Source organism: Mesorhizobium sp. M3A.F.Ca.ET.080.04.2.1 (assembly GCF_003952525.1).
In the GTDB taxonomy this organism is placed as follows: Bacteria; Pseudomonadota; Alphaproteobacteria; order Rhizobiales; family Rhizobiaceae; genus Mesorhizobium.
The window spans coordinates 1-115,343 of record NZ_CP034451.1 but is presented as its reverse complement, the minus strand read 5'-3'; the positions used below and the strand labels follow the sequence as shown (position 1 = coordinate 115,343).

Annotated in this window: 97 protein-coding genes and 5 pseudogenes (1 of these 102 running past the window's edge); 76 read left to right on the top strand and 26 right to left on the bottom strand. The window is 61.1% G+C overall.

Going from position 1 to position 115,343, the window contains the following annotated elements:
• Both repC and EJ074_RS00515 read left to right on the top strand, forming a co-directional pair.
• Window positions 1–784: the 3' portion of a plasmid replication protein RepC gene (gene repC / locus EJ074_RS00520; RefSeq protein ID WP_129552543.1), read on the top strand. The gene continues 545 nt to the left of window position 1, outside the view; 784 of the gene's 1,329 nt are visible here — the last part of the coding sequence; its start codon lies off the left edge, out of view; it ends in the stop codon at window positions 782–784.
• Between the two features lie 214 nt (window positions 785–998).
• Entirely contained in the window at window positions 999–1,334 is a 336-nt protein-coding gene (locus EJ074_RS00515) for a helix-turn-helix domain-containing protein (protein ID WP_245454770.1), read from the top strand.
• Window positions 1,335–1,351: 17 nt separating this feature from the next.
• Here EJ074_RS00515 and EJ074_RS00510 read toward each other — a convergent pair whose 3' ends face one another.
• Complete coding sequence (locus EJ074_RS00510; RefSeq protein ID WP_245454769.1) at window positions 1,352–2,467, bottom strand: site-specific integrase; 1,116 nt, start codon at window positions 2,465–2,467, stop codon at window positions 1,352–1,354.
• 98 nt (window positions 2,468–2,565) lie between these two features.
• On the opposite strand from EJ074_RS00510, the gene EJ074_RS00505 reads away from it, so the two are divergent.
• The 12 genes from EJ074_RS00505 (at window position 2,566) to EJ074_RS00450 (ending at window position 10,549) form a co-directional block, all read left to right on the top strand.
• Entirely contained in the window at window positions 2,566–2,844 is a 279-nt protein-coding gene (locus tag EJ074_RS00505; protein WP_129552540.1) for a DUF1778 domain-containing protein, read from the top strand.
• On the top strand, window positions 2,841–3,368 hold the full coding sequence (locus EJ074_RS00500; RefSeq protein WP_127228077.1) for a GNAT family N-acetyltransferase: 528 nt from the start codon (window positions 2,841–2,843) through the stop codon (window positions 3,366–3,368). Before EJ074_RS00505 ends, EJ074_RS00500 begins: the two co-directional genes overlap by 4 nt.
• Before the next feature lie 10 nt (window positions 3,369–3,378).
• On the top strand, window positions 3,379–3,576 hold the full coding sequence (locus tag EJ074_RS00495; RefSeq protein WP_129552539.1) for a hypothetical protein: 198 nt from the start codon (window positions 3,379–3,381) through the stop codon (window positions 3,574–3,576).
• A gap of 37 nt (window positions 3,577–3,613) precedes the next feature.
• Window positions 3,614–4,570, top strand: coding sequence for a DUF1403 family protein (locus tag EJ074_RS00490; RefSeq protein ID WP_129552538.1), 957 nt, complete (start codon window positions 3,614–3,616; stop codon window positions 4,568–4,570).
• A 2-nt stretch (window positions 4,571–4,572) separates the two neighbouring features.
• A complete protein-coding gene (locus EJ074_RS00485) occupies window positions 4,573–5,244 on the top strand; it encodes an SMC-Scp complex subunit ScpB (RefSeq protein WP_129552537.1) in 672 nt (223 codons plus the stop codon).
• Between the two features lie 268 nt (window positions 5,245–5,512).
• Window positions 5,513–5,773 (top strand): hypothetical protein, encoded by a 261-nt coding sequence (locus tag EJ074_RS00480; RefSeq protein ID WP_129552536.1) that lies wholly within the window; start codon window positions 5,513–5,515, stop codon window positions 5,771–5,773.
• Complete coding sequence (locus EJ074_RS00475) at window positions 5,770–6,165, top strand: E2/UBC family protein (protein ID WP_129552535.1); 396 nt, start codon at window positions 5,770–5,772, stop codon at window positions 6,163–6,165. The genes EJ074_RS00480 and EJ074_RS00475 overlap by 4 nt, the downstream gene beginning before the upstream one ends.
• Window positions 6,162–7,490, top strand: coding sequence for a ThiF family adenylyltransferase (locus tag EJ074_RS00470; protein WP_129552534.1), 1,329 nt, complete (start codon window positions 6,162–6,164; stop codon window positions 7,488–7,490). Before EJ074_RS00475 ends, EJ074_RS00470 begins: the two co-directional genes overlap by 4 nt.
• Window positions 7,487–8,026 carry a DUF6527 family protein gene (locus tag EJ074_RS00465; RefSeq protein ID WP_129552533.1) on the top strand — a complete coding sequence of 180 codons (540 nt, stop codon included), beginning with the start codon at window positions 7,487–7,489 and terminating at the stop codon, window positions 8,024–8,026. The genes EJ074_RS00470 and EJ074_RS00465 overlap by 4 nt, the downstream gene beginning before the upstream one ends.
• Window positions 8,017–8,253 (top strand): multiubiquitin domain-containing protein, encoded by a 237-nt coding sequence (locus EJ074_RS00460; protein WP_129552532.1) that lies wholly within the window; start codon window positions 8,017–8,019, stop codon window positions 8,251–8,253. Before EJ074_RS00465 ends, EJ074_RS00460 begins: the two co-directional genes overlap by 10 nt.
• 7 nt (window positions 8,254–8,260) lie before the next feature.
• Window positions 8,261–9,727: a phosphotransferase gene (locus EJ074_RS00455; protein WP_165349804.1), complete on the top strand. Its 1,467-nt coding sequence runs from the start codon at window positions 8,261–8,263 to the stop codon at window positions 9,725–9,727.
• A gap of 210 nt (window positions 9,728–9,937) precedes the next feature.
• Window positions 9,938–10,549, top strand: a complete 612-nt coding sequence (locus EJ074_RS00450) for a hypothetical protein (RefSeq protein ID WP_129552530.1) — start codon at window positions 9,938–9,940, stop codon at window positions 10,547–10,549.
• Window positions 10,550–10,574: 25 nt separating this feature from the next.
• Here the strand turns inward: EJ074_RS00450 and EJ074_RS00445 are convergent, their stop codons facing one another.
• Genes EJ074_RS00445 through EJ074_RS00435 form a run of 3 tightly spaced genes read right to left on the bottom strand, consistent with a single transcriptional unit; the run spans window position 10,575 to window position 12,425 of the window.
• Window positions 10,575–11,012, bottom strand: coding sequence for a DUF6527 family protein (locus tag EJ074_RS00445; protein ID WP_129552529.1), 438 nt, complete (start codon window positions 11,010–11,012; stop codon window positions 10,575–10,577).
• On the bottom strand, window positions 11,009–12,181 hold the full coding sequence (locus EJ074_RS00440) for a ThiF family adenylyltransferase (RefSeq protein ID WP_129552528.1): 1,173 nt from the start codon (window positions 12,179–12,181) through the stop codon (window positions 11,009–11,011). Before EJ074_RS00440 ends, EJ074_RS00445 begins: the two co-directional genes overlap by 4 nt.
• Window positions 12,156–12,425, bottom strand: a complete 270-nt coding sequence (locus EJ074_RS00435) for a multiubiquitin domain-containing protein (RefSeq protein ID WP_129552527.1) — start codon at window positions 12,423–12,425, stop codon at window positions 12,156–12,158. The genes EJ074_RS00440 and EJ074_RS00435 overlap by 26 nt, the downstream gene beginning before the upstream one ends.
• A gap of 129 nt (window positions 12,426–12,554) precedes the next feature.
• Here EJ074_RS00435 and EJ074_RS00430 point away from each other — a divergent pair, with 129 nt between their 5' ends.
• Window positions 12,555–12,899 (top strand): helix-turn-helix domain-containing protein, encoded by a 345-nt coding sequence (locus EJ074_RS00430; RefSeq protein WP_127308823.1) that lies wholly within the window; start codon window positions 12,555–12,557, stop codon window positions 12,897–12,899.
• A gap of 2 nt (window positions 12,900–12,901) precedes the next feature.
• Window positions 12,902–13,450 (top strand): ImmA/IrrE family metallo-endopeptidase, encoded by a 549-nt coding sequence (locus tag EJ074_RS00425; protein WP_165349803.1) that lies wholly within the window; start codon window positions 12,902–12,904, stop codon window positions 13,448–13,450.
• Between the two features lie 5 nt (window positions 13,451–13,455).
• Here EJ074_RS00425 and EJ074_RS00420 read toward each other — a convergent pair whose 3' ends face one another.
• From EJ074_RS00420 to EJ074_RS00395, 6 genes are all read right to left on the bottom strand, one after another.
• On the bottom strand, window positions 13,456–15,693 hold the full coding sequence (locus EJ074_RS00420; RefSeq protein WP_245454767.1) for a S8 family peptidase: 2,238 nt from the start codon (window positions 15,691–15,693) through the stop codon (window positions 13,456–13,458).
• Window positions 15,671–16,804 carry an ATP-binding protein gene (locus EJ074_RS00415; protein WP_245454766.1) on the bottom strand — a complete coding sequence of 378 codons (1,134 nt, stop codon included), beginning with the start codon at window positions 16,802–16,804 and terminating at the stop codon, window positions 15,671–15,673. The genes EJ074_RS00420 and EJ074_RS00415 overlap by 23 nt, the downstream gene beginning before the upstream one ends.
• A 349-nt stretch (window positions 16,805–17,153) precedes the next feature.
• Complete coding sequence (locus EJ074_RS30025) at window positions 17,154–17,858, bottom strand: AraC family transcriptional regulator (protein WP_245454765.1); 705 nt, start codon at window positions 17,856–17,858, stop codon at window positions 17,154–17,156.
• 32 nt (window positions 17,859–17,890) lie between these two features.
• The gene (locus tag EJ074_RS00405; RefSeq protein WP_129552525.1) at window positions 17,891–19,000 is read right to left on the bottom strand and encodes a helix-turn-helix transcriptional regulator; all 1,110 of its coding nucleotides are present in this window, start codon (window positions 18,998–19,000) and stop codon (window positions 17,891–17,893) included.
• Window positions 19,001–19,096: 96 nt separating this feature from the next.
• Window positions 19,097–20,224, bottom strand: a complete 1,128-nt coding sequence (locus EJ074_RS00400; RefSeq protein ID WP_129552524.1) for a LuxR C-terminal-related transcriptional regulator — start codon at window positions 20,222–20,224, stop codon at window positions 19,097–19,099.
• A gap of 224 nt (window positions 20,225–20,448) precedes the next feature.
• On the bottom strand, window positions 20,449–21,630 hold the full coding sequence (locus tag EJ074_RS00395; RefSeq protein WP_207210057.1) for a helix-turn-helix transcriptional regulator: 1,182 nt from the start codon (window positions 21,628–21,630) through the stop codon (window positions 20,449–20,451).
• A gap of 1,247 nt (window positions 21,631–22,877) precedes the next feature.
• On the opposite strand from EJ074_RS00395, the gene EJ074_RS00390 reads away from it, so the two are divergent.
• The 8 genes and pseudogenes from EJ074_RS00390 (at window position 22,878) to EJ074_RS00360 (ending at window position 45,874) form a co-directional block, all read left to right on the top strand.
• Entirely contained in the window at window positions 22,878–34,715 is an 11,838-nt protein-coding gene (locus tag EJ074_RS00390) for a cadherin domain-containing protein (RefSeq protein WP_129552523.1), read from the top strand.
• A gap of 31 nt (window positions 34,716–34,746) precedes the next feature.
• A complete protein-coding gene (locus tag EJ074_RS00385) occupies window positions 34,747–36,507 on the top strand; it encodes a type I secretion system permease/ATPase (RefSeq protein WP_129552522.1) in 1,761 nt (586 codons plus the stop codon).
• Between the two features lie 42 nt (window positions 36,508–36,549).
• Entirely contained in the window at window positions 36,550–37,887 is a 1,338-nt protein-coding gene (locus tag EJ074_RS00380; RefSeq protein WP_129553950.1) for an HlyD family type I secretion periplasmic adaptor subunit, read from the top strand.
• Between the two features lie 168 nt (window positions 37,888–38,055).
• A complete protein-coding gene (locus EJ074_RS29485) occupies window positions 38,056–38,217 on the top strand; it encodes a hypothetical protein (RefSeq protein ID WP_165349802.1) in 162 nt (53 codons plus the stop codon).
• A gap of 345 nt (window positions 38,218–38,562) precedes the next feature.
• Window positions 38,563–39,516, top strand: coding sequence for a DUF3991 and toprim domain-containing protein (locus EJ074_RS00375; RefSeq protein WP_129552521.1), 954 nt, complete (start codon window positions 38,563–38,565; stop codon window positions 39,514–39,516).
• A 140-nt stretch (window positions 39,517–39,656) separates the two neighbouring features.
• Window positions 39,657–40,259: a DUF1419 domain-containing protein gene (locus tag EJ074_RS00370; protein ID WP_129552520.1), complete on the top strand. Its 603-nt coding sequence runs from the start codon at window positions 39,657–39,659 to the stop codon at window positions 40,257–40,259.
• A gap of 11 nt (window positions 40,260–40,270) precedes the next feature.
• Window positions 40,271–40,669 carry a DUF3085 domain-containing protein gene (locus EJ074_RS00365; protein WP_129552519.1) on the top strand — a complete coding sequence of 133 codons (399 nt, stop codon included), beginning with the start codon at window positions 40,271–40,273 and terminating at the stop codon, window positions 40,667–40,669.
• An 85-nt stretch (window positions 40,670–40,754) separates the two neighbouring features.
• Window positions 40,755–45,874: pseudogene (locus EJ074_RS00360) on the top strand (N-6 DNA methylase).
• Window position 45,875: 1 nt separating this feature from the next.
• On the opposite strand, the gene EJ074_RS00355 reads toward EJ074_RS00360, so the two are convergent.
• Both EJ074_RS00355 and EJ074_RS00350 read right to left on the bottom strand, forming a co-directional pair.
• On the bottom strand, window positions 45,876–46,313 hold the full coding sequence (locus EJ074_RS00355) for an RES family NAD+ phosphorylase (RefSeq protein WP_129552518.1): 438 nt from the start codon (window positions 46,311–46,313) through the stop codon (window positions 45,876–45,878).
• A 68-nt stretch (window positions 46,314–46,381) separates the two neighbouring features.
• Window positions 46,382–46,732, bottom strand: coding sequence for an MbcA/ParS/Xre antitoxin family protein (locus tag EJ074_RS00350; protein WP_129552517.1), 351 nt, complete (start codon window positions 46,730–46,732; stop codon window positions 46,382–46,384).
• Window positions 46,733–47,224: 492 nt separating this feature from the next.
• Between EJ074_RS00350 and EJ074_RS00345 the strand changes: the two genes are divergently transcribed.
• The 6 genes and pseudogenes from EJ074_RS00345 to EJ074_RS00320 all read left to right on the top strand — a co-directional run bounded on the left by EJ074_RS00345 (window position 47,225) and on the right by EJ074_RS00320 (window position 55,482).
• Complete coding sequence (locus tag EJ074_RS00345) at window positions 47,225–48,916, top strand: ParB N-terminal domain-containing protein (protein WP_129552516.1); 1,692 nt, start codon at window positions 47,225–47,227, stop codon at window positions 48,914–48,916.
• An 85-nt stretch (window positions 48,917–49,001) separates the two neighbouring features.
• Window positions 49,002–49,418, top strand: a pseudogene (locus EJ074_RS00340) (hypothetical protein); the annotation flags it as partial.
• 265 nt (window positions 49,419–49,683) lie between these two features.
• Window positions 49,684–51,138, top strand: coding sequence for a site-specific integrase (locus EJ074_RS00335; protein ID WP_129552515.1), 1,455 nt, complete (start codon window positions 49,684–49,686; stop codon window positions 51,136–51,138).
• Window positions 51,135–52,964: a hypothetical protein gene (locus EJ074_RS00330; RefSeq protein ID WP_129552514.1), complete on the top strand. Its 1,830-nt coding sequence runs from the start codon at window positions 51,135–51,137 to the stop codon at window positions 52,962–52,964. The genes EJ074_RS00335 and EJ074_RS00330 overlap by 4 nt, the downstream gene beginning before the upstream one ends.
• On the top strand, window positions 52,961–55,099 hold the full coding sequence (locus tag EJ074_RS00325) for a hypothetical protein (RefSeq protein ID WP_129552513.1): 2,139 nt from the start codon (window positions 52,961–52,963) through the stop codon (window positions 55,097–55,099). Before EJ074_RS00330 ends, EJ074_RS00325 begins: the two co-directional genes overlap by 4 nt.
• Window positions 55,096–55,482, top strand: a complete 387-nt coding sequence (locus EJ074_RS00320; protein WP_129552512.1) for a hypothetical protein — start codon at window positions 55,096–55,098, stop codon at window positions 55,480–55,482. The genes EJ074_RS00325 and EJ074_RS00320 overlap by 4 nt, the downstream gene beginning before the upstream one ends.
• Window positions 55,483–55,627: 145 nt before the next feature.
• Here EJ074_RS00320 and EJ074_RS30010 read toward each other — a convergent pair whose 3' ends face one another.
• A complete protein-coding gene (locus EJ074_RS30010) occupies window positions 55,628–56,455 on the bottom strand; it encodes a hypothetical protein (RefSeq protein WP_245454764.1) in 828 nt (275 codons plus the stop codon).
• Between EJ074_RS30010 and EJ074_RS30005 the strand changes: the two genes are divergently transcribed.
• The 4 genes from EJ074_RS30005 to EJ074_RS00290 all read left to right on the top strand — a co-directional run bounded on the left by EJ074_RS30005 (window position 56,454) and on the right by EJ074_RS00290 (window position 59,083).
• Window positions 56,454–56,774: a hypothetical protein gene (locus EJ074_RS30005; RefSeq protein ID WP_129552511.1), complete on the top strand. Its 321-nt coding sequence runs from the start codon at window positions 56,454–56,456 to the stop codon at window positions 56,772–56,774. The two genes, EJ074_RS30010 and EJ074_RS30005, sit on opposite strands and share 2 nt — an antisense overlap.
• Before the next feature lie 470 nt (window positions 56,775–57,244).
• Window positions 57,245–57,832, top strand: a complete 588-nt coding sequence (locus tag EJ074_RS00305) for a hypothetical protein (protein WP_129552510.1) — start codon at window positions 57,245–57,247, stop codon at window positions 57,830–57,832.
• Window positions 57,833–58,086: 254 nt separating this feature from the next.
• Window positions 58,087–58,539 carry a MucR family transcriptional regulator gene (locus EJ074_RS00300; protein WP_129552509.1) on the top strand — a complete coding sequence of 151 codons (453 nt, stop codon included), beginning with the start codon at window positions 58,087–58,089 and terminating at the stop codon, window positions 58,537–58,539.
• Between the two features lie 253 nt (window positions 58,540–58,792).
• A complete protein-coding gene (locus tag EJ074_RS00290) occupies window positions 58,793–59,083 on the top strand; it encodes a hypothetical protein (RefSeq protein ID WP_129552507.1) in 291 nt (96 codons plus the stop codon).
• 125 nt (window positions 59,084–59,208) lie between these two features.
• Here EJ074_RS00290 and EJ074_RS29475 read toward each other — a convergent pair whose 3' ends face one another.
• Window positions 59,209–59,679: a hypothetical protein gene (locus EJ074_RS29475; protein WP_165349800.1), complete on the bottom strand. Its 471-nt coding sequence runs from the start codon at window positions 59,677–59,679 to the stop codon at window positions 59,209–59,211.
• 5 nt (window positions 59,680–59,684) lie between these two features.
• On the opposite strand from EJ074_RS29475, the gene EJ074_RS00280 reads away from it, so the two are divergent.
• Together EJ074_RS00280 and EJ074_RS00275 are read left to right on the top strand one after the other, a co-directional pair.
• A complete protein-coding gene (locus tag EJ074_RS00280) occupies window positions 59,685–59,978 on the top strand; it encodes a hypothetical protein (protein ID WP_129552505.1) in 294 nt (97 codons plus the stop codon).
• Between the two features lie 108 nt (window positions 59,979–60,086).
• The gene (locus EJ074_RS00275) at window positions 60,087–60,386 is read left to right on the top strand and encodes a helix-turn-helix transcriptional regulator (protein ID WP_348626982.1); all 300 of its coding nucleotides are present in this window, start codon (window positions 60,087–60,089) and stop codon (window positions 60,384–60,386) included.
• Window positions 60,387–60,424: 38 nt separating this feature from the next.
• Here the strand turns inward: EJ074_RS00275 and EJ074_RS00270 are convergent, their stop codons facing one another.
• Both EJ074_RS00270 and EJ074_RS30700 read right to left on the bottom strand, forming a co-directional pair.
• Window positions 60,425–61,300 carry an ATP-dependent DNA ligase gene (locus EJ074_RS00270; RefSeq protein ID WP_129552504.1) on the bottom strand — a complete coding sequence of 292 codons (876 nt, stop codon included), beginning with the start codon at window positions 61,298–61,300 and terminating at the stop codon, window positions 60,425–60,427.
• 116 nt (window positions 61,301–61,416) lie between these two features.
• The gene (locus tag EJ074_RS30700; RefSeq protein ID WP_165349799.1) at window positions 61,417–61,773 is read right to left on the bottom strand and encodes a hypothetical protein; all 357 of its coding nucleotides are present in this window, start codon (window positions 61,771–61,773) and stop codon (window positions 61,417–61,419) included.
• A 100-nt stretch (window positions 61,774–61,873) separates the two neighbouring features.
• Between EJ074_RS30700 and EJ074_RS00255 the strand changes: the two genes are divergently transcribed.
• The 5 genes from EJ074_RS00255 to EJ074_RS00230 all read left to right on the top strand — a co-directional run bounded on the left by EJ074_RS00255 (window position 61,874) and on the right by EJ074_RS00230 (window position 65,870).
• Complete coding sequence (locus tag EJ074_RS00255) at window positions 61,874–62,155, top strand: hypothetical protein (protein ID WP_129552502.1); 282 nt, start codon at window positions 61,874–61,876, stop codon at window positions 62,153–62,155.
• A gap of 156 nt (window positions 62,156–62,311) precedes the next feature.
• On the top strand, window positions 62,312–63,037 hold the full coding sequence (locus EJ074_RS00250; protein WP_245454763.1) for a thermonuclease family protein: 726 nt from the start codon (window positions 62,312–62,314) through the stop codon (window positions 63,035–63,037).
• 263 nt (window positions 63,038–63,300) lie between these two features.
• A complete protein-coding gene (locus tag EJ074_RS00245; protein WP_129552500.1) occupies window positions 63,301–63,486 on the top strand; it encodes a hypothetical protein in 186 nt (61 codons plus the stop codon).
• A gap of 277 nt (window positions 63,487–63,763) precedes the next feature.
• Window positions 63,764–64,693 (top strand): zincin-like metallopeptidase domain-containing protein, encoded by a 930-nt coding sequence (locus EJ074_RS00240; RefSeq protein ID WP_129552499.1) that lies wholly within the window; start codon window positions 63,764–63,766, stop codon window positions 64,691–64,693.
• 865 nt (window positions 64,694–65,558) lie between these two features.
• Window positions 65,559–65,870 carry a DUF736 domain-containing protein gene (locus EJ074_RS00230; protein ID WP_129552497.1) on the top strand — a complete coding sequence of 104 codons (312 nt, stop codon included), beginning with the start codon at window positions 65,559–65,561 and terminating at the stop codon, window positions 65,868–65,870.
• 19 nt (window positions 65,871–65,889) lie between these two features.
• Here EJ074_RS00230 and EJ074_RS00225 read toward each other — a convergent pair whose 3' ends face one another.
• The 5 genes from EJ074_RS00225 to traC form a co-directional block, all read right to left on the bottom strand.
• Complete coding sequence (locus tag EJ074_RS00225) at window positions 65,890–66,168, bottom strand: WGR domain-containing protein (protein ID WP_129552496.1); 279 nt, start codon at window positions 66,166–66,168, stop codon at window positions 65,890–65,892.
• Between the two features lie 97 nt (window positions 66,169–66,265).
• Entirely contained in the window at window positions 66,266–66,544 is a 279-nt protein-coding gene (locus EJ074_RS00220) for an HU family DNA-binding protein (protein WP_129552495.1), read from the bottom strand.
• Window positions 66,519–68,459 (bottom strand): Ti-type conjugative transfer system protein TraG, encoded by a 1,941-nt coding sequence (gene traG / locus EJ074_RS00215; protein WP_129552494.1) that lies wholly within the window; start codon window positions 68,457–68,459, stop codon window positions 66,519–66,521. Before traG ends, EJ074_RS00220 begins: the two co-directional genes overlap by 26 nt.
• Window positions 68,446–68,661 (bottom strand): type IV conjugative transfer system coupling protein TraD, encoded by a 216-nt coding sequence (locus EJ074_RS00210; protein ID WP_165349798.1) that lies wholly within the window; start codon window positions 68,659–68,661, stop codon window positions 68,446–68,448. The genes traG and EJ074_RS00210 overlap by 14 nt, the downstream gene beginning before the upstream one ends.
• 4 nt (window positions 68,662–68,665) lie before the next feature.
• Window positions 68,666–68,962 carry a conjugal transfer protein TraC gene (gene traC / locus EJ074_RS00205; RefSeq protein ID WP_129552493.1) on the bottom strand — a complete coding sequence of 99 codons (297 nt, stop codon included), beginning with the start codon at window positions 68,960–68,962 and terminating at the stop codon, window positions 68,666–68,668.
• 247 nt (window positions 68,963–69,209) lie between these two features.
• Between traC and traA the strand changes: the two genes are divergently transcribed.
• The 4 genes and pseudogenes from traA to EJ074_RS00185 all read left to right on the top strand — a co-directional run bounded on the left by traA (window position 69,210) and on the right by EJ074_RS00185 (window position 75,091).
• The gene (gene traA, locus EJ074_RS00200; protein ID WP_129552492.1) at window positions 69,210–72,788 is read left to right on the top strand and encodes a Ti-type conjugative transfer relaxase TraA; all 3,579 of its coding nucleotides are present in this window, start codon (window positions 69,210–69,212) and stop codon (window positions 72,786–72,788) included.
• Window positions 72,785–73,312, top strand: a pseudogene (gene traF, locus EJ074_RS29995) (conjugative transfer signal peptidase TraF); the annotation flags it as partial. The gene traA and the pseudogene traF, both read left to right, overlap by 4 nt.
• On the top strand, window positions 73,236–74,483 hold the full coding sequence (locus tag EJ074_RS29990) for a conjugal transfer protein TraB (RefSeq protein WP_129552491.1): 1,248 nt from the start codon (window positions 73,236–73,238) through the stop codon (window positions 74,481–74,483). The pseudogene traF and the gene EJ074_RS29990, both read left to right, overlap by 77 nt.
• 17 nt (window positions 74,484–74,500) lie before the next feature.
• Window positions 74,501–75,091 (top strand): TraH family protein, encoded by a 591-nt coding sequence (locus tag EJ074_RS00185; protein WP_129552490.1) that lies wholly within the window; start codon window positions 74,501–74,503, stop codon window positions 75,089–75,091.
• Between the two features lie 407 nt (window positions 75,092–75,498).
• On the opposite strand, the pseudogene EJ074_RS29985 reads toward EJ074_RS00185, so the two are convergent.
• Window positions 75,499–75,635: pseudogene (locus EJ074_RS29985) on the bottom strand (acetyl-CoA C-acyltransferase); the annotation flags it as partial.
• Between the two features lie 225 nt (window positions 75,636–75,860).
• Here EJ074_RS29985 and EJ074_RS00175 point away from each other — a divergent pair.
• From EJ074_RS00175 to EJ074_RS00150, 6 genes are all read left to right on the top strand, one after another.
• Window positions 75,861–76,787 (top strand): dihydrodipicolinate synthase family protein, encoded by a 927-nt coding sequence (locus EJ074_RS00175; RefSeq protein ID WP_129552489.1) that lies wholly within the window; start codon window positions 75,861–75,863, stop codon window positions 76,785–76,787.
• A 64-nt stretch (window positions 76,788–76,851) separates the two neighbouring features.
• The gene (locus EJ074_RS00170) at window positions 76,852–77,733 is read left to right on the top strand and encodes a transporter substrate-binding domain-containing protein (protein WP_129552488.1); all 882 of its coding nucleotides are present in this window, start codon (window positions 76,852–76,854) and stop codon (window positions 77,731–77,733) included.
• A gap of 64 nt (window positions 77,734–77,797) precedes the next feature.
• A complete protein-coding gene (locus tag EJ074_RS00165) occupies window positions 77,798–78,517 on the top strand; it encodes an amino acid ABC transporter permease (RefSeq protein ID WP_129552487.1) in 720 nt (239 codons plus the stop codon).
• Window positions 78,514–79,272 (top strand): amino acid ABC transporter ATP-binding protein, encoded by a 759-nt coding sequence (locus tag EJ074_RS00160; protein WP_129552486.1) that lies wholly within the window; start codon window positions 78,514–78,516, stop codon window positions 79,270–79,272. Before EJ074_RS00165 ends, EJ074_RS00160 begins: the two co-directional genes overlap by 4 nt.
• Window positions 79,273–79,331: 59 nt before the next feature.
• On the top strand, window positions 79,332–80,711 hold the full coding sequence (locus tag EJ074_RS00155) for an FAD-linked oxidase C-terminal domain-containing protein (protein WP_348627035.1): 1,380 nt from the start codon (window positions 79,332–79,334) through the stop codon (window positions 80,709–80,711).
• Window positions 80,712–80,862: 151 nt separating this feature from the next.
• Window positions 80,863–81,552: a GntR family transcriptional regulator gene (locus tag EJ074_RS00150; protein ID WP_129552485.1), complete on the top strand. Its 690-nt coding sequence runs from the start codon at window positions 80,863–80,865 to the stop codon at window positions 81,550–81,552.
• A 406-nt stretch (window positions 81,553–81,958) separates the two neighbouring features.
• On the opposite strand, the gene EJ074_RS00145 is transcribed toward EJ074_RS00150, so the two are convergent.
• Genes EJ074_RS00145 through EJ074_RS00135 form a run of 3 tightly spaced genes read right to left on the bottom strand, consistent with a single transcriptional unit; the run spans window position 81,959 to window position 85,453 of the window.
• A complete protein-coding gene (locus EJ074_RS00145) occupies window positions 81,959–83,179 on the bottom strand; it encodes an ABC transporter substrate-binding protein (protein WP_207210056.1) in 1,221 nt (406 codons plus the stop codon).
• Between the two features lie 25 nt (window positions 83,180–83,204).
• Window positions 83,205–84,767 carry an ATP-binding protein gene (locus EJ074_RS00140; RefSeq protein ID WP_245454761.1) on the bottom strand — a complete coding sequence of 521 codons (1,563 nt, stop codon included), beginning with the start codon at window positions 84,765–84,767 and terminating at the stop codon, window positions 83,205–83,207.
• 11 nt (window positions 84,768–84,778) lie between these two features.
• The gene (locus EJ074_RS00135; protein ID WP_095808506.1) at window positions 84,779–85,453 is read right to left on the bottom strand and encodes a response regulator transcription factor; all 675 of its coding nucleotides are present in this window, start codon (window positions 85,451–85,453) and stop codon (window positions 84,779–84,781) included.
• Between the two features lie 457 nt (window positions 85,454–85,910).
• Here EJ074_RS00135 and EJ074_RS00130 point away from each other — a divergent pair, with 457 nt between their 5' ends.
• From EJ074_RS00130 to EJ074_RS00100, 7 genes are read left to right on the top strand one after another with little or no spacing between them, the layout of a single operon-like run.
• Window positions 85,911–87,203, top strand: a complete 1,293-nt coding sequence (locus EJ074_RS00130; RefSeq protein WP_129552484.1) for an ABC transporter substrate-binding protein — start codon at window positions 85,911–85,913, stop codon at window positions 87,201–87,203.
• Window positions 87,203–87,979, top strand: a complete 777-nt coding sequence (locus EJ074_RS00125) for an ATP-binding cassette domain-containing protein (protein ID WP_095808504.1) — start codon at window positions 87,203–87,205, stop codon at window positions 87,977–87,979. The genes EJ074_RS00130 and EJ074_RS00125 overlap by 1 nt, the downstream gene beginning before the upstream one ends.
• Window positions 87,976–88,701 carry an ATP-binding cassette domain-containing protein gene (locus EJ074_RS00120; protein WP_129552483.1) on the top strand — a complete coding sequence of 242 codons (726 nt, stop codon included), beginning with the start codon at window positions 87,976–87,978 and terminating at the stop codon, window positions 88,699–88,701. Before EJ074_RS00125 ends, EJ074_RS00120 begins: the two co-directional genes overlap by 4 nt.
• 4 nt (window positions 88,702–88,705) lie before the next feature.
• Window positions 88,706–89,605: a branched-chain amino acid ABC transporter permease gene (locus tag EJ074_RS00115; RefSeq protein WP_129552482.1), complete on the top strand. Its 900-nt coding sequence runs from the start codon at window positions 88,706–88,708 to the stop codon at window positions 89,603–89,605.
• 3 nt (window positions 89,606–89,608) lie between these two features.
• The gene (locus EJ074_RS00110; RefSeq protein ID WP_095808501.1) at window positions 89,609–91,246 is read left to right on the top strand and encodes a branched-chain amino acid ABC transporter permease; all 1,638 of its coding nucleotides are present in this window, start codon (window positions 89,609–89,611) and stop codon (window positions 91,244–91,246) included.
• Window positions 91,247–91,292: 46 nt separating this feature from the next.
• Window positions 91,293–93,614 carry a N,N-dimethylformamidase beta subunit family domain-containing protein gene (locus EJ074_RS00105; protein ID WP_129552481.1) on the top strand — a complete coding sequence of 774 codons (2,322 nt, stop codon included), beginning with the start codon at window positions 91,293–91,295 and terminating at the stop codon, window positions 93,612–93,614.
• 54 nt (window positions 93,615–93,668) lie between these two features.
• Window positions 93,669–95,576: a propionyl-CoA synthetase gene (locus tag EJ074_RS00100; protein WP_129552480.1), complete on the top strand. Its 1,908-nt coding sequence runs from the start codon at window positions 93,669–93,671 to the stop codon at window positions 95,574–95,576.
• Between the two features lie 446 nt (window positions 95,577–96,022).
• Here EJ074_RS00100 and EJ074_RS00095 read toward each other — a convergent pair whose 3' ends face one another.
• The gene (locus tag EJ074_RS00095; protein ID WP_129552479.1) at window positions 96,023–97,204 is read right to left on the bottom strand and encodes an ROK family transcriptional regulator; all 1,182 of its coding nucleotides are present in this window, start codon (window positions 97,202–97,204) and stop codon (window positions 96,023–96,025) included.
• Between the two features lie 114 nt (window positions 97,205–97,318).
• On the opposite strand from EJ074_RS00095, the gene EJ074_RS00090 reads away from it, so the two are divergent.
• The 18 genes and pseudogenes from EJ074_RS00090 to EJ074_RS29860 form a co-directional block, all read left to right on the top strand.
• A complete protein-coding gene (locus EJ074_RS00090; RefSeq protein WP_095808497.1) occupies window positions 97,319–98,590 on the top strand; it encodes an ABC transporter substrate-binding protein in 1,272 nt (423 codons plus the stop codon).
• Window positions 98,591–98,652: 62 nt separating this feature from the next.
• Window positions 98,653–99,537 (top strand): sugar ABC transporter permease, encoded by an 885-nt coding sequence (locus EJ074_RS00085; protein ID WP_129552478.1) that lies wholly within the window; start codon window positions 98,653–98,655, stop codon window positions 99,535–99,537.
• Window positions 99,537–100,388: a carbohydrate ABC transporter permease gene (locus EJ074_RS00080; protein WP_095808495.1), complete on the top strand. Its 852-nt coding sequence runs from the start codon at window positions 99,537–99,539 to the stop codon at window positions 100,386–100,388. Before EJ074_RS00085 ends, EJ074_RS00080 begins: the two co-directional genes overlap by 1 nt.
• 49 nt (window positions 100,389–100,437) lie before the next feature.
• The gene (locus EJ074_RS00075) at window positions 100,438–101,583 is read left to right on the top strand and encodes an ABC transporter ATP-binding protein (RefSeq protein ID WP_129552477.1); all 1,146 of its coding nucleotides are present in this window, start codon (window positions 100,438–100,440) and stop codon (window positions 101,581–101,583) included.
• Between the two features lie 26 nt (window positions 101,584–101,609).
• The gene (locus EJ074_RS00070; protein WP_129552476.1) at window positions 101,610–103,769 is read left to right on the top strand and encodes a beta-galactosidase; all 2,160 of its coding nucleotides are present in this window, start codon (window positions 101,610–101,612) and stop codon (window positions 103,767–103,769) included.
• A gap of 443 nt (window positions 103,770–104,212) precedes the next feature.
• Window positions 104,213–105,442, top strand: coding sequence for an FAD-dependent oxidoreductase (locus EJ074_RS00065; RefSeq protein WP_129552475.1), 1,230 nt, complete (start codon window positions 104,213–104,215; stop codon window positions 105,440–105,442).
• Between the two features lie 11 nt (window positions 105,443–105,453).
• Complete coding sequence (locus EJ074_RS00060) at window positions 105,454–106,299, top strand: enoyl-CoA hydratase/isomerase family protein (protein ID WP_165349795.1); 846 nt, start codon at window positions 105,454–105,456, stop codon at window positions 106,297–106,299.
• Window positions 106,280–107,773, top strand: coding sequence for an AMP-binding protein (locus EJ074_RS00055; protein WP_165349794.1), 1,494 nt, complete (start codon window positions 106,280–106,282; stop codon window positions 107,771–107,773). Before EJ074_RS00060 ends, EJ074_RS00055 begins: the two co-directional genes overlap by 20 nt.
• Window positions 107,774–107,866: 93 nt before the next feature.
• Window positions 107,867–108,637: a class II aldolase/adducin family protein gene (locus EJ074_RS00050; protein ID WP_129552472.1), complete on the top strand. Its 771-nt coding sequence runs from the start codon at window positions 107,867–107,869 to the stop codon at window positions 108,635–108,637.
• Window positions 108,638–108,686: 49 nt separating this feature from the next.
• A complete protein-coding gene (locus EJ074_RS00045; protein WP_129552471.1) occupies window positions 108,687–109,526 on the top strand; it encodes a TetR/AcrR family transcriptional regulator in 840 nt (279 codons plus the stop codon).
• 139 nt (window positions 109,527–109,665) lie between these two features.
• The gene (locus EJ074_RS00040; RefSeq protein ID WP_129552470.1) at window positions 109,666–110,475 is read left to right on the top strand and encodes an amino acid ABC transporter ATP-binding protein; all 810 of its coding nucleotides are present in this window, start codon (window positions 109,666–109,668) and stop codon (window positions 110,473–110,475) included.
• Window positions 110,472–111,119, top strand: coding sequence for an amino acid ABC transporter permease (locus tag EJ074_RS00035; RefSeq protein ID WP_129552469.1), 648 nt, complete (start codon window positions 110,472–110,474; stop codon window positions 111,117–111,119). The genes EJ074_RS00040 and EJ074_RS00035 overlap by 4 nt, the downstream gene beginning before the upstream one ends.
• A complete protein-coding gene (locus EJ074_RS00030) occupies window positions 111,116–111,778 on the top strand; it encodes an amino acid ABC transporter permease (RefSeq protein ID WP_129552468.1) in 663 nt (220 codons plus the stop codon). The genes EJ074_RS00035 and EJ074_RS00030 overlap by 4 nt, the downstream gene beginning before the upstream one ends.
• A gap of 36 nt (window positions 111,779–111,814) precedes the next feature.
• Window positions 111,815–112,654 carry a transporter substrate-binding domain-containing protein gene (locus EJ074_RS00025; protein ID WP_129552467.1) on the top strand — a complete coding sequence of 280 codons (840 nt, stop codon included), beginning with the start codon at window positions 111,815–111,817 and terminating at the stop codon, window positions 112,652–112,654.
• A gap of 605 nt (window positions 112,655–113,259) precedes the next feature.
• On the top strand, window positions 113,260–113,745 hold the full coding sequence (locus tag EJ074_RS00020; RefSeq protein ID WP_129552466.1) for a hypothetical protein: 486 nt from the start codon (window positions 113,260–113,262) through the stop codon (window positions 113,743–113,745).
• A 256-nt stretch (window positions 113,746–114,001) separates the two neighbouring features.
• Window positions 114,002–114,316, top strand: a complete 315-nt coding sequence (locus EJ074_RS00015; protein ID WP_165349793.1) for an SDR family NAD(P)-dependent oxidoreductase — start codon at window positions 114,002–114,004, stop codon at window positions 114,314–114,316.
• A gap of 37 nt (window positions 114,317–114,353) precedes the next feature.
• Entirely contained in the window at window positions 114,354–114,767 is a 414-nt protein-coding gene (locus tag EJ074_RS00010) for an SDR family oxidoreductase (protein ID WP_245454760.1), read from the top strand.
• A gap of 33 nt (window positions 114,768–114,800) precedes the next feature.
• Window positions 114,801–115,339, top strand: a pseudogene (locus EJ074_RS29860) (acyl-CoA dehydrogenase family protein); the annotation flags it as partial.
• Window positions 115,340–115,343 lie beyond the last annotated feature (4 nt).

Below are 115,343 nucleotides of genomic sequence, written 5' to 3'. Positions count from 1 at the left end.
GATCGATGCCGGCGTCAACGAGAGTGTTTCGGGTGATTGGCGAGGGTTCCTGCGCCGCTATGAAGCTATTATTGCCCGGCTGCCACGCACTGCCCCAAGGCAGGTCTTGGAGGGCATAGCGTCCGATCTCGAAGACCTCTGGGTCGACGTGCATCAGACGTTGGAATTGTTCGTAAAATCGCAGAATCCGGACGCCAATGAGTCCCATTCTGGGCGCCACATACAGAATTCAAGCCCAGATTATAATCCTACCGGTGAATCTGAAAACAGCTCAGGAAATAAGGATGAAGCCGGCCGCGACGCCGAGCATAACGACAACGTGCGCAGCCTGCCACAACGGGATGCGCCCTTGGGAATGGTGCTGAGCGCCTGCCCTGACATCGCCAACTACACGAAGGGGACGCAAATCCGGACCTGGCGAGACTTTGCCGCGGCTGCGGGCAGGGCGCGGCCCACTATCGGGGTCAGCCCAGGCGCCTGGCAGGAGGCGGTAGAGGTCATGGGCTCACAAAATGCGTCGATTACTCTGGCTGCGATCCTGCAACGGGCTGAACATATCCGCAGTTGCGGCGGCTACCTGCGGGATCTCACGGAGAAAGCGCGGGCGCAGAAATTCTCGGTGTGGCCAATGATCACCGCGTTGCTCAATGCCAGGGTCGGGGCGCTTGAGAAGGCTGCTGCCGGGAAAGGGGCCGAGGAACCTCCGATAGGGTTGAATGCCGTGGGCAGCTCGCTGGATATCAGCGATGCACTGCGCGACAGCATGAAGAAAAAGGGCTGGTAGCCATGTCCCGATCATTTCGCCCTGTATCGCCAAGCGTGGCTGTGCCGGCATGGATCGGCGCACGATTGATACGTCAGGGGACAGTCTGTCATTGACTTTCGCCCTCCCTGCTCAAGTTGGTAACCCATTGGGTTATATGGACTGATGCAGACAGTTGTCGAGACACCATTGTTCATGAAGCCGGCAGCTGAGCTGTTTAATGAGGATGAGCGAAATGACGAAGTTCGGCGCCGATCTGATCCAGGCGATGTCGGAAGCTTTGGCTCACGCGCAAGGCAAGGACGTTCCCGGCATCAAGGTGCACAGTGTGGAAGTTAGCGCTGTGGATGCAAAAGCGATCCGCAAGAGGCTAGGCCTGACCCAGGATGAGATGGCAGCCGTGCTGGGAACCAGCCCGTCCGGCTACAAGAAATGGGAGCAGGGGAAAAGGCAGCCGAGCGGGGCCGCGCGTACCTTGCTTCGCATCATGGAGAAAGAGCCTGAGGCCGTGTTGCGAGCCCTGTCGTCTGAGAGGGAGACGGCCAAAGAACCTGCCGGTGCATCGCACTGAGCAGGGGAGGGGGCTTTCTACAATCCCGACGCCTTGGTGAGATTGACCCGGAAACGATCGCGCCTCCGCTGGTATTTGCGGGTCATTTCCGCGCTCGTGTGGCCGAGTTGCTTCTGGACATAGCGTTCGTCGACCTCGGCCGAGGACGCCAGGCCTGCTCGCAGCGAATGGCCGGCAAACATCATTCCGCGTTCGCCCTCGGGCAGATCGCCGCGCACACCGGCTGCCAGCGCGGTGCGTTTGACCAGGCGGGCGACCTCCTGGTCGTTGAGCCGCTCGGCGCCGACCGCCTTGCCGTGACCCGTGACGCGGCGAAATAGAGGACCGTGGGCGATGCGCCCGAGTTTGAGCCAGGTCTCCAGCGTCACGACCGGGCAGGTCGCGTCAGACGAGCCGCGCCCGACCTCGACCTCCCGCCAGCCCGTCTTGCCGCGTAGGGTTATCAGGAGGCCCTTCTCCAGGATCTCGATCCAGCCGCGGCCATCTTCGGTCTGGTCGCGGCCGACATCCAGCGCCACGATCTCGGAGCGACGAAGAGCGCCGGCAAAGCCGATGAGCAGCATGGCGCGGTCGCGCAAGCCGCGTAAGCTTCCGCGGTCGAGTGTTTCCAGCATGGCGATCAGATCCTCCGGCAGGATCGCCTCCTTCTGCCGAGGCGGGGCTGCGTGTCTGTTGCGAATGCCGGCCATCACGGTTGCTATGTGGCGGTCCTTGCGGTCCAGCGGCTGGCCGCGCTGGGCGTAATTCCAGGCCAGCGAGGAGAGCCGGCGTTCGATCGTCGACACCGAGCTCGGCTTCTTGTCGCCGGTCGCCGTGCCCGAGGCTTGAGCCGTGATGTAGAGCCCGACGACTTGCGGATCGGGCGGAAACATCTCGACGCCTTGCCGCCGGCACCAGCTGGAAAAATGCTTCCAGTCCGATGCATAGGCCCGCTGTGTGTTGGCCGAGCTCGCCGCCTCGACATAGTCGCGTGCGCGGCCGGCGAGGTCCTCCAGATGGCTGGGAAGGCGCTCGATGACACGCGTCGCTGCTGGAAGGGGAGGGGAGGGGACTGCCGGTGGCTCTTCTTCTGCGCGCCCCATCTCGACAACCATATCGATGATGTCGGGAAGGTCGTCCTCGTCAGGACTCATGAGACGCCTCCATTCTGTACACATTCAATGCGTACGTAGTTGCAATCGCGATCCGGCAGATGTATCTATGCTGTTCAAGTAACGTGGGAATCCAAGCGATGGCCCGGGCAGCCCTTGATGATACTGATCGGATGAACATCCGGGTAAAGCCGGAGGTGAAGGCGCGCCTGTTGCGCGCCGCAGCGCTTCGCCATACCGATCTCACCAGCTTCGTCACCCAGTCCGCGCTGCGCGAAGCCGAAACCGTAATCGCCGAAGCTGACACCATAAAGGTATCCGAGCGGGATTTTAGCCGCATCCTTGAGCTTCTGGACAATCCTCCGAAGCCGAACGCGAAGTTGCGTGCAGCGGCGGCCGCGCTTCCGAAGACCCTGTGAGCCTTCCGCCCTGGCATGAGGAGGCGATCGCCCGGTCGCACGACCGGAAAGCCTTTGACTGTGGCGATGTCGAGATGAATGCCTTCCTGCAGCGGTTCGCGCGGCAAGGGCATGAGCAGAACGCGGTGAAGTCGTTCTGTGCGGTTCCCGACGATGCACCGGAAAAAATCCTTGGCTTCTACAGTCTGGCTCCGGCCTCGGTCGAACACCACGCGGTTCCTCCCCCGATGACGAAGGGTCTGGCGCGACACGATGTGCCGGGCTTTCTGCTGGCGCGGCTTGCTGTCGACAAATCGGTGGCGGGCAGGGGGCTTGGTGGTCAGCTTCTGCTCGCCGCCGCGCTGCGCTGCATCCGCGTTACTGAGGAAGTCGGCGGTGTGCTGATGATCATCGACGCCAAAAGCAGTCGGGCCGCGAGCTGGTACGCGAGCTATGGCGCCGAGCCGCTGAATGACCGTCCAATGACGCTTGTCGTTCCGCTCAAGACTTTTGCCGAAACCTTGAAGGCCAGCGGGCACCTCTGAGGACGCGCCGTTGGCCGACAGCCGCGCGGCCGAAACATCGTCATCCGCCCCCGTGCTGTGGGACGGTCCGGAGGCGCGCGCGGCGCTATTTTCGGGCTTCAGCTCGCTGAAAACGGCCATTTCCTCTATAAAGACCAAAACGAACGATAAGGCAACATTATCATTCGTTTTGTTGCTTCGACAGGCTGTGCGTTTTGGCGCGAAATAGATGGTGGAAAGCGCACGGCCGCTTTACCCTCGAAAGCATGATTCGCCTCGATCCCGCGACCGCCAGTCCCGCCCCGCCGCCGATCGTTCCGGTCTGGGCGTTCGCTGCCGGCGGTGCGCCCAGCGACGCCGACGCCGCCTTCCAGGCCGGCGCCGCGCTGGCTTCGCTCGACACGCTGGCCCGGGCGCAGCCCGCCTGGGCAGGCGCCTGGCGCCAGCGGCTGGCGCTCAAATGCGCCGCCGCCTCGATGCGGCTTGCCGGCCGCGCCGAGGATGAAGCCGCCTTGCGCGATGCCTGGCAGCTTTGCCCGGCCGGCGCCGATCCGGGTCCGGCCGGCACCATTTTTGGCGCCTGGCGGCAGTTGGCCGTGCAGCCGCCCGTTGCCACTCCCGAGCGGCTCGAAAGGATGGTCGAGCAGCTCGGGCTTCATTGGGACCGCGCGACGCTCGCCGACCTCTGCAGGCACATCGAAAATCTGGCGGCGGCGCTGCGGCCAGCGCCATTCGCCGCGGCCGCGATCGCTGCCCGCGTCGTCGCCATGCGCCCCGATGCCGAGTTGTTCGCTTGGTGGCTCGCCGACTTGGTGCTGGCGCAAAGCCTGCGCTGGCCGCGGCCGCTGCCGCTCCTCATGGGACAGGTCTTTGGCCCGGCCTTCCGCGCCGAAGTCGGTGGCGGCAGGCGCATCCGACCGGGCGAAGAAGGTTTTGAGCGCGCGGTCTGCGTCACGCTGGTGCACGCGGTGGCCGATGCTTGCCGCCTGGCCAGCGAGTTGTCGCGCCGCGCGGAAAAGCTGCTTGCGGTGGGGCCAAAACTGCGCGCCAAGGGCGCCGGCGACGTAATCTTTTTGCTCCTGAATGAAGATGCCGTGGCCGGATCGCTTGTGACAAAGAACCTGTCGCGCTTTGCGGCGCGACGGCTGTTCGAGCGCCTTCAGCACCTCGAGGCCGTGCGCGAGCTGTCGGGCCGTCCGACCTTCCGGCTGTTTGGGCTGTAGCGATGAGCCAAGCCTCCGTCCGTCGCAAGCCTGACGAGCAGCCGGCGTTGCTTGACACCGAGCTCGAGCACCTGCCGCCAGAACTGCGCTGGTGCGAGTGGATGGGCCGCGTCAAAGCGGTGATCTTTGCGGCCAGCGAGCCTGTACCGCGCGAGGTGCTGGCGCGGGTGGTGGGAAGAAACTGCAATCTCGACCTCGTCATCGACGACATCCGCGCCGAGCTCGCCGGCCGCCCCTACGAACTGGTCGCGGTCGCCGGCGGCTGGCAGCACCGGACCAAAAAGGTTTTTGGCGACGTCATCCACGCCGCCTTCGGCACGCCGGCGGGGCAGGGGGCAAAAGAGCTGACGCAGTCGGAGGCGCTCGTCTTGATGTGCATCGCCTATTTCCAGCCGATCACGCGTCGTGAGCTTTCTTCCTTCTTCGGCAAGGAGGTGTCGCGTGATCTGATCGGCGTGCTGCGCGCGCAGGATCTAATCGCCTCGGGGCCGCGCAGCCCGCAGCCAGGCGCGCCTTACACCTATGTGACGACCAAAAACTTTCTTTCGCAGTTCGGGCTCGACACGCTGCGCCAGCTGCCGGATTTCGAGGCGCTCGAGGACGCGGGGCTGCTGTCGAAGGAGATGCTTTTGGCCGGCGGTATTCCTGCTGGGTTGGCTCACGAGGACGGCTAGAGCGATTTTCTTGTGGACCAGGTGCTATGAGCGGGGGCTGATCGGTACGGACTCCGCGAGCGTGACTACCCGTGGCTGGTTCGGTTAACGCCCCAATCAGCGGAATGCGGACTTTTGGGTTGTCTAGGCCGCTATGCGACGACTTCCGGCCCTGCACTACTTTGTAAATCTGCGTTGTTTTCGGCCATCTGGCTGAGGCTCACCCGCAAACAACTTGCACGCTATCAAATCGCTTCCTACATCGATGTTATTCTGTTTTGAGGGCTCCATGTCAGGCAAATACGAATTTCGCTACGGCGACACCAAAGTCGATTCCGACCAGGAATTCATGACCGGCGCGCAGATCAAGGCTGCGATAAAGACGTTGGTGCCGGCTTTCGACCCTAGTCAGGATCTCGTGCTCGAGGGTCGTGGGAACGACGCCGATCAGGTCATAAGCGATGACCAGTCAGTCGACCTCTCCCACAAGCATGGCGGCCCCAAGCAATTCTTTTCGCGCCCACCGACTAATTTCGGCGGCCGCGCTTGATTTCCCCGATCACTCTCAAGGAGATCGAACGGGTAAGGGAGCGATTTCCGGATGCAGCTTACCAGGAGCTGCCTTCTACGGCGATCCTGGTCACGCTGCCGAATGTCCCGCTCCCGGAGGGCTGGTCGCTTGCTGAGACAACGATCTGGTTTGTGATTCCGGTTGGATATCCCGGCCCGTGCCCAGATTGCTTCTGGGTCGAGGGCAACCTGCGACTGGCCAGCGGCGCCATACCCCAAGCAGCGCAGATGCAGACGATTTCTGAAACACCAATTGAAGCCTTGTGGTTCTCATGGCACGTGGCGGATGCCCAAAAGCAATGGAATCCGGCGCGTGACAAACTCGCCACATATGTTTCGATCATTCTCGACAGGCTCCGGAAGGTTGTATGATTTCGCTTGCCTTCGCAGCACCGGCTTTATCTGACCTGCGTACAGCGCTTGATAACCCGACGCTGGAGAGCGCGGCGATCCTGTTATGCGAACCTGTCATGGAGGGTAGCCAGGCGCGGATCCTAGTCAAAAAAGCCTTTATCGCATCTGATCAGGACTATCTGGAACGGTCGGCGGTGCGGATCAGCCTGGATCCGAAATTTTGCCTGCCGATCGAGAAGGCAGCAAAGCAAAGTGGGCTTTCTCTGGTCTATGCCCATACGCACCCGACGGCTGGGCATCCAGACTTTTCCTTCCAAGATGATGCGACAGAGGCCAAGCTCGCCGAATATCTAAATTGGCGATGCCCGAGTGTGCCCCATATAGCGCTCCTCTTTCCAAAGGATGCTCCGGCGCGCTGCCGCGTACTCGGCTCGACCCAGCCGGTGCGCGTGATTGAGATTGGCGCAGACATTGTCGCGGCGACTGAAGATTCCCAGCAACCCGACACCCACATTTTCGATCGTCAGATTCGGGCCTTTGGGAAAGATGGTCAGCAACGCATCGCCGCCTTGCAGGTCGGCATTGTCGGACTTGGTGGCACCGGCTCGATTGTAGCCCAGCAACTGGCTCATCTGGGCATTCAAAGATTTCTGCTCATTGATCCTGACGAAATAGAAATCAGCAATCTGAACCGAGTGGTTGGAGCGACGCCAGCGGATGTGGGGCAGGCAAAGGTAGCCGTTGCTGAACGTATGATAAGGCATATCCGCTCAGACGCGAACGTTGTGGCCATTGCTGGTGATGTCACGACGCGGTCGGTGGCGCGACGGCTTTCGCGTACCGATTTCATATTTTGCTGCACTGACACGCACGCCAGCCGCCACACAATAAATCAGCTTGCCTACCAGTATCTCATTCCGGCCATTGACCTCGGCGTTGCCATCGGCGCCTCGGGGGATCAAACTACGATCGGCTCTCATGTGCAAATGCTGGCACCAAATCTGCCTTGCCTATGGTGCTCCAACCATTTGAATGCGCATCGCATTCGCGAGGAACTCATGACGGAAGAGCAGCGTACGGCTGATCCCTATTTTGAAAATGGAACCGGCGTTGAACAACCGGCCGTCATCAGCCTCAATGGCACGACCGCTTCGTTGGCAATCACCATGTTTCTATCGGCAGTCGCTGGTATCCCTTCGCGTCCGCGATATCTTGCGTATGATGCCGTGCGCGGCCGCATGAATGCGCTGGCGGTAACGGCGAACCCTGACTGCCCGTTCTGTGGTCCGGATTCGACCCTGGGGGTGGGTGATAAGGCTCCATTGCCTGGCCGACCGGAATGACGCGCGCCCGCAAATTGAGGCTACTCGGCGAAGCTGAGGGACATAATAGAGCGCAGAGTCTTTTGGAGAAACCCGGAGACGTCGTCGTCGATCGACGCGGCGTTGAGCGGGCGTTGGTTATGGCCTGCCCGGACGGGTGTGGCGATGTGCTGACGATCAATCTTGACCGCCGGTCCGGCAAGGCCTGGCGACTGGATCGTCGTCACGGCAACCTCACTGTATATCCATCGGTCTGGCGCGATAGCGGATGTCGTGCGCATTTCATAGTCTGGCGCGACCAGATTCTTTGGTGCGATTGGCGTGAGGGGCCAGATCCGGCGGATCAGGACCTTGCAAACCGCGTTCTTGGGTATTTGAAAGAAAATTCGGGGCTTTTTGTGCACTATGAGCAAGTGGCGGAGGCGCTTGATGAAAATCCATGGGATGTCGCGTGGGCGTGTCGTGTTCTGACCTCCAGCGGCAAGGCGATCCAGAAGGATTTTGTTCTCTACTGTGCCGGTGCTCAGCCGAGCGAAGGGCGCCTTGAATGGGAGTGAGTGAGCCTCCGAAACGTACCGTCGTGATCAACGGGCGGATTTTTGAGGTCGCTCTTCCCGAGCTTTCGCAATTGCAGATCCGCACGCTAGCGAACCTGTCGCCAGATGATGACCTGATCTTGGAGGTGAGTGGCGGGGCCGACCGCGTGCTTGCGCCTGATGAGCGTGTCGAACTCTCTTCTGACGTCATCCATATCTTCAGTCGCCCGCAGACGTCGTTCGGGTGAAGCTGCGATGCGAAACAGGATCATTTGGGTCGGTGGCGGCCCGACACCTGAGATCGAACGCCAGCTAACTGAACGGTGGTTGCAACTTGATAAACGCAGCGCCGAAACGGCCGTCGAAGCGCTGGCTAACGGACGTGTCCTCGTCATTTCCTGCGCTTCGGCGGCCGATCCTTTCCTTCCCATCGCCAAAGAGCGTCTTATCGACCAGGCCCTGCGACATGGTTTGATGGTAAGGGTGATTGCCCCGCTTGAAAATCTTGGCGAAGTGCAGACTGCAGTCAAAACGCAATTCTTCCGCGCCGAAAAGCTCGATGCGGCTGAGCACCTGGGCGAGTTCTGCGAGTCTTGTGCACGGTTTGATCCTGGCCCAGACTTTTCACATCTAGTCGCCATTGAGGGAGCGCAAAGCCTCGACAGCGAGCAGATCATCTTATTGAGGCGCGCCTTTTTCGATTGCACTCGCGTCCATCTGAAACGCCTGGAGGGCGGCCGCAGCGCGACCGTCTTTCTGGCGCACGCCGAGCTCGCCGATTCGCGAGCCGGTGCTTACCCTTTGCCATTCTTTGCCAAACTGGATCGACGCACCAAGATAGAACGCGAACTCAAGAACTATCGTGAGTGCACGACCCTTTTTGTCCCATTCTACGCGCGGCCGAACATTGACGAGGCACGCTGCGTGCTGGGGGCTGAATATGGACTGATTGTGGGCAACTTTGTCGAGCAATCGGAGCCGCTCTCGGCTGTTGTGGAGACTGGTCGAGGCCAGTCGGCTATAAATTCCCTGTTTGAGGATGCACTGCGAGGCTGGCGATGGCAGGCGCATCATGGAGGCTATGGGATGATGGTACAACGCCCTATCAGCCAATCCATGGGTGGGGCTCTTTATAACAAACCTGCCAATAGAAGGCTGATTGGGTACGCGACGGAGGCGGCTAAGATCGGGCCGGTTGCAACGCCAGATGCGATCGCCCAGATGCTGGACAACTTGCCTGCCACGCCCCATATGGTTGCACTCTCCCATGGCGATCTCCATGGCAACAACGTTCGGGTTAGGCTAGGTGGCCAGGCCATTCTCATCGATTTTGCCTCTGTCACTACGGCTCCGCTGGTATCAGACCCTTCGCATCTAGAGGTGTCTTTGGCCTTCCATGCGATGGCGGCCGAAAAGGACTGGCGGGAAACCATGACCGCGCTCTACGCGCCCGATGCTTTGTCCTCCGTCCCGGCGCCTAGAACACCCACAAGCCCTCTAAGTGAGCTATGGGATACGGTGCGGCAGATCCGCCGGGTTGGGCTCGGGGACGAGAAGACGCAGGGCGAGTATATGAGCGCGATCGCTGTGATGCTGCTGCGGAAGGCGTCTCATGAGCGCGATGAAAATGAACAAGGGTCAAGACGTCCCTATCTCGTGTGGCTGGCTGATCGAATAACCAACCACCTAAAGGCTCGACAGCCGGGCAAAGCGGACAGATAGAGGCAGTAGGGACTGATCGGCTAAGCACACGGGATTGAAGGCACCAGCATTTTGGTCAAGATCCGGGGCTCGATGGTCCTAATGGCCACCATTATAGCGGTTGCCGATCACCCTCACGGCGCATTCTGGAAACGCCCCGCATTTTGATTTGGCTGCGCAGCCTGAATTCTGCGGATAAGCTGTCCTGCATATGTATTGAGCGAGGCGCAGATGGCTGAGAAAATGAAACCGCCGCAGATCGCAATCCTGGCCTGGGGATCGCTGATCTGGGATGACCGCTGGCCTTCCTTTGATGACCAGCGCGAGGACTGGCTTGAAGACGGCCCTGTTCTGCCGCTCGAATTCTCCCGCGTTTCCAAGACCCGCAAGGGAGCGCTGACGCTCGTCATCGACCGGGACAACGGCAGCGAATGCAAAGTGATGTATGCGATCAGCCGGCGAAAGAATCCTGCCGACGCGATTGCCGACCTGCGTGACCGTGAGGGCACCATCATGGATCACATGGGGTTTTACTATGCGAAAGAGCCTGAGCGAAAGTGCGTGCCGGCCATACCGGCCGCCATTCGCGCATGGGCCAAGAAGAAGAAATTTGACGTCGTCGTCTGGGCCGGCATGCCCTCGAACTTTTCCGCCAAGAATGCCGTAAAAAGAGGCGAGGCGTTCTCGATTGATACCGCCGTCGCGCACCTGCAAAAGATCACGCCAGAAGGCAAAGCGGCCGCGGCCACCTATGTATGGCGCGCACCCGGACTGGTCGTCACCAAGCTGCGCACAAGACTTCAGGCAGAGCCATGGTTTCCCGCGCCGAAGGACATTGCATAGCGCGCAGCCGGCCGGACCGACTCGACTACCAGCGGCCTTTCCAGCGGCGATAGCAGGAGACCAACTGCCGGCCAATTCCTGCTGCAATACTCCAGGTGCGGGCAAAAAGGCCCGGGCGCTGTGGGATGTGCTTGGCGGCGTCGCGGCGATCGCGCGCCTGAACGCCCGCGATGACTTCAGGCGCCATGCCTGGCGCCCATGAAACCCGGTTGCCGCTGATCCAGTAATGCGACTGGCAGGGAAAACTCCAGTTGCCCACGGACGGGGTCAGCGACACCCTCCCGTCTTTTTCAACAAGTCGCCACTTCGCGGGATTGAGCGGCGTCACGACCTCGCGCCCGCATCCGCAGCAGCACAGGTGCAAGGCGGTTGAATAGCGGCGGGAAATATAGATGACGCCCTCCTCCAGCTCATCGGGAATGAACTCGACGAAGGAGGGCGTCAGGAGATTTGTTCCGCTCATGCGGCACTCTCGTGCACGAACTCGCCTGAACCGATGGAATAGCCGGTGTAAAAATGCGGCCGGGACTGCCTGTAGATCCCGAAGTGCTGCTTCCAGGCCATCACGGCGATCACCGCATTGAGTGAATTCAGCTCCGCGATCTGGATGTTGGTGGCGTATTCGTTCGCACCGCCGTCATCGTCCGCATAGGAGATATGCGGTGCGGCCGCTTCCCTTGTATCGGGTGTGCTCGTCGTCAGCCGGACGATCCCGCCAAGCTGGCCTTCGTGAATAACGACGCCCATGCCGACTTCGGCAAACGGTGTGCCGTTCGCGATAAGCCGGTCGATGACGACCCGCTTCACCGGCCCCCTGTCGATGCAGATGAACACGAAATCGAGCCCGTCAAGGAGCGCGACGTTCGTCTCATCAAGGTAGACGTCATGGGGGACGATACCTTTATGCATGTTCGAATAGAGGTCGGCGAAATACGTCACCTTCTGTGGCTTGATTTCGAGGTCTTCGAGCGATGGAGCGCCCGGCGCGCGGAAGGCGTTGTGCTGGGAGAACACGTCGCCGTCGAAGATATGGATTTGCGCCGCAGCCGTTTTCGTCACGAGGTCGAATACATAGGCGCCGGTGCCGCCCATACCGAGGATACCGACTTTCTGGCCGGCAACCTTGGCGTTCACCGCCCCGATCCCGGCGCGGCTGGTGGCGGTGTCGACATACTTGAACACGCACGATTTGTCGTCCGCCGGGATTGCCGGATAGGTGCGGGCTGTCGCGAGAGGATCGACCTTGGCAGCTTCGCCGGCGATGCGGCCGATATAGGTCGTCATCTTGTGATGGTAGTCGCGATAATCCGCCTTGGCGGAAAACGTATGATCCGCCTTGACCCCGTCCCCGAAATCCTGGGGCGCTGAGGAATTCTGGATCGCCGTGATCTTGCTGCCGTCACTGTGGCAGGGGTGCTCCCCGGTCCAGTAGGCGACATGATCGGTGGGCTTCACGGTCTTGTCGCCGGACAGCTCGAGTTTCGAGATCAGGATGCCGAGACGGACGGTTCCCGACGTATCGACATACGGAACGTTCCTGACGAGCAGGTAGCCGCCCCGTATTTCGAGGTCGTAACCCTCGTTCTGCATCCGGAGAAGGTCCGGACTAAGAGCGATTAGTCGACGTGACATCGAATTCCATCCCTTCCTTGATTTTCACCGACTGGCCCTCGACCAGCGTGCCCGACGGCTTGTGGCCGTGACCGCGGGTGTACTGGACGGTGTACTGGATGTTGTCCCCGGTCGGGGGATTATCGAAAGCGAGGGCAACGACCTCTTCAAAGGTCAGCTCTTCTTTCTTCGGGAGTGTCTTTTTGCGGCCGTTGACGATGATGGTCACCGTCTTCGGACGCTCTTCGTGATTGAGGTCATTCATCGGTACATATCTTTCTGGCGCGTCGCGCCGTTTGAGGAGGATTGCGATTTCGCAATCAATTCGATACTATAATCTTGTGGATGAAATTGCAAGTTCGCAATTGATTTAATTTTCGCAATTGGAGATACGATGACCGACCACTTCGACAGCGAAGCCTTCTACGCGGCGCTCAACGCCGCGCGTCTTGGTCGCCAGATGACGTGGAAGGAGGTCGCCGAGGAGGCAGGGGTTAACGCATCGACCCTGTCCAGGATCGGACAGGGTGCCAAGCCTGACGTCAACGGATTAGCGGCCCTACTGACATGGTCGAATCTTAAGGCCGAGATGTTTATCCCGCGCGCAGGTCAGCAAGAAGCTGAACCGATCGCGCGTATCACCGCCTTGCTGCGCGCCGATCCGAAGCTGTCCGGGGATAAGGCGAAGCTCATGGAGGATATCGTCATCAGTACCTACAAGAAGCTGCGGGATGATTGACATTGAAGTTCAGGCACGGATTTAAGGCAGAGGCCAAACGTATCGCCGCCCGGGTCCGGGAAAAGGTCGGTCTGACGCCGATCTGTCCTATCGAACCGGTCCAAGTCTGCGCCCGCTTTGACATCCGTCTGCTCAAGCTGAGCGAGGTCGAGCCGGACTCCCCTTTTCTGCATGGTGAAAACCGGAAGTTCTTCTCGGCGGTGACCGTGCCGCGTGGCGGCCAGACAGCCATTCTGCACAACGACAAGCACCATGAGCACCGGCAGCGCAGCAACATCTGCCATGAACTCGCGCACTGCTTTCTCGGCCACGGCTTCACACCGCCGCTGACGATCGACGGCGAACGGACGCACGACCGCGGTATCGAGGCCGAAGCAGACTTCCTCGCCGGTGTGTTGCTGCTGACGGACGAGGGCGCGATGCATGTGCTGCGCCGGAGGCTTACGGATGAAGCGCAACATCTCTACGGCGTGAGCGAGCAGATGCTGCAGCTTCGGCTGAACATGAGCGGCGCCTACATCCGCATGCGCCGCGCCGCCGTTTATTCGTAGCAGGTTCAGGTTCTGATCGGTATTTCCACGACGGGCCGCAGCGGCTCCAGCTGGGTTGCGTACTTGCGTACAACCTGGTCGTAGAAATCCGCAATGCCTTTTGCCCGCACTGTCACGGCCAGAGCATAGGGCAGCTTTTCAGCGGGCGTAAAGTTCCGGCCTTCGAGCCGAGAATTGTAGTGGATGTCAAAGCACGGATTGCGCAGGCTCGCCCCCCGGAAGGCTCGGCGGGCGTGCAGGCAGTTTTCCCATTTCCAAGCATCGCGCCGCAACTCCTCTTCCTCCCCGCCCGAACGGATGCTGGAGAAGAAGCTTTTTGAATCGGGGTGAAGCTGGTCGTCCGCCTTGAACTTGCCGTCATGCGGCCGGAACGTCACCTCCAGCCCGGCTCTCGTGTAGTTGCCAGGGTGGTGCGGATCAGTCATGCATTTGTAGGCGAGCGTCGCCATGATCTCGGCGTTGCCGGCAATGCCGCCGTCCGGCAGCGGGATCGGGGCTCGAATGTATTTGGTCGGCGAAATGTCGCCCTGGTAGATAACGCGGATCGTGTCGTCGTCGCACACTACTATGTCTTCCAGCGTGCGCGCGACGCGTCCCCAGCCGACCTCCCGGTAAGGGTGCTCCGAATCCTCGGTCGAGTGCACAAGCAGGGCCCGGACCGCAAGGAGCCCGATGCTGCCGCCGAAATGGGCCTTGATCCCGGCCCCCAGCCGCAATGTGCTGGGCGCCGCAAAGGAAGTCCCGCCGGTTGCTTCAAGGCCCGGCTTGCTGCTGCCGCTGATGACGAGGAACGGCCTTTGCAGCGATCCGCCGAACTCGACGAGATCGGGTTTCATAAGCCCGGGGCTCCTGCCCGGCCCGACTGAACTGTAGGGAGCACGCGCCCATTTTTCGCCGGGCGAGTCGGCCGCACCGACCGCAAGAGCGTTCACGCAGTCGGACGGGACCTGCACGCGGTTAAGACTCAGTTCTTCGTCGCCTTCACCATTGTTGCCGACAGCCACCGCGGCAAGGGTATCGGAACGGGCGAAGCGCTCGTCGAGTACAGCGGTCCAGGCGTGGACATCGTCATCCTCGATGGTGAGAGACGGTCCGATGCTCAGATTCACAAAGTCGTAGTGCTTGCGGTCGAGCACGTTCTTGATGCGCCCGAGCACTTCATAAAGTTCATGCAGGTTCTGGCTGGGATCACCATCAAGGACGCGGTAGTGATCGACATTCGCGTAGGGTTGCGGCAGCGGCTGCGAGGGGTCGATCGCGCCGAAAAGAAACGCAGACGTCACCCCCGTCCCGTGCACGAGGAATTCATTGATCGGAGCGCCCGTGCCAGCTATCTCGCGCGCCTGTGCCCATTTCCCAAGCGGATGGGATTTCGGCAGACCGCCATCGAAGATGACGGCGGCAATGGAAGGATCGACTGCGGCCTCAGGCGGCAACGAGATCGAAGCCGACGGGATGGCAGACGTACGGATGGCGGGCTGCAGGACGCGCAGCTCCGGCATCTGCCGGACCGCGCGGACAATCGAGAACTGCGCGATCGGCTCTGCCAGCGCAGCCGGGGCCTCGACTTCGACGAAGCACAGACCTCCGGCATAGAACCGGTGGTCAAGGCTCGCTTCAACACCAAGGCCCGCAAGGTATCGCCGAAACGCGGGCAGCATGGCCTGCTCGCCCTGAAGGCCTTCGGTATGGAGCACAACTTCGAACACAGTGTTGCCGCGTTTTGGCAGCGTACCTTTGATCTTGTCGTCAACGCTCTGTGCTTCGATCGCTTCGAGCGTCATCAGGTCCTTGGCGACCTGCGTGCCTTCGACGACCCTTCCCATCGACGCCTGCCAGTTCGCAAAATCCTCTTTGCTCCCCATGACGAAGAGCTCGGTCGTCAGGGCCTCCTCCGGTGGGCGCCCTTTTGAGCGCTGGGCCGGCGTAATCCGGCGCGGCTTGCTGCCGACCGGCGTCAGGCCAGTCTGACGGAACAGCTCTGTTGGAAAATAGGACTTGGCGATGAACTCCGGATTGAGGACGACAGCCGCAACGGCCTGACCCTGCGGGCACGCTTCATCAGGAAGTGACCTGATCTCCTTCACCGTGTCGGCCAGCATCGGTGCAAGGCGGCTGCGCGCCTGCGCAAACGTATACGGCGTCGCCTTGGGGCCGCCGCCGGACCGCACAACGACGGTCTGGGTCAGTCTTTCGCCCTTCCCGAGAAGAAAGTTCGTCTTAGCCATCGTGACCTCGGCCATTGCTCTTCACAGGCTTTTTCTTCGTCCGCGCGCGGATCGTCTCTCGGGCAACGCCGGTTACCTCGTGCGCCGCGCGTTGCGACAGCACGCCCGAATTCACTAGTTCGGCCGCGATGGCGATACGGTCCGCCTTGCTGCCCGCTTGTCCATTGAGAAGCCCTATAAGGTGTTCGTCGAGCGGCTCGCCGGAGAGCGCCGCCTTCCGGCGTACCGCACGAAGTTCGCGATCGATGTCGCTGAACGACTGCCCTTCCAGCGCAATCGTCAAAATCTGTGCCCAGTTCTGCGCATGCCCGCTGATGGGAGCGAGCGCATCCGCAAGGTAGGCGTGAATAGCTTCACGATCCGGAATCGGAAAATCGAGCGTGGTGTCGAAACGCCGCCAGATCGCAGGGTCGAGCAGGTCGGGGTGATTGGTCGCAGCGACCAGCAACCCACGCGACGGCCAGTCGTCGATCTGCTGGATCAGGACGGTGACAAGTCTTTTAAGTTCGCCAATTTCCCCCCGGTCGTCACGACGCTTGGCGATCGCGTCGAGCTCATCAAGCAGCAGCACGCAGTCGAGCGTCTTTGCATAGTCGAGAACGTGTCGCAAATTGGTACCGGTGCGGCCGAGATAGCTGCTCATGACAGCCGCAAGATCGAGGATCAGAAGGGGCCGATTCAGTTCGCGGGCGAGCCACCGTGCTGCCAAGGTCTTGCCGACGCCGGGGGCACCGGTGAACAGGACCGTATGTGCAGGCTCCAGCCCTGCTTTCTGCAGGTTTTCAATGCCCTTGCGCTCGGCCACAAGCGTATCGAGAACGCCTTTGACGGCGCTCGAATAGACCGGCTCATGGTCGAGAACCGAATGCTCTTCGATTCGCAATAGGTGAAAACGGGTGTCACCATCGACAGGGAGGACAGCATCGGTTTGGCGGCGAAGCGGCGAAGCCCGTGTCGGCGCCTCGCGCAATAGATCGGCAAGAGATCGCGCCATGGCTGGCGCATTATCGCGATACCCCTTCGCAAAGCGATGCAGCAGGGTCATTACATCCTGCGGGCGACCCGAAAGCGCCACCCGCGCCAGATGCACCATGTCTTTTTCAAGTTTGTTGTCGACAGCTGACACCGAAAACCTTCCTCGTTTAGGCTAGACCCCATTGTAGCCCCTGATGGAAGATTTTTCAATGGAGAACTCTTCCACTCTTCCACAGAAATATCAATATGCTGTTTTATCTATATTTTTATACGGAAGACTGCATACGCGTGGCTGTTGCTGAGCCAGTTGCTGAAAGCATTTTGGCAAACAGCTTCAAGCCTTCAAGCGTTCGAGAAGGGCGGCGGAATCGAATGGCGACTCGTCAAGAAGTTGGCCCGAGAGCGGACAGTTGGCTGCCGGCCCCGTTCCAGCCATTGCTATTGATCACCGGGACCGATCGAATGGGTAGGCCTATTGACGTCAAACACACGACGCCCTTTCAATGTTCGCCTTTTGTGCCTAAAAAGTCGCATAAAGGGCATTCTCGAATTCGCGACTTACGTCGTCTATCTCGTGGCGAGGAAAGCCGATGCACTATCGGCCATCGGCTACGAAGAGGATCCCATGGACCCGGCAGAACGTCGTTAGCCGCCCAGACCGCGGTGAACGACCAAAGCTTCGCTTGAAGGCGTGAGAAAAGGCGCTTTGCGATTTGTAGCCGATCTCCGCAGCAAACGCTCGCCACGGCCTCGCCCACGTTGAGCTTTCGCTGCGCAACGACCATCCGCCAGTGTGTCAGATAGTCGAGGGGCGGGCGCCCAACGCGCGCCGTGAAGCGCTGCGTGAAGGCCGATCGTGACATGCCGACCTCCGACGCCAGCAACGGCGCTGTCCATCCCCGCGCGAAATCGCTATGCAACAGTCGGAGCGCCTTGCCGATCCGGCGGTCCGCCAGTGCGGTGATCCAGCCGACGCTGGTCGTCGGACTGGCGGCCACGAAAGCGCGGACCGCCGCGACGACGAGAATCTCCGCCAGCCGCTCGGCGATGAGTGAACCGCCCAAGTCCATGCCGCCGGCCTCCATCTTGAGGCTCTCTAGCGTCTTTTGACCGCTCCGGCTGTGGGTGAGGTGCTGGCTTCTGTTACAGGACCATGCGCCCAAATCGCCTGCGAACTCCATCAGTTTGCGGTTGTTGACCAGCACGAAATCCGAACGATATCCCTTTTGGTATGCGGCTATCGTTCACCCCCTAACAAGGCGGGGTTGCGGATGTTCAAAAGCATGCGAACCAAGTCGGCTTGGCGGTGAACGCCAGTCTTTTCAAATACTGACTTGACCTGAACGCGAACGGTGTTCTTGGAAACCTGCCGCGCTTCGGCTATGTCCGCAATCGTTTTGCCGTTTACCAGGTCGCGGGCTACGGCTGCTTCGGCCGCCGTCAGGTCGAACAATCCTTCCAGGATCTTAGGGTCCAGCCCGCCAGCCCGTTCAGTCGCAGCAATGATCAGTAGCTGGTCGGCCGCGCTGAAAATGTCGCGACTGGCACCTACCATGGGCACCACGTGCGCAATCATCGTCGGGTGCTCCGTCGAAGGACCGATGGGGAACGTTCCCCCGTGAGCAACTGCGCCTGTTTCAAGCAGTTCTCTCCAGCGCGTATTAGCGGAGGGTTGCACGAATGTCACGCGCGAGTTCCGGTCCTGGAGAACCCCGGGTACCAATCTATCGAAGGCTTCGTTGGACAGGATGAGACGCCCTTGTTTGATTCCCGCAGCCGGCAAGGCGATCAGGTCGAAAGCGTCGACCGCCGCTTGCACTTGCTGGAACCGCAGGCGCGCCGTCAGCAAGACCGCCCTGGCTATGTGTGGGCGCAACACCGACAAACGGCGTGTAGCATCTCGGTCCAGCGGACCTGAATCATAGCTTCGATGGACAGACACTTTAATAACATCGCCGGTCGGCCCGTCGATGGATGTGCCGGCATGCCAATACATACCCTGCGGACGCATGAATCCTTGATAGTATCCGCTCGCCTGCATTTCCTCGGCGGACATTACCTCAGTGTCCATGACGAATTTAGGTACACTGAAGCGCGCGATACGCTCCGCCGTTTCCAGGTAAGGGTTCTTGACGACCCAGTTTTCCCGAAAGTAGACCTCCAACTTGGGCGTGGCCGAGTCGTTCGCAGTCCAGCGCAGGGTCTTCTTCTTGTCGACAGCAATTATCACCCCGTCCGTGCAGGTTCCCACGGAGGCCAGCATGTCGAGAACGCCCCGTCCACCCCAAAGCTCCGGAACAGCGGCGGCTTCATAAATGCGTTCGATGCTCTTACTTTCTTCAAGCACGACGAACTCCTCCGAACGACATACACGTGATCAAACTCAGGCAATCAAAATACATCATCATATGTCCGCGGCTTAAGTCGGTCACCATGTGCAGGTTCAGCGAGCAAGCAGTTCGGCACCCGAAAACGGACTGCGGACGCTTAAAAGCATACGGATAAGGTCGGCTTGGCGATGAATGCCTGTTTTCTCGAAGATAGCCTTGACCTGAACGCGAACGGTATTCTGGGAAACCCCTCGCGCTTCGGCGATGTCTCCGATCGTCTTACCGTTCACCAGGTCGCGGGCCACGGCCGCTTCCGCTGCCGTCAAGTCGAACAGGCCCTCCAGAATTTTCGGGTCTAAGCCGACCATGGCTTCAGTCGGAGCGATGACCAGCAACTGGTCGGCGGCACTGAAGATGTCGCGGCTGGCACCGACCATCGGTATCGCATGTGCAACCATCGTCGGAAATTCCTTCGACGGGCCAATGGGAAAGGTACCTCCGCGAGCGACAGCGCCTGTTTCAAGCAATCTGCTCCAGCGTTCGTCGGCAGAAGCCTGCAGGAATGTCAGGCGCGCCGCCCGATCCTGTAAGACACCCGGCACCAATTTTCCGAATCCCTTGTTAGACAGAGTCACGCGTCCGCGTTTGATCGCTGCCGTCGGCAAGCCAATCAGATCGAAAGCATCCACAGCCGCTCGTACTTGTTCAAATCGCAAGCGCGCTGTCAGCAGGGTTGCCCTGGCCAGGTGCGGGCGGAGCGCGGTCAGGCGGTGCGCTACATCCGGGTTCAGCGGGCCAGCGTCATAGCCACGGTGAACAGACATTCTGACAACGTCATTCGTGGGCCCTTCGATAGTAGTCGCTGCATGCCAGTACATTCCGAGTGGCCGCATGAACCCCTGGTAATACTGAGTCACCTGCATCTCTTCGACCGACATCACTTCAGTGTCGAGGAGGAATCGAGGCTCACGGAAGCGTGCGATGCGCTCCGGTGTCTCCATGTAGGGGTTTTTCGCCACCCAGTTGTCTCGCGAATAGACTTCCATCTTTGGGGCAGCTGAGTCATTCGCCATCCAGCGGACAGCTCCCTGTTTGTCAACTGTAAAGATCACCCCGTCCGTGCATGCGCTGACGGAGGCCAGCACGTCGAGAACACCCCGTCCGCCCCACAGCTCCGGAACAGCGGCGGCTTCGTAGATACGTTCAACAATTTCGTTTTGTTCAAGCACGGCAAAACCCACGCTATCTGTTAACGCGGCTAGATTACAGCCCCCTCACGGCGGCTCGTCACTTACCGTGCGAGCAGCGATTGTCTGGGATTCCGAGGGTCACTGCTGCTGGTATCCCTTGGGGGTAGGACATGCGTATGCCGCGTCGAGCGACCGCTAGGTGATACAGGGCATCCTTCCAGGTCTCCGGAACCACTATGGCCTCGTAGCAGGGGTCCATCGCCCGCTCCACTCTTTCATGCCGGCTCATTGGCCAATCCTCGATTGGCAGCATGATACGCCTTCTGCTGAAGTATTCGCTTGCCCCTGAACGCCGGAGGATGCGCGCTGCCTTGGAGTAGATGCGAAAACAGGGCCACAAGCTCGGGCTGCCGATGCGTCCCAGTTTTGGCGAAGATGGCCTTGAGCCGGCTGCGCGCCGTCTCGTAGCAGACGCCTAATCGGTCGGCCGCGATTGCCAGCTCTTCGCCCGATGAGAGTTCTCGGGCGAGTTTTGCTTCGGCGGGAGTAAGCCCGAAACATGCCTGGAATGCGACTTCCGGCGGTTGGGATGACTGCTCAGGATCCACGATGACGACAACCGCCTGACATGGCGCAAGCGCGTTATAAGTCACGCCAGAAAGTCGCAGGAGATAAGCAAAGAGCGGACGCCCCTTGGTTCTTGGCAATGGTATCGGGCGCGTTGTCGCTGGCACCGCTTGCCGCCAGAGCAGGGCCTGCAACGCGCGATCCAAGGCGTCTGTCGCATTTCTGTCTCTGGATGTGAGACGACCGCTTGTGATCTGAAGATCCCTTCCCATCAATTGATCCGCGGTGCTGTTGACACCCAGAACCTGCCCACGCTGATCGAGCATCACCGCTGCGGTACCGCTGGTGCTGAACGCGTCCAGAGCCCCTTCAGCCCGTGCAAAGCCAAGTGCTCGAGCCAAGGCGGCCACCGATCCCAATCTGCTGGAGAGCTCGGCCAGCTGCTGGATTTCCTCTGGCAGAAACGGACCCTGCTCAATTGTCCTCTGTAGTGACAGTGACCAAAGGTCATCTCCTGCGGCAACCTTCACCAGCGCGCACCATCTCAAGCCTAAAGGTGCGAGAAATTCCTGATAATATGGATGCTTTGCGATTTGTTCAGGTGTAAGCAGATCGAATTCGGAACTGACGCCGTTCCGTACGAGGAATGGGGCTAGACGATATCTCTCATCGCGATTGATCCACCCGTCCCGGACGTAGACGTCAAAAGACGATTCCATCGAGCTGCTGTGCGGAATTCCTGGCAGATGCCCCCGTATGTTGAAGAGCAACGCGCCCGCGCTTCCCGTGGCCCTTTGGGCCACTTCCATCGCGCTGTTCCAACGCGTCGGATCAACGGCAGCCTGGGAGAAGGCCGCGCCGATCGCAGCAAAATCGACTCGTGCGCTCACGATTGTCCCCCAGCCGCAACGGACGCAGCTATATTTTTAACTATCTAAACACAACAAAAGGCAAAATACGAGCGCAGTTTCGTTCCAACACGTCTGTTTCGGCGTCGTGTTCATCTAGCATAGAGATTGAGGCGGCATTTCCTCCTTTTTGGACCTAAACAAGAGCGGTTCACTCGACAGAGCTTTCAATTGCACATCGCCTTAAACACCGCGATCCCTAAGTCGTCTGAGGTCGCTAGACAAAATGATGAGGCACGAGAGCCTTTCACGTCCTAAATTTTGGGGGAAGCTGCCGACAACGTTGTTCAGATCGGCGAAGTAGGCAGGCGCTTGGCCCGGCGTGCTGCCATGCGCGCCCGTCTGGAGCCAAAATTCGGCATTGCTCCGCGATTTGCGGGTAAAGCATCGTTCGTTCGAATTCATGAGCTTCGGTCGAAGAGCCCCGTGATTGCTTAGGGCCTGCCTGCTGTTGGCGACTCGCGATTCTGGTCGTCATGTCGGGCGAAGCGCCGAAGTTGCGCAGCATAACCCATTTGGGTGGTGCGGGCTGATTTTGCGCGGCTTATTCTGGCATTGGATGAGGCCTTGAAATCTGCACCGGTCTGGAGGGGCTGGTGTGGCCGCTGTGCGGCGAACCCCGTACGGCAGTTTTGGGGGTGGCCATGCTCAGAAACGGCATTCTCACGGCTCAGAGCGCCGGGTCCGGCTGCACGACCGGGCAAACGGGCCAAGTATCTGAGGGCCAGACGCTTGCCGGAAGCGTCCTGAATCCGGATGGCACACCGCATGTCTCCTGGGCCAAACGCCAGACCTGGCAATTGGTCGCCGGCGCGACCGCTACGGCCCCGTATTCTGGCTCGATCCTCTCAACAACGGCCCTGTACGAGGTGGTTGCCAGCTACGTGTACGGCTGTGGCAAGGACGTCGACGCTAACACAACAGCCAGTGCGACAGTCGCCTCAGGCATCGGTGTCTGGGGCGATGCCGACATTGTCACGGGGGATCCTGCGCCTGCGCCGCCGCCTGTAGTGAACCCCCTACCACAGCCTACTCGTGACTTGAGGCGTTCCGCGATCGACCGGCGTCCCCGAGAGACCGCAACGCGCGGTCATATGGATCAACTTGCGAAGTTCGGAGGATCCGCCGGTTGGAAATCACCCGCGCGAGTGAAGCGATCTTCCCCGTTATTCAAGCATGCTCTGCCGCAACAATAATGCCAGCAACCGGCGACCCAATGGGAGGAACAAATGGCTGATAAATTTGGAACGAATGGGTCCGACGTGATTGTCGGCACTGCCGATGACGATGTGCTCTCAGGAGCCCCCGAGGGTGGAGACCCAACGCTCGAAACCGGCGATGACCAAATCAGTGGTGGGGGTGGCAACGACATCATCTACGGATACGGAGGCAACGACACTCTCTCGGGCGATGCCGGTTACGACACTCTCTATGGTGGGGAGGGCAACGATACGCTGGACGTGGGTCCTGACGGCGGCCAGGCCTATGGCGAGGTGGGCGACGACACGCTGGTCGGCGGCGCCGGCTATGAGTATCTCGACGGCGGAATAGGCAATGACAGTCTCGACGTGGGTTCGGGCGGCGGCCAGGCGTCTGGAGGCGAAGGCGACGACCAACTGACTGGTGGCGACGGCGACGACTACCTTTCCGGCAGCGGGGGCAACGACACGATCAACGCGGGCGCTGGAAACGACACGCTCATTGACGACGACAACGCAGGCTCGACAGGAAACGACATCCTGAACGGCGGCACCGGCGACGACACCATCTACAGCAACGGCGGAGCGGACACGATCAACGGCGGCGAGGGCAACGACACGGCTTATATCGACCGATCGACAGCCACCGCAGGCATGACCGTCATCATGACCGACACGTCTGTCCCCACGGCGGTCGGCGACGGGACGACGTTCGTCAACATTGAAACGCTGAACTTCACCGGCGGCTCCGGCGATGACACCATCACCGCACTCGGCGGCAATGACTCCCTCTCCGGCGGCGCGGGCAACGACACCCTGAACGGTGGCGACGGCCTCGATTACCTTTATGGCGGTGAGGGGAACGACACGCTTTCCGGAGGTGCCGGTTACGACACTCTCTATGGTGGGGAGGGCAACGATACGCTGGACGTGGGTCCTGACGGCGGCCAGGCCTATGGCGAGGCGGGCGACGACACGCTGGTCGGCGGCGCCGGCTATGAGGTCCTCGATGGCGGCCTTGGCAACGACAATCTCGACGTGGGTTCAGGTGGCGGCCAGGCGTCTGGAGGCGAAGGCGACGACCAACTGACGGGCGGCGATGGCGACGACTACCTTTCCGGCAGCGGGGGCAACGACACGATCAACGCGGGCGCTGGAAACGACACGCTCATTGACGACGACAACGCAGGTTCGACAGGAAACGACATCCTGAACGCCGGCACCGGTGATGACACCATCTACAGCTACGGCGGGGCCGACACGATCGACGGCGGAGAGGGCAGCGACACGGCCTATATCGACCGCTCGACAGCCACCGCAGGCATGACCGTCTTCACGACCGACACGTCAGTCCCAACCGCGGTCGGCGACGGGACGACGTTCGTCAACATTGAAACGCTGAACTTCACCGGCGGCTCCGGCGATGACACCATCACCGCACTCGGCGGCAATGACTCCCTCTCCGGCGGTGCGGGCAATGACACTCTGAACGGTGGCGACGGCATCGATTACCTTTATGGCGGTGAGGGGAACGACACGCTTTCCGGAGGTGCCGGTTACGACACGCTTTATGGCGGCGAAGGCAACGACACGCTCGACGTGGGTGCCGATGGCGGCCAGGCGTTTGGCGAGACGGGCGACGACACGCTGATCGGCGGCGCCGGCTATGAGGTCCTCGATGGCGGCCTTGGCAACGACAATCTCGACGTGGGTTCAGGTGGCGGCCAGGCGTCTGGAGGCGAAGGCGACGACCAACTGACGGGCGGCGATGGCGACGACTACCTTTCCGGCAGCGGGGGCAATGACACCATCAATGCAGGCGCGGGAAACGACACGCTCCTGGATGACGACAACGCAGGTTCGACAGGAAACGACATCCTGAACGCCGGCACCGGTGATGACACCATCTACAGCTACGGCGGGGCCGACACGATCGACGGCGGAGAGGGCAGCGACACGGCCTATATCGACCGCTCGACAGCCACCGCAGGCATGACCGTCTTCACGACCGACACGTCAGTCCCAACCGCGGTCGGCGACGGGACGACGTTCGTCAACATTGAAACGCTGAACTTCACCGGCGGCTCCGGCGATGACACCATCACCGCACTCGGCGGCAATGACTCCCTCTCCGGCGGTGCGGGCAATGACGTCCTCGCGGCTGGAAGCGGCAACAACTACCTCGACGGTGGCGAGGGGAGCGACACGGCTGTCCTTTCAGGCATGTTGAGCGACTACGCGGTCAACGTCACTCCAAGCGCCGTTACACTGATCGATCAACGGGCCGCAACGATCGGGCAAACCACATACGTCCAGAATATCGAATTTTTCAATTTTTCCGATGGCACTCGGAGCCTCGATTCGCTGGCTCATTCGCCAACGAGCCTCGAACTTTCAGCCTCGTCGGTCCCCGAAAACAGCAACGCAGGAACCGTTGTTGGCACGCTTTCGGCAAGTGACCCCGATACTGGCGACACCTTTGCCTATTCGATCGTCGATGACGCCGGCGGCCTCTTCGCGGTCACGGGCGACCAACTCGTCGTCAACGGCGCACTTGACTTTGAAACGGCGTCATCGCACGCGGTGACACTGCGCGTCACTGATAGCCAAGGCAACCAGTATAACAAGGTATTCACGATTGCCGTAACGGACGTGAACGATACGCAGAACCAGCCTCCGACCGACATTTCGCTTTCGGCAAGTTCAGTCGATGAAAACAGTCCTGCGGGCACGGTTGTCGGCACTCTTTCCGCGACAGACCCGGATTCAGGCGAAAACTTCACGTTTGCACTTCTTGACGACGCCGGAGGTCAGTTCGCGATCTCTGGCAACAGTCTGGTCGTCGCGGGGTCGATTGATTACGAGGGTGGTTCGACCAGGCAGGTAACGGTTCGGGTCACAGATAGCCAGAACCATACCTTTGAAAAGTCGCTTACCCTTAGCATCGGCAACGTCAACGACAATGCTCCAGTGTTCAGTTCGGGCACAACAGCCAGCTTTGCGGAAAACGGCACGGGCCTGGCCTATGATGCGAATGTCAGCGATGCCGACAATCTCGGTGCGCTGACTTATTCGCTGGGTGGCACGGACGCTGCGTTGTTCAACATCAATGCCGCGACCGGCGAGGTCACCTTCAAGACGGCGCCGAACTTCGAGGCTCCTGCCGATTCAGACGCAAATAACGTCTACGACATCGTCGTCACCGCATCCGACGGCACGCTCAGCACAGACCGCGGTGTGGCCATCACGGTGACAGACAACAATGACACAAACGCAAACCCCATCATCACGTCGAATGGCGGCGGAGATGATGCTTCGATCAGCCTTGCCGAGAATACTGCCGTAGTGACTACTGTCACGGCAACCGATCTGGATGCCGGTGACACGCTTACCTACTCGATCGTGGGAGGGTTTGACGCCAACCTGTTTTCGATCGAAGCCCAGTCGGGTGCGCTGTCGTTCGTGACGGCGCCAGACTTCGAGAACCCCAATCTCAACGGCGGGATCTTCGACCAGTTCTATTCGGTCGTCGTGCAGGCCGATGATGGCCATGGCGGCCTGGACACCCAAACCATCACTGTCACGGTGACTAACGTCAACGACAATGCGCCGGTGTTCGGCTCAGGCACGAGCTCAAGCTTTGCGGAGAACGGCACGGGCGTGGCCTATGATGCGGACGCCAGCGACGCCGACAATCTCGGCGCGCTGAGCTATTCGCTCAGCGGCACGGACGCTGCGCTGTTCGACGTTAACGCCGTGACCGGCGAGGTCACCTTCAAGGCGGCACCAGACTTCGAGGCTCCGGCCGATTCAGACGCCAACAACGTCTACGACATCGTCGTCACCGCTTCCGACGGCACGCTCAGCACTGATCGCAGCGTCGCCATCACGGTGACCAACATTCCTGAAAACCATGTCATCAACGGCACGCCTTTCGACGACTATTTGGTCGGCACAGCCGAAGACGACACCATCAATGGCTTGGAGGGCCGCGACACGCTGATCGGAGGCCAGGGCGATGACATTCTTAATGGAGGCGGCCAAAACGGGGACCTGGTGAACTACGCCGATGAAGGCGGAGGCGGCGCGGTGGTCGTAAACCTGGCCGAAGGCACCGCAACGGATACATTCGGCAACACCGATACGCTGGTCGGAATATCTGACGTTTTCGGGACCGATCAGGCCGACACGATCGTGGGAAAGAACCCCGGCGGAGGTTACGAGGGTTTCTACGGATTTGCCGGCAATGACACCATCATCGGCGGCTCGGGCGACTCGTGGATCTACTATGATCGAGACGCCAGCTTCGGCGGCAGCGATGGCGTCACCGTCAACATCTCGAACGCGGAACAAGGCGGTCAAGCTGCCAACACTGCTACGGATGGTTTCGGCGATACCGACACGTTGACCAACGTCAACAAAGTTCGCGGAACTCAGTTCGCCGACACTGTCTTTGGAGGTGAGCAAGACTTCAGTCAATTCCAGGTGGGCGCAGGCGCGGACTACGTGGACGGCGGCGCCGGCGAGGATATGATCGACTACAAATACGACAATGACGGCGGCACGGCCACTCATGGTGTATTCGTCAATTTGTCCGGCACGACCCAAACCTCGTTCCTTGGGTCAGCTGGCCCGCATAGCGCTATCGATCTCTTTGGCGACACCGATACTCTGATAAACATAGAGGACGCCCGCGGATCTGAATTCGCCGATTTCGTATTCGGCAATGCCGGCGACAATGTCCTAATCGGAGAAGCCGGCGACGACACGCTGCTCGGAAATGGTGGCGCGGACACTTTCATCGGCGGCCTTGGAAACGACACGATGGATGGGGGCGCCGGTTCCGACACTCTCGACTACGGTTCTGAAGGCGGACCCCACGGCGTCGTCGTCAACTTGTTAGGGGATGGCGGCGTTCAAGGGGGTCTGCCCTCCGATACGGCGATCGATACGTTCGGCTTCATTGATCCTGATCCAACCAACAGGACCCCCACGGATTCCGTGGCGAGAATCCCCAACGTCATCGGCACGCAGTTCGCCGATGAGATCTACGGAGGCAATCATGACAACAATCTGTCTGGTGGGGGCGGGGATGACAGATTGAAGGGCGGCGGGCTCAACGATGTTCTCGACGGCGGCGCGGGCTCGGACACTGCTATCTATGAGGGGAACCGCTCTGACTATCTCGTAAGTCAAAATCCCGACGGCAGCCTGACCATCGAAGATCTGCGCGACGGGTCACCGGAAGGGACAGATATCGTCTCGAATGTCGAGCTCTTCTCATTTTCAGATGGCAACAGGACGCTCACTGAACTGTTCGTCAATTCCGCTCCAGCCATCACGTCGAATGGCGGCGGAGATGATGCTTCGATCAGCCTTGCCGAGAATACTGCCGTAGTGACTACTGTCACGGCAACCGATCTGGATGCCGGTGACACGCTTACCTACTCGATCGTGGGAGGGTTTGACGCCAACCTGTTTTCGATCGAAGCCCAGTCGGGTGCGCTGTCGTTCGTGACGGCGCCAGACTTCGAGAACCCCAATCTCAACGGCGGGATCTTCGACCAGTTCTATTCGGTCGTCGTGCAGGCCGATGATGGCCATGGCGGCCTGGACACCCAAACCATCACTGTCACGGTGACTAACGTCAACGACAATGCGCCGGTGTTCGGCTCAGGCACGAGCTCAAGCTTTGCGGAGAACGGCACGGGCGTGGCCTATGATGCGGACGCCAGCGACGCCGACAATCTCGGCGCGCTGAGCTATTCGCTCAGCGGCACGGACGCTGCGCTGTTCGACGTTAACGCCGTGACCGGCGAGGTCACCTTCAAGGCGGCACCAGACTTCGAGGCTCCGGCCGATTCAGACGCCAACAACGTCTACGACATCGTCGTCACCGCTTCCGACGGCACGCTCAGCACTGATCGCAGCGTCGCCATCACGGTGACCAACATTCCTGAAAACCATGTCATCAACGGCACGCCTTTCGACGACTATTTGGTCGGCACAGCCGAAGACGACACCATCAATGGTCTTGGCGGCAACGACACGCTGATCGGGGGCGACGGTAACGACATTCTCAATGGCGGCGATGGCGAAGACGAGCTCCACGGCGGCTCGGGCAACGACACGTTCTTCGGAGGCGACGGCTCGGACGTGTTTCACGGGGGGGCGGGCAATGACACTTTTGATGGTCAGGGCGATTTCGATGACGTCTGGTATGCGGATGAGGGTGGCCCGCTAGGGGTCACCGTTGACCTGGCTGCCGGCATAGCGACCGACACGTTTGGTGACACCGATACGCTGACCAGCATTTCGGGCATCGCCGGCTCCAATCTCGCTGACACGCTGCTCGGTGACAACGAAAACAACATCATCCGTTCCTTCCGTGGCAACGACATTGTCGACGGACGCGGCGGCAGCGACGAAGTGCACTATGCCAACGACCAAAATCTGATTTCCGTAACGGTGGATCTGGCCGCCGGCACGGCAGTGGAATCTTATGCTGATGGCACGTCCACGGACACCCTCGTTGGGATCGAGCGAATCCGAGGGAGCCTCGGCAGCGATACACTCACCGGTGATGACGGAAACAACACAATCCGTGGCATTTCAGGTGACGATCTGATCAATGGCGGCGCCGGTCGCGACATGGCGGATTACAGCCAAGACGCGAGGTACGGGGGCGGCCAAGGGGTGACCGTCAATCTAGTCGGCGGCAACGCCATCGATGGATTTGGCGATAGCGACACGTTGATAGGTATCGAAGATGTTCGCGGCACCATGTTTGGCGACGTTATCACCGGCGACGGGAATGCAAACGAACTGCGGGGCGACGGCGGCAACGACGTCATTGACGGTGGATCGGGGATCGACAGTCTTTACGGCGGTGACGGTGACGACACGCTCGTAACCGCCGGGGCCGGGGCGGGAGGAATCTACGACGGAGGAACGGGAAATGATACCCTGCAAGTGACGGGATCGACCGATTTCCGCACAAGCACTATCGCTTCGATCGAACGGCTTTTGATCCAGGCGTCGTCCAACGTCTGGATCTCCTCGGCCCAATTGGCCGCAGGTGGGTTCTCGACGAATCTGGCCATCGAAGGAAACCAGCTCCAGAACAATCTGGCTGTCGACGTCGCCGCCGGCGGCACGGCGGACGGACGCGGTTGGACCTTCTCGAACTGGGGCGAGGGGTTCGATGTCGTCCATTTCCAGGGCCAGGTCGGGGATACCAGCGAGACCATATATGGCACATCGCAGATCGACTGGATCACCGGCTTCGGCGGCGCTGATATCCTCATGGGATACGGAGGCGACGACACCTTCTATCTACACACGGACGGCACTCCAGCCGGAGAAGTGATCGACGGCGGCGACGGTTTCGACCGTATTGCTCTCTTCGGCTCTGTCGATGTCTCCGCGGCTACGCTGGCTTCGATCGAACGCATCGATTCACTCCAGTCAAACCAGACGCTCACAATGGCTGGCGCCCAATTCGGTGGGAGCGGTATTTCTGATTCAGCGCTGTTCCTGTCGAATGGCACCGGATTCAAGCTGGTGGTGAATGAGGCGTCGAATTTCAGCGCTGCCGGGTGGCAATTCATCGGGTGGGACACAACCGATTCTATCAATATCAATGGCACAACAGGAAACGACACGCTCACAGGATCATCCCAAGCCGACGACATTCAAGGGCTTGGCGGAAACGACACGATCCTGGGAGGGGGAGGCGACGACAACCTGCGCGGCGGGTCAGGGTCGGATATCCTCGATGGCGGCGAAGGAAATGACGTCATCCACTACGGCTTCCTGGACAGTGCCTTGGGCGACACCATCGACGGCGGAGCTGGTGTCGACACCATCTCGGTCGAAGGAAACAACAGCGACCTTTACCGGGTCAGCATCACGGGCGTTGAGCGCCTGGCATTCGACACCACTTCCAGTGCTGGGGTGTGGCTGAGCAATGATAACGTCGGATCAGGTCAGATAAATACCTTCATCGGCAGCGCATTTTTCGACCAGGTATCCGTGCGCGTCACCTCCCTTTCGGGAGGAACAGCTGACCTAGGCACCGCTGCATTCCAGAACTGGGGTCCGAATGACAGCATCGAGCTGATAGGCTCCAACGCCAATGACGTCTTGATTGGCTCGGTGGTTGACGATGTCATTTTCGGGAGCCTCGGCGCCGACACCATGCAAGGTGGTGCAGGGAACGACAGGTTCAGCTTTAACACTGGAAATGTCACTAGCGGTGAATCGATTGACGGTGGGAGCGGATCAGATGATCTGCTCATCTTCGGGAACAATGACTTCCGCCTGGCCGCGCTTAACTCGATTGAATCTTTGTCGTTCGGCGGGTCAGCAATCCCTGCAACCGTCACTTTTTCGTCGACGCAGATCGGGGCAGGATTGTCTTCAAACGCTTCCGTCGGAGGCAATGGCGGAGCCAACGCAATAAACATTTCGATGGATGTACCGGGAACTCTCGATATCGGAGGATGGACCTTTTCGAACTGGAGCTCCAACGACTCAATCTTTATGGGCGGGTCGGTATCGGCAGACACGCTCATTGGATCATCGCAAGCGGACGAGATTCAAGGCAACTTCGGCAACGACATATTAATCGGCGGTGACGGTGACGACCAGCTCGCCGGGCAATATGACGTTGACACCCTCACCGGCGGCGCGGGCGTCGATACGTTTGCCGGAAGCGTCACCGACTGGAATGGCGACAGGATCACCGACTACGAATACGGCGAGAAAATCATGGTGGCCTTCGGGTCCGCCTCGCTGAGCGACTACCGTCTTCGCACGACTGCGACTGACAGCTTCATCGACATCGATGGAAACGGCGACGGGGCTTTTGACAGCACAATCGTGCTCTCGGGGCAGGTTCACGGCACGTTGACCGTCATCGCGGCGGCCGATCCCAATTATGCCCAACTTGTGATCACCCCCAATACCGCTCCGGCGATTACGTCGAATGGCGCAGGCGATACAGCCCAGATCTCGATTGCAGAGAATACGACGACGGTGACAACCGTCACGGCGGCCGATCCGGATGCCGGCGACACGCTCACCTACTCGATCGTCGGCGGCGCCGATGCCGGGTTATTCCAGATTGATGCTACGACAGGCGTCCTGAGTTTCCAGAACGCGCCAGACTTCGAGGCGCCGGCCGACAGCGGCGACAACAATGTCTACGACGTCACGGTGCAGGTTTCCGACGGCTCGTCAGTCGACAGTCAAGCAATCGCGGTTACCGTGACGGACGTCGCGGCCCAGACAATCACGGGCAGCAATGCCGCTCAAACTCTGACCGGAACGCCGGAAGCCGACACCATTTCGGGACTTGGCGGCAATGACACCCTCATTGGCCTTGCCGACAACGATTATCTCGACGGCGGCGCCGGCGCCGACACCATGCTTGGCGGCACCGGGAACGACACCTATGTCGTCGACAACGCTGGCGACATCGTCGACGAGACCGGCGGTGATGGCACTGACCTGGTCCGCTCGTCGATCGCATTCAGCCTTTCCGATGCTGTGCACGCCATTGGAGACATCGAGAACCTGACGCTGACCGGCGCCGGCAACGTGGCCGGCACCGGCAATGCGCTGGCCAACGTGATCACCGGCAACACCGGCAACAACACCTTGGCTGGGCTGGGCGGCGCCGATACGCTGATCGGTGGCGCCGGCACCGACACGGCCAGCTATGCGGCGTCGGCGGCCGGCGTTGACGTCAGCCTGACGACCGGCGTGGCGCACGGCGGCGATGCCGAGGGCGACACCTTCTCCAACATCGAGAACCTCCTGGGCTCAGCCCAGAACGACACGCTCGAGGGCGATGGCAACAACAACGTGCTGAATGGTGGCGCCGGGATCGATACGCTGAGCTACGAGCATGCTGCAGCGGCCCTCACGGTGAGCCTTGCGACAACGGCGGCGCAGAACACCGTCGGCGCCGGCAGCGACACAGTCTCAGGCTTCGAGAACCTGATCGGCTCGGCCTTCGGCGACACGCTGACGGGCAGCACGGCGGCGAACGTCATCTCGGGCCTTGGCGGCGACGATGTGATCAACGGCGGCGCCGGCGCCGACACCATGCTTGGCGGCACCGGGAACGACACCTATGTCGTCGACAACGCTGGCGACATCGTCGACGAGACCGGCGGTGATGGCACTGACCTGGTCCGCTCGTCGATCGCATTCAGCCTTTCCGATGCTGTGCACGCCATTGGAGACATCGAGAACCTGACGCTGACCGGCGCCGGCAACGTGGCCGGCACCGGCAATGCGCTGGCCAACGTGATCACCGGCAACACCGGCAACAACACCTTGGCTGGGCTGGGCGGCGCCGATACGCTGATCGGTGGCGCCGGCACCGACACGGCCAGCTATGCGGCGTCGGCGGCCGGCGTTGACGTCAGCCTGACGACCGGCGTGGCGCACGGCGGCGATGCCGAGGGCGACACCTTCTCCAACATCGAGAACCTCCTGGGCTCAGCCCAGAACGACACGCTCGAGGGCGATGGCAACAACAACGTGCTGAATGGTGGCGCCGGGATCGATACGCTGAGCTACGAGCATGCTGCAGCGGCCCTCACGGTGAGCCTTGCGACAACGGCGGCGCAGAACACCGTCGGCGCCGGCAGCGACACAGTCTCAGGCTTCGAGAACCTGATCGGCTCGGCCTTCGGCGACACGCTGACGGGCAGCACGGCGGCGAACGTCATCTCGGGCCTTGGCGGCGACGATGTGATCAACGGCGGCGCCGGCGCCGACACCATGCTTGGCGGCACCGGGAACGACACCTATGTCGTCGACAATGCTGGCGACATCGTCGACGAGACCGGCGGTGATGGCACTGACCTGGTCCGCTCGTCGATCGCATTCAGCCTTTCCGATGCTGTGCACGCCATTGGAGACATCGAGAACCTGACGCTGACCGGCACCGGCAACGTGGCCGGCACCGGCAATGCGCTGGCCAACGTGATCACCGGCAACACCGGCAACAACACCTTGGCTGGGCTGGGCGGCGCCGATACGCTGATCGGTGGCGCCGGTACCGACACGGCCAGCTATGCGACGTCGGCGGCCGGCGTTGACGTCAGCCTGACGACCGGCGTGGCGCACGGCGGCGATGCCGAGGGCGACACCTTCTCCAGCATCGAGAACCTCCTGGGCTCAGCCCAGAACGACACGCTCGAGGGCGATGGCAACAACAACGTGCTGAATGGTGGCGCCGGCGATGACACCATGCGCGGCGGAGGCGGAAACGACACTTACATCGTCGATAGCGCCAACGACACCGTCGATGAAAGCGTCGCCAATTCGACGGGAACCGACACCGTCCAAGCCTCGGTTTCGTTCAGCCTACTGAACTCCGCCCGTGTCCTCGGCGTCTTCGAGAACCTGACGTTGACGGGCAACACTGACATCGACGGCACGGGCAATAGCGCCAACAACGTGCTGACTGGAAATGGCGGAGCCAACGTGCTGGACGGTGGGGCCGGAAACGACACGCTCACGGGCGGCTTGGGAGCTGACACATTCCGCTTCAGCAGTGCCCTCAATGCCTCGACCAACAAGGACACCATTACGGACTTCGACGTTGCCAACGACACGATCGTACTGGATCACACAATATTCACGACACTCGGAGGTCCAGGAATTTTGGCTGCCGGTTCATTCTATATCGGAACGGCTGCTACCGACGCTGACGACCGTATCATCTACAACTCAGCTACCGGAACGCTCACCTACGACAGCAACGGCAATGCGGCAGGCGGGGCGGTCCAGTTTGCAAATGTCGGCGCCGGGCAAGCCCTAACCAACGCCGATTTCATGGTGGCATAGGCTGGAAACTCGCGGAGACGGACAGATAGCGATGGCACCGCAGAACGAATTGAGAGCCGCCTTCTCGCAGTCCATGGGAGCGTTGCTATGCGTCGGTGCTTTCTCGGCCGTGGTCAACGTTCTCGGCCTTACCGGGTCGCTATATATGTTACAGGTCTACGACCGAGTGATGCCGTCGCGCAGCGTCCCGACCCTGATCGGCATCACCATCATAATGGTTTGGCTTTATGCAGCCTATGGTCTGCTCGACTTCGTGCGCTTGCGCTTGCTTGGGCGAATAGGCAATACGCTCGACCGCAGGCTTCGCAGGCGGGCCTTCGAGGCATCGCTTCTGCTGCCACTCAGGGCCGGGAACGAGGGAGGGCGAGTTCAGCCTGTCCGTGACCTCGACCAGATACGATCATTCGTGTCGGGGACCGGTCCCACAGCATTCTTCGACATGCCATGGATCCCGGTTTATATCGCTTTCATCTACATGCTGCACCCTTGGCTCGGCGTCCTCGCCATGGCCGGGGCGTTGGTGATAATGTTGCTCACTCTGGTCGCGGAAGCATTGGGCAGAGGACCAGGCCGGACAGCAACAGAATCGGTCGTTGCGCGCTCCGCATTCTCGGATGCGGGTCGGCGCAATGCCGAGGTCATAAGGGCGATGGGGCTTTCGGGTCGGTTCGCCACAATCTGGAGCCAACAAAGCTCCCGCTTTCTCGCAGATCAACGCCGGCTTTCCGACATTGTCGGGTTCACCAGCGCGATGTCGCGGACTCTCAGGTTGACACTCCAGTCGCTGATGCTGGGTCTCGGAGCCTATCTTGTGATTGCAGGAGAAGCGTCTTCAGGCGTGATCATCGCCACCTCGATCATGCTGGGCCGTTCCTTGGCCCCCGTGGACGTCGCCATCGCGAACTGGCGTGGCTTCATCTCTGCGCGCCAGAGCTACGCCCAGTTGTCAAGGACTCTGAAAGTGTTCGCTGACAATGGCCAGCCGATGGCATTGCCGCGTCCGCACAACGTGCTTTCGGTCGACAGCCTGGCCGTGGCCGCGCCCGGACAGCAGAAGCCGCTCATCCAGAACGTAGCATTCGTTCTCCGCGCGGGCGCGGCCCTCGGTGTGATCGGCCCGAGTGCGTCGGGAAAATCTACTCTGGTTCGCTCATTGGTTGGAGCGTGGCCGTCGATGCGCGGAACCGTTCGTTTCGACCATGCGGCTCTCGATCAATGGAACCTCGAGGCGCTTGGGCGTGACATTGGCTACCTCCCGCAGGACATCGAGTTGTTCGATGGGACAGTCGCCGAAAACATAAGCCGTTTCGACGGAGACGCGTCGCCGAAGGACATTCTGGCCGCTGCCCAGGCTGCTGGAGTTGACCAGATGATTCTCCAACTGCCAGAGGGATTTCAGACGCGGGTCGGCGAGCGCGGCGCTGCCCTCTCCGCGGGGCAGCGGCAGCTCGTCGCACTAGCACGCGCCCTATACGGCGAGCCTTTCCTTGTTGTGCTCGACGAGCCCAATTCTAACCTCGATTCCGACGGCGACGACGCTCTCGCAACCGCGATCCAAAGAGTGCGCCAGAGGGGAGGGATCGTCATCGTTGTCGCACACCGCCCTTCGGCGCTGTCGAACGTCGATCAACTCATGGTCATAGCGGGCGGAACGGTACAGGCCTTTGGCCCCAAGGAAAGCATACTCGCCGCCGTCGCAAACGCCGCGGCAGCCCAGCGTTCTGAACCGGCTGTCAATCGCCAAGGGTCCACGGTTGTTCCGTTGCACGCGGCGAGCGAGCGCCATGTCTGAGGAGTGCGAGCTGCAAGAAATCGGAGGGCTTCCGTGTCCGAAATGAATTCGCCCTTCAGGCTCCGGGGCTCCAATTCGCTCTACGCTATCGAGGAACCAAGCGACGGCATTCGGGCAAATGTCCTGTTGGGCCTAGCCGTGTCTATTTTGCTCATCGGCGGCGTCGGCGCCTGGGCCACAACCACCACGATTGCCGGGGCTGTGATCGCTTCGGGCAGCGTGGTCGTCGAAAGCAGTGCCAAGAAGGTGCAGCACCAGACCGGAGGCATCGTCGGAGCCATCAATGTCCGAGAGGGGGACCGCGTGACAGCCGGCGATGTAATCGTTCGGCTCGACGAAACGATGATGCGTGCGAATCTTCAGATAATTGCCCAGCAGTATGATCGCGCCATTGCAAGTCAAGCGAGACTGCAGGCAGAACGCCTAGGCCTGCCGGAGATGAAGTTGCCAGACGAACTCGCCAAGCGAGCGGGCGATCCTGACGTCAGGGAGCTCGTTGCGGGCGAGAAGGCCCTTTTCGAAAGCCGCGAAAAAGCCGATGCCGGCCTGAAGGCTCAACTCGATATCCGCTGTGAGCAACTCGGAAGACAGATCGAGGGTCTGAAGGCTCAGAAAGAGGCGACTGTTCGATCGGCGGCTCTGGTCGAGCGGGACTACAACAGCCTGAAGGCGCTTTATGACAAGAAGCTTGTCCCGCTTGAGCGAGTGAGCGATCTCCAGCTTGAGCTATCGCGGCTCCAGGGCGAATCGGGACGCCTGACAGCAGCCATTGCGGAAACCGAGGGCAAAATTAGCGAAACGAAGTTACAATCGCTGCAGGTCGACGAAGAAGCACGCAAGGAGGTGAACAAAGATCTTCGGGAACTGGACGCGAAAGAAGTTGAGTTGATCGAGCGCAAGGTCGTGGCTGAGGATCAGCTCGCAAGGACCGAGATCCGGGCTCCCCAATCAGGCTTCGTCCAAGAACTTGCTGTCCATACAGTCGGCGGCGTTATCGTGCCGGGCGAAACCATAATGCTCATCGTTCCTGAGCAAGACCGTTTGGTGGTCGATGCCATGGTCGCGCCAACAAGCATCGACGACGTTGTCTCGGGACAGCCTGTGTCCGTACGATTTTCCGCATTCGACGTGCCCACTACGCCAGAGTGCAAGGGGACCGTCCAACGGGTTTCAGCCGACTTGATCAAAGATGCACAAAGGCAGGCCTCCTACTTTGTCGCCAGGGTAGTGCTTGACGATCAGAAATCCTGTCTACGGGGCGCCAGGCGTCTGCAGCCGGGGATGCCCGCGGAAGTTCACATTCAGACTGGGGAGCGCTACGTCTGGACTTACGTGATGAAGCCGTTATCGGATCAGCTTCAAAGGGCCTTCAGGGAATAGTTCCACGGCGTTGTCCGTTTCAGTCTGGAGGGGGCTCCGGCTCGGTGGTCAGCTCGCGCGTGATCGTGCGCTTCGGCTGCGGCGCGATGGAAGCGGGCGGTATCGTGCAGGACTCGGCCTGGCGTTGCTATCACCATCACGCTCGCCGGCTGGCCGCGGCTCAATCTGGTGGAACTCGCGCCTGATCTCGTGCTGATCGGCGCTGGCCAGTACAGCAGTCCGGCTTGGTCGCTCGGCGTCAGTGCCAGCCAGCTTCTGGCGCTGGTTTTGGACAGCGGGCTCCTGCCACGGTTCACCAACCAGGCGTATTCCCAGCCGGTGGAGTTGTAATCTCCACCGAACTCAGTGGTTAATGCAAGTCGCCTCTAGATTCGAATCTTGCGCCTGCCCGGCGCAACAGGTCTGGTTTGTCGGTTATCTTACGGATGTCCGTCGCGGAGTTGGCTTTGAGAGCCCGCCGAGAGAGCACCACCGGAGGGGTTGATTTTCGTGCCGCTTGCGCGCTGCGGCCGGCAAGGGGAGCTGCGCCGCGGCTCAAGTCCGACCATCCTGTATGGTTCATCAGTTGCCAGCCGCGCCCTTGCCCGCCTTGCTCTTCGCGGCCTCCGGTTGCTGCCCCGAAATCTGGGGGCGGGAACGAAAGAGAAGGAGCGCGACAGTGCGCGCTGGCGAAAGATGGAAAAAACAGAACTGGAAGAGCTGAAAGAGAAGGTGCCCTGCATCGCGGTCCTCGAGCATCTGGGATTCGCGCTCGACCGCAAGGAGAGCACGCGCAAGGCGATGAAGTATCGCCACGAGGCGGCGATCATCATCGTCATCCATGAAGGCAAGGGCTGGTTCGACCCGCTGTCGGATCGCAAGGGCGACGTCTTCAGCCTCGTCGAGTATCTCGAAGGTTTGCCTTTCGTCGAGGCTCTGAATCAAGTTGCCGGTCTCGTCGGATTCGTGCCCGCCGAAAATGTCTGGGATCGAGGGTCCCGCGACCGAGGGCCCGATCTTTCGGTTCCGGAACGCTGGCGGGCGAGGCGCGAGCCGTGGCGCGGCTCGGCGACTTGGCAATATCTCAATGACGCCCGCCACCTTCCCGAACCCGTTCTCCGCGCCGCGATCGCCGCCGGCAGCCTGCGGGAGGGCCCGCATGGCAGCATGTGGGCGGCGCATGTCGATGCCGACGGCGCCGTTGCCGGGTGGGAGGAGCGCGGCCCGGACTGGCGCGGTTTCGCCACCGGCGGCGCCAAGGTGCTGTTCCGCCTCGGCCGTCCTGAAGCGCTTCGCCTCTGCGTGACCGAGGCGGCGATCGATGCCATGAGCCTCGCCGCGCTCGAAAACCTTCGCCCCGATACCCTGTATCTCAGCACCGGAGGCGGCTGGTCGCCGGCAACGGATGAGGCGATCCGCGCACTCGCCGCAAAACCCGAAATCCAGCTCGTCGCGGCGACAGACAACAACAGGCAGGGCGACGTCTATGCCTGCAGGCTTCTCGCCCTTGCCGAGGAGGTTGGATGCCCCGGTGAGCGGCTGCGCCCTATGGCGGACGACTGGAACGCCGATCTGAAAGCGAAGGAGGAAGCGAGAGGAAAGGAGGAGACAAGCCGACTGCCGCATGCCCGCCGGCCGCGTCAAGGGTGAAGCTCCGCCCGGCTGCGCCGGCCCTTGACCCGGCCGGTCGGAGAGGCGGCTGCGGGGGAGGGGTTCGGAAGGGCTGAAGATGATGGTGATCCGCGAGGGATGAACCGCGCTCCGGCCCACAAGTGGCCAAGGAGCCTCGCATGACCCTTCAGTCCTCTGTCCGCAAGATCTATCAAGGTGTCGCCGATCGCCGGCAGATGTACCGCCTGTTCGACCGCCACGCCCAGCGGCCCAATCGCTGGGAGAACGACGACAGCGCGCTGTTCGCCGGCGAATGGTTCGAGATCGCTCGCGCCGAGCACGACTACATGCTCGACCTCCTGCCGCCGCTCTGGATGCGCGAGGAGATGTTCGCCCTGCGCGAATTCCTCACCGAGAGCGTCACCAGCGTGTTCTATACGCTGCGCATCGACAGCAGGACACGCCACTTCCACGCCTATTGCGACCTGTCCCAGCCCCGCTCGCCGGTCGAGATGCGCGATGCCATCATCAATCGCGAATCCTGGCCGGTGAAGGCCATAACGCATGAAGAGCGTCTCGAGCATATCTGGAGCGCCACCCACGATGAGTATCGCGGCTATGCCGGTGATCGCTTCCCGCCGGAGTACCGCGGCAAGCGCACGCTTCTCGTCTATGGCCCCGGACGCACCGAGCTCAAACATCTCGACGATCTCACCGACGACGAGATCTTGGCAAAGCTCCCGGTGCATCTGCGGCATCTCCCCATTCGTGCAGCGGCATGAGGTTGGGAGCGATGTTCACTTTTCCCATTCTTGCCGTCCGCAAGGTCGTCGAACGCGGCATAGCCGATGCCGCCGCCAATGGCGGCTTCCGCAATCCCTACTACGGGACGTGCCCTGGTGAGGGCGAGAGGCCGGGTCTGTGGCTGGTCGGCGACCAGGGCGTCTACATTATGTCCAATGGCAAGCTCGCCGAAGGCTCACGCGCCCTCGTTGTCTATTCCGAGCAGTGCCATCCCAAGAGCGATATGGACTGGTGGGACTACAAACGGCGCCACTTCGGCGGCGATGATGGCATCGAGTTCATCGAGGCCGAGCGGCTGATCCCGCTGTTCGACCGCAACATGCGGGCCACGCACCTCAACGTTGATCTCACCGAGACCGAGATCGCGCTGTCGCTGATCACCCGCTGACCTTCCCCCAAAAACCGAGACGCCGATCGTCCGGCCGACCTGCTCGGCTGGGGGTCGCGCGCGCCTTCATCCAAGGAGCTTTCCAGTGTGCAACGACGATCCCTTCACCCTCGACCTCTTCGGTAACACCGCCCTTTCGTCGGGCCTCGGCCTCGGCGTCACCGCCTTCGGGAGCGACTTCGGCGCCGGCGGCCCCGAAGATGATCAGCCGTCCAGGCCCACCGCAGCGGCCAAATCGGAGCCATCGGCCGACCGCGAGGCTGTCCGTCCATCCCGGCGGCAGACCACTGCAGCATCTCGCGGGAAGAACTTTTGGCTTGACGGCGATCGCGGCTTGGCCAAGGGCTGGAAGCAGCGCGCCCGCGACAATCTCGCCGCCATCCGTCTTGCCGCCGAAATCGAGACCGAGGACAGGTCGGCGACGCGCGAGGAACAGACTAGGCTTATACGCTTCACCGGCTTCGGCGCCTCCGAGCTTGCCAATGCCGTGTTCCGCCGCCCCGGCGAAGACGGCTTCCGATCCGGCTGGGACGAGATCGGCTCCGAACTTGAAGAGACGGTGCGGCGCAACGAATACGCATCGCTCGCCCGCTGCACACAGTATGCGCACTTCACGCCGGAATTCATCGTCCGGGCAATGTGGTCCGGCCTCGTGCGTCTCGGCTGGCGCGGGGGGAGGGTTCTGGAGCCAGGCATCGGAACGGGACTGTTCCCGGCGCTCATGCCCGCGACTCTGCGCGATGAGTCCCACGTCACCGGTGTAGAGCTCGATCCGGTCACCGCTCGCATCGCTCGGCTGCTCCAGCCGCGGGCGCGCATCGTCAATGCGGACTTCGCTCGCGCCGACCTGTCGGCGAACTTCGACCTCGCCATCGGCAATCCACCCTTTTCCGATCGCACCGTCCGCTCGGACCGCGCCTATCGCTCGATGGGACTGCGCCTCCACGACTACTTCATCGCCCGCTCGATCGATCTCCTTAAGCCGGGCGGTCTCGCTGCGTTCGTGACCAGTGCGGGTACGATGGACAAGGCAGATTGTTCGGCGCGCGAGCACATCGCGAAGTCGGCCGATTTCGTCGCCGCCATCCGCATGCCGGAAGGCAGCTTCCGGGCGGACGTCGGCACCGACGTCGTGGTCGATATCCTCTTCTTCCGCAAGCGCAAGCCCGGCGAGGCCAAAGGCGACGTTATCTGGCTCGACACCGACGAGGTCCGTTCAGCCGATGGCGACGACGGTGCGATCCGTGTGAATAGCTGGTTCGCGCGGCATCCCAATTTCGTGCTGGGCACCCATTCCACGACATCCGGCCCGTTCGGCGATGCTTATACCTGCCTACCGCATCCGGGCGTCGAGCTGGAGGAGGCGCTTTTCGGCGCGATCTCTCTTCTTCCGGAAGCCATCTATGATGGCGAGCCCGAGGTCATCGATCCCGACGCCGACGGCCTCGATCGAGCAGGGGAGGCGCTTCCCGTCGGTCCGGCAATCCGCGAAGGCAGCTATTTCGTCGGCCGAAACACCGCGCTGATGCAGGTGGTCGACGGCGCGCCATTGACCGTCACCGTGCGCAAGGGACGCGGCACCGATGGGGTTTCCGACAAGCACGCCCACATCATCCGCAAGCTGATCCCGATTCGCGACGCGGTGCGCGAGGTCCTCAAGGCGCAGGAGCTCGATCGGGCCTGGAAGCCGGCGCAGGTCAAGCTGCGCATCGCCTGGTCGAACTTCGTGCGAAGCTTCGGTCCGATCAACACGACCGTCGTTTCCACCAGTGAAGACGCCGAGACCGGCGAAGTCCGCGAAGTGCACCGCCGGCCGAACCTGCAGCCTTTCCTAGACGATCCCGATTGCTGGCTGGTCGCGTCGATCGAGGACTACGACCTCGAGACCGACACGGCACGGCCCGGGCCGATCTTCACCGAACGCGTGATAGCGCCGCCGGCGGCGCCGATCATCACTTGCGCCCCCGATGCGCCGTGGTGCTCAACGAGCGCGGCTATGTCGATGTCGAACACATCGCCGAGCTGCTTCATGACGATGTCGATTCCGTCATCGCAGACCTGGGCGAGGCAATCTTCCGCGATCCGGAGAGCGGTGCCTGGCAGACCGCCGATGCCTATCTTTCGGGACAGGTCCGGGACAAGTTCAAGGTGGCGCAAGCGGCTGCCGCGCTCGATCCGTCTTTCGAGCGCAATGTCCGGGCACTTGTCGCTGTCCAGCCGGCCGAGCTCGGTCCCTCCGACATCACGGCGCGTCTCGGCGCGCCCTGGATCCCCGCGGCCGATGTCGTCGCTTTCGTCAAGCAGACGATGGGCGCCGAGATCCGCATCCACCATATGCCGGAACTTGCCTCATGGACGGTCGAGGCGCGCCAGCTCGGATACACGGCTGCGGGCACGTCGGAATGGGGCACCGAGCGCCGCCACGCCGGCGAACTGATTGCTGATGCCTTGAATAGCCGTGTGCCGCAGATCTTCGATGTTATCAAGGAGGGCGACAGCGAGCGCCGCGTGCTGAACGTTGTCGACACCGAGGCCGCGAAGGAAAAGCTCATCAAGATCAAGACGGCGTTCCAGACCTGGATCTGGTCCGATCCCGATCGGACCGACCGGTTGGCGCGGGTCTACAATGACCGCTTCAACAACATCGCGCCTCGACACTTCAACGGGGACCACCTGCAACTTCCGGGCGCCTCTGGCGCCTTTTCTCTTTATGGGCACCAGAAGCGAGGCATCTGGCGCATCGTCTCTGCCGGTTCGACCTACCTCGCCCATGCGGTCGGCGCCGGCAAGACCATGACCATGGCAGCAAGCATCATGGAGCAGAAGCGCCTCGGCCTCATCGCCAAGGCCATGCTGGTCGTTCCCGGGCATTGCCTGGCGCAGGCCGCGCGCGAATTCCTGGCGCTCTATCCGACGGCGCGAATCTTGGTCGCCGACGAGATGAACTTCACCAAAGACAAGCGGCACCGCTTCCTGTCGCGAGCGGCAACGGCGGCGTGGGATGCCATCATCATCACCCATTCCGCCTTCCGCTTCATCTGCGTGCCGACAGCCTTCGAGCAGCAGATGATCCAGGACGAGCTCGAGCTCTACGAGAGCCTGCTCATCAAGGTGGAGAACGGCGATCGCGTCTCGCGCAAGCGCCTTGAGCGCTTGAAGGATGGCCTCAAGGAACGGCTGGAGGCGCTGTCCACCCGCAAGGACGACCTGCTGACCATCTCCGGGATCGGCATCGACCAGATCATCGTCGACGAGGCGCAGGAGTTCAGAAAGCTCAGCTTCGCGACCAACATGTCGACCTTGAAGGGGATCGATCCGAATGGCTCGCAGCGCGCCTGGGACCTCTATGTGAAGTCCCGCTTTGTGGAGACCAAGAATCCCGGATGGGCGCTCGTGCTCGCCTCCGGCACGCCGATCACCAACACGCTGGGCGAGATGTTCTCGGTGCAGCTCTATCTCGGCTACACGGCGCTCTTCGAACGAGGCCTCCATGAGTTCGACGCCTGGGCCTCGACCTTCGGCGATGTCACTACCGAGCTCGAGCTGCAGCCCAACGGCAAATACAAGCCGGTCACGCGGTTCGCGACCTTTGTCAACGTCCCCGAACTCATCGCCATGTTCCGCTCCTTTGCGGATGTGGTCATGCCGCAGGACCTGCGCGACTATGTCAAGGTGCCGGCGCTTTCGACCGGCGCGCGGCAGATCAGGACCTCCAAACCCTCGGCCGCCTTCAAGCGCTACCAGACTGTGCTCGATGAGCGCATCAAGGCGATCGAACAGCGCGATCGGCCGCCCGAACCCGGCGACGACATCCTGCTGTCGGTCATTACCGACGGCCGGCACGCGGCGATCGACCTGCGCCTTGTCGATCCCGACAATGAGAACGAGCTAGACAACAAGCTCAACGACCTCATCGGCAATGCCTTCCGCATCTGGCAGGAAACGGCGGACGGGGCTTATGTCCGCTCCGACGGCAAACCGTTCGAGCTGGCCGGCGCCGCGCAAATGATCTTCTCCGACCTCGGCACGATCTCGGTCGAGAAGACCCGCGGATTCTCTGCGTACCGCTGGATCAGGGACGAGCTGGTGCGTCTCGGCGTGCCCGGTTCCGAGATCGCCTTCATGCAGGATTTCAAGAAGTCGGAAGCCAAACAGCGGCTGTTCGGCGATGTTCGCGCCGGCAAGGTGCGGTTCCTCATCGGCTCTTCCGACACGATGGGCCCGGGCGTCAACGCCCAGCTTCGGCTCAAGGCCTTGCACCATCTCGACGTGCCTTGGCTCCCCTCGCAGATCGAGCAGCGCGAGGGCCGCATCCTGCGCCAGGGCAACCAGCACGATGTGGTCGACATCTTCGCCTATGCCACCGAAGGCTCGATGGACGCGCAGATGTGGCAGAACAACGAGCGCAAGGCCCGCTTTATCGCCGCGGCACTTTCGGGCGATACCTCGATCCGCCGGCTGGAAGACCTCGGTGAAGGACAGGCAAGCCAGTTCGCCATGGCCAAGGCGATTGCCTCGGGCGATCCGCGCCTGATGCAGAAGGCGGGCCTCGAAGCCGACATCGCCCGGCTTGAACGCCTGCGTGCCGCGCATCAGGATGATCAGTTCGCCATCCGCCGTCAGATCCGCGATGCCGAACGCGACATCGAACATTCGACGCGCCGGATCGGCGAGATCGGCCAGGACCTCGAACGAAAGGTTCCCACTGCGGGCGAGGCGTTCCGCATGACCGTGGGAGACGAGGCTTTCGCCGAGCGCAAGCTCGCTGGGCGGGCGCTGATGAAGGAGGTACTGACCCTCGTTCAGCTCCAGCACGCCGGCGACAGCGTCATCGCGACGATCGGCGGCTTCGACCTCGAATATTCCGGGGAGCGCTTCGGCCAGGACGGTTATCGCTATTCCACCATGTTGCTGCGCGCCCGCGCCGAGACCGAGATCGAATTGCCAGTTACCACCACTCCGCTCGGCGCGATCGCCCGGCTGGAACCTGTTCTCGGCGCCTTCGAGGATGAACGGGAACGCTATCGACATCGCCTCTCCGACGCCGAGCAGCGCCTGGCGTCCTACCGCTCGCGCGAGGGCGGGACATTCGCCTTTTCGGACGAGCTGGCGGACAAGCGCTGGCAGCTTGCCGAGATCGAAAAGTCGCTAGCCGCTGACGTTGATGGTGCAGCGCGCGAGGGAACGCGGGCAGCGGCCGCCTAGATCAACCGAGCCGGTGCTCGTCGTCGATCAGCTCCAGCCGGCATGGGGCAGCGTCACCCCATTGCCATAGAACGAGATTCAAGTCGCCGACTGCGGCCCCCTTGGCAAAGCTCTGCACGAGCAGGCCATTGAAGCCTTGCGCGACGAGCTCACGGGCAAATCGCTGTGTATGCGCCTCGCCATGGTCTCTCATCTGATCGCGCCATGTCGGGTCGGCGAGGGCCGCCGCATCGAGGCCCATTGCGGCAAGAGCAGTGGCGTCGTCGGCATCGAAGACGGCCTCGATCTCGGCGCGATAGGCGACCAGCGTCGTCGGCTGCAGGTCGCCCACCTGGTTGGCTTCGCGCAAAGCCGTCAGGATCGAAGTCGACGCATAGAGCGCCCGCATCCCTTTGGGGTTGAAACGACCTCCATAGAGCTCGGCGCCGCGTCCCGACATAGGCTCGCGGGCATATACTGGATTGAGGGCGCGGTAGAGCCGGCCCGAATAGGTGACGGCGGCGACGGTCAGGCGTAAACCCCCGCATCGACCGCGTCGATAAAGTCGAGGACCTCATCGGCCCGTCCCTCCCGTACGAGCTGCATGGCCGTCCGCCCCGAAAATCCCGGCAGCGGCTCGGAGCGATACCAGGCATAGGCCATGAGCGCTGAGCCAAATCGCGGCTCGACCTTGTTCACGATCTCCACCATCTCGCGCAGGCGGCGCTGCGTCTTGTCTGAACGCACCCGCTCCCGGCGCTGAACCGCGTCTTTCCCCAGACCAGCGGTACGCGCGATCTCCTCGCTCGTGGTGCAGAAAGCGTCCGCAATCTTCTTGGGCGCGAACAACCCGTCATCCGCATATTGTGCCAGACCCATCGCAGCACCTCCATTGCCAACAATTATGACGCAATATAGCGTCAGGATCGGCGGCGTTCAAGGCCATCGGGCGTCTCCACGTCCCAATGGCCGTTCGAGCGGCCAAACCTCGACGGATGCGTGGGCGACCCCGCAGGCGTGCGTGAAACCATGTCGATGGCTTCGGCGCCGAGCCCGCCCGCTGTCGCAAGTCGGCTGACGGCGTCGCCCTGTGGCGCGACATTCCAGAGGGGAAGTCAGGGATGGAGGGAAGAGAGGAAGGACTGCTCGCAGATCGGGCGGACCGCTGACGCTGGCGCTCAATCGCTCCCGTCGCGATCCCGGCCCGTCATCCTGCGCAGGGCTCACAAGCCCCGCTTGGCTAGCCGGGCAGGGATGCTCGTTCGCAATTGCACCGGCCCGCCCGCTCCGCGGGCCGGGGATGTCTTCGAGAAGAAGACGAGAAAAGGACCGGTGAAAAGGCCGTGTCCGCAATCCCAAAGGAGCATCTCCATGGAACTGAAATTTGTCGATCCACGCTCGCTCAAGGACAATCCCGACAAGGCGCGCCGTTCCAAGTCCAGCCCGCAAGCCGACGCCCTGCTGCTGGCGACGATCAAGGCTGTCGGCATCGTGCAGCCGCCTGTCGTCGCCGCTGAGGCCGATGGCGGCAATGGCTTCGTCATCGACGAGGGCCACCGTCGCGTCAAGCAGGCGATCGCCGCCGGTCTGGACGAGATCGCCGTTCTGGTCGTTCCCCGGGCGGAGGATGGCGGCGCGATGCGTTCGCTGGTCACGACCATCGCGCACGAGCAGCTCAACCCCGTCGACCAGTGGCGCGCTATCGAGCGTCTCGTCGCGCTCGGCTGGACCGAGGAGGCGATCGGCATCGCACTCGCCCAGTCGGTGCGCCAGATCAAGAAGCTGAGGCTGCTCGCCAACGTGCTGCCGGCGATGCTGGACCATATGGCCAAGGGCGACATGCCCGACGAGCGCCAACTCCGCACGATCGCGGCCGCCTCGTTGGAGGAGCAGAAGGAGGTCTGGAAGGCGCACAAGCCCAGCAAGGGCGACCGCCAAGTCTCGTGGTGGGCCGTGGCCAACGGCCTTGCCAAGACCCGAATGTACGCGCGCGACGCCAGCTTCGGCGACGATCTGCGAGAGGCCTATGGCATTGCGTGGATCGAGGACCTTTTCGCGCCGGCCGACCAGGACAGCCGCTACACGACGGACGTCGACGCCTTCCTCGGTGCCCAGCAGGAGTGGATGACGCAGAACCTGCCCAAGAAGGGCGTCATCACCGAGACGAACACCTGGGGCGAGGTCAAGCTGCCGCCAAAGGCAAGCCAAGTTTACGGCACGCCCAAGAAGTCGGACCACACCGCGATGTATCTCGATCGCGAGGGCAAGGTGAAGACGGTCCACTTCCGCATGCCCGAAGCAAAGAAGAAGAGCAAGGACACCGAAGACCCCGGTGGCGCCGACGAGTCGATCGTCGTCTCCAAGCCGCGTCCCGACCTCACCCGCAAGGGGGTTGAGATGATCGGCGACCTGCGCACCGACGCCCTGCATGAAGCGCTGTCGCGTGCGCCCATCGAAGACGACACGCTGCTGGCGCTGCTCGTTATCGCGTTCGCCGGCCAGAACGTGCGCGTCGATTCCGGGGCCGGCGGCGATTTCCGCTTCGGCGGCCGCTTCGGTCGCCATGCTGCAGGCTTGTTCGATGCCGAAGGCAAGTTCGCCTTCGACACCGCCACGCTGCGCATCGCTGCCCGCGGCGTGCTGATCGATGTGCTCTCTTGCCGAGAGAACATCAGCAAGTCGGGCATTGTGGGAATTGTCGCCGGCTCTGCCATCGGCGCCGATGGCTTCCTCGCCAACATGGGTACCGAGGACTTCCTCTCCTGCCTGTCACGTCCCGCGCTCGAGGCCTCGTGCACCGATACTCCGGTGCTGCCGCGGGCGCGGGTCAGAGACACCCGGGCCGCTCTCGTCGAGCACTTCAAGGAGGGCCACTTCATCCATCCCGCGGCGCTGTTCGCGCCGAACGGCGCCGGCCTTGCCGAATGGCTGGCCAAGAGCGCCGTCACCGAGGTCGAGGATGACGATGGGCCTGACGCCGAGGGTGTCGCCGGCGATGACCAGGTAGCCAAAGGCAACGCGACGGTCGAGTCTAGCGAGGGGTATCGCGAGGCGGCCGAGTAGAACGTCGCTTCCATTCTTCCCACGTCTTGCCGCCGCCGGTCATCCCGGCGGCGGTTTCGTTTCAGCTTCACCCAAGGAGGACATCATGTCCGCGCACACCATCTTCGAACACGCTCCCATCGGCGCGATTATCGCCTGGTCTGACGGCACGCCGCGTCCGCCGGAACGGCATTCCAGGAAGCTCTCCGCCTGGAAGAACAACAACAGCCAGGGTCGCCTGATCAGCAAGGAGGGCGGACGCCACGCCGGCATGCTGGCCGGCACCGCGAGCTTCACCCTGCACGAGGCCGATTTCGGCGCCAGCGGCGTCATCGCCATCCGCGTCCACCGGACCTTCGCGCTCGGCTCCAGCCTGTGCTTCGCAATCATCGAGCGCCCGCCGGTCGGCGCTATGCGCGTCTTCGACCGACCCGGCGACCATGCCGAGCTCGTTCATCTCGCGCCGCACCGCGGCGCCGCCGAACAATGGCTCTCTGAGCATGGCTACCCCAATGCGGTGCTCTTATCCCGACTCTATGTTCCCGTCTCAGAATCAGCCATGGAGACGCTTCACCGACATTCCCGGTGGGTCTCGTCAGACGTCCGGGTCAAGCGTTCCCGCAGCGCAGCGAGGACAACGCTTGACGCGGCGGCGGCACGACAAGCTTGTTCATGGGGTGCAGGCAAAGTCCTGCACCCCTGCCACGTGGCGAACGGGAGAGCGCGAGGGGAACCCCTCGCATTCAAAGAGAAGATTCGCGCCGAAGGCGCACCGTTGTGGAGAACGTATGCCGCAGCTCTATTTCACCGATCTTGGCGCGCTGCGCCGCTCCGCTGTTGTCGATGGCGTCATACACGAGCTTTCAGAAGAGGTGGTTGATGTAGCGCAGCACTTCGGCCTCGTGGACGGGATGCCATTCATCCTCGGTTGTGACGGGAGTTACGATCACGATCTGAACCGGTTCTTCCGGGCCTGCCCGACGATGGGCGTTCGATCTTTGAACAGCCTTCGGGCCTATGCCCGCGACATTGTGGTCTGGTTGCGTTTCCTGGCTGAACGGCGCGATGGCAAGTCGATCTGGTCTGCCGATCGTGAAGACATAGCCGCGTTCCATCAGGCGCGCCGGTTATCGGCCCCACCACATCGCATCTCGGCCTCCTCGTGGAATCGCGGGGTCGCAGCGCTCGACAAGCTCTACCGATGGGCCGTCGAAGAGAGGCTGATCACCAAGGCTCCCTTTACATATCGCCAAGTGTGGGTGCGTACATCGGACGGAAGCAACATGGCTGTTGCTGCAAACATGGCACGAGAAGCGGCTGGTCGGCATCGCAATACACGGTTTGTTTCGCTAGACCGTTTCCTCCTGTTTCGTGACGTTGGGTTGCGCGGGCGGCTCCCCGATGGGAGGGAAGATCCGACATGGCGCGGGCGTAACGGTGAACGCAACTCCCTGTTTGCCGAGCTTCTGGTAACGACAGGGCTCAGATTGCAGGAGGGAGCGACCCTGCTGTCGCCAGAGTTGCCTTCATCCGTCTCCCAGCCTCCAAACCATCGCTCCATTCCGTTCCGGCTTGCTTCGGCCGCGGCCAAGGGGAACAAGGGCCGCGAGGTTCGTCTTCCCCTGCGTCTTGTAAAGCGGTTGCGGGATTACATCGAACTTGAGCGTGCGAACTCATTTGCCAGATGCAGGCAGCGCAGATCGTGGCGTAGAATCGATAATCCGCTAGTCGTCACAGGAGCGGACCGGAAGTCACTTCGGTTTGATAGCCCTGGTCCGCGTGGGGTCATCCGGGTTGATGAGGTCAAGCCTGACGAGCGGTTGCGACTGCTGCACGAAGGCTCGATGGAGCCGCTGGCTTTGTGGCTCACCGAGGGTGGAATGCCAATGCCCATAGAGACATGGGAGGCGGTGTTCCGACGCGCAAGCGAGCGCTGCCAAAGCTTCGGCATCGACATCGACGTAACGCCACACATGTTGCGTCATAGTTTTGCGGTCCACATGCTCACATTGCTTTTGCGCGAGCAGATCGGTTGGATGCTTGAAGAACGGGCGGGGCGATTGAGCCCTGCCTATCGTCGCATGATCGGCGATCCTCTCCTCAAACTACAGCGGCTGATGGGCCACAGCCGCATCGAGAGTACCTACATTTACCTGGATCATCTCGACGATACCCAAGAGCTGATCGATGCTGCCGTGGAGCAATGGGGACTCGATGTCAGTGCTGTCGAGCACGCAGCATGATCGGCGGAGGTCATCGAGCGACATTCCCCGACCTGCAAATGACTGGCAGCCTTGCTTTGTCGATCGACCAGGTTCAGCCGCTCAATCCGCTTCGTTTCGATGTCCGCGTTCAAGATGGCGGCACCTATCACATCGATTTTGCATCCTTGTCATCTCCCGACTTCGTCAGCGAAGTGGTTCCCTGGTTGCAGGAACTTCTCCGCCGCATGGGACCGTCACCGATATGGCGCACGGTGCAATCGAAAGTTCTCGATCTGCGCCGTTTTTGGGTATTTCTCGACGCCAGTGGCATCCAGCTCAGCGGTATCGATGACCTGAGCGTGAAGATCATAAATCGCTACGAAGGTTGGCTTGAGCAAGCGACGCCTAGCCAAGCGTCACTGCGGCGTATCATAAGCCCGCTGATCGCCATACTTCGCCTCGTCGCGGAATCCGACCCCGAGCGCCTTCCTCATGATGTCATGACGCGGATAGCATGGCTTGGCCGTGGGAAGTTCAATGCGAGCAGGCCACGCGATGCCTACAGTCCATTTGTTGCCACTGCGCTCCGTGCGGCGGCTCGGCGCCAGATTGCAGAAGCCAAACATCGGATCGTTGTCGGCGATGGACGGCCTGAGCGTCGACCTGACGTGGAAGTCCGCCCGGAACTTCACCCTTCTTACGATGCGATCGTGGACGTCATCATTCGGGACGGATGGATAAATTCTGGGGGGCAGATTTTCCGGCGTTTCAAATCACGCGCATACTATCAACGGTTGCCGAGTCTCGCTCTCGACTATCTCCATGGCGCATTCCACCTGACCACCGACGACTACTACGCGTTCATCGTCCTCGTGTCGTTGGAGACCGGGATAGAGATCGAATGCGTCAGGCACCTTGAAGCTGATTGCTTGCGCAATCCCTCGCGAGGATATGTCGAGATCGAGTACCTCAAACGACGGGCGCGGGGTTCGGAATGGAAACGGGTACGTGTCCGTGACGGAGGCAGTTCCACACCAGGAAGTCTCATCCGTCTGGCAATCTCACTGACCGAGCGTGCCAGAGGCCATCTTGGGACAACGCTCCTCTGGGCACGTTGGGATGGGCTCGGTCTTGCGACCACCGAGATCAGCCGGAACTATCTCGCCGCGTTCGTGCGACGCCATTCCCTTGTCGATGATGCCGGCAACCCCCTCCATCTCGAGCTTTCGAGGCTTCGCAAGACGCACAAGGCCGAACGGTATATCAAAACCCACGGCCAGCTCGACGACTTTGCGGTAGGTCACACGGTCGCCGTAGCCGCGCACCATTATGCCGATATCCCCGCGCTGCGGCATGTTCACGAACAGACCATCGCCGACGCCCTCAACGACGCGCTGGATTCCGCCCTAAATCCAACTATCCTTCCACCCGACGCCGAGCGGGCATGCTGTGATAGAGCCGAAGCTACCGAGCCACTGGGCTCGGCCGAGCAGAAGGCGCCATTTTTCAACGGCGATCAGGATCAGGATCTTTGGCTCGCCAGTTGCGGCGCGTTCTATTCCAGCCCTTTTGGATCGGACGGGCAGGCCTGCCCAACCCCATTCTGGGGCTGCCTCGAATGCAAGAACGCGGTCATAACGGTCCGCAAATTGCCGGCGCTGATCGCTTTCGCCAAATTCATGGTCGAGCAGCGTAGAATGATGGATGCCGGTAGTTGGCGAGGTCGGTTCGGCCGTGCGTATCATCGGATCACCCAGCAGATACTGCCGGCATTTCCAGATGAAGACATCCGCCAGGCAGAGGACAAGGCACTCTCGGCTGGAAACGGACTTCTCTACCTTCCGCCGGAGGCCTTCGCCTCATGAACGCAACGCTATCCCACAGCGAGCATCACGCGCATTCCAAGTTTCGCGCTGACGATGAGGTCGTCCTGTCTTCCATGCCGCTGCGCAAGGACGCTGAACCTGACAAGCTATCGCGATTTGCGGATGATTGTTGGGACATCCGTCCGGCAATTCTACAAAAACGCTTGGCCAATGTCGGCTCCGTCCTCGATTTCACGATCTTTGAATCTGGCGCTGAGCGTCTGATGGCAAAGGAGTATATGTTTGCATTGCTGAACGAACGGAACCCAGGTCAAAGATCGAGATTGCATCCCAACTCCGCCAGACCGGCATTGCGGTATCTTTCGCATTTCACCAGCTTCGCCCGCGAGCAACTCGGCGGCTTCGCAATTAAAGCTGTCGATCAGCAGTTACTTGATGCCTACCGGTCCTCCTTGGCCGCCGTTTCTTCCGGGCAATGGTCGCGATATCTGAGGCCCGTCGTGATGCTGCACAGGCTGGCCGCTTATCTGACCTGCGGCGGGTTGACGTTCGCCCCCTGGGGCGGAAGAACGCTCTATCAATTGTCAAACCGTCCTCTGCACCCGCGCGAGAACCTGACGCCGAGGATACCCGAGTCCGTTATTGGGGCACTTGTTCGATGGTCGATCAAATACATCGATGTTTTCGCGGCAGATATTTTTGCCGCTCGCGAGCAGATGGCTGCTCAGGAGGCTGCTCTCCCCAAAAAGCAAGGCGTTACCGACGTCGCTGAACGGCTTGCGAACTGGATAGACGAACGCCGGCGCCTCGGGCGCGGTGTGCCCATATGGCGAAAGCCTCTTCAGCGAAACGGCCTCGGCACTCGTTTGGCTAAGGAAGCAAATCTCAAAGATCAGATCATCAATGTTCAGATCATCGCTCTACAGAGTGGCGTTCTCGTCCGCGACATGTATCAGCATCGCGCCGCCATCGCCTATCCTTTGCTGTGTGCTGCAATCAACGAACTTGGAATCGAGCAAGGAGGCATCGACACAAAAATCTCGATCGATCCCGACACTGGAACGCCTTGGCGCAACCGGTTCGATCAGGACAGCCTCATCGTCGAGGAGAAGAACCTTCAAGCTGCGGCGTATATCATCTGCGCCTATTTCACGGGTATGCGCGACGGTGAGATCCAGGCCATGGAACCCGGCTGCCTGCGCAATTCGCTCAGTGCCGATGGGATGCTTCGCCGTCTGAGCGTTCGGAGCACCTTGTTCAAGGGCAGAGACGTTCGGGGTGAGCAGGCCGAATGGATAACTATCGAACCCGTCGACCGCGCGGTGGCCGTCGCGGAACGACTTGCCGATCTGCACAGACGCGGCCGGTATGAGGACGAGATCTGGTTCATGCTCGATCGACGCAGCAGCGCCCCGCACATGGGGATTCCTGACGTCGCGCATCGCCTGAATCAGTTCCGCGAGAATGTGACCTTGCTGGCAACAGATGGGGCTGACATTCCGTTGATCGACGGCGAACCTTGGCGTTTCACAACACGGCAGTTTCGCCGCACCCTGGCGTGGTTTATCGCCAATCGCCCTTTCGGGGTCGTGGCAGGCAAAATTCAGTACAAACATGCTTCCGTTGCAATGTTCGATGGGTATGCCGGCTCATCCGCCTCCGGGTTTCTTCAAGAGATCGAGCAGGAGCGGGCTCTTGGCCAGTTGGACGATGTCATCGAACAGTTCGAAGCTCATCGTCGTGGAGAAAGGGTTGCCGGTCCAGCCGCTTTGCGCCTCGATGCGGAGTTCAGTCGAGCGGATGCCCAGGTGAGCGCATTACCCGCCATGGTCGCCGACAAGGCGCGTCTGAGGGCAATGCTCGGGCATCTGGCTCGTACCCTCCATGTCGGCTATCTGAACGATTGTTTCTTTGAGCCTTCCACCGCGCTCTGTCTTTCCAACTCAGCCCTAGACGAGCGGACTGGCCCTAGACTTTCACAATGTGCGCCAGATCGTTGTCCTAACTCCTGCATCACGAGTCGCCACCTACCGATTTGGCAAGCATCGATCGCTGAGGCCGATGAACTATTGAAGGACAAGCGTCTGCCCATTCTCCAGCGCGAAGTCCTGCAACGGGACAATGAGCGGAAACGGAAGCTCATTGCGCCGCTCAGAACTGGCAGCCACACATGACGTCCCGCGTCAGCGCCAAGACAGAGCTTGCGCTGCGAGACGCGATGGACCGGCTTTTGAGCGGCGAGGCGGTCATGACCAAAAGACCGCTTACCGTGGTCAACCTCGCCATCGAAGCTGGTGTTAGCCGCGCCACTGCCAACCGCGCATTCAACCTGCTTGCTGAGTTCAGACAACGCGTCGAAGCTCTCGAAAGAGGGAAAGGGCGGAGGTTGGAGGGTGCCGATCCGGAGAGGGGAGAGGAGAGCAAAAATGCTCGAACTCTCGCCCAGCATGTCCAGGCTCGTGCGCTTCATCAGCGTTACCGCGACCGCATGGCGGCTGGCGCTGATGTTCTTTTCATTGATGAGAAACGGCGATCGCTCGACCCAAAAAGTCGGTGAGGCACTCTAGACAGTACAGATAATATCTCGAGGAGATCACGGCCGACGAGGTGGCCGCCGATGCCGTCGAGGGGAGGGCTGTGGCATGAGTCGGATCCTTCCTTCCACCTCTCAGTCAACCACACCCCCGGATTCGACCGAGATTTCATTTGGGCGCAGCGCCGACGGCATGCCGGTCGCGCTTGTCGGCGAGCATGCCTATGCCATGGCGCCTGCCCGCGACGGCCGGCACTATCTCGTCAGCGGCTGGCGCATCGCTCGGCCGATGGCGGAATGGACCTGCACGGATTTCTACGGCCATGCCGGTGAACTCGCCGATGAGGCGGCATTTCGAGCGAAGGTCATCGAACGGGCCGAACACAGTCGCGAAAAGCGCAGGCTCGGCCGCCGCGAGATCGGCGGCGGCGCCAATACGCCCTGGGGTGTGTCGCAGGGCGGAACCCTCTATGCCGAGGGCGTCACGGCCCATTCGACCGCTGGCCATGGCGGTTTCAAGCTGTCGGCCGAGCGGAACCGCAAGGTGCATCCGATGCTGCGTTCGGCGGGCGGATGGTACGAGGAGGACGCCGAGTGGGCGATCGTAGCCATCACCTTTCCGCATCTCTTCACGGCATTCGAGCGGCGCTGCGCCGAGAGAACCATCAAGGACTCCTGGCCCGATGTCTGGGAAGCGATCTTCGGCACCATTCTGGCTCCGGGCGAGTCTCGCGAGAAGGACCGCCGCACCTTCGAGGGGGAGCATGCAGCCGATTGGGTCGTGGTTTCGGCGATCACGTCGGAGCAGGAGAAGGGCTTTGTCGAGTGCATCGCCACACCGGGCGGCAGGCGCGGTGTCGGCACCGAAGAGCGCCGTTTCCTTGTCCCCGGTGACGAATACGAAATCGGCCGGTTCGGCTTCGTCATCGACCCCGACCATCATGCGGTCTATGCCGGACCTCCAGCTTCGTCGGCTGGCAGCGGAAGCGCGCGCCATGATCCTTCCGCTCGAGTTGCATCGGCAACTATCCCGCATGCAGGAGGCGCGTCGGCAGACCCAGCTTCAGTTGGACATGGTCGATCGGCAGATCACCCGGCGCATGACCGCGCTGATCCCCAGCCTTTTGCCTCACCGGACGCACTATCGTCGGGGCAAGGCACCCAACCCCGGTGCCTTCCTCGAGCGCTACCGTTCCGAGCTCGCAGCCCTGACCGCGGAGCGCCAGCCTGAGATCGACGCATTGTCGCGGAAGCTCGCGCGGCAGGATCAGGCGATCGCCAGATTCCTCGATCGGCACCGCGAGGCCGCCGCCTGAGCGAGCGGGTCTAGCGGCGTCGCTGTTCGCCCCGGGAGACAGAATGTGGTCAGCGGCAGCAATCAGGCAGGGCGACCATTGCGACGATCGTGGTCCTGGCGGCGACACATCAGCACCTAGTCCATGAATCGGCAGATGGTCATGAGCACCTGTTCCTCCGATTCCGTATCGGAATAGAGGCCCGTACCGGTCCGCCCTCGGTCTTGCTGCGGTCCTGAACCGGCGACCGTTCGCTTCAAGGCCGCGTTCCGCGCCGCGGGGCGGCCGGATCGAACCGGTCTCGGCATGGCAGGTCCGCGTCCCGCGCGAGGGCTGAAGAGAGCCCTGCTTGGCCGCAAACCTGCCATTCTCGTCTCGGTCCGCCCGGACCCTGAAGCGCCCGTCATTCCGCCGGTTCCTTTGGTCCGCGCCCGAGGGAGGCCCGGCACGGAGCCGGTCCGAGCTTCGGGATCCTGAAGAAAGGACATGTCATGACCAAGAGACCTGCCAATTTACGTTCCAGCGCCCGCGTCGTTCCGCTCCGCAAGGGCACCACGCTGCAAATGGTCCGGCTCGCCTGTCCCGATGCCGCACAGTGTTCCCTCATAGCCGAGAGTTTTGGCCTGCCGGTGCTCGACAGCGACGGTATCCGCGACCTGCACGAAAAGCTCATCGTCGAAACCGCCGCAGCGCTCGATGAAGGGCTTGGCGAACGCGCCATGCAGATCCACCTGCAGCGCATCGTCGGGGCATTCGTCGGCTCCGCCAACGGCGCGGGCCAGTTCTACAGCCGGGCGGTGAGCGAGGCGCGCGACGCAACGGCCAAGTCCGCCTGCGACGATCGGGACGAAGATGTCGATGGACCCGTCGGCTTCGACAGTGCTGCCCAGCGCAAGCGAGAATTCGCCGCGGACATGGCGCTCCAGTCCCACGCCTTGCGGATGGCCGCCGAGGGCGCGGTCGCCGCCTACGAGCAGGTCGTCGGCGAGGCCTGGAAGCCTTTCGAGCGCGCGACCGAGAATCCGGGTAAGGCGGTCGATCGCAAGGCGGCCGAGTTGCAAATGGCAGCGCTCGGATAGCCGTCGAGGGCGGGGCTCCGGCCTCGCCCTTATCAGGCGTGTGCGACAGCGAGATCGATTTCAATCGGCTGCTTTGCGCCCCAAGGCGGTCGTTCAAGGCGTACACTGTCTCTCCGGTCGTCTCGACACCGCTCATCGGGGCAGCAATCGTTGTGTAGCAATGTCTTGCTCAGGTAGCGCCTTCACACTGTTGCGCTGCGCCGAAAACCGGCTAAGAGGTCTCATCTATTGCTCCTGCGAAACGGAGTTACTGCATGCCGGAAGAGATTGAGAACGTCCGAAGCCAGTTGATCGAGCTCACTGCGGACATTGTGTCTGCCTACGTCAGCAAAAACCCAGTGCCGGTTGCGTCTCTTCCAGAGTTGATTGAAAGCGTGAATTCGTCGCTGTCGAAAATCGGACAACCGACCGAGCCTGAGAAGCCAGCCCACGCGCCCGCAGTCAATCCGAAGCGGTCGGTGTTCCCGGACTACATCATCTGCCTCGAGGACGGGAAGAAGTTCAAATCGTTGAAGCGACATCTCGATGTCCACTACGGGCTGAGCCCCGACGAATACCGTGCCAAGTGGGGATTGAAATCGGACTACCCGATGGTGGCGCCAGAGTACGCGGCCCAACGCTCGACGTTGGCGAAGGCCGCCGGGCTCGGGCGGAAGCCTGCAGCAAAGCCGGCGAAGAACGGGGGGAAGAAGCGCTCGACCCGGTGACTGCGGATCCTTGCCCGTTCTGCACGAGTTCAGACGTGAGGCCGGGTGTGACCGAGCAGAGGCGAGTTGTGGTGCTATGCGATGACTGCGGAGCGTCCGGCCCGGTTTGCATCAACGAATTGAACGCCGTTAGAAGCTGGAATCGCCGTCGCGCCAAACCCGACCAGGAGTGGGACTGAGGAAATATCCAGCCTCATCTTCGCCAAGGTCACAGAATACCCGACCGCCGGGGCGCCGATAGGAGTGTTTTGTGATGATCCGAATTCTTGTCGCGGCCGGCGCCCTTGCGCTGGCCGGTTTTGTTGCCGCTCCGGCAAACGCGCAAGAGACGTTCCACGGCTACAATTGCACGGATGACTGCTCGGGACACGAGGCCGGCTACGATTGGGCGGCAAGGAATGACATCACCGACGAGCGGGATTGCGACGGAGATAGCCGATCTTTCAACGAGGGTTGCCAGGCGTACGTTGAAGAACAATCGGATGATGCAAATCGGAACAGCCAATCCGACGATGACAACGACAATGAGGACAGTGACGAATAGGAACTCTTGCCTGGGGCGTCGCTACTCATCGCGCCAGATCACCCGCTTCTCCCAACGGATCTGCACCAGGCGCCGGAAGCGGATCGTGTGGGCCTGCTCTCCGGTCGGGTGGAATAGCTGCGCGCTCATCCACTCCGGCTCTTGCATTGTTGACAGCGGACCTTGTCCCGCACCTCGTCGATCGTGACGTTGCCGATCACCTCCCGCAGCTCGAGCGGCTTGTAGTAGCGCGTGACGTTGCAGCGGGCGCAGCGGATGCCCGCCACTTGCCCGGCGTCATGGGCATGCGTCAGGGTCCACGCGGCACCTCTCGGCCACTTTTCCGGTTGCTCGGGCATGCATTCGAATTGAGAACATATTCCTGTCCGGTCAAGGGGCGGCTTGACTCTTCTGTTCCCATTTTGTTCACTGTTGCCCATGAGCGACGAAAACTGCCTAAGCCCGACTACGCTACGCCGGCCGGCGTGCAGCACCACGTTTGCGAGCACGACGGCTGCAGCAAAGATGCCGGTTGGGGTTTCGCCAAGCCAAAACAGGCGCCGCACTGGTTCTGTTTCGAGCACCGGGGCGAAGGTGAGACATTCCTGTAGGAGCATGACCGATGTCCCGTCATCAATTCGTGCATGAACTGGAAAGCGCCGCCGACCATATCGCGGACGCTTCGCGGGCCGATTTGCAAGTGCTGCTGCGGAGGGCCGCGCTGCTGTTCAGAAACATTGGCGGGCTCAGCCTCGATCCGCAAACCGACGAGGCATTGACCGGCCTGGCTGCCGAGATGGGCCAGGCCAAGCCGGATCTGGTGGAGACAATCGTTGGCGAGTGGCTGGTGGCTAACGCTTATCTGCCGGTGCCGCGCCAGTTGGATGAAGAAAGCACTGTGGATGGCAATGCATGATCAGCCCGCCAAGGCAAAAATCGCGAGTACGTGGGCCGCGAGGTCATAACGCCAAGACGCCGCACATGGACAAGGCTACCTAGGCCGGGAACATTTTAGGGACATTGAATGTTCCATCCCATGGACAGCCGAGACCAACTCTCAGCAGAACAATCAAGATCCGCACGGGCTTTGTTGAACTGGTCCCGCGTGAGACTGGCTGCCAAGGCCAATCTTAGCGAAATGACCATCGGCGAATTTGAAAACGGGATTAGGAAAGCGAACCCACGTAGTGTCGCCGCTATGCGCCGGGCTTTGGAGGACGCGGGAATTGTCTTTAACGTTGAGGGGATCCCATCGCTGGCGCGCTCTGAGGATCACAATAGTGTGGTCGCCACCGACAATAGAAATTGGCGCCGTCGCCGGTAGTCAAAACGCACGCGGTGGCAACACTGCTTTACTGGGACTTATTGCTCCCAAAAGTCCTTTAGCGAGGCGTGCCGCAGATTCTCCTCGCCCTTCAGGAATTTGACCCGGCCGACCAGACCTGGCTTCAGCCATTCGGCCTTTTTCTTCGCCAGCCCCTTCGGCGGCGGAGCGCCGGCCCTGCCCTGCACGCGGTCCCAAAGCAGCTGACGCTTGTCGGCTTTAAAGGTAACGAAGGCGCCTCCCATGTAGCGGCCGTTATCAGAAAGCAGCACCATGGGCGGTTTGCCGGCCTCTCGCTTCACGCCGATGATATCCATTTCCTTTTCGACGTAGCACTTGATCTTGCGCCAGTTCATCGTCGAGCCGCTGCGGTAGACGCTGTCCAGCCGTTTCGAAACGATGCCTTCCAAGCCCGCCTCGCAGGCGAGATGGTAGACGGCGTCACCAGTGCCCGGCAACGCTTCGCTGAATTGGATATGACCGCAGGCGGGAATGAGTGCCTGCAGGATTTCGAGCCGGTCCTTCAGCACCATGTCGCGCAGATCGTGGCCGTTGAGATGCAGGAGATCGAACGCGACCAGGTAGAGATCCTGCGGTCGCCTTGTGATCGCCGAGCGCAGCGCATGGAAGTCGGACAAACCGGCTTCGTTGGCAACGATTGTCTCCCCTTCGATGATGAAGCTTTCCGCCTCGATCGACTTCGCCTCCGCGGCGAGCGGTCGATATTTGGCCGTCCAGTCTATTCCGGTCTTGGTGTAGAGGCGGATGCCGTCAGCGTCCTTGATGAGCTGGGTGCGATAGCCGTCGAATTTGACTTCGTGGCTCCATCCGTCGTCCTTGGGCGGCTGCTCGACGAGCTCGGGCTCCATCGGACGAACGAAGGACAGCCGGGCGCCGCCGGCAGGCTTACGCATCGAAAACCCCACGCGATACTCGAATTTGATTCAATATCGCACAGCCCCAAGCGTTCCGTTAGCGATTGCTGAAAAAGCAGGTTGGAACGTTCGTGCCAAGTCGCGGTTTTCCTCTTCTACGAAGGAACAGCGCTGAGACGGACGACAAGAGCAAACGGGATTTCCACGACCGCGATCGCGTTTCGGCAGATGAGGAATACGAGGTCCGCAATTTCGCCAAAGCGGCACCGCATCACGCCCCACCAGGTTAGGGAGTTGATCGGCGAGCACGGCAACGACCGTAAGACGTTGGAGCGCGAGGCCAGGAAATTGCACGGATGACGAAGCTTTCGGACCTTGGGCCTCCCATCGCCGGGCGCCGACATGGTCGCGACCCTCGCAGCAAACAGGATCACTTCTACGCCTGCAGGAAGTGCGGCCAGCCGGTCGATCGCGATCTCCGCCAAATCATTTGGCATGAACAGCCAGACCATGAGCCGCTTGAACTGGACAGTTGATCGCGGATTGTTTCAGGGGCGCGGAACCAATTTCGCGCGCCGAAGTTAGCAAGCGCTGTTACGGTGGACTCACGCGATGCTGCTTGCCTTGGACGATGCGATCTCGACGGTTGTTTTGGCCGGGAGAGGCGCAGAAGCGGAAATCTTCGGAGTGATCGATCTCACCAGCAAAAATGAAGCCCGGATCGGCGCAATAACCTTAGGGCGCGCCATCCAGTTCGTGGCCAATGCGTCGGTGCTTGGATACGACGTTCGCGGTGCGATGGTTCTCTATGGGGAACCAGGAACGCCGAGCTTACGGGTGTGGGACTGCGAACATCTGTGGGCGCAATACGGTGGTGCACTCCTCCAGCCATAGTGGACTTCGATCCTATTTGAGAACATCCTTCCGAGCGGGGGAAAGGGCTTGGATAGGTCTCGTCACGACAATCGGTCTCATCAATGGCGCAAGCGCGCCGGCGCGAGGCGCTCGCGCGCCCTGCGGTGGGCGAGCGTGCCAAGGCGTCTAATTTTCGTGACTGTCGCGGCGGCCGCTGCCTTGGCTGCACAGACCGCAATGCAGCACAGCGACAGCTTGACCGAGATCAATCTGCAGAACTTGATGGGCGGCCCCAAGCCGCAGCCTATCACCGGCGTCGCATCCGTCATCGACGGCGACACTATCGAGGTCCACGGACAGCGGATCCGCTTCAACGGGATCGACGCGCCGGAGAGCCGCCAATATTGCGACGACGCCAAGGGGTTCGAGTATCCCTGCGGCCGGCGATCGGCCGAAGCGTTGGATGCCTTCCTGGCCGCGTCGAGGCCGGTGCAGTGCACCTTCGTGACCTGGGATCGCTATCACCGCTTCGTCGGGGACTGCCGGCGTGCCGACGGCGCCAGCGTGGCGGCTTGGATGGTCGAGCACGGCCAGGCGCTTGATTGGCCCCGCTACAGCCATGGCGCCTACGCGGCACAACAGGCGGAAGCAGAAACGGCGAAGGTCGGACTATGGGTCGGCAACTTCCAGGCACCCTGGGACTGGCGCGCGTCGCATGCTGACGGCGCGACGTCGAGCCAGCCGCTCGGCGTCGTCAGCCGCAAGGTGGTCGCCCAAGGCGGCAGCTATTCGTGCGAGCCGCGCCGCTACTGTTCTCAGATCAGCTCGTGCGACGAAGCACAGTGGTATCTGCACAACTGCTCGTGGGGCCGGAAGCTTGATCGGGACGGCGACGGCGTGGCGTGCGAGACGCTGTGCTGAAACCAGGACGAGCGTCGCATCCGCTCTTCGTTTAGTCTCAAGGAAGCCGATTGGACGCAGTTGTCTCCGCGCTGCCTGAGACCCAATCCCGCTCTCTCGTGATGGCTTTCCTGGTGCGGCTGCGGATCTTCCACGATCAACCCGCAAGGGGTCCGCTAGCAAGCTGCGGCCGTTCGGCTGACGCCTTCGGGTGATCGCGCCCGCCTCCGCACACTGACGGAGCCATCGAGCGGGAATTGGCCCGCTCCAAGATGGAGCCTCAGATGTCCCACGATCTCACTCTCGCCCAGAAGGCCGCCTGGTCACTCGCCCGCACCCTCATGGCCCCCGTCATCCTCTTCCAGGTCGACGACGAATTTGGCGTCCTGCCCGCCGACGAGCTCGATGGCGCCGACGTCGACATCCTCTTCGAATACGATCCCTATTGCGGCGGCCGGTCGGTTCATTGAACCGACATTGCTCCCCACGCATCCAGGCGGCGCCCAGCGCCGCCATTCTCTTTCTGGCGACCGTTCGCGGCCCCGTCCTCCCCGTGGTCCTGCCGGAGCCAGGCAGCCAGCGCAACGGCTGCGCCGTCCTTCGCTGCCGCTGCGGCCTATGACCACCCCATCGTGCAAGCGCGATGGGGACCCCGGTCGGGTGCGCGGCCCGCCTTCCTGCTCCGCCCAAGCGGACCCCGTGACGGGGCCGCGATCGGCGCGGCCTCCAGAACTGGAGGTTCATGAAATGAGCAGGAAAGAAAAAGCACCGCGCATCGATGTCTATGCGCGCATCACTGACCGCATCGTGGCCGAGCTGGAGAAGGGCGTTCGTCCCTGGATGCAGCCGTGGCATTCGAGCAATGCCATCGGCCGCGTCACCCGGCCGCTCAGGCACAACGGACTGCCCTATAGCGGCATGAACGTGCTGTTGCTTTGGTCGGAGGCTATCGCACGCGGCTTTTCCAGCCCGATGTGGATGACGTTCAAGCAGGCGCTCGAACTCGGCGGCGCGGTCCGCAAGGGTGAGACCGGCTCGATGGTGGTCTTCGCCAGCCGGTTCACCCGGACGGAGACAGACGCCTTGGGCGAGGAGTTTGACCGCGAGATCCCGTTCCTCAAGGCCTATTCCGTCTTCAACGTGGCGCAAATCGATGGCCTGGCGGACCATTTATATGGCCAGCAGGCAGAGCCGGTGCGCGATCCGCTCGCCCGCAGCGCGCATGCCGACCAGTTCTTTGCCAATACCGGCGCTGTGATCCGACACGGCGGTGATCGCGCCTATTTTGCGCCGGCGACCGACCACATCCAGATGCCGCCGTTCCAGACCTTCCGGGACGCTGCGTCATACGTGGCAACGCTCAGCCACGAGGCCACCCATTGGACTTCGGCGCCGCACCGCGCGAATCGCGACCTCAGCCGCTACGCCAAGGACCGAAGCGAACGCGCACGCGAAGAGCTGATCGCAGAGCTCGGAAGCTGCTTCCTCTGCGCCGATCTCGGTATCGTGCCGGAGCTCGAGCCACGCCCGGACCACGCGAGCTATCTTGACTCATGGCTCAAGGTGCTCGCCGACGACAAGCGGGCGATCTTCTCCGCCGCGGCCCATGCGCAGCGCGCCGTCGCCTTCCTGCACGGTCTCCAGCCGGCGGCCGCCGAAGAACGCGAAGCCGCCTGATGTCCATGCATCATCGAAGGGAGAAGGCCGCGTGCCTTCCCCTTCGGCATCGCTTGGCCGTGCCGCTTGATTGAGGCGGATCTTTCGGCACCGGCAAATCATGGCCAGCTCTGGATCAACCAATGCAAGGCATGTACGGTGTCTGACAGGCCTCAAACCAAGCAGCATCTCCTTTCGAAAGCGTCCCCGTCTGCTCGACGGGTTCGTGAATGGGTCGGATATCGCGAATGAATGCGACTAACAGGTGCAAGTGGTCCTTGCCGCCATCTCGAGCGAACGGCATGCGAGCCTCGTGGAACAGCCGAGCGCTTCCAGATCGACAGCAACGTTCGGCCGCGGGATCTCGCGGTACTCAAGGACCTGGCCGATCATTCTCCACGGTCGTCGGAGATGGAGTTACCGGGCTTCATCGAAGCAGCCGTCACAGGCAACGGCGCATCCTGACAGCGGTTAGCGTCAAGTTTTTCGCACCGGCGATACCGTCGGTGCCGAATACCGATACGTGGCAAGCTCGTTCTTTCCGCCCCTTGCAACAGGCCAGCCCCTCTGCGGCTCGATGAGGCATGTCTGACCGGAAACCGGCTGCGCCTCGATCGTTCTCCCGCAACGGCCATCCGCAACTTTCTTCCCCTGCCGGACCCCACCCCACTCGGCTGCCGAGTGGGGCCCCGAGGCGCCGCCATTCCTCGCGCTACCCAAGAAAGCCGCTCCAGGCCGCCCTCCATTGCATTCCGGCCCCAAAGACCACCCCATTGCGCGAGCGCAACGGGGACCCCGGGGGTGCGGTCCGATCGTCTCCGGTCTGTCGACTGCCATCGAGGCCGCGAAGGGCGCGGCCCGAAACCACAAGGAAAGGAACCTCACTATGGCCACTATCGGCACCTTCACCAGCACCGCCAACGGTTTCACCGGCACGATCAAGACCCTCAACCTCAACGTCAAGGCGCGCATCGAGCGGGTCGAGACCCCCTCCGACAAGGGCCCGCACTTCCGCATCTACTCTGCAGCCGTGGAACTGGGCGCCGCCTGGCAGAAGACCGCCAAGGAAACCGAGCGTGACTACCTCTCGGTCAAGCTGGACGATCCGAGCTTCCCGGCCCCGATCTACGCCACCCTGATCGAGGTGGACGGACAGGAAGGCTTACAGCTCATCTGGTCCCGCCCGAACCGCGACTGACCGGCCTACAGCGGCCCTGTCAACCAGACGGGGCCGCTTCGGTATGTCGAGCGGCGGATCTTGGCCGATAACCCCGCAGCTGCTTGGCGCGCAGCAATGCAAGGAAGAAACCTACTGCCTCACCCTCGTTGTCGAAGGAATGCTGGACGGTGCGGCCGCAAGTTCCGATCCGTCCCCATCGGCGGACAACGCAGTTTTGTCCAAACAGCGTCGCCTCGATCGACAGCGCGTAGAACCGGGCCATATTGAGGTTCGGGTCACGCCGTTCGATGTGGAGCCGGTAGTGCAGCGCGTTCATGGCGAACAGAATCGCGCAGCCCAAATCCGGCGTCCAATGATAGGTTTGAATCACTGGGCGCTGATCGATTCATCCCTGTGATGGATCGGGTGGCCTATCAGCCGTTGAGAGCGTCCTTGATCGCCTTCGCTGGCGAGAAGGCGAGCTTCTTCGAAGCTGCGATTTTGATCGTTGCGCCCGTCGACGGATTGCGTCCTTCGCGCGCCGGTGTGGCCTTCACCTTGAACTTGCCGAAGCCCGGAATGCTTGTCTCGGCACCCAAACGCGCGGCGTCCGAAACCTCTTTGAACACGCTCTCCACGATCGCCTTGGCTTGCGCCTTCGTAAGGCCCTGCTCGGTTGCGATCTTGTCAGCGATTTCGGTTGTTGTCGTCATTGTGACACTCCTGAGTGTGGAAACGGTTGTTGCTTACCACGGATTTCATATCCGCGCGCCGGAACCAGATCGCGCGCCCGCATCTCAGCGGCGGGTTGCCGGCCGTGAACACGATCTGCTCGTCCATGCGCATCCGCATGACTTCATGCGGCTGGATCAGCCGGCGGCTCGCGAGCTGCTTCGAACGCGAGCGGGACGATCCCCGCATTCCGGTGGAGCGGTTGGTCTGGTCCACCTCGACCGTGGTGTCGCCACAGCGCTTCGAAATATACTCGGCGGTGTCGGGATCGTTGATCACGGCGAAAGAAATCCAGGACGCCGATTCGAACCATTTCGAGGTGGCGTCACGGCCGCCATAGGTCTCGCGCATCTGGCCGATGGACTGGAAGATCAGGGTCAGCGTGATGCCGTATTTGCGGCCCGCGTCGCGTGCAGTTTCGAGGATACGCATATAGCCGAGCCGCGCCACCTCATCGAGCAGGAAGAGTGCGCGCCCCGTCCCTTTGCCGTTGCGGTTGTAGATGGCGTTGAGCAGGGAGCCGACGATCACGCGCGCAAGGCCGGGATGCGCCTCGAGCACCTTGAGGCTGAGCGCGATGAAGATGTCGGTTCCGCCGTTGGCAAGATCGTCGGTCGAGAAGGCGTCGCCAGAGACGAGCCCGGCATAGTTCGGATAGGAGAGCCAGTGCGTCTCCTTCACTGCATTGGCGTAGACGCCGGAAAACGTCTCGGGCGTCATGTTGACGAACACCGCGACGTTCTCCTTCACGAAGTCGGATTCCGACTGTTCGTATATACACGTCAGCCGCTCGCGCAGCTTCGGCTCCGGCTCGGAGAGGTTCGCCCGCACCCGGCGCAGCGTCTGATCCTTCTCTTGCGTATGCCCGGAGAGGCAGACGTCGGCAATGAGGGCGGTCAGCAGCTGCAGGGCCGACGCCCGGAAGAAGTCGTCACGCGCGGATGCGGTCCGCGCGCTGTCGGTCATGATCCAGGTTGCGACCGCGACGATGTCCTCCTCCTTCGTGCTGCCGAACCTGCCGATCCAGTCAAGCGCGTTGAAGCCGTTCTCAGGCTCGGATGGATCCAGGACGATCGTGGTGTGGCCGGCCTTGCGCCGGTGCTCGATTACCATCGGCGCGACCTCGCTCGACGGATCGAGCACGACGAGGCTGCCACCCCATTTCAACGCGGTCGGGATCGTCACCGACGTCGTCTTGAAGCCGCCGGAGCCGGCGAAGACGATGCCATGCGACGATCCGAAACTGCCGTCGAAGCAGAGCAGTGGCCTCTTGCCGCCCGCTCCCCATGTCTCCCGTTCGTCGGCGCGGAACGACCGGCCCGCCACATGATCTCGATCAACGCGATAACGTTCGCCGATGACGATGCCGCCGTCGTCCGGAAAGAGCTTCGCCGCGTCGCTCAAGCTCATCCAGCTGGACTCGCCATGGATCGCCCGCGCGCCGTGCACACGGCGCGGCGTGGGTTTCGCGAAGGCGGCGTTGCCCTTGAGTGCGACACGCAGGGCAAAGACGCCGGCGAGGAATGCGCCGGCAGCACCTATCGACGTCACCGGATCGGCATAGGCGGATTCCCCGGCCGGCACGATGCCTGCAATCCCGACAAGCCGGATCGCCTCGCGCGTTGCTGCGATCAGAACGACCGCGGCACTGCCTGCGACGACACTCCAGCCTGCCGACCTGATGTTCGCCGATCCGTTGGCCGTGAACAGCGTGATCACTCCGAGCGTAGCCGCCGCGGCATAGGGAAGGGCGAGACCGATGCGTCCGAGCACCATCTTCGCCTGCGCAGTCGTTCCGAACGCCGCCAGCCAGTGCTCTACGCCTGGGAGAAGAACCGTCGCTGCCAACATGATCGCACCGGGTACTGTCGCGAGCAGAACCTTATTCGCTGTCATGGCCGAAGGCCTCCGCGCCAAGCGCGGCAAGACGCGCACGCTCTGCGTCGTCGCCTTGTATGCGTCGGCTGGCGTCGATCAGCAGTCCGAGCAGCAAGGCGCGCTTCTCGTAGCGAAGCCCGGCCTTCACGATCAGGCCGCCGAGCTCGATCTTCTCGCGCGTGTCCTTCTTGCGCGCATCGGTCATTGCGGAGCGGTGCATGCGTTCAAGCCTTGCCAGCGCCGCCCGCAGCCGCGCCAGCTTCGACCGCCGCGGTTGCGGCGCCGGCGCTCCTTCCATCGCCTGCGTTCTTCTTTCCGGTCGCTTCGCCCTTGCCGCCGCGAAAGCGCTTCGCGACCTCCTCGAATGCCGCCTGAAGCGCGGCCTCCTCGATCTCAATCTCGCCGAGACCGGCCCTCAGCGCGATCCGGCCGATGCGCTCGGCCTCGCGAGTCTCGGCCAGCCGAAGCTGTTCCTGCAAACGCGCGATTTCTTCCCTGATTTTCGATGAAGGCTTTTTCATTCCGGTCGGCCCTCGCTGGTGCTTGAAGCAAAGCTGCAAGGCCAAGATCAACGAGGGAGGCGCAGAGCGCAGCCCCGTTTATTCTACAGTCGGCAAAGCCGACGCTTTTGGAGATCATCCCGGTCGTTCCGAAGGAGCGGCTCCAAGGGCGCAATTATACGTCGCGGACGCGACGTCTTGTTTTGCACAGCCCAAACCGCCCGCCGATCCCGACGAACAGGGTTCGCATTCGGGAGCAATCGTCGCTGTGGCCATCGCGCACTTCTCAGCCAGCATCGTTAGCCGCGGCGACGGCCGCAGCGCCGTGCTGTCGGCGGCGTATCGCCACTGCGCCAGGATGGAGTTCGAGCGCGAGGCCCGGACCGTCGACTACACGCGGAAGGAAGGACTCCTGCATGAAGAGTTCCTGTTGCCGGCGGACGCGCCGCAATGGGTGCGCAGCCTGATCGCGGATCGTTCGGTCGCCGGCGCATCCGAGGCCTTCTGGAACAAGGTCGAGGCCTTCGAAAAACGCGCCGATGCGCAGCTCGCCAAGGATCTTACTATCGCCCTGCCGCTGGAGCTGTCGGCCGAGCAGAATATCGCGCTCGTGCGCGATTTCGTGGAGCGGCACATCCTGTCAAAGGGCATGGTGGCGGATTGGGTCTATCACGACAATCCAGGCAATCCGCACATCCACCTGATGATGACATTGCGGCCCCTGACGGAGGACGGTTTCGGCGCGAAGAAGGTCGCGGTGCTGGGCGAGGAAGGACAGCCCCTCCGGACGAAAGGCGGGAAGATCGTCTACGAGCTATGGGCTGGCGGGAGCGACGACTTTAACGCTTTTCGTAATGCCTGGTTCGAGCGGCTCAATCATCATCTGGCTCTCAACGACATCGAGCTTCACGTCGATGGGCGATCCTACGAGAAGCAGGGTATCGACCTCGTTCCAACAATTCACGTCGGCGTCGGCGCCAGGGCGATCGAGCGCAAAGCTGAGGTGCAAGGTCGCAAGCCGGAGCTAGAGCGCATCGAAGTCCAGCACGATAGCCGCGCGGAGAACGCCCGGCGTATTCAGCAAAATCCCACACTCGTGCTGGATCTTATCACGCGCGAGAAGAGCGTCTTCGACGAGCGCGACGTGGCACGTGTACTTCACCGCTATATCGACGATGCCGGCCTGTTCCGGAACCTGATGGCGCGCGTTCTCCAAGACCGTGAAATCCTGCGTCTGGAGCGCGAACGCATCTCGCTTGCTACCGGCGTCCGGGAACCGGCGAAATACACGACACGCGAGCTGATCCGGTTGGAAGCTCAGATGGCAACTCGTGCGATCTGGCTCTCGCGCTCCTCGCATGGTGTCACAAAGCGCATCCTCGAGCAGACATTTTCGCGACACGAGGGGCTATCGCAGGAGCAGCGCTCCGCGATCGAGCATGTCGCCGGCGGCGCACGGATTGCGGCGGTCGTGGGCCGCGCCGGCGCGGGCAAGACCACCATGATGAAAGCGGCGCGCGAGGCGTGGGAAGCCGCCGGCTATCGTGTCATCGGCGCAGCACTTGCCGGCAAGGCCGCCGAGGGGCTGGAGAAGGAAGCGGGCATCGCTTCACGCACGCTCTCGTCATGGGAACTGCGTTGGAAAGGGCAGCGTGACCGCCTCAATGAAAGAACCGTCTTGGTTCTGGATGAGGCCGGCATGGTGTCGTCACGGCAGCTGGCGACTTTCGTCGAAGCTGTCACCAGCGCCGGCGCCAAGCTGGTGCTGGTCGGCGATCCCGATCAGCTTCAGCCGATCGAAGCGGGTGCGGCGTTCCGGGCGATTACCGATCGGATCGGCTATGCCGAGCTTGGAACGATCTTCCGCCAACGGGAAGACTGGATGCGCACAGCATCGATGGATCTCGCACGCGGTGATGTCGGCGAGGCCCTCGCCGCATACGACAATGCCGGCATGGTGCGCACCGCGTGGAGCAGGGACGAGGCCATCGGCTCGCTGATCGACGACTGGAATAGTGAATACGATCCGGCTGGGACCTCGCTCATCCTCGCCCACCGGCGGCGTGATGTGCGCACGCTCAACGAACTGGCGCGCGAGAAGCTGGTCGAGCGCGGCATCGTCGGTGAGGGTTTTGCCTTCCGGACGGAAGACGGCGTCCGCCAGTTCGCCGCCGGCGACAGGGTCGTGTTCCTGAAGAACGAGGGATCGCTCGGCCTCAAGAACGGCATGCTGGCGACCGTCGTCGAGGCAGCGCCTGGCCGGATCGTCGCCGCAATCGGGCAGGGCGATGATCGCCGTCAGGTCGTCATCGAACAGCGCTTCTATGCCAATGTAGATCACGGCTATGCCACGACGGTCCACAAGTCCCAGGGGGCCACCGTCGACGACGTCAAGGTGCTCGCCTCCGGCACCATGGACCGGCACCTCACCTATGTCGCGCTCACGCGTCATCGTGATGCCGCGCGGCTCTATGTCGGCCTCGACGAGTTCACCAATCGCGGCGGCGTGCTCGTCGATCACGGCGCAGCGCCGTTCGAGCACAAGCCGGAGAATAAGGAGAGCTACTTCATCACGCTCGAAACCGCAGATGGGAAGCGGAACACGATCTGGGGTGTCGACCTCAAGCGCGCGATGGCCGAGGCAAGCCCAAGAATTGGCGACCGGATCGGCCTCGATCATAAGGGCTCGCACAAGGTCCGCCTTCCCGACGGAAACAAGGTAAAGCGCCACGAGTGGAAGGTCGTCGGCGTCAGGGAGCTTGCGCTCTCCAGGATGACGGAGCGCCTGTCGCGTGATGGGTCCAAGGAAACGACGCTCGACTATGAGCGGGCACCGTCCTATCGCGCGGCTCTGCGCTTTACCGAAACACGCGGCTTCAATCTCATGAACGTCGCTCGGACCATCGTGCGTGACCGTCTGGAATGGACGGTCCGGCAGAGGCAGCGCCTTGCCGATCTCGGCTCAAAGCTGCTGGCGATCGGCGCACGGCTCGGGCTCGTTTCCGGCCTGCGGGCAGAATCTCAATCCACCAGCATGAAGAAGGCGAGGCCGATGGTTGCCGGCATCACGATCCATCCGAAATCCCTCGAACAGGCTGTCGAGGACAAGCTCGCCGCCGATCCCGCGTTGAAGAAGCAATGGGACGAGGTCTCCACCCGCTTCCGGCTGGTCTTCGCCGATCCGGAAACCGCCTTCCGGGCCGTCAATGTGGACGCCATGCTGAAGGACAGCGCAGCCGCGAAATCCATGCTGGCGACGATCGGAAACAAGCCGGAGGGATTCGGTGCGCTCAAGGGCAAGACCGGCATTTTCGCCACCCGCGCCGACAAGGCGGATAGGGAAACGGCGACAGTCAATTCGCCGGCGCTCGCTCGCGATCTCGCACGCTATCTCGAAATACGCGAGGCCGCCATGCAGCGCCTCGAGACCGAGGAGAAGGCGCTGCGGCATCGCGTCTCAATCGACATCCCGGCGCTGTCTCCAGCCGCCCGTACGGTGCTCGAGCGAGTGCGCGATGCGATCGACAGAAACGATCTGCCAGCCGCTCTCGGCTACACGCTCGCGGACCGCGAGGCGAAGCAGCAGATCGACGCCTTCAACAAGGCCGTTGGCGAACGGTTCGGCGAGCGGACGCTTCTGACCAACGCCGCGCGCGAGCCGTCCGGCAGGCTCTTCCAGTCACTCGCCAGAGGACTTCAGCCGGCGGAGACGGAGCGCCTGCAGGACGCTTGGCCGATGATGCGGGCCGCGCAGCAGCTAGCCGCCCAGGAGCGCACCATCGCGACGCTGAAGGAGGCTGAAGACATCAAGCTTTCGCAGCGGCAGGCACCGGTCATGAAGCCATGAATAGCTGTCGCGCCATTGCGCTGGTCTGCGTTCCGGTCGCTCTTGCACTCATCGTGTCGGCGACCGCCTTGGCCGGTGGCTATCGGCTCAACCTGACGCCCAGCGAACCGCTCGGGCTCTGGCGGATCGAGACACTCGATCGTCCAGCGGCGGTCGGAGATATTGTGTTCATCTGCCCGCCTGCGTCTGGGCCGTTCCTTCAGGCACTTGAGCGCGGGTATCTGCGTCGCGGCCTCTGTGCCGGCGGCTTCGCGCCGCTGATCAAAACCGTCGTTGCGATTTCTGGCGAGTGCATCGACGTCGGTGAAAATGTCGCCGTGGATGGCAGGCCGATCCCTTCATCCCGCGTCCGTATGACTGATGGCGAGGGCAGGGCGATCGAGTCCTATCCCGGCGGCATCGTGCCTCCCGCCCATCTCTTCCTCCACTCATCCTTTGCGAGTTCCTATGACTCCCGATATTTTGGCCCGATCCCGGCGTCGGGCCTTCTCGGCCTTGCGCGCCCAGTCTTTACCTTCGATCCCGGCCAGGCTCCGCTCGCCACTCCTCGTCGCCGTCTCGATCGTTGTCGGCATGGTGGGCTGGAGCGGCCAAGTGCTTGCGCTTCCAGTCGCGATTATCTTTCCAGCGCTATGGGCGCACTCGCCCTCACGGCTGGTCGCCGGCCTGATGTCGGCTGGGTATTTCCTTGCTGCCTCGCGCGGACTGCCGCAGGGGGTGGCGAATTTCTACGCCGCCGATGTCTGGTCCGGCCTTTTGCTCTGGATTGCTGCGTCCCTTGCCTTCATGGCCGTGCATACGGTGCTCTGGGCAAAGCGACCGGAACAGGGGCGTCCACGAAGGATTGCGCTGCGATATCTGGCGGCGATGGTGCTGACGGGGCTGCCGCCCTTCGGCATCACCGGCTGGGCGAACCCGCTGACGGCAGCTGGCGTGCTGTTTCCAGGGTGCGGATGGTGGGGGCTTGCGGCTACCACCACTGGCCTCGCGATGATGACATCGCGATTCTGGCCGGCTGCAGTTCTTGCCTTGTCAGGCTTTTGGCTCTGGTCCGCCGCAACGTGGACGCAACCCGATCTACCGCAGGCATGGCAGGGCGTCGACCTTAAATATGGAGTGAGCCTCGGTCGCGACGCTTCGCTCGAGCGTCATCGTGGTCTGGTCGCAATTGTTCGGGCTCTGGCCGATGATGGAACGCGCTTCGTTGTTCTACCCGAAAGCGCCCTCGGCTTCTGGACGCCGACAGTCAAACACCTCTGGCAGAACGGGTTGCAAGGAACGGACCTCAGCGTGATCGCCGGCGCGGCCGTCATCGACGAGCGCGGCTACGTCAATGTCATGGTCGCGATCTCCGCACACGATGCCCATGTCATCTATCGCGAACGCATGCCGGTTCCCGTATCGATGTGGCAGCCCTGGCGCGCTTGGTTTGGGCAGGACGGCGGAGCCCGTGCCAATTTCTTTGCTAACCCGGTTGTCGAACTCTCCGGAACGAAAATAGCGGCGTTGATCTGCTACGAGCAGCTCATCGTCTGGCCTGCCCTCCAGTCCATGCTGTATTCGCCCGATCTCATTGTCGCGACCGGTAATGGCTGGTGGACCGCCGGTACTTCAATCGCAGCAATCCAGCAAGCCAGCGCGACCGCCTGGGCGAGGCTCTTCGCCGTGCCGATCGTCATGGCTTTCAACAAATAAGCACAGGAGAAGCCCGGATGGTCGATGCGGCCCTTATCGAGCAATGCACCGATCGGGGTCTGAAGCCCGCGATTGTCGAGAAATTCATCGAGCGCGCTGGATCACAGGATCCGCTCGCCATCACGGTGCGCTCCGGCAATCGTGTGGTGGTGATCCCGAGGCCCGCTACGCCGGACGAGGCGATGGACCTCATCAGTCAGCATGTCGGCCGCGCTGTTGTACGTGTGGGAATTACACAATACCCGGCCGGTCTTGGGGTCATGGAAGCGGGAGAGCTGAAGCGCGACCTGGTTGACGCTTGCGCAAATCTGCGCATGGGCACCGCACTGTTCGCCAAGGTCTATCGGATCGTGACCAAATGGTATGGGAACCCGGCCGAGGAAGCCTTCGACGACGCAATCATTGCATGGCAGACGGGGTATTTCGAAGGGGAGTCGGTGTTTCGCGCGGCGGATCCGCGCGATATCGGGGCGGCTGCGCCGGCTGCTGACAAGGGCACGTTAGAGCCAGCCAACAGCGAAGCGACCAGCGACAAAGACTCCGCCGAGGATCCAAATCGAGCCGGGATAAGGGTCGATCTTTCCCAAATTGGACTTCGCTCGGACTAAATATGTGGGAATGAAGACTTGCAGTACAATCAGATGCGATAGCCTGTCCGCGTTTGAACGAAGGAAGCAATGCGTTCAGACTGCGAAATGTCTGCCACAATGCCCGGATGGCGGCAACGATTTTCGCGGCTCTCGCAAAGACTCCACGGGCATGTTGGTCTCTACCATGGTCCGGTCGGCACCGAAGGCGCCCTGAGCATGGCGCAGCAGTGGAACCGTACCGTTGATGGCCCAAGCCGGCGCGCCGAGGCCAAAACCGCAGAGTTTTACCTAGACATTGGATGCCTGCGCTAGCCGCTTGATAGCTGAACGCCAGCCGGCAAGACCTTCTGCGGTCCGGCCACCATGCCGAAGTGTTCAAAAGATCATCGCGTCCGGAAAGGCCTTCGCGAGCGCCAGCGCCATGCTCTGCATTTTTCTAGGAGATATTCGGTGTGGCATCCCGAATGCTCGAGAAAGCATCAAGAAGCCCGTCGCTCAGCGCACTGTCGAGAATTTGGGCTGGTCCCATGCGATAGCCCCAACGCCCACTTTCCATGAGATGCGCGGTCCATGTTGTCTTCCAACCGGCTCTCCTACCCGGCTGGTCTCCAAACCTACCGCGCGATCGGCTCCCACTGGCGGTTCGCAGAAAGTGCGATCGCAGATCGAAGATCTATGATCGCAACCTTGACAATCAACTCAATTTCTGAGAACTGATTATTTGTGCGGAAGGGAGGCTGGTCCCTGGCACAGCATAACCACTCCAGCGCGATGGAAGACGAGCCGAATGGCCTTGACCAGCAAGACGACGCGCGGCCTCTACACGGCCACGACCAGCCCGTTCACGGCCGAGGGAAAGCTGAACAAGGCTGCCATCTCCACCCAGATCGAAGCGCAGCTTGCCGCCGGCATAAGCGGGATCGTGGTAGCGGGCGGGACGGGGGAAGCCTCGGCGCTTTCATTCTCCGAAAGGGTCGAAGTCCTCGCCACGACCGTGGAGGCTGCCCGCGGGCGGATGCCAGTCGTTGCAGGAGTCACCTCGCCAGGCCTCGCGGACGCGATCAGCCTCGGCCGGGCATGTCTAGACGCCGGCGCCGACGGCTTGATGGTGATCACCCCGTTTGGAACTAACCCCACCCAGAATGGCATCAGGGATTACTACAAGGCAGTAGCGGACGGCGTGGGCCAGCCCGTCATGCTCTACGACATTCCCTACCTGACGCTTGTCACAACCCGGCCTGAGACCGTCAGAAAGATCGTCGATGACGGTTCGATCTTTGCTATGAAAGCATCGAATCCGGATCAGGTCCTCTTCACCGAACTTGTCGATCTCGTCGCAGCCGACATTGCGCTTATGTCCGGCGACGAGGATCTGTTTGCGGTTGAGGTCGCTCTCGGCGCCGTAGGGGGCGTGCTGGCATCAACCAATGTTCTGCCCGGGACCTGGGGGGAGATTTTTGAGACGGCGCGATCCGGCAATCTTCTACTAGCCCAGCAGCAATTTGCGCGTATCCGCGATTTCATCGTCAGCGCTTTTGCCGAACCCAACCCTGGTCCTATCAAAGCGGCTCAGGCTCTTGCCGGCTTCGACGCCGGGCCGGTGCGGATCCCCAACAGGCCAGCGAGCGCCGCTCTGGTTGAAAAGATGCGCATGCAGTTGGTCGATTTGCTCGCCCACGAGAAAAGTTTGGCCGCTCGTCACGAGCGGCCGTAGCCGACATTCAAACTCGGGCCGGCATGGTCCGAATGGCCAACATTCGTCAAACCGGAGGAGAGACATGTCAACAAAGACCAGAATTCTAAATTCGCTTTGCGCTGCACTTGGGCTGGTTGCCAGTGCCGGCTTTCAAGCTCGGGCAGCGGAACCCTACTACGAGCTGCAGGCAGATTATGCCGCCTGTTCGGACGATTCTTATCAACGGGCCGTCGAGCACGGCGTGAAGCTTGGTGTCGCGCCGGCAATGCCCTGGACCGGCGTCGATCCGACATCCGGCAAGGCGATCGGCATCGACGTTGAGCTAAACGCCGAAGTGTTGAAGCATATGGGCATAACCAAGCTGACCTATGAGGCCGGAGCGTTCAACTCACTGATTCCGTCGCTTCTTTCGAAACGGATCGATATGGTGGTGACCGACGTCCATGTGACGCCAGATCGCGCAAAGACCATCGCGTTCACCGGCCCAGTCTGGTGGTATGGACCGGCACTGGTCGTGCAACAGGGCAATCCCAAAGGTATCAAAACCTTCAAAGACCTGTCCAAGGTTCGCGTCGGTGTTCTGCTGGGCACCGGCCCGGACGAATATCTCAAAAAGATCGGGGTTTCCGCCACGCGCTTTCAGAACTATGCCGAGGAGTTTGCGGCTATCCAACAGGATAAGGTGGATGCCGTCGTCGAATACGATCTTTTGGCCGCCGATTTCAAGAAAGCCAATCCTGACGCCAAAGTGGAATCGATCGCGAGCTTCAAGATGCCCGAAGATCTTTTAAAGAACGGCTATGGCTATGCCCGTTTCGGGATTCGAAAGGACGATTGCAGCTTCCGCACCGCCTACAATCAGGCGCTGGCGGAAGTCCGGGCCTCCGGCGCAATGAGCGGCCTTCTCAAGGCGAATGGGCTTTCGGACAGGAATCTCTTCGTCTTCCCCTTGGAATTGAAGTGATCGAACAAGGCGAAGCGGATATCGGCCGGCGTCTTCCGGCCGATATCGGTTGGTAGGAATCAATATGGAACTGTTGAACCTGGAAGTGATCCGTTCCTACGGATTCGTGCTCTTGCAGGGGCTTGGCAATACGGTTTTGCTTACACTGATCGTAATAGTCCTCGCCGGCCTGCTGGCAATTCCCTTGGCACTCGTTCGCACATCGCGCTTCTGGCTCGTCAGGCTGCCATTCGAAACCTTTGTCGAGATCATCAGGGGAACGCCGCTTATCCTGCAGCTGTTCTATGTCTACTACGTGCTGCCTTCAGCCGGAGTGCAGCTCGATCCGTTTGCGGCAGCGGTCGTCGCACTGACAATGAACTACACGGCCTACCTTAGCGAGGTCTATCGCGGCGGTATCAAATCAATACCTGTCGGACAGCGAAACGCTGCCGCCGCGCTGGGAATGACTCCTGGCAAGGCCTTTATCCGGATAATATTGCCTCAGGCATTCAAGGTGGTCACGCCCACTTTGGGCAATTACTTCATCGCACTCTTCAAGGACACGGCTTTGGCGTCTGTCGTGACGGTGAACGAACTGCTCTACACCGGAAACCTGATTTCGTCTTCGACATATCAATACTTCACTGTCTATACGGTAACGGGTATTTTATATTTCATCGCTGGATTCCCGGCCTCGCTCTTGGTCCGCTATCTTGAGAAGCGGTTGCAGAACGCGAGCAGCAAGCGCCGCAGGCCATCGCCGCCGGCCGTCCTGCCTGAAGTCGGGGAGGCAACGCGGTGATCACGTTGCTGAAGCTGGAAAAGTTCTACGGTCCCTTGCCCGTCATTAGGGGCGTGTCGCTCGACATCAGTAAAGGCGAGGTGGTGTGCCTCGTCGGTCCGTCCGGCAGCGGAAAGTCGACGTTGCTGCGTTGCGTGAACAACCTTGAAACGTTGAGCGCCGGGGAAATACGGCTCGATGGCGAGCGGGTCTATTACGATCCGTCCCCCAAAGGATTGAAACCCCACAGCCAGACCAGAATCGCGGCTGTCCGCGCCCGGTTGGGAATGGTCTTTCAGGACTTCAACCTCTTTCCCCACATGACCGCCCTGCAAAATGTGATGGAAGGTCCCGTGCAGGTGCTCGGGGTCAGAAAGGACGAGGCACGGCAAAGGGCGCTCGATCTTCTCAAGCGCGTCGGACTTGCCGAACGCCACGGCCACTTCCCCGACGAACTCTCCGGCGGCCAGAAGCAGCGCGTCGCCATTGCACGGGCGCTCGCCATGAAGCCCGAGGCCATGCTCTTCGATGAACCGACGTCCGCGCTCGATCCGGAGCTCGTCCACGAAGTCCTGTCGGTGATGCGAGAACTTCGAAACGACGGAATGACGATGATCATAGCCACGCATGAGATGAATTTTGCCCGCGAGGTAGCCGATCGCATCGTGTTCTTGGACGACGGTCTGATCGTCGAGGATTCTCCGCCCTCCCAATTCTTCGACGTCAGCACGAACCCCCGCAAGGCAAGCTTCCTGCGCAGCCTGACCCGGAGATGACCGTACTCGCTTATTGTGGAGCCCTCTCCGAACCGAGACGGGGCGGCGGCAGATTGAAAGTGAACGATATGAGGATCGACGAAACCAGCAGACAGAAACTTGGCGAAATTCTCGGCGATCGCCTCACCACCAACACAGCCATTGTCGAGCAGCATGCCCGAGGAGAAGGCCATTTGCCTGCGTGTCCCCCGGACGCGGTGTGCTTTCCGACCTCGGCGCTCGAAGTGAGCGCGATCCTGAAGGTTTGCAACCAAGCTCGCATACCGGTCGTGCCGTGGGGCGCCGGCACTTCACTCGAGGGCAATGTTTGCGCCCTGAGCGGCGGCCTGTGCGTGGACATGAGCAGGATGAATGCGATCCACGCGGTCAATGCCGAGGATCTCGACGCTGCGGTCGGCCCTGGAGTCACGCGCAAGCAACTCAATTCCTATCTGCGCGACACGGGGCTGTTTTTTCCAGTCGACCCAGGCGCGGACGCCACAATAGGCGGCATGGCCGCCACCCGCGCATCGGGCACAAACGCCGTGCGCTATGGAAACATGAAGTCAAATGTCCTGGCTCTGGAAGTGGTGCTGCCGAATGGAGAAATCATCCGGACGGGGTCGCGTGCGCGCAAGTCCGCGGCCGGGTACGATCTGACAAGCCTGTTCGTCGGCAGCGAGGGAACGCTTGGTCTGATCACCGAAGTTACCGTCAAGCTCTACGGCTTGCCGGAGGTCATTTCCTCCGCCGTATCGCATTTTCCCAATGTGGATTCGGCAGTCTCATTGGTCACCGAGGCAGTGCAGCAGGGAATTCCGGTTGCGCGAGTCGAGTTTCTCGATGAACTGACCATCCTTGCGGTCAATCGCTATTCCAAGCTCGATCTGCCGGTCGCACCTACACTCTTCTTCGAGTTTCACGGCTCCCCGGCTGCCGTTGACGAGCAGATTCGTCAGGTGGCAGCTCTTGTAGAAGAGTATTCGGGCACACCACTGAAATCCTCGGCCGACCTCGAGGAGCGCAACAAGCTTTGGCATGCCCGGCACGAGGCGCACTACGCGATGCTGGCCATGCGCCCAAACGCGCGCGTCTACGGCACCGACGCCTGCGTGCCGATTTCGCGGCTGGCAGAATGCATCAAATCTACTGGAGAAGATCTTAAGGGGGCGCCTTTTTACGCAAGCGTCATCGGTCATGTCGGCGACGGCAACTTCCATCTCGGGATGGTCATCGATCCGGACGACGCTGCCGAATTCGAGCTTGCGGAAGAAATCCATGACCGGCTCATCGAGCGTACGCTTGCGCTGGGCGGCACCTGCAGCGGCGAGCACGGAATTGGATACGGAAAGACGAAATACATGCGATGGGAGCACAAAAACGCAATCGAGGCGATGGCGGCTGTCAAGAACGCATTCGATCCCGCCGGCATTATGAACCCCGGAAAGGTTCTTCCTTAACGGTGGCGGGTCGCATAACGGGCTCAAAGGTCGTTGTCGCGTGCTACTTGACTGCCGATGCTTATTCAGTGCAGCTGTCCTGCCAATGTTTTCGGCTCTCGCGTGTCGCCAACGGCATTGAGAAGCAAGCGCACCCCCGCCGAGATTGACTATGAAAGCAGGAATTTCACTCGAACCGATCGATTTTCAATCGATGCAGGACCAAGTGTACGAGCAGCTGCGCACGGTTTTGATGCGAGGTGGCTTCGAACCAGGGCAAAAGATTAGCGGCAGGATGGTTAGCAAGGCGCTGGGAACGAGCGAGATGCCGGCGCGTGCTGCTCTGGGAAGACTTTTGGCCGAAAGAGCGCTCGTTCAAAATTCGAATGGAACCTATGCAATCCCGGTCCCCACCCGGCGCAGACTCGAGGAAATAATGGAGTTGCGGGCGCTCCTCGAAGGACGAGCTACCGAGGACGCATGCGACCGTATCGACGAAGCGGGTCTGGAAGAAATCCGGCAGTCCAACGCCGGCCTTAATCGAGCGCAGAGCGAGAATAATCTGGACGCGTACCTCGACTACAATCAGAAGCTCAAATTCGCGATCTACAGATATTGCTCATCAGACACCCTTCGGGCGCATATCGAGCTGCTCTGGCTGCAATGTGGCCCCCTGCTTCGCCATCTGGCTGTTGATCCCACCAAGGCACACGCAACGTCTTATTGTGACGAGGCGGTTAGGGCGCTGTTCGCCCGCGAAGCGGTAGCCGCAGGCGAGGCAATTTCCAACGACATACGCTCTGGACTGGATTTCTTGCTGGTACATGGAAAATTTTCTTCCGAAAGCGGTGAGGAGGGCTGACTACGCCTTCTGTTGAGAACGACGATCCGTCCCAACAGGGTGGCGGGATCACCTCAAGCCTGACGGCGGAGCAAGTCAAGTTGCCGTTGCCGAGGGCCGCTGGAGTTTGCTAACCGGGCACGAGATGCTCCACCGCCGGCCGCGATAGCGTGAGATGGTGTCGGCGTTTTGTCTCAGCATACGCGGGCTGGAGAGCACCCTCTGATGGCATTTTTATCTACCCATACCGCTGATATAAATCTCGACTCGCCGTTGCGTTTGGCGGCAGAGCGATCTCAGTATGAGTGGCCCGCAGGGCGTGAGGTTGGACGAGAGCACGAGCCTCGCGACTGATCGATCCGTTGAGCAGACTTGTGCATGGCGCGGCAGGAAGGCCATGGTCTGCTGCTGCAGACCACATCTCGCTCTAAGCGGAAAACCATGGTGGCTCAACAAAGCGCTCAGTGTTGTACGGCTCAGGCGCGACGAGGGCCAGACTGCCGTTCCGGCTTATCTGATAAAAGAGGTGCGGTGTTCCCCGGGAAGGATCCTGAACAAAATCCGGATAGGGAACCGCTGCTTGCCAAACCGGATGATAGCTGACCGCACCGACGACGCCCCGGTAGGTGGTCTCCCGCAAGGCGCGGGCGACTTTGCGGTTCTGCTCGAAGTCGCCGGGCCCGCCGGTGCCGACGGCAATAGAGGCCGCGACCGCATAGTGATGTACTGCGGTATAAGACTGGCAGCCGACCTGCGGAGTCGAACTCTGTCCGAAGCGCGCGACGTAAAGGTCTGCAAAATGCCTGCCAACGTCGTCGCGCAACAGACCGATCATAGTACTGACGATCACACCGACCGCCTTGGTCTGGGCGATGTCGATGAAGGATTGGTGCATGGCGCCATACTGCACATACACGATGCTGTTGGTCGGCTCTTCCATGAACTGCAAGTGGAAATGCGCAAGGTCACCAGAATAGAAGTGCGTGTTGGCGATGACCGCAGGCCGTACTGCGCGAACCCGACCAAGAACGTCCCGCCACTCGGTTGTCGGCGTAGCGACAATGTGTGGGCCAAAAGCCAGTTGCCATCCGAACTGCACCGCAGCGGCGGCCATCGCATTCGCGATTACGATACTATAGGGCTTAGATCCCGAGATGATGGCAATGCGGTTCGATTCGGGCGACCATTGGCCTGTGTCGCGCAACCATGAGATAAATTTGATGAATCCTTGGCCGTACCAGTACTCGGCGGCGTCTGCCATGAAACAGCCGAAATAACGATCTGGGTCACTCGCTATGGTATCGTGATGCTGCAGCAGCGTATTGTGGTGGATGTAGAGGATCCCTGCATCGGCGATGGGCTCATATTCGCAATTCTGAGCACCGATGTTGTAGCCGTTGATGATCGCGTGCACCTGATGCCGGTCAATCAGCCATCGCGCTGCGGCGGTCACGTCCTCAGCGGTCTGCATTTTCGTATCAGCGAAGATCGGATGCAGACGTTTGCCGAGGATGCCGCCGCGAGCATTAATCTCGTCGACGGCCAGCAAAACGCCATTGCGGAATTCAGTGCCGTCGGCGGCCGAGGGTCCGGTTAGGGGAACCATGCTGCCGATCGGGATCAATTGGTCTTGCGCGCTGTCAGACATTTTTTAATCCCCCATCGGATAGCCGCTAACGAACATCCAAAACCAGTTGCTCGGACTCGAAAAGCAACCTGTGCATCAGCACCCTCAGCCTGGGTGGGCTGACGGGTTTGATCAGGATGGGGAATCCAGCATCCTTAATCGCATCGATCACCTGCGGGTCGGTGTCAGCTGTCACGACCACGCCGGGCACTGGCTCCATCAACCTGTCGCGAATAGTTTGAATGACCGAGGTGCCGTGCTCGCCGCGCAGGCTGTAGTCGGCGATGATCAGCCGCGGTTTCAATTTCTCGTCCTCAATGAGACGGCATGCGTCTTCCTTCGATCCGGCGGCATGGACCAGTATGCCCCAGCGCTCCAAGAGGTCCCGCGTCGCTTGGCGCAAAGTGTCGTCGTCCTCGATCAGCAACACGGGAATGCCCATGAATTCGCCGCCGATCCGCTCGCTGATCTCCGGTTCTCCGATGTCGCTGTGCCAAATGTTGCCAAGCGGCACGGATACCGAAAAGACCGACCCCTTGCCAAGTGTCGACCGGACGTTCAGCTCATGGCCGAGAAGCCCGCACAAGCGTGTGACGATGTTCAAGCCCAGACCGAGACCGGCATTCTTTTTCCGCTTGCCGACGCCGATCTGGAAAAACTCCTCGAAAATCTTTGGCAGGTTTTCGGCTTCGATGCCGCAGCCGGTGTCCCACACCTCGATGCGCAGATTCCTTCCGGCCTGCCGGCAGCCAACCAAGACCTTCCCCACCTCGGTGTAGCGGATCGCATTGGCGACCAGATTCGACAGGACACGCTCCAGCAATGCCTTGTCGCTGACGACCGCGCTTCGTGGATCGACAAAGCGCAGGCTTAATCCTTTCTCCGACGCGACGTGCTGGAATTGTATGTCCAGCCGCTGGAATATCTGGACCAACTGGAACGTGGTGACTCGCGGCCGAATCTGACCGGCATCCAACTGGCCTATTTGCAGCAGCGCGCCGAGCAGATCCTCCATGATGGAAACCGCGATATCCATCGTGTGTAGCATGTCCTGGCGATGGACAGGATCGAGTTCGGCCATGCAGTTGTAGATCAGTATCCTGAGCGTTGCGAGCGGCTGCCTGAGATCATGGTTGGCGGCGCGCAGGAAGCGTGTCTTTCCCTCGTCGGCGGTCTCCGCCAGGGTCTTGGCCTCGCGCAATGCATGTTCGCTCCGCTTCATGGAGCTGATGTCGTTTACGGTCGTTACCATGCCACCGGCGGGCATGGGTTTCTGCACGATCTCGATCGTGCGTCCATCGGCAAGCTTCTGTTCGCTTCGTTTATCGACGCCGAAATCCGCCAGTTGAGATTCGGCCCAGCGATCGGGCGGTTCCGATAACACCCACTCGTTGGATCGTGCAGCAGTCAGCAGGGCTGCAAGGTAAGTGATGCGAGGTTGTTTGGCTCCTGCACCATCGCCTCTCTGGTCTTCGAAACAAAACGCATGTCGAAAAGCAAGGTTGGCATAAGTCAACCGCCGCTCGATGTCCCATATGGCCATCCCGGTCGCGATGGAATCGAGACCGTCGAATACCGAAGCGACATCGCTTTTCAGAAGGCGGTCCACGTCATAGTGACCTATTGCTGCTCGGCCTGCCTGTGCAGGTTGGCCAGGTTCACCGCGTAGTGGATGGCCGACGACCTGTCCCGAAGCCCCAGCTTCTTCATGAGATTGCCCAGGTGAACGCGAACTGTGTGGCTGCTCAGACCAAGATCAGTCGCGATGCGACTGACTGAATATCCCTTGCCCAGGAGTGCCAGAACGTCGCGTTCGCGATTGGTCAGGGTATCGACACTCCGGTCTGATGAGCGGGGCGGGGCGGCTTCGGTGGGCGCGCGCTCGCGTCCGCGTGGCGCCGTCTCGATGATGTGGCGCGGGAACGAGACCTCGCCGGCCAGCACCCGTTCGAACGACCGCTCGATCTCGGGGCCGCTTGCTGACTTGGGGATGTAGCCGATCACTCCATGCTCAACCGCACGCAGCACATGCTCGATGTCATCGTGGACGGAAACCACGACTACAGGCACCTCGGGAAACTCGCGCCGCAGTTTCTGAAGACCCTCGAATTCCTCAAAACCGGGCATTATCAGGTCGACGAGCATCAGGTCGATGTCGGCGTGGCTGCGCAAGAGCGTGAGCGCTTCGCCGAACGTCCCCGCCTCATAGACGTCAAGAGCCTTGTGGAGGCGCCGTATGACCTGCTTCAGGGATTCCCTCACCATCCAGTGGTCATCGGCGATCAGAACTTTCATATCACCGTCCTTGCGGCTGTGCGTGCTTGGGAAGACTCGACGAATTCGGCATGTTGCATCGGCGCACCCAGGACAGCTGATTCTTGTTGCATCGGTTTACTCCCAATTTTTCCGACGCAGTGAGAGAAAATCCTCTCTGGACCTGCATCCGGTAGGGCGTGGCAGCCCTGCGTAGACGCCTCTCCTCGCTTTGCTCCACTACTTTGATTAATCAAAACATCTAGGACCCGGCCTCCCAGTCGACAACCGCCGAAGGCATATTCGGCCGCCACTATGCCAATTTTCAACGCAAATTCAAATTCTTTTCCCATCAAGAAAATCTGACTTGACGCTTTGACCCGATTGCGCCACATTTTGGCTAATCAACCCGGCATGAAGTCCGGACGAAATGTCTAATTAATATTGGGAACATAACTAGACGCGATCCGGTGCTGGCCGGTGACAATAGGAGGACTCCATGCTTGGGACGATCAATCGCAGGAAGCTGCTGAAGACGGCCGCGGCCGGCGCTGCGGGCGCCGCGTTTCCGATGCCATTCATTTCCCGGTTGTCGGCTGCCGAACCGATTCTGCTCGGACTGCCGACATCCCAGACCGCTGCAGCCGGCGTCGCGGATGACCTTGACCATCTCAACGGCACGACGTTTGCCGTAGAGGAGATCAACGCGGCGGGCGGCATTCTGGGTCGTGAGCTCAAGCTGTTCGTAACCGACGTCGACAAGCTGTCGCCCGAAAGCTGTCAGCAATCGATTGCCGCCTGCATCGACGCCAAGGTGCACGCGATTTCGAACGCCTTCCTGTTTGTTCCCATTCCGGCGATGGACGAGTCCGCCAAATACAAGTGCCCCTACGTTCAGGGCAACACGCAGCGGGCCGCGACGGAGGCTTTCAGGTCGAATCCGGAGAAATACAGCCACGTTTTCCAGACCGACCCGTCGGAGGTGCATTACGGCTACACCTATCCGCTGTGGCTCGAGCACGAGGAAGCCCAAGGCGTGTGGAAGCCGAAGAACCGCAAGGTCCACATCATCCAGGAGCAGGTGGCGTACTGCCAGACCATCTCCAAGGCCGCCCAGCAGGCCATCAAGAAGCGTGGCAAGTTTGAAGTCGCCGCGATCACCGACATCCAATTCCCCGTGCAGGATTGGGGCCCGGTGATCCAGAAGATGAAGGAAGTCGACGCCGCCGCTATCATGGTCGACCACTGGGTCGCGGCCGAATATGCCGCGTTTTGCAAACAGTTCGTCGCCGATCCGGTGAAGGACTCGCTCGTTTATATGCAATACGGGCCCTCACAGCCTGAATTCCTCACGCTTGCGGGCCAATCGGCTAACGGTTTTTGCTGGTCGACGGTGCTTGGCGTCTATGCCGACGAACGCGGCAAAGCGTTCCGCGACAAATATAAGAAGCGTTTCCCCGGTATCATGGGGTTGGTCTATACCGGCAACGGCTACGACATCGTCCACTACCTTAAGCTTGCCTGGGAAGCAGTCGGCGATCCGAACGATTTCAAGGCTGTCTGCGACTGGATCCGGACCAATCCGTATCGGGGCGTGTGCGGCTACATGGACATGAACAACGCGCTACAGGAGTCCGCGCATTTCCCTGACAATGGCTACGAAATCTCGGCGACCGAACTCGAGAAGGGGATGAGCCAGCTCTACGTGCAGGTCCAGAACGTCGAGCACAAAATCATCTTCCCGAACGAAATCTCAGAATCCAAACTGCAGCCGGCGCCATGGTGGGGTTGATGGCGCGTGGACCGCAGGGGCCTGGCAGCCCCTCCCGGCGCACCTCCGATGCCTTGTTTTCGTGCGAGGGCATTTTTCTCGACCTTGGTGGCCGCGAGATTCTGCGCGACATCAATCTCAGCGTGTCGTCGGGCGAAGTCCTCGGGATCATCGGACCGAATGGCGCCGGCAAGACCAGCTTGTTCGAAGTTCTGTCCGGTCGGTTGCATCCGAAGTCCGGCTCCGTCCGCTACAGAGGCCAGGATATTACCCGCCTCAAGCTGCATGAACGCGCGCGCATCGGCATTGGGAGGAGCTACCAGACACCCGTCGTGCCCGATGAGCTCACGGTCGGGCAGACCTTCAAGGCCGCTCGTCAGGCCTATGCTCCCTATTTGACGCGGTTTGATGCGGAGTATGGCGCGGAGCTTGCAGGGCTCAACGTCAGCCATGACGAGCCTACCGCAAGCCTGGAAACGCTCAACCGGCGCAAGCTTCTGCTCGCCTGTCTCCTGATGCGCAGGCCGACCCTGCTGTTGATGGATGAGCCCGCCGCCGGCCTTATCAATTCCGAGGTTGACGAGATCGACCATCTGATCCGGTTGCTGTCGAAGGAGATGAACATCGCTATCGCTATTGTGGAACATCGTATCGAGCTTCTAGACACCATAGCCGATCGGGTCATGGTCATGGACGCGGGTGAGGTAATCGCCGAAGGATCGCTCGGCGCCATTCTTGCCGATCCCAACGTGCATGCCGCCTATTTCGAGAACGTCGATGCTGGAGCCCTCAAATGAGCGCGGGCCGGGAAGTTCTCAACGTCAAGGGCCTGTCGGCAGGCTACGGTCCGATGCGGGTCATTCACGATCTCGACCTAATCGTGAAATCGGGCGAGAGGGTCGGCCTCGTCGGCCTGAACGGCCATGGCAAGACCACGTTGTTCTATGCAATCGCCGGCCTGACGGGCTGGCAACGCGGGTCTATAAAGCTCAATGGCGTCGAGGTGGGCCGCACGCGCTCGCAAGGCCCGGGTCGCTACACGCACCAGATCGTGCAGCAGGGTTTGGCCGTCATTCCGCAGGGAGACGAGATCTTTCACGGATTGACTGTCGAAGAACATCTCGACTCGGGCGCGTTCACAGCGCGCGCCTGGCGCGAACGCACAGAGCGCAAGAAGCGCATCCTGGCGATCTTTCCGCCATTGGTGAAGCTGAAGAATACTGCGGTCGGCCGCCTTTCGGGCGGCGAGCGCCGCATGGTTTCTATCGGCCGCGGTTTGATGGCCGATGCCTCGCTATTCCTCGTCGACGAGCCCTCTCTCGGGCTGGCTCCCAAAATCGGCAAGAGCGTCATCGACGCCCTGATGAGCGTCGATCTCGTGGAATCGGCGATGGTCATCGCCGAGCAGAACGTCTCGCTTCTGGAGGGCCGAGTGGACCGCATCATCGGCATGCACGTCGGCAAACTCAAGGGCGAGGCGTCGGTCGGGCTCATGTCAAACACGAAGCGCGAGGCTTAAGAGCGTGGATTGGGCCTTCATCTTCGTCAATGCGGTCGTCCTTGCCTGCATCTACGGTACGCTCGCGATCGGCATATCCATCACCTGGTCGAGCCTCGGCCTGGTTAATCTCAGTTATGCCTACATCTTCGCCCTGTCCGGCTACGGTGCCTGGCTGGTCGCCCAATTTGTCGGACCAAGCCTCCCTGCCGTTCTGGTCGGCCCGGCCGTGATGGCCGGCGGCATTCTGACCGGCGCGTTCGGCGGCCTCATCGTCTGCGCGCTCGCCTTCATTCCGATCCACGACAAGCCGAATTTTACAGTGCGCGGGCTGATCGCCACGCTCGCCATCAATCTGATTGGCACCCAGCTTTTGTTGTGGTGGTTCGGGCCCCGTTCGAAAAACTTGCCGGAAATATTCGGCACGGGGAAGATCGCTGCGCCCGGGCTGGTCATGACGGCCGACAAGATCGGCAACGTCCTGTCCTCCGTGATCCTGCTCACGGTCGTCCTGCAGTGGATGCGCTCCAGCCGCCGCGGCCTTGAGATCAGGGCCATGATGATGAACCCGCACGCGGCGGCCATTGTCGGCATTGGCGTCAGGCGGACTGGCTTCTACGTGATGGCGATCACCGGCGGTCTCGCCGGCCTGGCCGCAGTGCTGTTGTCGCAGACTTACTATATCGCCCCGTTCAGCGGACTGACGCCGATGATCAAGGGCGTAAGCATCGCGCTCTGTGGAGGGCTCGGCAGCGTTCGCGGAGCGGTCATCGCCGCCCTTCTACTCGGACTCAACGAGGCGATTACCAGCGTTACGCTGGGCGGCCAGTATGTGCTGATGACGCAATTTTTGGCAATCATCATCGTTCTTCTGATCCGCCCACGCGGCATAGCCGGAATTCTTGACAAGGCGCGGGAGGCTTGATCGATGGTGAATCTCTGGCGCAATCCGCTGTTTGTCTGGGATGTCAAAGGAGCGGTCGAGGAACTGCCGACCAACCCGCATGTCAGCCCCCAATCTATATGGGACAGGACGCGGGAATCACGCGTCTCGCTGCTGCCAGTTGGGCGCCTGCGCTATTATTACAAGTGGCCCGGCCACGGTGCCTCCATATGGAACAGGCTCCGCTACTGGCCGACGCGCCGGCGATTGCTGAACATCCGTGGCGAATACAATCCCAAGACCATGGCGCGGGAGAAGACCGTCGTCGACAAGCGACCGATCTGGTGGCTGCTTGGCCTGCTGGCTTTGCTCGTCGCGCCATTCCTTATTCCGGACAGTCTGCAAAACACACTGTTTGCGGCCGGGGCTTTCTTTGGCATCTACGCGGCAATCAACCTGTGCTGGATGCTCGTTCTCGGCACGGCAAGCATTTATTCGCTGGCGAGCTTTGCGGTAGTCGGCGCGGCCGCCTTCGTGGCGACCTACCTGTCGATAGTACTGCATCTGCCGTGGTGGGTACTGCCCCTCGTCGGCAGCGCCGTCGGCCTGATCTTCGGAGTGATCATCGCCATTCCAGCGACACGCCTCGACGGGTTCTACTACGCGCTGCTGACGCTCGGCCTAAACGAGCTTTGCCGCGTCTACTTCCTGCAATCCAAGCAATTTGGAGCGGCAACCGGCGGCCTTTATGGCGCGGATACCTACATTCCCAAGGATTGGACGCCGCTCAGCCAATCCATGCTAGGCTACTATGCCTGCTTCGCCCTTATGCTTGGAGCGTTGTTGCTCTATCGGATGGTCGACGGAAGGCGGCTCGGCCGTATCCTACGTATGGCGCCCGAGAAGCGCGAGGCCTTCGCAGAAGCAACGGGCGTGGACTACCGCCGCGCCCGCGTCCTGGTGTTTATAATATCGTCCGTCGCGCTGGGTTTCATCGGCGGGTTCTATGCCAGCCACTACCGCGGTGTCGGCTTCTCGATCTTCAGCTTCGACACCGTTCTGCTCGGGCTAGCCATGCTGGTGATCGGCGGCATCGGCCGCGCCGAGGGTGCCGTCGTCGGAACCGCAATTGTCGTGCTTTTGGACAAGGTGCTCATCAGCTGGGGTCCGATCCGGCTGATCGCCATCGGCCTGATTATGCTCGGCGTGGTGCTGTTTCTACGCGGTGGCATTTTCGGCATCAAAGCGCAGTTCCGCGCCTGGCGCGACAAGAAGAAAAGCGAACGGCGCTCTACCAGAGCGGAAAAAGGAGGCGAAATGCTGCCGGAAGAAGCCACGGAGACCAAAAACAAGGATCTCGTCTATTTCCATCGCTATGACAAGATGCAGCGCGACTACCTCAAGACCCTTGTGTCGCCCGAGATTATCGATGAACACCAGCGCTCGCCGCTCGGCCAACACAGCGAGGCGCTCGAACGTCTGCTTCTCTACTTCCGCCGGGCAGCGCTCCCCGACAAATATGCGATCACCGTCGTCGAGCCGTTCAAGGCCTACCGCATCGTCGCCTTGTCTGGACATCGCGGCGTAGCCCCAAGGGTCGTGGAGGACAAGATCTACCCGACACAGGACGAGGCCTATCACGGGGTCTTCTTGCGTCGCGTACAGGACCTCCTCGAAGCCTGACCGAATCTCGCGGCTAATTCCATTCGAACTCTTTGCGGAAGCAGACATGGCACAGGTCAAGCTCTTTGGTTATACAAACAAGATCTCCGTCAGGCCGGGAGAAACGATCGACTTTCATGTCAATGCCGACGGAACGACGACCGCTGAAGCACAGCTTGTCCGCCTCATCCACGGCGACGAGCATCCGAGCGGCCCGGGCTTCCAGGAAGAGGAAATCCCGTGCGAGGACAACGGACAATGGTCAGTCAAGAAGCAGTACACTCAGCTTGGCTCGTTTCTCACGGTTGAGGATCCTCAGAACAAGCTGGCGCTCGAAGGCAGCATCACCATCCACGGCTTCATATATCCTGGCTTGCCCGAAGCCGGTTTGCGGCAATGCCTGATTGGCCGCTGGGATAACGACAAGAACTTTGGATACTGTATCGGCATCAACCAGCGTGGCCATCTCGAATTCTGGGTCGGGCAAGGCAACGAGGTTGACTACGTTCAGGCCGAAATTCCGCTTCTCAGACAGATGTGGTACTTTGTGGCCGCCACCTATGACGAGGCAACCGGCAAGGCCACCATTCATCAGGAAGGTGTCTCGAACCGCTACAATGGGCTCCTGGGGCGTGTCGCTCCAATCGATTACCGCTCACATGTTTCGGAAAAATTCCGCTTCCGCCAAAAGCACCTTCCAGATACGCCGTTCCTCATCGCCGGCTCCCGCGATTGGCATGAGACCCGAGGCCATTTCGTGTCTCAGGGATATTGCGGCAAGATCGACAGACCGGGCGTCTTCCGGCGCGCGCTAGCATGGCACGAGCTTGCCGCGATCATGCAGGGCGGTCAGCCTTCCGCGCAGGGCATGGTCGCCTATTGGGACACCACCAGCGGCTACACAGATCATGGCATTGGCGACATTGTCTTTGATGTCGGGCCTCACATGCTCCATGCCGAGGGCTACAATCGTCCCGTTCGAGCGCAAACGGGATGGAATTGGAACGGCAGGAACGACAGCTTCCGCCTTGCCCCGCATGAGTATGGGGGGATCGAGTTTCATGCTGACGCGATGATCGACTCCAATTGGGCCGTCACCCGCAGCGTCACTTTACCGTCCTCCCTCAAAAGCGGCGCTTATGCGATGCGTTTGCGTGCTGGCCCAGGAACCGGACTGGGTGAAGAATATGTTGTCTTCTTCGTCAGGCCGGGCAAACCAAAGGCTAAGCTCGCCTTCATCTTCCCGACGGCAAGCTATCTCGCCTATGCCAACGAGCATCTGAGTTTCGACGCCCAGATCATCCAACCGATGACTGGCCAGCCGCCGATCGTTTCCGACATCGATATCGAGATGTACAAGAATCCCGAATTCGGGCTGTCCACCTATGACGCCTGGGAGGATGGCGCAGGTGTCTGCTACAGCTCCTACCACCGGCCTATCATCAATATGAGGCCCAAGCATCGTATATCGAGCATGGGCATTCCATGGCAGTTTCCCGCTGACCTTTCGATCATCGCCTGGCTGGAGCATAAGGGCTACGACTACGACGTGCTGACCGACGAGGATCTGCATGTTGAGGGGCTCGATCTGCTGAAGCCCTACAAATGCATCATGACGGGAACGCACCCGGAATACTATTCCAAAGAAATGCTCGACGCGACGGAAGACTACATCGCCACGGGCGGTCGCTACATCTATATGGGCGGCAATGGCTACTACTGGAACGTGGCCTTCCGCGACGACGATCTGTCCACCATGGAAGTGCGCAAGCTCGATTCCGGCATGCGAGCCTGGAACGCGCGGCCAGGGGAACATTATTTGGCCACCACAGGCCAAAAGAGCGGGCTTTGGAAGAATCTTGGTCGCCCGCCACAGAAACTGGTCGGCGTTGGTTTCATCGCCGAAGGGTTCGAGACGAGCCGCCCATACCGTCGGATGCCGGACAGCTATCACCGGACGGTGTCGTGGATTATGGATGGCGTTGAGGGAGAAATGATTGGCGACACTGGTCTGGCTTATGGTGGCGCGGCCGGTATCGAGATGGATCGGTATGATTTGGCCTTGGGGACACCGCCCCATACCAAGATACTCTCTTCGTCAGGTGGGCACAGCGACAACTATCTGCTGGGCATCGAGGAGATCCTGTACCCCTATCCAGGCCTGTCGGGGTCCCAGGATTATCGCATCCGCGCCGACATGACCTATTTCAACGCCCCCGGGAACGGCGCCGTTTTTTGCGGTGGCTCGATTGCATTTGGCCAAGCGCTACCCAGCAACCACTTCAAGAACAACGTTTCTGTTGTGCTGAGCAATGTCGTCGACGCCTTCATCAAACCCGGAAAATTGCCAGGCTCGCGCTGGATCAACGAGGAGAAGCAGTGGAAATAGGCACGAGCGTCCGTAACCAGAGCCCTGTTATGAATGCTGCCCGGAGGAAGTCCGATGGCCTCACGCTACCATGAAGTCTATGAGGGCTGGAAACGCGACCCCGTAGGGTTCTGGGCCGAGGCCGCCAAGGCGATCGACTGGTATTCGACCTACGACAAGGTCTTCGATGCCGAAGCCGGCGTTTATGGCCGCTGGTTCACGGGCGCCAGTTGCAACACCTGCTTCAACGCCATCGACCGCCACGTCGCGGGCGGGCGCGCCGACCAGCTGGCGCTGATCCACGATAGTGCGATCACCGGCACTGTACGCGAATTCACTTATGCGGAACTGAAGCGCGAAGTGGTCGCGCTGGCGTCGGTGCTTAAGAACCGCGGCATCGGCAAGGGTGATCGCATCATCATCTACATGCCGATGGTGGCGGAGGCGGCCATCGCCATGCTCGCCTCGGCGCGCATCGGCGCCGTGCACTCGGTGGTGTTCGGCGGCTTCGCCTCGCACGAGCTCGCCACCCGCATCGACGACGCCAAGCCGAAGCTAATCATCACCGCCTCCTGCGGCCTGGAGCCCGGACGCACGGTCGCCTACAAGCCCTTGCTCGACAAGGCGATCGAGATGTCGAAGCATAAGCCCGACGCCTGCCTGATCCTGCAACGCGAGCAGTTGCGCTGCGAGATGAAGGACAATTACGACTTCGACTATGCGGACGCGGTGGCGCGCGAACGGGCGGCCGGCGCCAATGTCGACTGTGTGCCGGTATTGGCCACCGACCCGCTCTACATCATCTACACCTCCGGCACGACCGGCCAGCCGAAGGGCATCGTGCGCGACAATGGCGGCCACATGGTCGCGCTGAAATGGACCATGGACAATGAGTTCGGCGTCAAGCCCGGCGAAGTGTTCTGGGCGGCTTCCGATGTCGGCTGGGTGGTCGGCCATTCCTACATCGTCTACGGACCGCTTCTGCATGGCTGCACCAGCGTGCTGTTTGAAGGCAAGCCGATCGGCACGCCGGACGCCGGCACCTACTGGCGGGTGATCTCTGAGCACGGCGTTGTGGCGCTGTTCACCGCGCCGACCGCATTCCGCGCCATCAAGGGGCAGGATCCCAAGGGCGAGTTCGTGCCGAAATACGACCTGTCGAAATTCCGCACCCTGTTCCTCGCCGGCGAGCGCGCCGACCCCGAGACCATCAAATGGGCGGAGCAGAAGCTCGACCGCCCGGTGATCGACCACTGGTGGCAGACCGAGACCGGCTCGCCGATGACGATCAACCCGGCAGGCCTGGGTCTTCTGCCGGTGAAATACGGCTCGCCCGGCGTGCCGATGCCCGGCTACGACATCCGCATTCTCGACGATGCCGGCCATGAAGTGCCGCGCGGCACGCTCGGCAATGTGGTGGTCAAGCTGCCGCTGCCGGCCGGATGCCTGCCGACGCTCTGGAATGCTGACGCTCGCTTCCGGCAGGCCTATCTCGAGGAGTTCCCGGGCTTCTACAAGACGGCCGATGCCGGCATGGTCGACGAGGACGGCTATCTCTACGTCATGGCGCGCACCGACGACATCATCAATGTCGCCGGCCACCGTCTCTCGACCGGCGCCATGGAAGAGGTGCTGGCGGCGCATCCCGATGTCGCCGAATGCGCGGTCATCGGCATTGCCGATGCCATGAAGGGCCAGGTACCGCTCGGCTTCGTCGTGCTCAATGCCGGCGTGTCGCGCGACACCGGCGCCATCGAAAGCGAGGTGGTGGGCCTGGTGCGCGAAAGGATCGGCCCGGTCGCCGCCTTCAAGACGGTGGTGACGGTCAAGCGGCTGCCCAAGACGCGCTCCGGCAAGATCCTGCGCGGCACGATGCAGAAGATCGCCGACAAGGAGGAATGGGCCATGCCGGCGACAATCGACGATCCTGCCATCCTCGACGAGATCTCAACGGCGCTGAAGGGCCGCGGCATCGGCGCCTAACGACAGAAACAGGCGACGTGCTGGGCGAGCGAGGCTTGGCGATGCCTTCTGGTTTCCCCAGTCGACGAGCGACGCTGGGAAGCAGAAGCTTAAGCACCTTGAAACTCCTGAGTGACCCGGATCAAACGTTCCGCGTTCAAGCCATATGGCGGCCATCCATAACGGAGCTGATTTGGTTGGGGTCGAAACAAGAGCAGTTCGAAATCATACGCTTGGCGAAGCAGCGTCCCGATTCCAAAGGAGTCCAACCGAATAGTGCGATCGGGATCGTAGATCGTCGACCGGAGGAAGTCTCTCGGTTATTTGGCATGGCCGGAGTGGGCCGCCAGGTGATCTACGCCCGAGATCGCCAAGGCGGTCATTCCAGGCGCGACGGTCCACGCACAAGGATAGTTGGTATCCACAGGATGGAGTCCGCACAGACAGGGCCGTGACTTTATCGCCATCTACATCGCAGGCACCGCTATTTCCCCGGGCCTGCTTTCAAAGTCAAAAAGCCTCTGGGTGGCGAGGGCTGCCGCGCCCCGCGCCCAGGAATCGTCCGCCCAGTCCGGCGTGATCGGCGGCGGCGTCCACATAGCGTGGCGTTCCAAGGCGCGTCGCATGGGCTCGAACAGAAAGTCGCCGAACGTGACGGCTTCGCCGCCGGCCACGATCACTTCCGGATCGACGATGTTGCAGAAGGCACCCAGGAATCTTCCGATCCCTTCGCCAGCCTCGCTCAACAGGTGCACAGCCATCTCGTCACCGGCCCGTGCCGCGTCGACCATATCGTGGCGGGTCACTGCTCCCGATATGCCCTTGCCATCTCGCCAGCGCCTTACCAGCGCCGGTTCGGAGAAGAAGGTCTGCAGGCAGCCGCGTCGGCCGCATTCGCATGGCGGGCCGTTTGGATCGTAGATCGAATGGCCAAGCTTTCCCGCGGCGCCGCTCGCGCCGTGGTGCACGGCACCATCAATCACCACGGCGCAGCTGATGCCGGCCCCAATAGCCAGCGCGCCGACCGTGCGATGATGCCGGCCCAGGCCGAACAATTGCTGCGCCAGTGCGAAGGCGTTCGTGTCATCGTCCGCCCAGACGGGCACATGCACCAGCTCGGCGAGCATAGCAGCGATCGGAACATCGACCCAGTTGAACCGGTGACTGAGCCGGCAGACGCCTTGGTCGATCACCCCGGGCACCGCGATACCAATGCCGCTGAGCTCTGCTCCTGCCGGTGCTTTGCGATCCGCAAGCAATTTACTGACGGCCGTAGCACAGGCTTCGACCGTGCTTTGCGGTGAGGGGTCGCGAACTGTGACCTGCCTGGAGACAAGCGGGGTCGTGGCGAGATCAGTAAGTACGCAGTCGATCGCACCCACCATCAACTTCAGCCCGACAACGAGCCGGCCTGCATAATTTATCTTGATTGGGATGGGGCGCCGCCCTGGCGCACCAAGACTGGCTTCGCCTTCGACCAGTATATTCTCGTTCAGCAGCTCGGACACCACGAAGGTCACCGCCGCCGGGCTAAGGCCGCTGCGCGTGGCCATCTCCGCCCGGCTCATCGGGCCGTCGGCGCGGATCATGTTGAGGATCAGCCTTCGGTTCAAAGCGCGCGACGTCTGCTGGTCACCCTTAAGCTTCATTCAGTCCCCATTATTAATTTTGTAAATTAACTATTGACCGGCTTCATCTGCATACGCTACCGTTTGCCTCGGTTCAATTGGAATCCGGCTGTTCTCAGGGAGGAGATAAAAGCCATGACCAACGCCTTAGCCGGCCTTCGCACGACGCGACGCCGCTTTATCAAGGGCACGGGTGCGGCCATCGCTGCCTCCGCCGCTGGAAACCTTTGCTTCCCAGCATTGGCGCAAGCGCAAGAAATCACCATCATTTCCAACCTCAGTAATGTCGGGCAACGCGACATCTTGCACAGGCTGGCGGCCGAGTACGAGGCGAAATCCGGCGCCAAGGTCACCATCAACAACATGGATCACGAGGCGCACAAGACCGCGATCCGCAGCTATCTCGTCGTCGGCGCTCCCGACATCTGCTTCTGGTTTTCCGGTAACCGCATGAAGGCCTTCGTCAACAAGGGCTTGTTCGACGACATCTCCGATCTGTTTGCCCGCGAGAACTACAAGAACGTGCTCGGCGCCACAACAAACGCAGTCACCGTCGGCGACAAGCAATATGGCCTGCCGATGGGCGGCCTGCTCTGGGGCCTGTTCTACCGCAAGGATGTCTTTGCCGAGCACAACTGGACCCCGCCGAAGACCTGGACCGATTTTCTCGCCTTTGGCGAGGCAGCGAAATCCGCAAGCATGATCCCGATGAGCATCGGCACCAAGGAACTGTGGCCCGCAGGCGGCTGGTTCGACCATATGAACCTGCGCATCAACGGCCTCGACAAGCACATCGCGCTGATGGACGGCAAGGTCCAGTATACCGATCCGATGCTGACTCCGATCTTTGACAAATGGAACGATCTGATCAAGGCCGGTTTCTTCTCGCCCAACCACAGTTCCTTCGGCTGGGAGCAGGCAGGTGCCGCGCTCGCGCAGAAGAAGGCGGCCATGATGGATCTCGGTGGCTTCGTCAGGTCCGCCTTCTCCGAGGCGGACATCCCGCAGCTCGCCTATGCGCCATTTCCCGAACTCGTCCCCGGCGTCGCCAGGTATGAGGATTTTTCGGTCAACTCCGTTCATGTCCCGGCCAACGCCAAGAACAAGCAAGGCGCCCGCGACTTCCTCGCCTATTTCTATAAGCCGGAAAACCTTGGAGCGTTCCTCGCCGCCGAGGGAGCCATCCCGCCGCGCAACGACTGTCCGCCGAGCAAGGATCCGCTGGTCAACGCCGCCGTCGAGGAACTGAAGAAGGTGGTTGGCACCTCGCAATACTACGATCGCGACACCGATCCGGACATGGCCCAGGAGGGCATGACGGGGCTGCAGGAATTCATGGTCAAGCCCGAACGGCGCGATCAGATCCTCGAGCGGCTGGAAAAGACCCGCAAGAGAATCTTCGGCTGATCCTCCCGGACCTGGCGGGAGGCAGCCGGGGGCTGCGCCCGCCTTTTTTTGGGTGAATTCCCATGCACCGCTTCTGGCGCAGAAATCGTCATTGGTTGACACCGACATTGTTCCTGCTGCCGGGCCTTATCCTGTTCAGCATGGTCATTCTCGCCGCCTCCGCCGAGACGGTCTGGATCTCGCTGCATGAATGGGACGGCATCGGCGCAAAGACCTGGGTCGGCCTCGCCAACTATGCCGAGCTCGCTGACGACCCGCAATTCTACGTCTCGCTCAAGAACAACATCATCTGGCTGCTGATCTTCATGCTGGCGCCGCCTATGGGCCTGGCCCTGGCGCTGATCGTCAACCAGCAGATCAGAGGCATGCGCATTCTGAAGTCGCTCTTCTTCGTCCCGCTGGTGCTGGCGACCGTGACAGTGGGCGTCGTTTTCGGCTGGGTCTATGATCCGACCTACGGATTGCTGCAATTGATCTTCGGCCTGTTCGGCGCCACCGCGCCGGCGCTGCTTTCCGACGAGAATTTCGCCACCTTCGCGGTCGCCGCCGCAGCGCTTTGGCCGCAGATCGCCTTCTGCATGGTGCTGTTCCTGGCCGGACTGAACAACCTCAACGAGGACCTGATCGGTGCCGGGCGCGTCGATGGCGCGCGCGGCTGGCGCATGCTTCGCCATGTCGTCCTGCCGCAGCTGTCGCAGGTCGGGTTCATCGCCATCGCGGTGACGGTCATCGGCGCGCTGCGCTCCTTCGACATGGTCGCTGTCATGACCACCGGCGGTCCGTACGGCTCGTCGACGGTGCTCGCCTACCAGATGTATGAGGAATCGATCTTCTCCTACCGCTTCGGCTACGGCGCCGCCATCGCCACGGTTCTCTTCGTGATCATGATCAGCTTCATCGCCTGGTACCTGCACGGCCTCATCAAGGCCGAACGGAGCAACGCCTGATGTACCCGCGCCCGATCCGCGAAGACGCGAAAATCCAGCGTGCGCTCTATGTCGGCGCCGTGACCCTGGTCGTCGCGCTTTGGCTGCTGCCGCTGCTTGCCGTCATGCTGACGTCCATCCGCTCCAACGAGGAGTTGATGGCGGGCAATTACTGGGGCTGGCCGCAGAAATTCAGCCTGGTCGAGAATTACACGGCGGTCTTCGAGCAGACCGCGATGCTGCGCTTCTTCCTCAACAGCCTTTTGATCACCATCCCCTCGGTGATCGGCGTTCTGATCCTGTCGACACTGACCGGCTTCGTGCTATCGCGCTATCCGTTCCGCGGCTCAAATCTCATTTTCGCGCTCTTCGTCGGCGGCAATTTCCTGCCGGCCCAGGTCATGATGATCCCGGTGCGCGACCTGATGGTCCGCCTCGGCCTCTACGACACCGTCTACGCGCTGATCGTGTTCCACATCGCCTTCCAGACCGGTTTTGCGACGCTTTTCATGCGCAACTTCATCGCCGCTTTGCCGGGCGAATTGTTCCAGGCCGCGCGCGCCGAAGGCGCCTCGCCATTCCAGACATTGCGCCATGTGGTGGTTCCGCTGGTGCGGCCGGCGCTGGCGGCACTCGCCATCCTCACCTTCACCTTCATCTGGAACGACTATTTCTGGGCGATCGTGCTGACCCAGAGCGATGCGGTCAAACCCGTCACCGCCGGGCTGAACAATCTGCGCGGTGAATGGACGTCGGCCTGGAACATCGTGTCGGCGGCAACGATCTTCGTCGCCCTGCCGCCGGTCGTCATGTTCTTCCTAATGCAGAAACATTTCATCAGCGGCCTCACCATGGGGGCGGTCAAGGGATGATTTCGGGATCACACGGACACAACCCGCAAACATGAAAAGGCGCCTCGCGATGAGCAGCGTGGAATTGCGCAAGGTCGACAAGCACTATGCCGGCTATCATGCCCTGAAGGCGATCGACCTGACGATCGACAAGGGCGAGTTCGTCGTCATGGTCGGGCCTTCGGGCTGCGGAAAGTCGACCTTGCTGAAAACGATCGCCGGACTTGAGACCATCAACTCCGGCCATGTCGTGATCAACGGGCGCGACGTCACCCGGGAAGAGCCCGGCGATCGCGGCATCGCCATGGTGTTTCAGTCCTACGCGCTTTATCCGCACATGACCGTGGCCGAGAACATGGGCTTCGGCTTGCGGATGGCCAAACGGCCGAAGGCCGAGATCGATGCCGCCGTCAAACGCGCCGCGCAGATCCTTCGCCTCGAGGAGCAACTCGACAAGCGCCCGAAGCAACTGTCTGGCGGGCAGCGCCAGCGCGTCGCCATCGGCCGCGCCATCACGCGTTCACCGGAGGTGTTCCTGTTCGACGAGCCGCTGTCGAACCTCGACGCCGCACTGCGCACCCAGATGCGGGTGGAGCTTTCCAGCCTTCACGCGCAGCTCGGATCCACCATGGTCTACGTCACCCACGACCAGATCGAGGCCATGACCATGGCCGACCGGATCGTGGTGCTGAACAAGGGGCAGGTCGAACAGGTCGGCTCTCCTCTCGAACTCTACGCCAACCCGGCAAACATCTTCGTCGCCGGCTTTCTCGGCGCGCCGCGCATGAACTTCATTGAAGCACGAGTGGAAACAATCGGTGCGGCCAGCCTCACACTGGCAGCGGCGGGAATGCCGGCGCTTGCCTTCGCCGACATTGACGTGGCCGGCTTTTCAGCTGGCGACGCGGTGACCGTCGGAATCCGACCGGAAAACCTGCATGTGCTCGAGCGGGCAGACGCAGGCCAGGCATCGTTCCCTGGCCACGTGCGGCTGGTCGAACATCTGGGACGGGAAACGGTTCTCTACCTCGACGCTTCCCCCCTCCAAGCGACCAATTCGGACAGCGGCACCGGCAATTTCACGGTGCAGCTCAACAAGGTGTCGCCCATCAGTGTCGGCGCCCGGCTGACGGCCGGCTTCGAGATCGCCGACGCCTATCTGTTCGGACCCGATGGCCGCACGCTGACGCCGCGAAGACCCGTTCCCGCAACCTGACCCTCGCATTCAAGAGTATCATCCGCATGCACCGCAAGAAGCCCGCCCCGCTTTCGGTTTGGCGACCGCTCAATCTCGACCGCTTCCTTCTGGGAGCACCGCACTATCCCGAACATGTCGACGAGAGCTGCTGGCGACGCGACGCCGAGCGCATGCTTGCCGCCGGCGTCAACACGGTCCGGATGGGGGAGTTCGCCTGGCATATTTTCGAGCCCTATGAAGGCAAGTTCGACTTCGATCTGTTCGACCGGGCAATCGAGGTTCTCGGCGCTGTCGGAATCGACACGATCATGTGCACGCCGACAGCAACGCCGCCGCGCTGGCTGACCATCAACTATCCCGAGGTGTTGCGCGTCGACGTCAACGGCCACCGCGCGAGCCATGGATCGCGTCAGCACGCCGACACCACCAGCCCCGTGTTTCGCGCTCACAGCCGCCGCATCACGCGCGCCATGGCCGAGCACTACAACAACAACCCTCGCGTCATCGGCTGGCAGACCGACAACGAGCTCAACACGACGGTTTCGGAGTCATTCGCGCCTTCGACGCGGCTGGAATTCCAGAAATTCCTGCAGCACAAATACGGCGCGATCGGCGCGCTGAATTTCGCCTGGGGCGGCCATTTCTGGGCGACGGCCTACGACGATTTCTCGCAAATCGACCTGCCGCGGCCGCTGATGCCATCCTATCCGAGCCCCGGGCATGTGCAGGACTACCATCGCTTCCTGGCCGCGGCGACGGCGGCTTTCCAGCACGACCAGGTCGAGATCCTGCGCGCCGCCAATCCGGACTGGTTCGTATTCCACAATCTCGGCCAGCTCGCCGACATCGACTTCCGCGGCCAGTTCGGACAGGACCTCGATTTCATCGGCTTCGATATCTACCCGATGCTCTACGACGAGATGCGCCGAACCGGCGGTCACGCGGCCACGCAAGCGCTGCATCTCGACATATGCCGCGCCTACTCCGGCAACTTCATCGTTCCGGAGCAGGCCTCGGGCTTCGGCAGCCAGCCGGGCTTCTCGACGATGACGCCGGAGCCGGGCGAGATGCGCCGCATGGCCATGACATCGGTGGCGCGCGGCGCAGACGGCATCTTGTTTTTTCGCTGGCGCCCCGCCCATTTTGGCGCCGAGATCTACTGGATGGGCGTCATCGACCACGACGACGTCCCGCGCCGCCGCTATGACGAGGCCAGCCGATTTTTTCACGAGATCGCCGGCATCAAGGATCAGATCCTCGGCACCGCGGTAAGGATGGATCTTGGCATCGCTGGCGCCGACTTCGACAACCAGGAAGCGCACAAGACCTATCCGATCGGGCTTCCCAGCCCGCTCGAAGACGCAACGCTCCTGCACCGACACTGCTACCGGAACGGCATAGCCTGCGGCTTCATCCACCCCGAAGACGACCTGTCGCGGCTGAAGGCGCTCTACATCCCGCACTGGGTGATGTGGAAGGAGGATTGGAACGAAGGAGTCGAGACCTTTGTCCGCAACGGCGGCTCATTGATCCTTTCTGCCCTTAGCGGGACAAGGGACGAGAACAACCACATCGTCCGTGAGCAGGCACCGGGCGCCGCCCTGTCAGCGCTGAGCGGCGTCAAAGTGACCGAATTCGGCCGAATCGTACCGGAAGGTGGCAATGGTTTGTTCCCCCTGTTCAGACAGCCTGCCATGGGCGCTCATGTGCCGCCATCGCCGCTGCCCGCCTCGTCGGCGGAACGCAAATACCACTTCACCTTCGGTAACCGGCAGCTTGAGGCGGCGCATCTCTACGAACTGCTCGAGGTCGCGTCGGACACCGAGGTGCTGGGCTGTTGGTCGAACCGCTTTTGCGCCGGACAGCCGGCGATCACCAGCCGGCAGCTCGGCAAGGGCCGCGTCGTCTATGTTGGCACCTATCTTACTCCGGCACTTGCCGAAGCTGTCGCAGATACAGTCCTTGCTCGGGCGGGCGTCGCGCCCTTGCTTCCAGAGTTGCCAACCGGGGTGGAGGTATCAGTTCGCGAGACCCAAGATCGCCAGTTGATGTTCATCCAAAACACCACGGACGCTCCCGTGGCGGTGCCGGGTGTGCCGGTGGGCACGGATCTCCTGACCGGTGAGGGTGTGGGAAACACTCTGCAACTCGAGAGCTATGGTTGTGCTGTGATCTCGATGCATACGGTTCACCGAGCCGACTAGATGGCATTGTGACTTTGCTGCGTCAGGTGCGGGCTCCGGCACTCTCGAAATCGTCGGCAGGCAGCCCCCACAATCTGCTGGGCTGACGCTGTCCCGAAAGGGATGGGTGATGGCTGCCCAGCCGCAAGGTTGTCTGGCGTCAACCTTCCCCATTCCTCTTAAGCGACCGCACGCCCACGAGCGGCCGATCTCCGATGTGGTGCCTGATGGATCCTCGGCACCTAGTGTCGCGAGGCCAGGCGTAAGCCGTCGAAGTTCGATGCCGTGAAAAATGGCCGGGGAGGCTCCGCAACGCATTGACTACTTATCGAACAGTCGATAAGTTTTGGTCTATCGATCGTTCGATAATTTCGTTGAGGTGGCCTTATGACGGATCTTCCGATGGGGTGTTCTCAGGAATTTAGCCGGCCCTCTGGGCCTGCCACGACATTGGGATCTGAAAAGTGACGAGCGGATCGGATCGCAGGACTTTCGATGCAATCATTGTCGGCGGGGGCATTGTCGGCGCGGCGGCAGCACGCGCGTTGGCCAGTGAAGGCCTCGACGTGGCCTTGTTTGAACGCAACCGGCTTGGATTCGGCGCTTCCTCGCGCAACATCGGCTTTGTATTTCTGCATGGCCGGAAAGGGGTGTCCTTGGATATTGCGCGGCGCAACCGCCTTCTCCTGGACAACTTTCATGATGAGATGGGCGGCGACTTTGAATATCGCAGGAACGGCGGCCTCGTCCTATGCGAGAGCCAGGGGCAGCTGTCACTGATCAAGGAGTTCGTCGACGCGCGCCGCCGCGACGGCCTGAACATCGAATTCATCGACCGGCAGTCGCTCCTCGAGCTCGCCCCCGACGTTGATGAAAACGTCGTCGGCGCGAGCTTTTGCAGCGAGGACGCCCAGATCGGCACGGCTACTGTGGTGAGAGCGTTGGCGGGGTCGGCCGTGAGATCAGGGGCGACCGTTCTCGAAGGTTATGAGGTTCTGGAGATATTGACGGCTGGCGGTCGTGTCACCGGGATAAGCACACATGCTGGCCGGTTCGATGCGCCTATCGTGGTATGGGCGACCGGGCCGTGGCACAGGATGGCCACGAGCAGCGGGCCGCTTGAGCTTCCGGTCAAGAGCATGAGGAATCAGCTCATCGCCACAACGCCACAGCTGCCACGCCTCAAATGTGTTCTCTACGGTGCCATTTGCTTGGCGGCCTACACACCGCTCGTCAAGGACCTGCCCAGCTTCTCGCCTGATCTGTTCGACAGACGGGAAACCAAGGCCGGCGAGTGCATGATGGACGCGATCTCGCAGCGCAGCGACGGCTCATACGTCTTCGGCGGACCGGTCGATGATGCCGGTTTCAGCTGGGAGCCTGACGTCGACGGCGTCGGCAGGATACTCAGGCGCTTCGTGCGCCTTTTTCCAGGTCTTTCCGCGAGCGGATTCAAGGAAAGCTGGGCCGGCCGCATTCCCTATACCTCCGACAACCTCCCCATCATTGACCGTCATCCAGCAGCGACCGGGCTCCTCGTGGCGTCGGGATTCTCTTTCGGCAACAGCTCGGCCCTGGTCGCAGCTGAGGGACTGGCCGACCTGGCGATGGGGCGGCCGAAATCGGCGCTCATCGCGCAGCTCGGAATTGATCGCTCAACGCTTACCAACGATTTCAGTTATTCCTTGGGCTAATGGAGCATGTAATGCAGGAATCATATGGTGCCGGGCAAGTCATCTGCGAAATCGAAGACGAGACCGTCTTCATAGGGTTAAATTCGCCTCGGTCACTCAATGCCATGGATCCCGTCATGGTCTCTGGCATTGTGGAGGCCACCGAGGATGCCGCGCGATCGGGCCACCGATGGATTGTCCTTCACGGCAAGGGCGAGAACTTCTCCTCTGGTGCTTCCCTCGATGGTTACCAGGATCTCGTGGAGTCGGTCAGCCCAGGCCCGGATTCCGGCATGTACGAGTTGATTGCTTCCGAGCGCGGCCTCACGGACCTGGCGCGCATCTTGAGGCACCCCCACATCAACTCAATCGCAGCCGTGCATGGCTGGGTCATCGGCCAGGCTTTGGAAATTGCCTTGGCGTGTGATTACGTAGTCGCCGCCCCAGATGCGATTTTCTGGCTGCCGGAAACCCAACATGGCTGGAACGTCGGCATGGGCGCCACATACCTGCTTACGCACACGCTGGGCCTCGGATGGGCACGCCGCATGCTGTTGCTCAATGAGAAGCTTCCGGCTGCACGTGCCGAGCAGTTGGGTCTTGTAAGCCGGATTGCCGCCGACAACGACATCAGGGCCGAGTCCCTGAAGCTAATAAATCAACTGCGCAAATCCTCACCGATGGCGCTGCAGTTCCAGAAGAAATTGTTGGATATTTTGCCTTCGATGTCGCTCGACGACAGCCGCGAAATGGAGATCATGACGGCATATCTTCTGGCTTCGACACACGATCCGCGCGAAGCAATGACGGCTTTTCGTGCCGGCCGCGCGCCAAATTATGCTCAGCCACGGACCAACAATGGCGCAAGCAAGAGCTGACCAGACGCTTCTTTCCTGCCTGGAGCGCTACGCCAGCGAGCGGCCCGACTGCCTGTTCCTGATTGGCCCTTGCAACGAGCAGGCGACTTACGGCGGGTTCTGGGCTGCAGCCGGAACCGCGGCTACGGCAATGCTTGCCCAAGGGGTGAAAGCCGGCGAACGGGTCGTTACAATCTGCGAGAACAGCATCGAGCTGTTCGTCGTAATCGTGGCGGCCTGGCGGATCGGCGCAACACTGGTTCCCTTGAATCCCGGCCTCGGGAGCGACCTTCTTGGCGAGATGATCGCGACAGCCGAGCCCACCTTACTCGTAGTCGACGGTGGCTCAACAAAAATTGCCAGTGCGATCGAAATAGCCGACCTGCTCAAGCTCGACGGCCGCCCGAACCCTCCTGCCAGCCCACCAGGGCCTGGCACGGATGCCTTGATCATCTTCAGCTCGGGAACCACTGGCAAATCCAAGGGCTGTGTTTTGTCCCACGGCTACCTGGCCTTCTTCGGTCGGGAATTCTCGGCCATGGCCGAGCTGGACGAGGATGACAGAGTGTTCTGCGTGACTGCGATGTATCACGTGAATGCATTCTGGGCGTTTGCGGGAAGCGTGGTCAACGGCACGCCCCACGCGTTCGAGAAGAGGTTCTCTGCTTCGATCTTCTGGCAGCGCTCCAGCGAAGTCGAGGCAACGGTCTTTGACTATGTGGGTGCGATCCTTGCCATTCTTCTTCGCTCCGCGGGAGAGCGCACGTCCGGCAACCGGCTGAGGGCGTGCCTTGGCGGAGGTGTGCGCACCGAGGATCTGGCGCAGTTCGAAAAGCGCTTCCATTGCAAAGTTCTCGAAGGCTACGGGCTAACCGAATGCTGCCAGCCCATTTACCAGACAGAACGCGACCGAAAGCACGGCTCTGTCGGCCGGACGTCGATCTATTTCGATGCCAGAGTGGTCGATGAACACGATCGGGATGTCTCGCCCGGGACGCCCGGACAGTTGCTGCTGCGGTCCCGCACGCCACATGGCTTGTTCCGGCGATACTGGCGCGACCCTGAGCAAACCAAAGCCGCATTCAAGGGCAAATGGTTTGCAACCCGAGACCTGGTGACCCGGGACACGGACGGATATTTCTATTTCATCGAACGCCTCGGGCATGTCGTTAGGCGGCGCGGAGAAAACGTCAGCTGCTTCCAGGTGGAAGGGGTTTTCGCCAGCCACCCGATGGTGCAGCTCGCTGCAGCGGTTGGCGTCCCCGCTGATCTTGGCGACGAAGAAATCCTGTTGGCCGTCGAACTGGTCGACGGCGCAACGATGACGCCGAAGGAACTCCACAGCTGGGGTATCGAAAAACTGCCCAAGTTCATGCATCCGCGCTACGTTCGTATCGGGACATTGCCGCGCACCGCCAGCCAGAGGGTTGAGCGCCATCGCGTCAAAAGCATCGGCCTGACCGCCGATACCTACGATTCCGGGACCATCGGTTAAGCAGGCACTGCAACGGCGGTGCGGCTTGCGCCTGGGCTTTCGGCATGGACGGGCGGTTCAACTGAAGGGACTTATCAATTGAGGAGGACAGCCATGGCAAAAACAGCCGCACGACAACGGCCAACAGCCCTCCATGAAGGCGAATGGGAGCGGCGCGTCGACCTTGCCGCCGCTTTTCGCCTGGCGGCGATCAATGACTGGCATGAGGCCGTCGGCAACCACTTTTCACTCGCCGTTTCGGTGGACGGAAAACGGTTCTTGATGAATCCCCGCTGGAAGCACTTTTCGGCCGTCCGAGCCAGCGATCTGCTGCTGCTGGACAGCGATGACCCGTCGACTATGGACCGCCCCGATGCCCCGGACGTCACTGCCTGGTGCATCCACGGCAGGCTGCACGCCCTGGCGCCGCAGGCGCGCTGCGTGCTGCATCTCCATCCGGTCTACGCCACAGTTATGGCGAGCCTTGCGAACCCTGAGATCAAGCCCATCGACCAAAACACCGCGCGGTTCTTCAACCGTGTGGCCATCGATCTCGGCTACCAGGGTCTTGCAAACAGCGAAGCCGAAGGTGAACGCCTGGCATCCGTTCTCGGCAACCGTTCGGTTCTAATGATGGGCAACCATGGTGTTCTGGTGGCAGCAGAGACGGTAGCCGAAGCCTTCGACTGCATGTACTACCTGGAACGTGCTTGCCAGACCATGGTCTTGGCCTTGTCGACTGGGCAGCCACTCAGTGTTCTTTCCGCCGACGTCGCGGAAAAAACCGCGATGGAATGGCAGGAAGGCGTCCACGACTACGCCATCGCGCATTTCGACGAGATGAAGAGGCGGCTGGACGTGCTCGATCCTGACTATGCCAACTAGTCGGTAGCGGTGCGCCCATCTCGTTGCGAGGTACCGCAGCGGTGGCGTTTTGGCGACACAGCCGCGCCTTGCTCGATTTTGCGCCAATGGGTTTCTCCCGAAAAACATCCGTGAAGGCGCGCGGGGCGACGATATCGGATTGACAAGTTATCGAGCGTTCGATTACAAATTTCCAATCGATCGTTCGATAAAAAGCGGAGATGAAATGGCACGGTTCCAGACTGCCAAAAAGGCTCCGCCTCCGCTTCCTGCGGAACTGAGGGATGCCGCGATCGCGCTGTTTGCCGAGTTTGGCTACGCGGCCACCGGTATTCGCGAGATTGCTCGTCGCACCGGCCTGTCCAGCGCCGCGATGTACCATTACCTCCGCTCCAAACAGGATCTGTTATTCGAGTTGATGTATGATTCGATGCAGGACCAGTTCAGCGTTGCCCGGGCCGCCCTTGAGAGCGCGCAGGACCCGCAAGGCCGAGTCACGGCCTTAGCCCGAAGCCACGTGCTTTTGACCGCGTCGCGCAGGCTTGAGACCCTTGTTACCGAAAACGAAGTTCGGTCTCTGACGGGCGAAAACAGGCAAGAAATTACGGCGTTGCGCGACGAGTATGCCGCGCTCTGGCGAGCAGCCATATCGGATGGTGTAGCCCAAGGCATTTTCGGTGTCGCCGACGTCAAGCTTGCAAGCTTTGCCGCCATAGAAATGTGCACCTCCGTGTCGAGATGGTATTCGCCACAGGGCCCTCTGACCCCGGAGGAGATCTCGCAGACGTATGCCGGGTTCGTCCTGGACATGCTGCGCGGCGGCGGCGCCGTGTCCGCAACGAATAAGACGGTCGACCAGCAGAAAGGAAAGGCGGGCAAGAGCGGGAGGGTCAAGCCGCCCGCGGATTAAGTGCGCCAGACAAGACAAGCAGGCCGAACTCGGCCGATGGGGAACTGACAGGCCAAGACTTCAAGAGCGAACGCTCCTTGCCGTGGTGGCTGGAGGCGTTTGCCAAAACCGAAGCTGGCCGGCATGAAATAGGTGGAGAGTGAACCTAGCAAGCGTCAAATCGCGCCAGGTAGATGTGGCGGGGCCAGGTTTCGAAGGTCCTGCCATTGAGCTCCGAAACATCTCCAAATCGTTCGGTGCCTTTGCCGCGATTCATAACGTCTCTCTTACCATACAGCGCGGCGCGGTGGTGTCGCTGATAGGGCCGAGCGGAGCAGGCAAGAGCACGCTGCTTCGGTGCGTCAATCTGCTGGAAATGCCTACGCAAGGCGAGATCATCTTTGCCGGAGACACCATCTTCTCGGCGGGCAAAGTCCAACCCAAGGCCTCGCAGCTATCTCGCTACCGGGGCCATGTAGGCATGGTCTTCCAGTCCATCAATTTGTTCCCGCACCTGACCGTGCTGAGAAATGTGTCATTACCGCAGGAGCGCGTGCTGGGCCGGTCGCAGGCGGAGGCCGATGACATTTCGCGCCAGCTCCTTGAACGGCTCGGTGTCGGTCGAAAGCTCAATGACCTCCCAGCTCAGTGCTCGGGTGGCCAGCAGCAGCGTGTCGCCATTGCCCGTTCGCTCGCCCTCAATCCCAAAGTCATCCTCTTTGACGAGCCGACCTCAGCTTTGGATCCCGAACTTGGTCTGGAGGTGCTGTCCGTCATGCGAAAGCTCGCGGACGAGGGCATGACCATGATGGTGGTGACTCACGAAATGCACTTTGCGCGCGATGTCTCCGATGAGGTCGTCGTGATGGTGGATGGCAAGATCCTCGAGCAGGGACCGCCTGACCAGATCATGGGCCATCCGCGCGAAGAACGGACACGTCAGTTTCTGCGGGCGGTGTTGGACAGATGATCGAGGCAAGTTTCAACGCCATTGTCAGTGGGATTCCCTACACGATCGTGTTGACGCTGGTGAGCTTCATGATCGGGGCCCTGCTGGCGGTTCCTATCACCGTGATACGCATGGCGCCGAACGCGTGGGCGAGGCACTTGGCCCACTTGTTTGTCGATGTGCTCCGTTCGGTGCCTCCAATCACGTGGCTTTTCCTCATTTACTTCGGGCTTCCCGATCTTGGAGTGACCTTGGGTGCTTTCACATCGGCGCTAATCGGACTGTCGCTCATTTCAGGGGCATATCTTTCCGAAACATACCGGGCTGGCATCCTTGCCATCGCACCCGGCCAATGGGACGCCTGCAAGGCTTTGGGCTTCAAGCCATTCGACACCGCCTTCTACATTGTCACCCCGCAGGCGCTGCGCGTGGCTGTGCCGCCAGCGGGAACATACGGAATTGGCCTGCTTAAAGACACCGCGGTGGCCTCGACGATCGGGGTATCGGAGGTTGCTTTCAACGCCCTGCAGGAAGCGCAACGCACTGGTCATGCCATCCAGGTCCTGACCTTGAGCGGCCTGACGTATCTGCTGCTCAGTCTGCCGCTCGCCTACCTGTCACGCAACATCGACAGCCGGCTCAGAGCGAGGTTCTCACTGGGATGAACTGGGAGGCGTTCACAGAGACTGTCCGCGATGCCAGCAACAGTCTGCTTTCGGGCCTGGTTGCGAGCCTGGAGTTGACCTTCGTTGCGTTGCTGTTCGGCTATGCGTTGGCCTTGCTACTTGCCATTTGGGTGATGACCCGCAACAGGCACATGCGCGCGGTTGCCTTGTGCGTGATTGAAGTCGGGCGAGGTCTTCCGCTGCTGGTAATGCTTCAGCTCCTTTACTATGGCCTGCCGGATGTGGGTATAACCATGGGTGGGTTCGTCGCGGCCGCCGCGGCGTTGGCCTTCCAGACCGGAGCCTATGGCAGCGAGGTGGTGCGCGCCAGCATCCAGGCCGTGCCGAAGGGGCAGCAGGAAGCCGCCGACGCATGCGGGCTATCGCGGTGGAGCAGTTTCCGGGATGTCATCCTTCCACAGGCGGTCCGCATAGCCATCCCACCGTTGCTCAGCATTGGAATCGCGATCTTCGTGGCGACCTCGCTGGCCTTCGTGGTCACTGTCCCCGAGATCATGAGCCAGGCTTATGGCTACGGCAGCAAGACCTTCCAGTACATGGCGGTGTTTGTCCTGGCGGGGATCTTCTACGCCGCCATAGCCATCCCGGCGTCGGCCGGTGTCGCGGTGATCGAACGCAGGCTCGACCCGCACGCGTAGAGGTGGCCCTGCACAAGCAACAATAATGGGAGAGAAATGATGACAATAAAGAAGATAGGCCTATTCAGCCTAGTGCTCGCCTTGACGCAAATGGCGGGCGGCTTCTCATTCGCCGCTAGTAGCGATTGCAAGCCAAAGCATGATCTCAAGACTGTCGAAGACGGTGTGCTCACCGTTGCTGCCTATCAGGCGCCACCTTACATCGGCATCGAGGACAACAAGCTCGTCGGTGTGGATGGCGAGGTCCTAGCCCGTATTGCGGAATTGAATTGCCTTAAGGCAAAGCCGATGGCGCTCGACATCGCCGCCGTCATCCAGGCCGTCCAAAGCGGACGTGCCGACGTGGCTTCGGGCGATTGGTACCTATCGAAGTCACGCGCCAAGGTGATGGGTGTCACGGAGCCCATCTACAGGGACAATCTGTCGATCGTCTCACCAAGCGGGTTCAAGACCCTCGATGCCTTGGTCGGGAAGCGTGTTGGAACCCTTCAAGGGAACATGTGGAACGACGATCTGCAGAAACTGATCGGGTCCACCTTCACGCTCTATCAATCCCAACAGAGCGTCTATACCGACCTCAAGAATGGGCGCCTCGACGCCGTTATCGACGCGGCCGCATCGTCTCCGGCCCAGCTCAAGCTGTTGGACATCAAGGCTGAGGTAACGGTCCCTCCTCCCGACAAACGTGTTGGCCAAAGCCTGAAGCCCGCGCTGAATACGTTCCCCATCAAGAAAGGGAACGATGAACTAGTTAAGGCGATCAACGATGGCATCAAGGAGATGCGCGATTCAGGTGAGTTGAAAGCAATTTTCGACAAGTACGGTTTTCCAGAGGCGCTTCGGAAGTTGCCTGACCCCATCTACCTCATTGAATGATCATTTGATCCCACCCGGAGGAGGCGCAACGGCTCCTCCGGGCCACCCAAATTCGACACAGGCACAATCAGATGCAGCGGAAGATACTCGTTACCGGCTCGACCGGTAAGGTTGGCACGTACCTGTCGCAGGCATTGCAGAAAAGCGGCGGCCAACCCATGTCTTGGGCGTTCGAAGCCTGAACTGTGAGACACAGGAAGGCTCGGTCGAACGGCGCCGCTTCGATTGGGATGATCGCACTACCTGGAGCAGCGCTCTGGACGGCATCCAGGCAGTCTATCTGATCAAGCCGCCACACGATGAGCCGGCTCCCGCGATCAGAGAATTGCTGGCCTCGGCTTCCCGGTTGGAGCGCGTTGTCATGATGTCGGAGATCCACTGCCAAGCGCAGAACGACACCGAGCCGCAGAGGGCTGCAGAAGTGGCCGTGGAACGGTCGGGACACTCCTTTTGTATCCTGCGGCCAAACTGGTTCTTCCAAACTACACGACCGGTTCCTACGCCCCCAAGATCAGGCAGCAATCCATCCTTGAAACAGCATCCGCAAGCCAGCCGGTGAGCTATATCGACGTCCGCGACGTCGCGGCGGTCGCGGCTTTGAACTCTTGAACGACGATGCGCGTTCACATCATCTGCTTCTGACCGGTGGCGAGGCCCTTACAAGTCGTGACCTCGCCAACATCATCGGCGCTGCCGCCGGCCGGCCGATCAGCGTCAGCGAAGTTCCATTGGACGACATTCGCACCAGAGTATTGGCGAGGGGCGGCAGCGAAGCCATGGCCGACTTCATCGTCGGTCTGAGCAGGAACATCGCTGAGGGTCGCAACGCCATCGTTACCGACACGGTCGAGCGTCTGACCGGTCGAAACCAATCTCATTTTCGACCTTTGCGTCGCAAAACGCGCAATTTTTCAACGACTGACCGCCCGCCGCAACGTCCCACAGACGAGAAAACCATGGAACCCGAGAAGGTTTTCAGAAGCCAAATGCCGCGCTGCTTGCAAACGACACAGACGCCATCGTTGCTCATTTCACGCCGGACTGCAGACTGTTCGACATGGCAAGGCCAATGCAGCCATTCGTGGGCGTGAGGGACTGAGGACATTCCTGGTAGCCTACTTCAAGACCTGGCGTGTTGCCGGGCTGACCATCACCAATCTTGTCACCCAAGGGTCGCGGCTTGCCGCGGAGATAGAACTCTCGCTCGAGGCGAGGGATAGTTCGGGTTCGCGACTGATCCGCAGCAGCCTTTTGACGACATAGAAGGTGGATTGATCGCGCGCGAGCGAGCCTATCGCGATCCCGCCGGGAGGAAGGAGTGAGCCAGTGACATCCAGCAGATCCCCAGTGGCGATCGTAACCGGAGGCGCCACTGGGATAGGGGCCGCTATCAGCGAGCGGTTCGCCAGCGCAGGTTTCGACGTTGTTCTATTCGGTCGGCGTCTTGACCGTCTTCACGAGCAGGCCACACGTATCGAGGCCAAAGGAGGCAAGGCACGTGTTTGTCAGGGCGACGTAAACGACGAAGCGGACGTCAGACGCCTTGTCGACACTGCCGCGACGGACGACAGGCGAATAAACGTTCTTGTCAACAGCGCTGGCGTGGCCCGAAAAGTGTCCTTCCTCGATATGACGGCGCGAATCTGGGACGAGACGCTTTGATATCAACCTGAGGGGAGCCTTTCTTGTCACCAGACATGTGGCCCTCCATCAAGCGAGCCATGGCGGCGGCGTGATCGTTCACATTGCGTCGATCGATTCCTACGGGGCGGAGGCCGGCTACAGCGTCTACCACGTCTCGAAATCCGGCCTGATGGGGCTTGTGCGTAGCGCGGCCCTTGAGCTTGCGCCTCACAACATCCGCGTCAACGCCGTCAACCCCGGCTACGTCCATACCGAGATGGCTCCGAAGCCGCCAAAATTGCATGCCCATCTTGAGCAAAACTTTGACCGGGTCCCGATACGCCGAGTGGTCACTGGCGAGGAAGTGGCAAATGCAGCGTTTTTCCTGTCTTCGGATGCTGCCTCCGGCATTACAGGTACCGGGCTGACCGTGGATGGTGGGCTGCTGACGAACCTTTACATCCTTGAGACGATCCCGAAGCTCGATTGAGGAAAAAGGACGATGGAGAAGCGCAACCCCCAGCTGCTCTTTTCGTTCTCGGAGCAGTCGTCCGAGCTTCGGATAGAATTAGAGGACTTCATGCGGGATCATATTTATCCCAATGAAGCAAAGTATTTCGAGGAGGCCAAGTCCAAGGGAGCCTGGAAAACATACGACATAGTCGAAGAGCTCAAAAGCCTGGCCCGCCAGCATGGCCTTTGGAACCTGTTTTTGCCGGAGCATGCGGGAGGGGCCGGCCTGACCAATCTCGACTATGCGCCTTTGTGCGAGATCATGGGGCGCTCACTGCTTGCGCCTGAAATTTTCAACTGTAGCGCTCCCGACACCGGAAACATGGAGGTGCTCGTCCGCTATGGCACCGCCGAACAACAGGAAAGGTGGCTGACACCGCTGCTTGCAGGCGAGATACGATCCTGTTTCGCCATGACTGAACCGGCGGTGGCCTCGTCTGATGCCACAAACATCGAGAGCACCATCGTTCGGGACGGGACCACTACGTCATCAACGGGCGGAAATGGTACACCACCGGCGCTACCGATCCGAGATGCAAGATCATTATCTTCA

What these genes read in the sequence shown, in the direction of transcription:
- EJ074_RS00300 (WP_129552509.1), top strand. Translation starts at nt 58,087, where the DNA reads ATGCCGGAAGAGATTGAGAACGTCCGAAGCCAGTTGATCGAGCTCACT.
- EJ074_RS00480 (WP_129552536.1), top strand. Translation starts at nt 5,513, where the DNA reads ATGTCAGGCAAATACGAATTTCGCTACGGCGACACCAAAGTCGATTCC.
- EJ074_RS00095 (WP_129552479.1), bottom strand. Translation starts at nt 97,204, where the DNA reads ATGAAGCTTAAGGGTGACCAGCAGACGTCGCGCGCTTTGAACCGAAGG.
- EJ074_RS00290 (WP_129552507.1), top strand. Translation starts at nt 58,793, where the DNA reads ATGATCCGAATTCTTGTCGCGGCCGGCGCCCTTGCGCTGGCCGGTTTT.
- EJ074_RS00330 (WP_129552514.1), top strand. Translation starts at nt 51,135, where the DNA reads ATGATCGGCGGAGGTCATCGAGCGACATTCCCCGACCTGCAAATGACT.
- EJ074_RS00030 (WP_129552468.1), top strand. Translation starts at nt 111,116, where the DNA reads ATGAACTGGGAGGCGTTCACAGAGACTGTCCGCGATGCCAGCAACAGT.
- EJ074_RS00125 (WP_095808504.1), top strand. Translation starts at nt 87,203, where the DNA reads ATGGCGCGTGGACCGCAGGGGCCTGGCAGCCCCTCCCGGCGCACCTCC.
- EJ074_RS00165 (WP_129552487.1), top strand. Translation starts at nt 77,798, where the DNA reads ATGGAACTGTTGAACCTGGAAGTGATCCGTTCCTACGGATTCGTGCTC.
- EJ074_RS00505 (WP_129552540.1), top strand. Translation starts at nt 2,566, where the DNA reads ATGGCCCGGGCAGCCCTTGATGATACTGATCGGATGAACATCCGGGTA.
- EJ074_RS00225 (WP_129552496.1), bottom strand. Translation starts at nt 66,168, where the DNA reads ATGAACGCGCTGCACTACCGGCTCCACATCGAACGGCGTGACCCGAAC.
- EJ074_RS00420 (WP_245454767.1), bottom strand. Translation starts at nt 15,693, where the DNA reads ATGGCCGAGGTCACGATGGCTAAGACGAACTTTCTTCTCGGGAAGGGC.
- EJ074_RS00430 (WP_127308823.1), top strand. Translation starts at nt 12,555, where the DNA reads ATGACCGACCACTTCGACAGCGAAGCCTTCTACGCGGCGCTCAACGCC.
- EJ074_RS00255 (WP_129552502.1), top strand. Translation starts at nt 61,874, where the DNA reads ATGCTGCTTGCCTTGGACGATGCGATCTCGACGGTTGTTTTGGCCGGG.
- EJ074_RS00470 (WP_129552534.1), top strand. Translation starts at nt 6,162, where the DNA reads ATGATTTCGCTTGCCTTCGCAGCACCGGCTTTATCTGACCTGCGTACA.
- EJ074_RS00390 (WP_129552523.1), top strand. Translation starts at nt 22,878, where the DNA reads ATGGCTGATAAATTTGGAACGAATGGGTCCGACGTGATTGTCGGCACT.
- EJ074_RS00375 (WP_129552521.1), top strand. Translation starts at nt 38,563, where the DNA reads ATGGAAAAAACAGAACTGGAAGAGCTGAAAGAGAAGGTGCCCTGCATC.
- EJ074_RS00035 (WP_129552469.1), top strand. Translation starts at nt 110,472, where the DNA reads ATGATCGAGGCAAGTTTCAACGCCATTGTCAGTGGGATTCCCTACACG.
- EJ074_RS00385 (WP_129552522.1), top strand. Translation starts at nt 34,747, where the DNA reads ATGGCACCGCAGAACGAATTGAGAGCCGCCTTCTCGCAGTCCATGGGA.
- EJ074_RS00450 (WP_129552530.1), top strand. Translation starts at nt 9,938, where the DNA reads ATGGCTGAGAAAATGAAACCGCCGCAGATCGCAATCCTGGCCTGGGGA.
- EJ074_RS00135 (WP_095808506.1), bottom strand. Translation starts at nt 85,453, where the DNA reads ATGAAAGTTCTGATCGCCGATGACCACTGGATGGTGAGGGAATCCCTG.
- EJ074_RS00240 (WP_129552499.1), top strand. Translation starts at nt 63,764, where the DNA reads ATGAGCAGGAAAGAAAAAGCACCGCGCATCGATGTCTATGCGCGCATC.
- EJ074_RS00370 (WP_129552520.1), top strand. Translation starts at nt 39,657, where the DNA reads ATGACCCTTCAGTCCTCTGTCCGCAAGATCTATCAAGGTGTCGCCGAT.
- EJ074_RS00080 (WP_095808495.1), top strand. Translation starts at nt 99,537, where the DNA reads ATGTACCCGCGCCCGATCCGCGAAGACGCGAAAATCCAGCGTGCGCTC.
- EJ074_RS00090 (WP_095808497.1), top strand. Translation starts at nt 97,319, where the DNA reads ATGACCAACGCCTTAGCCGGCCTTCGCACGACGCGACGCCGCTTTATC.
- EJ074_RS00175 (WP_129552489.1), top strand. Translation starts at nt 75,861, where the DNA reads ATGGCCTTGACCAGCAAGACGACGCGCGGCCTCTACACGGCCACGACC.
- EJ074_RS00325 (WP_129552513.1), top strand. Translation starts at nt 52,961, where the DNA reads ATGAACGCAACGCTATCCCACAGCGAGCATCACGCGCATTCCAAGTTT.
- EJ074_RS00270 (WP_129552504.1), bottom strand. Translation starts at nt 61,300, where the DNA reads ATGCGTAAGCCTGCCGGCGGCGCCCGGCTGTCCTTCGTTCGTCCGATG.
- EJ074_RS00230 (WP_129552497.1), top strand. Translation starts at nt 65,559, where the DNA reads ATGGCCACTATCGGCACCTTCACCAGCACCGCCAACGGTTTCACCGGC.
- EJ074_RS00510 (WP_245454769.1), bottom strand. Translation starts at nt 2,467, where the DNA reads ATGAGTCCTGACGAGGACGACCTTCCCGACATCATCGATATGGTTGTC.
- EJ074_RS29475 (WP_165349800.1), bottom strand. Translation starts at nt 59,679, where the DNA reads ATGCTCCTACAGGAATGTCTCACCTTCGCCCCGGTGCTCGAAACAGAA.
- EJ074_RS00335 (WP_129552515.1), top strand. Translation starts at nt 49,684, where the DNA reads ATGCCGCAGCTCTATTTCACCGATCTTGGCGCGCTGCGCCGCTCCGCT.
- EJ074_RS29990 (WP_129552491.1), top strand. Translation starts at nt 73,236, where the DNA reads ATGACTCCCGATATTTTGGCCCGATCCCGGCGTCGGGCCTTCTCGGCC.
- EJ074_RS00380 (WP_129553950.1), top strand. Translation starts at nt 36,550, where the DNA reads ATGAATTCGCCCTTCAGGCTCCGGGGCTCCAATTCGCTCTACGCTATC.
- EJ074_RS00345 (WP_129552516.1), top strand. Translation starts at nt 47,225, where the DNA reads ATGGAACTGAAATTTGTCGATCCACGCTCGCTCAAGGACAATCCCGAC.
- EJ074_RS00070 (WP_129552476.1), top strand. Translation starts at nt 101,610, where the DNA reads ATGCACCGCAAGAAGCCCGCCCCGCTTTCGGTTTGGCGACCGCTCAAT.
- EJ074_RS00220 (WP_129552495.1), bottom strand. Translation starts at nt 66,544, where the DNA reads ATGACGACAACAACCGAAATCGCTGACAAGATCGCAACCGAGCAGGGC.
- EJ074_RS00355 (WP_129552518.1), bottom strand. Translation starts at nt 46,313, where the DNA reads ATGTCGGGACGCGGCGCCGAGCTCTATGGAGGTCGTTTCAACCCCAAA.
- EJ074_RS00060 (WP_165349795.1), top strand. Translation starts at nt 105,454, where the DNA reads ATGCAGGAATCATATGGTGCCGGGCAAGTCATCTGCGAAATCGAAGAC.
- traG (WP_129552494.1), bottom strand. Translation starts at nt 68,459, where the DNA reads ATGACAGCGAATAAGGTTCTGCTCGCGACAGTACCCGGTGCGATCATG.
- EJ074_RS00025 (WP_129552467.1), top strand. Translation starts at nt 111,815, where the DNA reads ATGATGACAATAAAGAAGATAGGCCTATTCAGCCTAGTGCTCGCCTTG.
- EJ074_RS00490 (WP_129552538.1), top strand. Translation starts at nt 3,614, where the DNA reads ATGATTCGCCTCGATCCCGCGACCGCCAGTCCCGCCCCGCCGCCGATC.
- EJ074_RS00365 (WP_129552519.1), top strand. Translation starts at nt 40,271, where the DNA reads ATGTTCACTTTTCCCATTCTTGCCGTCCGCAAGGTCGTCGAACGCGGC.
- EJ074_RS00465 (WP_129552533.1), top strand. Translation starts at nt 7,487, where the DNA reads ATGACGCGCGCCCGCAAATTGAGGCTACTCGGCGAAGCTGAGGGACAT.
- EJ074_RS00320 (WP_129552512.1), top strand. Translation starts at nt 55,096, where the DNA reads ATGACGTCCCGCGTCAGCGCCAAGACAGAGCTTGCGCTGCGAGACGCG.
- EJ074_RS00210 (WP_165349798.1), bottom strand. Translation starts at nt 68,661, where the DNA reads ATGCACCGCTCCGCAATGACCGATGCGCGCAAGAAGGACACGCGCGAG.
- EJ074_RS30005 (WP_129552511.1), top strand. Translation starts at nt 56,454, where the DNA reads ATGATCCTTCCGCTCGAGTTGCATCGGCAACTATCCCGCATGCAGGAG.
- EJ074_RS00120 (WP_129552483.1), top strand. Translation starts at nt 87,976, where the DNA reads ATGAGCGCGGGCCGGGAAGTTCTCAACGTCAAGGGCCTGTCGGCAGGC.
- EJ074_RS00110 (WP_095808501.1), top strand. Translation starts at nt 89,609, where the DNA reads ATGGTGAATCTCTGGCGCAATCCGCTGTTTGTCTGGGATGTCAAAGGA.
- EJ074_RS00460 (WP_129552532.1), top strand. Translation starts at nt 8,017, where the DNA reads ATGGGAGTGAGTGAGCCTCCGAAACGTACCGTCGTGATCAACGGGCGG.
- EJ074_RS00145 (WP_207210056.1), bottom strand. Translation starts at nt 83,179, where the DNA reads ATGTCTGACAGCGCGCAAGACCAATTGATCCCGATCGGCAGCATGGTT.
- EJ074_RS00515 (WP_245454770.1), top strand. Translation starts at nt 999, where the DNA reads ATGACGAAGTTCGGCGCCGATCTGATCCAGGCGATGTCGGAAGCTTTG.
- EJ074_RS00130 (WP_129552484.1), top strand. Translation starts at nt 85,911, where the DNA reads ATGCTTGGGACGATCAATCGCAGGAAGCTGCTGAAGACGGCCGCGGCC.
- EJ074_RS00085 (WP_129552478.1), top strand. Translation starts at nt 98,653, where the DNA reads ATGCACCGCTTCTGGCGCAGAAATCGTCATTGGTTGACACCGACATTG.
- EJ074_RS00185 (WP_129552490.1), top strand. Translation starts at nt 74,501, where the DNA reads ATGGTCGATGCGGCCCTTATCGAGCAATGCACCGATCGGGGTCTGAAG.
- EJ074_RS00105 (WP_129552481.1), top strand. Translation starts at nt 91,293, where the DNA reads ATGGCACAGGTCAAGCTCTTTGGTTATACAAACAAGATCTCCGTCAGG.
- EJ074_RS00280 (WP_129552505.1), top strand. Translation starts at nt 59,685, where the DNA reads ATGTCCCGTCATCAATTCGTGCATGAACTGGAAAGCGCCGCCGACCAT.
- EJ074_RS00445 (WP_129552529.1), bottom strand. Translation starts at nt 11,012, where the DNA reads ATGAGCGGAACAAATCTCCTGACGCCCTCCTTCGTCGAGTTCATTCCC.
- EJ074_RS00455 (WP_165349804.1), top strand. Translation starts at nt 8,261, where the DNA reads ATGCGAAACAGGATCATTTGGGTCGGTGGCGGCCCGACACCTGAGATC.
- EJ074_RS00440 (WP_129552528.1), bottom strand. Translation starts at nt 12,181, where the DNA reads ATGTCACGTCGACTAATCGCTCTTAGTCCGGACCTTCTCCGGATGCAG.
- EJ074_RS00485 (WP_129552537.1), top strand. Translation starts at nt 4,573, where the DNA reads ATGAGCCAAGCCTCCGTCCGTCGCAAGCCTGACGAGCAGCCGGCGTTG.
- EJ074_RS00435 (WP_129552527.1), bottom strand. Translation starts at nt 12,425, where the DNA reads ATGAATGACCTCAATCACGAAGAGCGTCCGAAGACGGTGACCATCATC.
- EJ074_RS00275 (WP_348626982.1), top strand. Translation starts at nt 60,087, where the DNA reads ATGTTCCATCCCATGGACAGCCGAGACCAACTCTCAGCAGAACAATCA.
- traC (WP_129552493.1), bottom strand. Translation starts at nt 68,962, where the DNA reads ATGAAAAAGCCTTCATCGAAAATCAGGGAAGAAATCGCGCGTTTGCAG.
- EJ074_RS00075 (WP_129552477.1), top strand. Translation starts at nt 100,438, where the DNA reads ATGAGCAGCGTGGAATTGCGCAAGGTCGACAAGCACTATGCCGGCTAT.
- EJ074_RS00245 (WP_129552500.1), top strand. Translation starts at nt 63,301, where the DNA reads ATGTCCCACGATCTCACTCTCGCCCAGAAGGCCGCCTGGTCACTCGCC.
- EJ074_RS00350 (WP_129552517.1), bottom strand. Translation starts at nt 46,732, where the DNA reads ATGGGTCTGGCACAATATGCGGATGACGGGTTGTTCGCGCCCAAGAAG.
- EJ074_RS00305 (WP_129552510.1), top strand. Translation starts at nt 57,245, where the DNA reads ATGACCAAGAGACCTGCCAATTTACGTTCCAGCGCCCGCGTCGTTCCG.
- EJ074_RS00170 (WP_129552488.1), top strand. Translation starts at nt 76,852, where the DNA reads ATGTCAACAAAGACCAGAATTCTAAATTCGCTTTGCGCTGCACTTGGG.
- EJ074_RS30010 (WP_245454764.1), bottom strand. Translation starts at nt 56,455, where the DNA reads ATGGCGCGCGCTTCCGCTGCCAGCCGACGAAGCTGGAGGTCCGGCATA.
- EJ074_RS00050 (WP_129552472.1), top strand. Translation starts at nt 107,867, where the DNA reads ATGGCAAAAACAGCCGCACGACAACGGCCAACAGCCCTCCATGAAGGC.
- EJ074_RS00150 (WP_129552485.1), top strand. Translation starts at nt 80,863, where the DNA reads ATGAAAGCAGGAATTTCACTCGAACCGATCGATTTTCAATCGATGCAG.
- EJ074_RS30700 (WP_165349799.1), bottom strand. Translation starts at nt 61,773, where the DNA reads ATGGTCTGGCTGTTCATGCCAAATGATTTGGCGGAGATCGCGATCGAC.
- EJ074_RS00100 (WP_129552480.1), top strand. Translation starts at nt 93,669, where the DNA reads ATGGCCTCACGCTACCATGAAGTCTATGAGGGCTGGAAACGCGACCCC.
- EJ074_RS00055 (WP_165349794.1), top strand. Translation starts at nt 106,280, where the DNA reads ATGGCGCAAGCAAGAGCTGACCAGACGCTTCTTTCCTGCCTGGAGCGC.